This window comes from Mesorhizobium sp. B2-4-17 (assembly GCF_006441275.1).
Classification (GTDB): domain Bacteria; phylum Pseudomonadota; class Alphaproteobacteria; order Rhizobiales; family Rhizobiaceae; genus Mesorhizobium.
In genome coordinates this window covers 1-84,139 of sequence record NZ_VFUX01000031.1, presented here as the reverse complement: position 1 = coordinate 84,139, position 84,139 = coordinate 1, and the positions used below count along the sequence as shown (strand labels likewise).

73 protein-coding genes and 3 pseudogenes are annotated in these 84,139 nt (G+C 62.9%); 39 read left to right on the top strand and 37 right to left on the bottom strand.

Going from position 1 to position 84,139, the window contains the following annotated elements; translation table 11 throughout:
* Nucleotides 1-284: 284 nt before the first annotated feature.
* A pseudogene (locus tag FJ548_RS23280) lies at nt 285-552 on the bottom strand (GIY-YIG nuclease family protein).
* A 298-nt stretch (nt 553-850) separates the two neighbouring features.
* Between FJ548_RS23280 and FJ548_RS23275 the strand changes: the two are divergent.
* Entirely contained in the window at nt 851-1,603 is a 753-nt protein-coding gene (locus FJ548_RS23275; RefSeq protein ID WP_140759958.1) for a DUF502 domain-containing protein, read from the top strand.
* On the opposite strand, the gene recG is transcribed toward FJ548_RS23275, so the two are convergent.
* On the bottom strand, nt 1,555-3,663 hold the full coding sequence (gene recG, locus FJ548_RS23270; protein ID WP_140693043.1) for an ATP-dependent DNA helicase RecG: 2,109 nt from the start codon (nt 3,661-3,663) through the stop codon (nt 1,555-1,557). The two genes, FJ548_RS23275 and recG, sit on opposite strands and share 49 nt — an antisense overlap.
* A 92-nt stretch (nt 3,664-3,755) precedes the next feature.
* Here recG and FJ548_RS23265 point away from each other — a divergent pair, with 92 nt between their 5' ends.
* The 3 genes from FJ548_RS23265 to FJ548_RS23255 all read left to right on the top strand — a co-directional run bounded on the left by FJ548_RS23265 (nt 3,756) and on the right by FJ548_RS23255 (nt 9,201).
* A complete protein-coding gene (locus FJ548_RS23265; RefSeq protein ID WP_140612378.1) occupies nt 3,756-4,043 on the top strand; it encodes a succinate dehydrogenase assembly factor 2 in 288 nt (95 codons plus the stop codon).
* Nucleotides 4,044-4,115: 72 nt separating this feature from the next.
* A complete protein-coding gene (gene mfd, locus FJ548_RS23260) occupies nt 4,116-7,613 on the top strand; it encodes a transcription-repair coupling factor (protein WP_140779057.1) in 3,498 nt (1,165 codons plus the stop codon).
* Between the two features lie 214 nt (nt 7,614-7,827).
* Complete coding sequence (locus FJ548_RS23255) at nt 7,828-9,201, top strand: 3-deoxy-7-phosphoheptulonate synthase class II (protein WP_140779056.1); 1,374 nt, start codon at nt 7,828-7,830, stop codon at nt 9,199-9,201.
* 112 nt (nt 9,202-9,313) lie between these two features.
* On the opposite strand, the gene FJ548_RS23250 is transcribed toward FJ548_RS23255, so the two are convergent.
* The gene (locus tag FJ548_RS23250) at nt 9,314-10,384 is read right to left on the bottom strand and encodes a diguanylate cyclase (protein ID WP_140779055.1); all 1,071 of its coding nucleotides are present in this window, start codon (nt 10,382-10,384) and stop codon (nt 9,314-9,316) included.
* A gap of 413 nt (nt 10,385-10,797) precedes the next feature.
* On the opposite strand from FJ548_RS23250, the gene FJ548_RS23245 reads away from it, so the two are divergent.
* From FJ548_RS23245 to FJ548_RS23235, 3 genes and pseudogenes are all read left to right on the top strand, one after another.
* The gene (locus tag FJ548_RS23245) at nt 10,798-11,214 is read left to right on the top strand and encodes a GFA family protein (protein ID WP_140779054.1); all 417 of its coding nucleotides are present in this window, start codon (nt 10,798-10,800) and stop codon (nt 11,212-11,214) included.
* 77 nt (nt 11,215-11,291) lie between these two features.
* Complete coding sequence (locus FJ548_RS23240; RefSeq protein ID WP_140612388.1) at nt 11,292-11,651, top strand: diacylglycerol kinase; 360 nt, start codon at nt 11,292-11,294, stop codon at nt 11,649-11,651.
* A gap of 129 nt (nt 11,652-11,780) precedes the next feature.
* Nucleotides 11,781-12,344: pseudogene (locus tag FJ548_RS23235) on the top strand (hemerythrin domain-containing protein); the annotation flags it as partial.
* A gap of 33 nt (nt 12,345-12,377) precedes the next feature.
* Here FJ548_RS23235 and FJ548_RS23230 read toward each other — a convergent pair.
* Together FJ548_RS23230 and FJ548_RS23225 are read right to left on the bottom strand one after the other, a co-directional pair.
* The gene (locus FJ548_RS23230; protein ID WP_140612392.1) at nt 12,378-12,965 is read right to left on the bottom strand and encodes a DedA family protein; all 588 of its coding nucleotides are present in this window, start codon (nt 12,963-12,965) and stop codon (nt 12,378-12,380) included.
* Entirely contained in the window at nt 12,962-13,525 is a 564-nt protein-coding gene (locus tag FJ548_RS23225) for a DUF1003 domain-containing protein (protein WP_140612394.1), read from the bottom strand. The genes FJ548_RS23230 and FJ548_RS23225 overlap by 4 nt, the downstream gene beginning before the upstream one ends.
* Before the next feature lie 88 nt (nt 13,526-13,613).
* Between FJ548_RS23225 and FJ548_RS23220 the strand changes: the two genes are divergently transcribed.
* The 4 genes from FJ548_RS23220 to gltX all read left to right on the top strand — a co-directional run bounded on the left by FJ548_RS23220 (nt 13,614) and on the right by gltX (nt 18,220).
* Nucleotides 13,614-14,330, top strand: coding sequence for a DNA-3-methyladenine glycosylase I (locus FJ548_RS23220; protein ID WP_140779053.1), 717 nt, complete (start codon nt 13,614-13,616; stop codon nt 14,328-14,330).
* A gap of 125 nt (nt 14,331-14,455) precedes the next feature.
* Complete coding sequence (locus FJ548_RS23215) at nt 14,456-16,132, top strand: NAD+ synthase (RefSeq protein ID WP_140779052.1); 1,677 nt, start codon at nt 14,456-14,458, stop codon at nt 16,130-16,132.
* A gap of 54 nt (nt 16,133-16,186) precedes the next feature.
* Nucleotides 16,187-16,591 carry a GNAT family N-acetyltransferase gene (locus FJ548_RS23210; RefSeq protein ID WP_140693026.1) on the top strand — a complete coding sequence of 135 codons (405 nt, stop codon included), beginning with the start codon at nt 16,187-16,189 and terminating at the stop codon, nt 16,589-16,591.
* Between the two features lie 255 nt (nt 16,592-16,846).
* Complete coding sequence (gltX, locus tag FJ548_RS23200; RefSeq protein ID WP_140693022.1) at nt 16,847-18,220, top strand: glutamate--tRNA ligase; 1,374 nt, start codon at nt 16,847-16,849, stop codon at nt 18,218-18,220.
* Here gltX and FJ548_RS23195 read toward each other — a convergent pair.
* The 3 genes from FJ548_RS23195 to FJ548_RS23185 all read right to left on the bottom strand — a co-directional run bounded on the left by FJ548_RS23195 (nt 18,138) and on the right by FJ548_RS23185 (nt 22,690).
* Complete coding sequence (locus FJ548_RS23195) at nt 18,138-19,337, bottom strand: DUF2865 domain-containing protein (RefSeq protein ID WP_140693020.1); 1,200 nt, start codon at nt 19,335-19,337, stop codon at nt 18,138-18,140. The genes gltX and FJ548_RS23195 overlap by 83 nt on opposite strands.
* A 72-nt stretch (nt 19,338-19,409) precedes the next feature.
* A complete protein-coding gene (locus FJ548_RS23190; RefSeq protein ID WP_140779051.1) occupies nt 19,410-21,734 on the bottom strand; it encodes an NADP-dependent malic enzyme in 2,325 nt (774 codons plus the stop codon).
* Between the two features lie 176 nt (nt 21,735-21,910).
* Nucleotides 21,911-22,690: an SDR family oxidoreductase gene (locus tag FJ548_RS23185; RefSeq protein ID WP_140693015.1), complete on the bottom strand. Its 780-nt coding sequence runs from the start codon at nt 22,688-22,690 to the stop codon at nt 21,911-21,913.
* Between the two features lie 119 nt (nt 22,691-22,809).
* On the opposite strand from FJ548_RS23185, the gene FJ548_RS23180 reads away from it, so the two are divergent.
* Both FJ548_RS23180 and FJ548_RS23175 read left to right on the top strand, forming a co-directional pair.
* Nucleotides 22,810-23,625 (top strand): UDP-2,3-diacylglucosamine diphosphatase, encoded by an 816-nt coding sequence (locus FJ548_RS23180; RefSeq protein ID WP_140779050.1) that lies wholly within the window; start codon nt 22,810-22,812, stop codon nt 23,623-23,625.
* A gap of 126 nt (nt 23,626-23,751) precedes the next feature.
* The gene (locus FJ548_RS23175) at nt 23,752-24,966 is read left to right on the top strand and encodes an MFS transporter (RefSeq protein WP_140779049.1); all 1,215 of its coding nucleotides are present in this window, start codon (nt 23,752-23,754) and stop codon (nt 24,964-24,966) included.
* Here FJ548_RS23175 and dgcA read toward each other — a convergent pair.
* Nucleotides 24,937-25,920, bottom strand: coding sequence for an N-acetyl-D-Glu racemase DgcA (gene dgcA / locus FJ548_RS23170; protein ID WP_140759994.1), 984 nt, complete (start codon nt 25,918-25,920; stop codon nt 24,937-24,939). The two genes, FJ548_RS23175 and dgcA, sit on opposite strands and share 30 nt — an antisense overlap.
* A 77-nt stretch (nt 25,921-25,997) precedes the next feature.
* On the opposite strand from dgcA, the gene FJ548_RS23165 reads away from it, so the two are divergent.
* The 4 genes from FJ548_RS23165 to FJ548_RS23150 all read left to right on the top strand — a co-directional run bounded on the left by FJ548_RS23165 (nt 25,998) and on the right by FJ548_RS23150 (nt 30,069).
* Nucleotides 25,998-27,185 carry an ABC transporter permease gene (locus FJ548_RS23165; protein WP_140759997.1) on the top strand — a complete coding sequence of 396 codons (1,188 nt, stop codon included), beginning with the start codon at nt 25,998-26,000 and terminating at the stop codon, nt 27,183-27,185.
* 1 nt (nt 27,186) lies between these two features.
* On the top strand, nt 27,187-27,996 hold the full coding sequence (locus tag FJ548_RS23160; protein ID WP_140759999.1) for an ABC transporter ATP-binding protein: 810 nt from the start codon (nt 27,187-27,189) through the stop codon (nt 27,994-27,996).
* A gap of 14 nt (nt 27,997-28,010) precedes the next feature.
* Nucleotides 28,011-29,384: an MlaD family protein gene (locus tag FJ548_RS23155; protein ID WP_140612417.1), complete on the top strand. Its 1,374-nt coding sequence runs from the start codon at nt 28,011-28,013 to the stop codon at nt 29,382-29,384.
* A gap of 88 nt (nt 29,385-29,472) precedes the next feature.
* The gene (locus FJ548_RS23150; RefSeq protein ID WP_140612419.1) at nt 29,473-30,069 is read left to right on the top strand and encodes an ABC-type transport auxiliary lipoprotein family protein; all 597 of its coding nucleotides are present in this window, start codon (nt 29,473-29,475) and stop codon (nt 30,067-30,069) included.
* A gap of 45 nt (nt 30,070-30,114) precedes the next feature.
* On the opposite strand, the pseudogene FJ548_RS30555 reads toward FJ548_RS23150, so the two are convergent.
* Together FJ548_RS30555 and FJ548_RS23140 are read right to left on the bottom strand one after the other, a co-directional pair.
* Nucleotides 30,115-30,355 (bottom strand): annotated as a pseudogene (locus FJ548_RS30555) (exonuclease); the annotation flags it as partial.
* Between the two features lie 94 nt (nt 30,356-30,449).
* The gene (locus FJ548_RS23140) at nt 30,450-37,046 is read right to left on the bottom strand and encodes a kinesin (protein ID WP_140779048.1); all 6,597 of its coding nucleotides are present in this window, start codon (nt 37,044-37,046) and stop codon (nt 30,450-30,452) included.
* Between the two features lie 272 nt (nt 37,047-37,318).
* Here FJ548_RS23140 and FJ548_RS23135 point away from each other — a divergent pair, with 272 nt between their 5' ends.
* The 3 genes from FJ548_RS23135 to FJ548_RS23125 all read left to right on the top strand — a co-directional run bounded on the left by FJ548_RS23135 (nt 37,319) and on the right by FJ548_RS23125 (nt 39,221).
* Nucleotides 37,319-37,687, top strand: a complete 369-nt coding sequence (locus FJ548_RS23135; RefSeq protein WP_140612423.1) for an Hpt domain-containing protein — start codon at nt 37,319-37,321, stop codon at nt 37,685-37,687.
* A gap of 99 nt (nt 37,688-37,786) precedes the next feature.
* Nucleotides 37,787-38,107, top strand: coding sequence for a 2Fe-2S iron-sulfur cluster-binding protein (locus tag FJ548_RS23130; RefSeq protein WP_010909663.1), 321 nt, complete (start codon nt 37,787-37,789; stop codon nt 38,105-38,107).
* 82 nt (nt 38,108-38,189) lie between these two features.
* Nucleotides 38,190-39,221: an NAD(P)/FAD-dependent oxidoreductase gene (locus FJ548_RS23125; RefSeq protein WP_140612425.1), complete on the top strand. Its 1,032-nt coding sequence runs from the start codon at nt 38,190-38,192 to the stop codon at nt 39,219-39,221.
* Between the two features lie 90 nt (nt 39,222-39,311).
* Here FJ548_RS23125 and FJ548_RS23120 read toward each other — a convergent pair whose 3' ends face one another.
* Together FJ548_RS23120 and FJ548_RS23115 are read right to left on the bottom strand one after the other, a co-directional pair.
* On the bottom strand, nt 39,312-40,793 hold the full coding sequence (locus tag FJ548_RS23120; protein WP_140612427.1) for an MDR family MFS transporter: 1,482 nt from the start codon (nt 40,791-40,793) through the stop codon (nt 39,312-39,314).
* A gap of 220 nt (nt 40,794-41,013) precedes the next feature.
* Nucleotides 41,014-41,637 carry a DUF922 domain-containing Zn-dependent protease gene (locus FJ548_RS23115; protein ID WP_181165720.1) on the bottom strand — a complete coding sequence of 208 codons (624 nt, stop codon included), beginning with the start codon at nt 41,635-41,637 and terminating at the stop codon, nt 41,014-41,016.
* A gap of 99 nt (nt 41,638-41,736) precedes the next feature.
* Between FJ548_RS23115 and folP the strand changes: the two genes are divergently transcribed.
* From folP to folK, 3 genes are all read left to right on the top strand, one after another.
* Nucleotides 41,737-42,597, top strand: a complete 861-nt coding sequence (gene folP / locus FJ548_RS23110) for a dihydropteroate synthase (RefSeq protein ID WP_140612431.1) — start codon at nt 41,737-41,739, stop codon at nt 42,595-42,597.
* 97 nt (nt 42,598-42,694) lie between these two features.
* Nucleotides 42,695-43,054, top strand: coding sequence for a dihydroneopterin aldolase (gene folB / locus FJ548_RS23105; protein WP_140612433.1), 360 nt, complete (start codon nt 42,695-42,697; stop codon nt 43,052-43,054).
* Entirely contained in the window at nt 43,038-43,550 is a 513-nt protein-coding gene (folK, locus tag FJ548_RS23100) for a 2-amino-4-hydroxy-6-hydroxymethyldihydropteridine diphosphokinase (RefSeq protein ID WP_140612435.1), read from the top strand. The genes folB and folK overlap by 17 nt, the downstream gene beginning before the upstream one ends.
* A gap of 6 nt (nt 43,551-43,556) precedes the next feature.
* Here the strand turns inward: folK and FJ548_RS23095 are convergent, their stop codons facing one another.
* From FJ548_RS23095 to FJ548_RS23070, 6 genes are all read right to left on the bottom strand, one after another.
* Complete coding sequence (locus FJ548_RS23095; RefSeq protein ID WP_140612437.1) at nt 43,557-44,102, bottom strand: DUF924 family protein; 546 nt, start codon at nt 44,100-44,102, stop codon at nt 43,557-43,559.
* A 14-nt stretch (nt 44,103-44,116) separates the two neighbouring features.
* Complete coding sequence (locus FJ548_RS23090; protein ID WP_140612439.1) at nt 44,117-45,952, bottom strand: monovalent cation:proton antiporter-2 (CPA2) family protein; 1,836 nt, start codon at nt 45,950-45,952, stop codon at nt 44,117-44,119.
* Between the two features lie 321 nt (nt 45,953-46,273).
* The gene (locus tag FJ548_RS23085; RefSeq protein ID WP_140612441.1) at nt 46,274-46,825 is read right to left on the bottom strand and encodes a hypothetical protein; all 552 of its coding nucleotides are present in this window, start codon (nt 46,823-46,825) and stop codon (nt 46,274-46,276) included.
* Between the two features lie 125 nt (nt 46,826-46,950).
* Entirely contained in the window at nt 46,951-48,045 is a 1,095-nt protein-coding gene (locus FJ548_RS23080; RefSeq protein WP_140612443.1) for a YcjF family protein, read from the bottom strand.
* Entirely contained in the window at nt 48,042-49,520 is a 1,479-nt protein-coding gene (locus tag FJ548_RS23075; RefSeq protein WP_140779047.1) for a YcjX family protein, read from the bottom strand. Before FJ548_RS23075 ends, FJ548_RS23080 begins: the two co-directional genes overlap by 4 nt.
* Nucleotides 49,521-49,596: 76 nt before the next feature.
* Nucleotides 49,597-50,100: a histidine phosphatase family protein gene (locus tag FJ548_RS23070; RefSeq protein WP_140612447.1), complete on the bottom strand. Its 504-nt coding sequence runs from the start codon at nt 50,098-50,100 to the stop codon at nt 49,597-49,599.
* A 273-nt stretch (nt 50,101-50,373) separates the two neighbouring features.
* Between FJ548_RS23070 and dksA the strand changes: the two genes are divergently transcribed.
* The gene (dksA, locus tag FJ548_RS23065) at nt 50,374-50,790 is read left to right on the top strand and encodes an RNA polymerase-binding protein DksA (RefSeq protein ID WP_006202025.1); all 417 of its coding nucleotides are present in this window, start codon (nt 50,374-50,376) and stop codon (nt 50,788-50,790) included.
* Nucleotides 50,791-50,951: 161 nt separating this feature from the next.
* Here dksA and FJ548_RS23060 read toward each other — a convergent pair whose 3' ends face one another.
* Nucleotides 50,952-51,704, bottom strand: coding sequence for a flagellar biosynthetic protein FliO (locus tag FJ548_RS23060; protein ID WP_140779046.1), 753 nt, complete (start codon nt 51,702-51,704; stop codon nt 50,952-50,954).
* Nucleotides 51,705-51,928: 224 nt separating this feature from the next.
* Between FJ548_RS23060 and FJ548_RS23055 the strand changes: the two genes are divergently transcribed.
* Nucleotides 51,929-54,505 (top strand): PAS domain-containing sensor histidine kinase, encoded by a 2,577-nt coding sequence (locus tag FJ548_RS23055; protein WP_140693002.1) that lies wholly within the window; start codon nt 51,929-51,931, stop codon nt 54,503-54,505.
* An 85-nt stretch (nt 54,506-54,590) separates the two neighbouring features.
* The gene (locus FJ548_RS23050; RefSeq protein WP_140779045.1) at nt 54,591-55,304 is read left to right on the top strand and encodes a DeoD-type purine-nucleoside phosphorylase; all 714 of its coding nucleotides are present in this window, start codon (nt 54,591-54,593) and stop codon (nt 55,302-55,304) included.
* Here the strand turns inward: FJ548_RS23050 and FJ548_RS23045 are convergent.
* Nucleotides 55,301-55,603 carry a ribbon-helix-helix domain-containing protein gene (locus FJ548_RS23045; protein WP_140779044.1) on the bottom strand — a complete coding sequence of 101 codons (303 nt, stop codon included), beginning with the start codon at nt 55,601-55,603 and terminating at the stop codon, nt 55,301-55,303. The genes FJ548_RS23050 and FJ548_RS23045 overlap by 4 nt on opposite strands.
* A gap of 233 nt (nt 55,604-55,836) precedes the next feature.
* Here FJ548_RS23045 and FJ548_RS23040 point away from each other — a divergent pair, with 233 nt between their 5' ends.
* The 3 genes from FJ548_RS23040 (at nt 55,837) to FJ548_RS23030 (ending at nt 58,456) form a co-directional block, all read left to right on the top strand.
* Complete coding sequence (locus FJ548_RS23040; protein WP_140779043.1) at nt 55,837-56,232, top strand: VOC family protein; 396 nt, start codon at nt 55,837-55,839, stop codon at nt 56,230-56,232.
* Between the two features lie 76 nt (nt 56,233-56,308).
* The gene (locus FJ548_RS23035) at nt 56,309-56,839 is read left to right on the top strand and encodes a gluconate 2-dehydrogenase subunit 3 family protein (RefSeq protein ID WP_140779042.1); all 531 of its coding nucleotides are present in this window, start codon (nt 56,309-56,311) and stop codon (nt 56,837-56,839) included.
* Nucleotides 56,840-56,884: 45 nt separating this feature from the next.
* Nucleotides 56,885-58,456, top strand: coding sequence for a GMC family oxidoreductase (locus FJ548_RS23030; protein WP_140692994.1), 1,572 nt, complete (start codon nt 56,885-56,887; stop codon nt 58,454-58,456).
* Between the two features lie 70 nt (nt 58,457-58,526).
* Here the strand turns inward: FJ548_RS23030 and FJ548_RS23025 are convergent, their stop codons facing one another.
* Together FJ548_RS23025 and FJ548_RS23020 are read right to left on the bottom strand one after the other, a co-directional pair.
* Complete coding sequence (locus FJ548_RS23025) at nt 58,527-60,440, bottom strand: PhoX family phosphatase (protein WP_140779041.1); 1,914 nt, start codon at nt 60,438-60,440, stop codon at nt 58,527-58,529.
* Between the two features lie 114 nt (nt 60,441-60,554).
* Entirely contained in the window at nt 60,555-60,962 is a 408-nt protein-coding gene (locus tag FJ548_RS23020; RefSeq protein WP_140607068.1) for a hypothetical protein, read from the bottom strand.
* Between the two features lie 312 nt (nt 60,963-61,274).
* Between FJ548_RS23020 and urtA the strand changes: the two genes are divergently transcribed.
* The 6 genes from urtA (at nt 61,275) to FJ548_RS22990 (ending at nt 67,506) form a co-directional block, all read left to right on the top strand.
* Nucleotides 61,275-62,585: an urea ABC transporter substrate-binding protein gene (urtA, locus tag FJ548_RS23015; RefSeq protein WP_140607067.1), complete on the top strand. Its 1,311-nt coding sequence runs from the start codon at nt 61,275-61,277 to the stop codon at nt 62,583-62,585.
* A 116-nt stretch (nt 62,586-62,701) separates the two neighbouring features.
* Entirely contained in the window at nt 62,702-64,318 is a 1,617-nt protein-coding gene (urtB, locus tag FJ548_RS23010) for an urea ABC transporter permease subunit UrtB (RefSeq protein ID WP_140779040.1), read from the top strand.
* A complete protein-coding gene (urtC, locus tag FJ548_RS23005) occupies nt 64,315-65,550 on the top strand; it encodes an urea ABC transporter permease subunit UrtC (RefSeq protein WP_140607065.1) in 1,236 nt (411 codons plus the stop codon). Before urtB ends, urtC begins: the two co-directional genes overlap by 4 nt.
* A 2-nt stretch (nt 65,551-65,552) precedes the next feature.
* Complete coding sequence (gene urtD, locus FJ548_RS23000) at nt 65,553-66,299, top strand: urea ABC transporter ATP-binding protein UrtD (RefSeq protein WP_140607064.1); 747 nt, start codon at nt 65,553-65,555, stop codon at nt 66,297-66,299.
* A 69-nt stretch (nt 66,300-66,368) separates the two neighbouring features.
* Nucleotides 66,369-67,064: an urea ABC transporter ATP-binding subunit UrtE gene (urtE, locus tag FJ548_RS22995; RefSeq protein WP_140607063.1), complete on the top strand. Its 696-nt coding sequence runs from the start codon at nt 66,369-66,371 to the stop codon at nt 67,062-67,064.
* Between the two features lie 265 nt (nt 67,065-67,329).
* A complete protein-coding gene (locus FJ548_RS22990; RefSeq protein ID WP_140607062.1) occupies nt 67,330-67,506 on the top strand; it encodes a hypothetical protein in 177 nt (58 codons plus the stop codon).
* Nucleotides 67,507-67,557: 51 nt separating this feature from the next.
* Here FJ548_RS22990 and FJ548_RS22985 read toward each other — a convergent pair whose 3' ends face one another.
* The 9 genes from FJ548_RS22985 to FJ548_RS22945 all read right to left on the bottom strand — a co-directional run bounded on the left by FJ548_RS22985 (nt 67,558) and on the right by FJ548_RS22945 (nt 76,089).
* Nucleotides 67,558-68,706, bottom strand: coding sequence for a GGDEF domain-containing protein (locus FJ548_RS22985; protein ID WP_140607061.1), 1,149 nt, complete (start codon nt 68,704-68,706; stop codon nt 67,558-67,560).
* 183 nt (nt 68,707-68,889) lie between these two features.
* Nucleotides 68,890-69,696 carry a DUF72 domain-containing protein gene (locus tag FJ548_RS22980; protein WP_140607060.1) on the bottom strand — a complete coding sequence of 269 codons (807 nt, stop codon included), beginning with the start codon at nt 69,694-69,696 and terminating at the stop codon, nt 68,890-68,892.
* 37 nt (nt 69,697-69,733) lie between these two features.
* Nucleotides 69,734-70,192: a GNAT family N-acetyltransferase gene (locus FJ548_RS22975; RefSeq protein ID WP_140760048.1), complete on the bottom strand. Its 459-nt coding sequence runs from the start codon at nt 70,190-70,192 to the stop codon at nt 69,734-69,736.
* Nucleotides 70,189-70,599: a DUF302 domain-containing protein gene (locus tag FJ548_RS22970; protein WP_181168878.1), complete on the bottom strand. Its 411-nt coding sequence runs from the start codon at nt 70,597-70,599 to the stop codon at nt 70,189-70,191. The genes FJ548_RS22975 and FJ548_RS22970 overlap by 4 nt, the downstream gene beginning before the upstream one ends.
* Nucleotides 70,599-73,520: an excinuclease ABC subunit UvrA gene (gene uvrA / locus FJ548_RS22965; RefSeq protein ID WP_140779039.1), complete on the bottom strand. Its 2,922-nt coding sequence runs from the start codon at nt 73,518-73,520 to the stop codon at nt 70,599-70,601. Before uvrA ends, FJ548_RS22970 begins: the two co-directional genes overlap by 1 nt.
* A gap of 737 nt (nt 73,521-74,257) precedes the next feature.
* The gene (locus FJ548_RS22960) at nt 74,258-74,557 is read right to left on the bottom strand and encodes a hypothetical protein (protein WP_140779038.1); all 300 of its coding nucleotides are present in this window, start codon (nt 74,555-74,557) and stop codon (nt 74,258-74,260) included.
* 81 nt (nt 74,558-74,638) lie between these two features.
* Nucleotides 74,639-75,244, bottom strand: coding sequence for an ATP-dependent Clp protease proteolytic subunit (locus FJ548_RS22955; RefSeq protein ID WP_140607055.1), 606 nt, complete (start codon nt 75,242-75,244; stop codon nt 74,639-74,641).
* Between the two features lie 22 nt (nt 75,245-75,266).
* The gene (locus FJ548_RS22950; protein ID WP_140779037.1) at nt 75,267-75,743 is read right to left on the bottom strand and encodes an SRPBCC domain-containing protein; all 477 of its coding nucleotides are present in this window, start codon (nt 75,741-75,743) and stop codon (nt 75,267-75,269) included.
* A gap of 31 nt (nt 75,744-75,774) precedes the next feature.
* Nucleotides 75,775-76,089: a metalloregulator ArsR/SmtB family transcription factor gene (locus tag FJ548_RS22945; RefSeq protein WP_015317709.1), complete on the bottom strand. Its 315-nt coding sequence runs from the start codon at nt 76,087-76,089 to the stop codon at nt 75,775-75,777.
* A gap of 226 nt (nt 76,090-76,315) precedes the next feature.
* Between FJ548_RS22945 and ssb the strand changes: the two genes are divergently transcribed.
* Together ssb and FJ548_RS22935 are read left to right on the top strand one after the other, a co-directional pair.
* The gene (gene ssb, locus FJ548_RS22940; protein WP_140760056.1) at nt 76,316-76,834 is read left to right on the top strand and encodes a single-stranded DNA-binding protein; all 519 of its coding nucleotides are present in this window, start codon (nt 76,316-76,318) and stop codon (nt 76,832-76,834) included.
* Between the two features lie 126 nt (nt 76,835-76,960).
* On the top strand, nt 76,961-77,386 hold the full coding sequence (locus FJ548_RS22935; RefSeq protein WP_140779036.1) for an OsmC family protein: 426 nt from the start codon (nt 76,961-76,963) through the stop codon (nt 77,384-77,386).
* A gap of 24 nt (nt 77,387-77,410) precedes the next feature.
* Here FJ548_RS22935 and FJ548_RS22930 read toward each other — a convergent pair whose 3' ends face one another.
* From FJ548_RS22930 to FJ548_RS22920, 3 genes are all read right to left on the bottom strand, one after another.
* Nucleotides 77,411-78,040 carry a MarC family protein gene (locus tag FJ548_RS22930; RefSeq protein ID WP_137931086.1) on the bottom strand — a complete coding sequence of 210 codons (630 nt, stop codon included), beginning with the start codon at nt 78,038-78,040 and terminating at the stop codon, nt 77,411-77,413.
* A gap of 102 nt (nt 78,041-78,142) precedes the next feature.
* Entirely contained in the window at nt 78,143-78,520 is a 378-nt protein-coding gene (locus FJ548_RS22925; RefSeq protein WP_140779035.1) for a VOC family protein, read from the bottom strand.
* 30 nt (nt 78,521-78,550) lie between these two features.
* The gene (locus FJ548_RS22920; protein WP_140779034.1) at nt 78,551-79,087 is read right to left on the bottom strand and encodes a hypothetical protein; all 537 of its coding nucleotides are present in this window, start codon (nt 79,085-79,087) and stop codon (nt 78,551-78,553) included.
* A gap of 85 nt (nt 79,088-79,172) precedes the next feature.
* Between FJ548_RS22920 and FJ548_RS22915 the strand changes: the two genes are divergently transcribed.
* Nucleotides 79,173-80,000, top strand: coding sequence for an AraC family transcriptional regulator (locus FJ548_RS22915; RefSeq protein ID WP_140779033.1), 828 nt, complete (start codon nt 79,173-79,175; stop codon nt 79,998-80,000).
* A gap of 7 nt (nt 80,001-80,007) precedes the next feature.
* Here the strand turns inward: FJ548_RS22915 and FJ548_RS22910 are convergent, their stop codons facing one another.
* Nucleotides 80,008-80,628: a ParB-like protein gene (locus FJ548_RS22910; RefSeq protein WP_140779032.1), complete on the bottom strand. Its 621-nt coding sequence runs from the start codon at nt 80,626-80,628 to the stop codon at nt 80,008-80,010.
* Nucleotides 80,629-80,954: 326 nt separating this feature from the next.
* Here FJ548_RS22910 and gyrA point away from each other — a divergent pair, with 326 nt between their 5' ends.
* Nucleotides 80,955-83,756, top strand: coding sequence for a DNA gyrase subunit A (gene gyrA / locus FJ548_RS22905; RefSeq protein ID WP_140779031.1), 2,802 nt, complete (start codon nt 80,955-80,957; stop codon nt 83,754-83,756).
* 85 nt (nt 83,757-83,841) lie between these two features.
* On the opposite strand, the gene FJ548_RS22900 is transcribed toward gyrA, so the two are convergent.
* Nucleotides 83,842-83,994, bottom strand: coding sequence for a hypothetical protein (locus FJ548_RS22900; protein WP_140607045.1), 153 nt, complete (start codon nt 83,992-83,994; stop codon nt 83,842-83,844).
* Between the last annotated feature and the right edge of the window lie 145 nt (nt 83,995-84,139).

Below are 84,139 nucleotides of genomic sequence, written 5' to 3'. Positions count from 1 at the left end.
GGCGCAGGCGAGCGTGACCACGAGGGAGACGATCGTGCTGCCTGACGTGCCCGAAATCATCTCGCCGATCATCTACGCGCTGCCGATCCAGATGCTGGCCTACTTCACCGCCGTGTTCATGGGCACCGACGTCGACCAGCCGCGCAATCTGGCGAAGTCGGTGACCGTGGAGTAGGTTTCATCCTTTCGTCATCCTCGGGCGGAGCAGGCGCGAAGCGACTGCGCAGACCCGAGGATCCATTCCGTGACCTTTGTGGCGGATCTAAACGGTGCAAAACCGAGCGCTACCATCCGATTCCACGGAAAAGCTCGAACCACTCTGAATTGGCCTTTTCGATCAGTTCGATTTTTCATTGGCGGCCAGCGTTTCAGCGACTTCTCGCGCTGAATTGCATCGCGAATGTCGAAGTATTCCTCGTACCAGACCAGCCGCTGCACGCCGTAGCGCCCGGTAAAGCGCGAGCCTTCACCGGATTTGTGCTCTGGCATCCGGCGCCCGAGATCGTTTGTGACACCAATGTAGATGGTGCCGCGCTTCCTGCTTGCAGTCATGTAGACATAGCCCGTAACGAGCGAAGGGATAGCGGCCAGACGGCCCGGCGACAATCTTGAGGTTTTGCATTCTTCGGCGCACGTCACGGAATGGATCCTCGGGTCTGCGCAGTCGCTCCGCGACTGCTTCGCCCGTGGATGACGAAGGGAAGGATGTTTCGGCTAATCGAGGATGGAAGCGGCTTCCGCTCGAACCACTCGGGGCTGCGGCATAACAAGCGCTCTTTAAAAACTTCGCAGTTCCAAACCGGCTTCCGGTTCACTAATGTTGCGTTGCAACCCGCGCCTCCGGTGAACCATGTCCGATGCTCCGAAGACCTCCGGCATGACCCGGCTGAGGAACTATTTCCTCACGGGCTTCATCGTCTGCGCGCCCTTGGCGATCACCGCCTATATCGCCTGGTCGTTCATCGGCTGGGTCGATTCCTGGGTAAAACCCTATATTCCGGCACGCTACAGCCCCGATACCTACCTGCCATTCCCGGTGCCCGGGTTCGGGCTGATCGTCGCGCTTATCCTGATCACGCTGATCGGTTTCTTCGCCGCCAACATTGTCGGTCGTGCCATTGTGGGTTTCGGCGAGCGCCTGCTTGGTCGCATGCCGCTGGTGCGCGGCATCTACGGCTCGCTGAAGCAGATTTTCGAGACCGTCCTGTCGAACAAGGGCGACATGTTCCGCCAGGTTGGGCTGGTCGAATATCCGCGCAAGGGCGTCTGGTCGCTGGTGTTTGTTGCCAGCGAAAAGGAGACAGAGATCAATGAGAAGCTTGACCAGGAGGGCGACCCGCTGATCGCCGTGTTCATGCCTTGCACCCCCAATCCGACGACCGGCTTCCTTATGTATGTGCCGAAGTCCGACATCGTGCTGCTGGACATGACGATCGAGGACGGCGCAAAGCTGATCGTGTCGGCTGGACTGGTGGCGCCGGAAGTAAAAACCAAAGTGGTGACGCTGAATGGCGAGCCAATCAACGGAACCGTGGCCAACCCGCCGCTAGGAGCTCATCCGGCGCGAAGAAGCCGAACGGCCTCGTCGCGACCGAACAAATAGAGCAGCAGGCGCAGCGCTTCCCCACGGTCGGATTGCAGCTCCGGGTCGCGCGACAGGATCAGCCTTGCGTCGTCGCGAGCGGCCTCGAGCAGATCGGCATGCGCCTCGATGCGCGCCACCTGAAAACCCGGCGTGCCGGACTGGCGGGTGCCCAGCAATTCGCCTTCGCCGCGCAATTTCAGGTCTTCCTCGGCAATCAGGAAACCGTCTTCGGTCTCACGCATCACCGACAGCCGGCGTCTTGCGGTCTCGCCAAGCGGATCCTTGTAGAGCAGCAAGCAGGACGAGGGTTTGTCGCCGCGTCCGACCCGGCCACGCAGCTGGTGCAATTGGGCAAGGCCGAAGCGTTCGGCATGCTCGATGACCATCACGGTGGCGTCCGGCACGTCGACGCCGACCTCAATGACCGTGGTGGCGATCAGAATGCGCGTCTCGCCCTGCTTGAAGGCACGCATCGCCTCGTCCTTCTCGGCACCCTTCATGCGGCCATGGACGAGGCCGATCCGGTCGCCGAACAGCGGTTTCAGCGAGGCGAAACGGTCCTCGGCCGACATCAGCTTGATCTCCTCGGATTCCTCGACCAATGGGCAGATCCAATAAATCTTCTGGCCACCGGCGACGGCGTCGATCATGCGGCCAACGAGTTCGTCGAGCCGCTCCAACGGCAAGGTGACAGTGCGGATCGGCTGGCGGCCGGCGGGTTTCTCCGTCAATTTCGACACGTCCATGTCGCCGAAGGCGGTCAGCACCAACGTGCGTGGAATGGGGGTTGCGGTCATCACCAGCATGTCGGGCGCATCGCCCTTGGCGGTGATGGCAAGCCGCTGGTGGACGCCGAAGCGGTGCTGCTCATCGATGACGGCCAGCACCAGATCATGAAAGGTGACGGTCTCCTGGAACAGCGCGTGGGTGCCGACGACGATGTCGATGTCGCCGCTTGCCAGGCCGGTCAGCGTGTCGATGCGCTCGCGGCCTTTCTCTCGGCCGGTCAGGATGGCGATGCGCAGCCCGACCCTGGCGGCAAGCGGCGCGATCGTCGCCAGATGCTGGCGTGCCAGGATTTCGGTGGGCGCCATCAATGCCGCCTGACCGCCAGCCTCGACGGCGCGCGCCATGGCCAGTAGTGCGACAACCGTCTTGCCGGAGCCGACATCGCCCTGCAGCAGCCGCAGCATGCGTTCGGGGTCGGCAAGGTCGGCATTGATCTCGGCGAGCGCGAATTCCTGGCTTGATGTCAGCGAATAGGGAAGGGCGGCGCGCAGTTTCTCAACGATGCTGCCGTCACCCACCAAAGGACGGCCGGACAGCCGGCGGACCTTTGCCCGGACCAGCGCCAGCGAGACCTGGCCTGCCAGAAATTCGTCATAGGCGAGGCGTCGCCAGGCCGCGCCCTCAACCGAGACGTCGATCGGATCCGCCGGGTTGTGAATACGGGAAAGCGTGTCGGCGAAGGCGGGAAAGGTGTGCCGGCGCATGAAAGCGCCATCCTGCCACTCCGGCAAATCGGGCACGCGCGCCAGCGCCTGGCCGATCGCGCGGCGCAGCACCTTGCCCGAGAGGCCGGCGGTGAGCGGATAGACCGGTTCGACGAGCGGCAGGTTTTCCGCTTCGCTGGCCAGCGCGATATGGTCGGGGTGGACCATGGTCGGGCGGCCGTTGAACCATTCCATGCGGCCGGAGACCACGACATGCTCGCCCACGGGCATTGCTTTTTCGAGATAGGCAGCGTGGGCATGGAAAAAGGTCAGGCCGATTTCGCCGGTATCGTCATGCGCGAAGACCCGGTAGGGTACCGACCTGTTGCCGCGCGGTGGCGGCTGGTGGCGATCGATGCGCACCTCGAGCGTGACGATCGCGCCTTGGGCGGCAAGCGCAATGCCGGGCCGGTTGCGGCGGTCGATGACGGTGTGCGGCAGCACGAACAGAAGATCGCCGGCGCGCGCGGCGCGATCGCCGAGATCGGCGGCTACCACCTTTTCGATCAGCGCGCCGACCTTCGGCCCGACGCCGGCAAGCGAAGTGATCGGGACAAACAGCGGATCGAGGATGGATGGGCGCATGATGTCAGCTTATGTCGCGACGGTCGCAGCGCAAGGCTGACAGCACCCTCTATCCACGCTATATGCGCCGCAGCAAGCGAGGATGCGGCACAATGACCGGAACGAAACGATCAAGCGAGGGGCTGGATGCCCGCCGCCGCAAACTCCTGTTCCGCTCCTGGCATCGCGGCCTGCGCGAGATGGACCTGATCCTCGGCACGTTCGCCGACGCCGAGATCGGTTCCTTGACCGGCGAGGAAATCGACCAATATGAGAGGCTCCTCGACATTCCCGACGCCGAATTCCTGCCGCTGGTCACCGGCGAGCGCCCCGTTCCGGCGGATATCGATTGTGCTGTCCTGCAAAAAATCCTGGCGTCCCGCCGGACCATGACTTTCTGAACACAAGCAATTCCAGGAAAAGTGCGAAGCGGTTTTCCGTCCGGAATTGCGACAACCAAGACCGTGATTTTGATGAGCCTCATTCCAACCATTGGCCTGCCGAAGGGCCGCGCCGGCCAGTTCATCGTCGACGGCGTCGCCGACGGCTATGAAGCTTTTGCCCTGGTGCAGACGGCCCTCGAAATCGCACCTGACAAGCCGGTGCTGTTCGTGGCGCGGGACGGCCAGCGCCTGCCGGCGATCATCGAGGCGCTGTCTTTCGCCGCACCCGGCCTGCCTGTGCTGGAGCTGCCGGCATGGGATTGCCTGCCCTACGACCGGGTCTCGCCGGGTTCGGATGCCGCCGCCAAACGGCTCGACGCGCTGACGGCGATGATTGCGCTAGCCAAGAAGCCGCATCGTGCCGTTATCCTCACCACCGCCAATGCGCTTCTGCAGCGTGTGCCGCCGGCCGATCTCGTCGAGGCGCAGACCTTCCATGCCAGGCCGGGCAACCAGATCGACATGAACGTGCTGATCGCGCGACTGGAAACGTCAGGCTTCGAACGCGTGCCGACGGTGCGCGGCATCGGCGAATTCGCGGTGCGCGGCGGCATTCTCGACCTGTTCGCCCCCGGCTGGACCGAGGCGCTGAGGCTGGATTTCTTCGGCGATACGCTGGAATCGATCCGCGTCTTCGACGCGGTCACCCAGCGCACAACTGGCCAGCGCAAGTCGATGGCGCTGCAGGCGATGAGCGAAGTGGCGCTCACGCCCGAAACCATCAGCCGTTTCCGCCGCGCCTACATCGAAGCGTTCGGCGCGCCGTCGCGTGACGACGGCCTCTACGCCGCGGTCAGCGAAGGCCGGCGCTTCGCCGGCATGGAGCACTGGCTGCCGTTCTTCTATGAGCGGCTGGAGACGGTATTCGATTATCTGCCGGACACGCCCGTCGTTTTCGACCATCTGGCGCATGAGGCGCTCGCCGAACGCCACACATTGATCCTCGATCATTACGAGGCGCGCAGGAAGCAGGCCGACAGCGCGCTAAGGGATGCCGTGCCTTACAAGCCGGTGGCGCCGGACCTGCTTTACCTCTCGCCGGAAAACCTGATCGCCTCGCTCGGACCGCGCGAAGCGATCGATTTCACGCCCTTCGACGCACCCGATGCCGGCGCCAAGAAAGTCTATCACGCCGGCTCACGCCATGGCCGCAGCTTCGTCGAGGAGCGCGCTGACCCGAACGTCAATGTCTTCGATGTTGTCGTCAGGCACATCGCCGACGAGCGGGCGGCGCGCCGCCGCGTCGTCATCGCCGGCTGGACCGAAGGCTCGCTCGACCGGCTTGGGCAGATACTGGCCGAGCATCACCTCGGCAATCTCAAACAGGTCGACACGCTGACAGAGGCCGAACAGCTCGAGCAGGGGCAGGCGGCATTGGCCGTTCTGCCATTGGAATCCGGCTTCGAGACCGAAAAGCTGGTCGTCGTCGCCGAACAGGACATTCTCGGCGACCGGCTGATCCGCCGTTCGAAGCGCAAGAAGCGCGCGTCCGACTTCATTGCCGAAGCCTCTGCCTTGTCGGCCGGCGATATCGTCGTCCATGCCGACCATGGCATTGGCCGCTTCATCGGGCTGCGCACCATCGAGGCGGTCGGCGCGCCGCACGACTGTCTCGAGATCCATTATGCCGGCGACGACCGGCTGTTCCTGCCGGTGGAAAATATCGAGCTTCTGTCGCGCTACGGTTCGGATTCGGCCGAAGCGACGCTGGACAAGCTTGGCGGCGGCGCCTGGCAGTCGCGCAAGGCAAAGCTGAAGCGGCGCCTGCTCGACATGGCCGGACAGCTGATCCGCATCGCCGCCGAGCGGCAGATGCGCGCCGCACCGCCGCTGGTGCCGGCCGAAGGCCTCTATGATGAATTCGCCGCCCGGTTCCCCTACGAGGAGACCGACGACCAGCAGACAGCGATCGATTCGGTGCGGGACGACCTCGGCGCCGGCAAGCCGATGGACCGGCTGATCTGCGGCGATGTCGGCTTCGGCAAGACCGAAGTGGCGCTTCGTGCCGCCTTCATCGCGGCGATGGAAGGATTTCAGGTCGCCGTCGTGGTGCCGACGACGCTGTTGTCGCGCCAGCATTTCAAGACGTTCTCCCAGCGTTTCTCAGGGCTTCCCATCCGCGTCGCCCAGGCCTCCCGGCTGGTCGGCGCCAAGGAGCTCGCGGAAACGAAGAAGGCTTTGGCCGAAGGTCAGGTCGACATCGTCGTCGGCACCCATGCGCTGCTCGGATCCTCGATCTCGTTCAAGAATCTCGGCCTGCTGATCATCGACGAGGAGCAGCATTTTGGCGTCAAGCACAAGGAACGGCTGAAGGACCTGAAGACCGATGTGCATGTGCTGACGCTGTCGGCGACGCCAATCCCGCGCACGCTGCAACTGGCGCTGACGGGCGTGCGTGAACTGTCGCTGATCGCCACGCCGCCGGTCGACCGCATGGCGGTGCGCACCTTCATTTCGCCGTTCGATCCGCTGGTCATCCGCGAAACGCTGCTTCGCGAGCGCTATCGCGGCGGGCATTCCTTCTATGTGGTTCCGCGCATCAGCGATCTCTCGGAAATTCATGATTTCTTGAAGGAATCCGTCCCCGAACTGAAGGTGGCGGTGGCTCATGGCCAGATGCCGCCAGGCGAACTCGACGACATCATGAACGCCTTCTATGACGGCCAGTACGATGTGCTTCTGTCGACGACCATCGTCGAATCCGGCCTCGACATCCCGACTGCCAACACGCTGATCATCCACCGCGCGGACATGTTCGGCCTGTCGCAGCTCTATCAGCTGCGCGGCCGTGTCGGCCGCTCGAAGGTGCGCGCATACGCGCTCTTCACGCTGCCGGCCAACCGCAAGCTCACGGATACGGCCGAGCGCAGGCTGAAGGTGCTGCAATCGCTCGACACGCTGGGCGCCGGCTTCCAGCTTGCCAGCCATGATCTGGACATCCGTGGTGCCGGCAATCTTCTGGGCGAAGAGCAGTCCGGCCACATCAAGGAGGTCGGTTTCGAGCTCTACCAGCAGATGCTGGAGGAGGCCGTCGCCGAGGTGAAGGATTCCGGCGAGGTTCAGGATGGCGGCTGGTCGCCGCAGATCGCCGTCGGCACGGCGGTGATGATCCCGGAAAGCTATGTGCCCGACCTGCAACTCAGGCTGGCGCTCTACCGCCGTCTCGGCGATCTCGAAAGCACCGAGGAGATCGATGGCTTCGGCGCCGAGCTGATCGACCGTTTCGGCCCGCTGCCGGAGGAGGTGAAGCATCTCTTGAAGATCGTCTTCATCAAGGCGCTCTGCCGCAAGGCCAATGTCGAGAAGCTCGATGCCGGGCCGAAGGGCGTCGTCATCCATTTCCGCAAGCGCGAATTCCCCAATCCGGTCGGGCTGGTCAAATTCATCGGCGAGCAGGGCTCGCTGGCCAAGATCAGGCCAGACCACAGTGTCGTCTTCGTGCGCGACTGGCCGAATGCCGAAAAACGCCTGGCGGGCTCCGCCGTTGTGATGACGCAATTGGCGAAGTTGGCGGAGAAGGCGGCCTGATCTGAGGTTTCAGGCCGTCTTGCGTGCGGCAACCCATTCGCCAGCGCTGAAATTCCGGTCTAGAATAGGAAATCGGCTTCGTGTATGGAGCCGCCACCCCATATCGGGGCAGATAGTGTGGGCGAGGTCGCCCATTCGTTGGTTTGACGCAATTCCGGACGGAAACCGTTTCATACTTTCCTGGAATTGCTCGGAAAGAGCGTTGGGTGCAGCGATGACGAAATGGTCGCCGAATTCTTGGAGAGCAAAACCGATCAAGCAGGTTCCCGCCTATCCGGATATTGCAGCTCTGAAGAACACGGAAGCCCAGCTCGCCACCTTTCCGCCGCTGGTCTTTGCCGGTGAGGCACGCAAGCTGAAGAAGCAGTTGGCCGCGGTCGCCGCCGGTGAAGCCTTCCTGCTTCAGGGGGGCGACTGCGCCGAGAGCTTCGCCGAACATGGCGCGGACAATATCCGCGACTTTTTCCGCGTCTTCCTGCAGATGTCGGTCGTGCTGACCTTCGCTGGCGCGCAGCCGGTGGTGAAGGTCGGCCGCGTCGCCGGCCAGTTCGCCAAGCCGCGCTCGTCCGACAACGAGACCAAGAGCGGCGTCACGCTGCCGAGCTATCGCGGCGACATCATCAACGGGATCGAGTTCGACGCCAAGTCGCGTATTCCCGATCCCGCCCGCCAGGAAATGGCATACCGCCAGTCGGCGGCGACGCTCAACCTTTTGCGCGCCTTCGCGCAGGGCGGCTATGCCAGCCTGGAGAACGTGCATCGCTGGATGCTCGGCTTCGTGTCAGACAGCCCGCAGGGCGAAAAATACGAGTCGCTGGCCAACCGCATCACCGAGACGATGGACTTCATGAAGGCCGTCGGTATCACCTCGGAAACCAACTACGCGCTGCGCGAGACCGATTTCTACACCAGCCACGAGGCGCTGCTGCTCGGCTACGAGGAAGCGCTGACCCGCGTCGATTCTACCTCGGGCGACTGGTACGCCACCTCTGGCCACATGATCTGGATCGGCGATCGCACGCGCCAGCCCGATCATGCGCATGTCGAATATTGCCGCGGCATCAAGAATCCGCTCGGCCTGAAATGTGGTCCATCGCTGACGCCTGACGGCTTGCTGGAACTGATCGACCTGCTCAATCCCGAGAACGAGCCCGGCCGGCTGACGCTGATCGCCCGCTTCGGCTCCGACAAGGTCGCCGATCATCTGCCGAAGCTGGTGCGCGCGGTGCAGAAGGAAGGCCGCAGCGTGGTCTGGTCATCGGACCCGATGCACGGCAACACGATCGAGGCCGCGGGCTACAAGACGCGGCCGTTCGACCGTATCCTGAAGGAAGTGCAGACCTTCTTCGAGGTGCATCGCGCCGAAGGCACGCATCCCGGCGGCATCCACGTCGAGATGACCGGCAAGAACGTCACCGAATGCACGGGCGGCGCGCGCGCCATCACGGCCGAGGAATTGCAGGACCGCTACCACACGCATTGCGATCCGCGCCTCAATGCCGACCAGGCGATCGAACTGGCCTTCCTGGTATCGGATCTGCTGAAGAAGAGCCATCCGGTCCAGCAGAAGCACGCCGTCAACGGCTGATCCGGCCAAATGGGCCGATAAAGCAAAGGCGCCTGGGAAACCGGCGCCTTTGCTTTTTCAGCTCATGGCTGGTGCCTCCGCCGATGCCGGCGCGATCGACGAACAGGAGGCATCAGTCCTTCTTGTAGAGAAGCCAGCTTTTGCCGGAGCGGCCGGCCATCGTCGAATGCCTGGTGACGCGGTTGCGGCCGCTGACCTTGGAGCGGTACAGCGCTCGGTCGGCCTTGGTGTAAAGGTCCTCGGGACCGTCGGCCTCGGATGCCATGCAGATGCCCATCGAGACCGTCACGGTACCGTATTTCATGCCGGTCTGGCTGCTGGTGAATGGCGTCTGTTCGATCAGCGCGCGAATGCGCTCCGCGATTTCGTAGGTGGCGTCCTCGCTGGCACCCTCGATGATCAGCGCGAACTCCTCGCCGCCGGTGCGCGCGACGAACATATCGCCGCGAATGCTGGTCTGGAAAATCTCGGCGATGACCTGGATGATCTTGTCGCCGACCGGATGGCCATACCGGTCATTGATGTCCTTGAACCGATCGATGTCGGCAAGGATCAAGGCATTGAACAGGATACCCTTGTTGCTGTTGTAGATTCGGGTGATTTCCCTGTCGAAGGCGCGGCGGTTCCAGATCTGGGTCAACGGATCGGTGTTGGCCAGCCGCTTGTATTCCTCGAGCTTCGACTTGACGCTCTCGAGCTCCGCCGTTTTGTCATTGAGCGTCGAGGCGACCTGTCGGCCGTGGTCGATCGTCGAATTGGTAGCGATCGACATGGCGTTGGCGATCTTTTGCAGAAGATCCTGGGAGAGCAGGCTGCGGCTGTTCAGGCCGTTTGATGTCTCATCGAGAATCCTGCCGTATTTCTCGATGTGGCTGCGCTCGCTGCGCAACAGCGATGCGACTTCCTCGAGTTCCCTGGCGATAACGTCCCGCGCATGCTCCACGATGCCTGGGCCATGGTTCTGGGCAAAGAAAGAACGGCCGATCTTGTCCAACTCGTCCTGTGTGGGCCGGCTGTTCAGCGAAAGCACCGCAAGGCTGAGTTCGCGATTGGTGCCACTCAGTGCTTCATAGAAGATCTCGTAATTGCGCGGCAGGCCGAGCACGCCCAACTGGCGCATCGTGGCGACAACAGCGGATGCGATATCGGTGTTCTGTTCGGTTGGTGCTGCTGCCGGCTGCATGTCTGATACACTCTTCCCTTGGATTCCGACGCAGAATATGCGGGTCCACTGATCACCGAACTGGGGGAGTGGCCTGCCGACGTTCCAGAACATCTTGCGAAGAGACGCATCCCCACCCACGACCCTTGCTTGAGAGACCATAATTGCGTCAGCGCTAAAGTTTCCTTAATTCGCACGACTTCCACGGGTTTTTCTCTACCTGTGGCTGTAGAGACATGAATTTCCGCACCACCAATCGGGAGACAACACGCAGTTTGGCGGCTTTGAATTCGAAATCTCGCGGCGCGCTGCTGAAAATGAAATTGAATTTCGAAATCGTCACGCCAGTCGGAGTCGTATTTGCTTGCGCGTAACCAACGCAAAGCTGGAATCCTGATGACGATGATGGACGAGGTTCTTCAAGGAGTGCCGAAATGAGTGACAGTCACCAGGGATCGTGCCTGTGCAAAGCGGTCCGCTTCAGGACGCGCGGCGCGCTGCGGGGCGTCGTCTACTGTCATTGTTCGCAGTGCCGTAAACAAAGCGGGCACTTCTATGCCGCGACCAATGTCGCCGACGCCGACATCGTGATCGAAGGCGCGGAAAACATCACCTGGTACGAGGCGTCCGACTTCGCCAGGCGCGGCTTCTGCAAAGTATGCGGGTCAGTGCTTTTCTGGAAACCGAGGGATCGAGACTACATTTCGGTCCTGGCGGGATCGTTCGACAAGCCGACAGATCTCAAGGGCGAATACCATATCTTCGTCGGCGACAAGGGCGACTATTATTCGATCCACGACGGGCTGCCGCAGTTTGAAAAGTCGACGCCGTCGATACTGGTCGCTGAATGAATTTTGGACAAGACGCCTTATTCCATTGACCGGGCCGTTGCTTTATCCCGTGCCGGTGGTTCGCAAAGGGGTCTAGCATGCAGCGGCTGATCGATGCTTTTATCAATTCGGTGCGGGCATTTCGCAAGCTCGCCGTTAGCGAGAAGGCTTTCCAGCAGGAACTGATGCTGCTGGTGCTGGCTTTGCCCGCGGGCTGGTTCATTTCGGTGTCGTGGCGCAGCTACGCGCTGCTGATCGGCGCAGTGCTGCTCCTGATCATGGTCGAGGTGCTGAACACCGGCATCGAGGCGGCCTGTGACGCAATTTCTCGTGAATTCCACATCGACATCCAGCTCGCCAAGGATTGCGGCTCGCTGGCGGTGCTGATTTCGGTAGTGATTGCTGGTGGCGTCTGGGGCATCGCTCTCATCGAGCGCGTAACCGGGGTTCCGATCTGAGACTCTGATCCCTACATGATGGTCACCAGAGCCTGATCCCGATGAAATCGGGACGCTCTGGTTTATGTTGGCCATGATCTTTTCCGAAGACCGATTTTACGTTTCGGGATCATGGCTAAGGAAACCGTCATGTCCGAATTTACAAAATCCCTGCTTCTCGAACGCAAAGGCTTGCCGGATGACCTGCGCTGGCTGACCGAGAAATATCCACGCGAAACCTGGCGGGGCCATGCCAACGTTCACGGCATCGCCAATATGTGGCTGCAGCGGCACGACATGTTCCGCGAGCTCGGCGGCATGCTCACCAACGGCATTGGCGACTATCGCGAAGGCAGGCTGGCGGCACCCGATTTCGCGCGCTGGTTCGCACCGCGTCTCAATCATTTTCTTGGAAATCTCGATGGTCATCACAATGTCGAGGACCATCATTATTTTCCGGTCTTTGCCAAGGCGGAGGCGCGGCTCAAGCGCGGCTTTGAAATCCTCGACGCCGACCACCACACGATCCATGAAGGACTGGAACGTAACGCCGAGGCGGCGAATGCCTTTCTCCGCACGCTTCAGGAAGGCGAGGACAAGCAGCGCTTCGCCGCCGATGCCTATGCCGACGAGAACAGCCGGCTGATCGCGATGCTGACCCGGCATCTCGCCGACGAGGAGGATCTGATCATCCCGCTGATCCTCGACCGGGGGCGATCGGGCGCTGGATATAGACTGACGATCAGCTCAGCTTTCCCTGGCTCGCTCCTTGCTGGCGACATGGCGCGCCACAAGCCAGGCAATGATGGCCACCGCCAGACCGATCCCCAGACCGATCAACAGCCGCTCGTGGCGGGCCAATGCCTTGCCGATAAGCTGCTCGGCTCCCAGCCCGAAGACGTAGCCGATCGTGCCGAACAGGATTGCCCAAACCGTCGACGAGACGGCGTTGAGGACGACGAAACGCAGCATCGAGATGCGCGACAGTCCGGCCGCTATGCCGCCGACGAGGCGCATGCCGTAGACGTAACGGTTCGACAGTACGAAGATGTTGGGATGGGTGTTGAGCAGATGGTAGGCGCGGCGGAAACCGGGGCGCCGGCGCAATCTCACGACATAGCGATGATCGGCAAAGCTTCGCCCAAGGATGAAGAAGCCCGTATCGCCGGCGAAGGCGCCGAGTGCTGCCGCGACGAAGGCATGCCACAGCACGAAGATATGCTGGTGGGCGAAGAAGCCGCCGAGGATGGCCGCACTTTCTCCTTCGGCAACGCAGCCGAGAAAGACCGCAAGCAGCCCGTATTGTTCGATGAAATGATGGATCGGGTCGGTCATGAAGCCGACTGCTGCTGCGACAGCCTTTCATCGATCCGTTGTACCTGTTCGGCCAGCCGCACGATCTCGTCGCGCATGCCGAGGATCTGGCTGTGGCGCAGTTCGTCGAGCTTTTCATGCAGCGCCATGATTTCGATCTCTGCCTTCAGATTGACCTCGTAGTCATGGGCGGCATCGATGCGGTCGCGCTCGGTCTGGCGGTTCTGCGCCATCATGATCACCGGCGCCTGAATGGCGGCAAGCATCGACAGGATGAGGTTGAGGAAGATGAACGGGTAGGGGTCGAAGGCATCGCGTGACAGAAGCCAGACATTGCCAGCGGTCCAAAGGACCAGGAAAGCCAGAAAGGCGAGGATGAAGGACCAGGAACCGCCGATGCGGGCGATGGTGTCGGCAAGCCGGTCGCCAAAGGTCTGGTGGAAGGCGACAGCCTTGTTGGTGTCCCTGGTGATGGTGGTGCGCTCGAACGTTGACTGCAGCACACGGCTCTCCAACTGGGTGAGGCCGTCCGGCCGTCGCTTGAACCAACGGTTCGCCAGTTCATCGATCGTCTTGTACATGGCTGTCTCCAGGTCTGGGCTGGCGATAGAGGTAGAGGCTGCCGGCTCCCAGGGGAAGTGATACATTGCGGCGGACAGCGAGGGACCGATGGCTGATTTTCAAAAAATTCGCCTGCGCGCGGCAAAACGCAAGGGCGGCGAAGCGGAGCTTTCGACGCTGCTCGGGCCGGTGCCCGACAACGCCGCCGTCGCCGAGATCGCGGACGACCGCATTCTCTCGACCATGGCCGAGCGGATCTTCGCCGCCGGTTTCGTCTGGCGGGTCATCGAGCAGAAATGGCCAGGCTTCGAGGAGGCTTTTCTGCGTTTCGAGCCGAAGCGGCTGTTGTTCCAGCCTGACGATTTCTGGCACGATCTGGCTTCCGATCAGCGCATCGTGCGCAATCCGCAGAAGATCAGGTCCGTTCGCGACAATGCCGCCTTCGTCGAGCGTGTGTCCAGAGAGCATGGCGGCTTCGGTCATTTCCTTGCCGAATGGCCGACCGACGACCAGGTCGGACTGATGGCCTATCTCGGCAAGCATGGCAGCCGGCTCGGCGGCAACACCGGCCAGTATTTCCTGCGCTGGCTGGGGTGGGATGCCTTCGTCATTTCGACCGATATGGCGGCGGCACTTCGCGACGCCGGGCTCGACATCGCGGAAAGCCCGACCTCGAAGAAGGACCTGGACAAAGTCCAGGCGCAGATCAACCGGTGGGCTGCCGAGACAGGTTTGCCGCGGCGGCACATTTCGCGCATCCTGGCGATGTCGATCGGCGACAACCATTCTCCGCAAGCGCTGCGCGAGTATATGGGCCAGGACTGATCGTCGGTCTGGACACTGTTCACCCAGGTCATCCGGCCTGACACGACTGACGTATGTCACTTGGTCCGGGGTGGTCCAAGCGAACGCCATTGCGAGGCGGATTTTGCCGCGCTAAGTCAGCAGGCATGACCAAGAAGCCTGACATCCTGCGCATTGCAGTCGCCCAACTCAACCCGACTGTCGGCGATGTCGCCGGCAACCTCGCCAAAGCCCGCGAGGCGAGGGCGGATGCCGCCCGCCAGGGCGCCGATCTCGTGCTCTATACCGAGCTTTTCCTCGCCGGCTATCCGCCGGAGGATCTGGTGTTGAAGCCGGCCTTCCTGAAGGCCTGCGAGCGGGCGGCGCAGGATTTCGCCGCCGACACCGCCGATGGCGGCCCCGGCGTCATCATCGGCACGCCGCTGAAGCGCAAGAGCGGCACGCACAATTCGATCGTCTTCGCCGATGCCGGCAAGATCATCGCCGAACGCTACAAGCTCGATCTCCCCAACTACGGCGAATTCGACGAGAAGCGCGTCTTCCAGGCCGGGCCCGAGATCCAGGGGCCTGTCAATTTCCGCGGCGTGCGCATCGGGATTCCGATCTGCGAGGACATCTGGGGTGAGATCGGCATCTGCGAGACGCTTGCCGAAAGCGGGGCGGAAATCCTGCTGGTGCCGAACGGCTCGCCCTATTACCGCGCCAAGATCGATGTCCGCCAACAGGTCGTCATCAAGCAGGTTATCGAGTGCGGCCTGCCGATCATCTATGCCAACCAGCTTGGCGGCCAGGACGAGCTGATCTTCGACGGTGCGTCGTTTGCTATTGGCGCCGACAGACGGCTTGCCTTCCAGATGAGCCAGTTCGAGGAAACGGTCGACGTCACCACCTGGAAAAGACAGGACGATCATTGGGCCTGCTCTGAGGGGCCGATGTCGAAAATCCCCGAGCGGGAGGAAGCCGACTACCGGGCCTGCATGCTGGGCCTGCGCGACTATGTCAACAAGAACGGCTTCAAGAATGTCGTGCTCGGCCTGTCGGGCGGCATCGATTCGGCGATCTGCGCGGCCCTTGCCGTCGATGCACTTGGCGAGGAACGGCTGCGCGCGGTGATGATGCCTTACCGCTACACGTCGAAGGATTCGCTGAAGGATGCCGAGGACTGCGCCAGGGCGCTCGGTTGCCGCTATGACATCGTGCCGATCTTCGAGCCGGTCGAAGGCTTCATGCATGCGCTGACGCAGCTTTTCGAGGGCACCAAGGAAGGCATCACCGAAGAGAACCTGCAGAGCCGTGCGCGTGGCACCATCCTGATGGCGATCTCCAACAAGTTCGGCTCGATGGTCGTCACCACTGGCAACAAGAGCGAGATGTCCGTCGGCTACGCCACGCTCTATGGCGACATGAACGGCGGCTTCAACCCGATCAAGGACCTCTACAAGATGCAGGTCTACGCGCTGTCGCGCTGGCGCAACAGCCATGTGCCGCCGGGCGCGCTCGGGCCTTCCGGCGAGGTCATCCCGAAGAACATCATCGACAAGGCGCCATCGGCGGAATTGCGCGAGAACCAGACCGACCAGGATTCGCTGCCGCCCTATCCGGTGCTGGACGATATCCTGGAATGCCTGATCGAGAACGAGATGGGCGTCGACGACATCGTGGCGCGCGGCCATGACCGGGCGACGGTGACGCGTATAGAGCATCTGCTCTACATCGCGGAATACAAACGCCGGCAGGCGGCACCGGGCGTGAAGATCACCAGGAAGAATTTCGGCCGCGACCGCCGCTATCCCATCACCAACCGTTTCAGGGATCGCGGGTAGGCGCGTTTCGCCTGCTGACCGAAAATTTCGCCGCACTGTGGCGAGGACAGAGCCATGCCTGAGTGTGAAATCAGCTTCGACCTGTCGCGGATCGATTTCCGGGCGACGTCGGATCTGTTGATGGCGAGCTACTGGGGCGACGGGCGCAGCGATGAAACGCACCGCCGCGCCTTTGCCCATTCGTTCTGCGCCGCCGCCTATATCGACGGCAAACAGGTCGGCTTCGGTCGGGCCATCACCGACCGCACGGTGTTCGCCTATCTCGCCGACATCATCGTCTGGCCGCAGCATCGCGGGCGAGGCATCGGGTTGCGGCTGGTGCGGGCACTCATCGACCATCCGGAGCTAAGCACCGTTTCGCACTGGAGCCTGTCGACCAGCGATGCGCACGGCATGTACGAGAAGCTGGGTTTCAAGCCGTCCACCGATGGCCGATATATGCGCCTTGCGCCCGAATGACATCATGGCTTGTTCTAAGATCGATTTGCGCGCGAGCGCGTTTCGCAGTGTTCTTGGCTTCACTTTTCTCCATTGGCGGCGCCAGCCCTGGCGGCTTTCGCTGATCACTGACCAAGGGTCTGGTGGTCTGACCGAACCGGGGCCATGCGTGACGCATGGCCCCGGTCTTTTCAAGACGCGCGCCATGTTCTATGTCTGCGGCATGGTGCGGGGGCGCATCTTGTCAATCACAAAGGCATCCGGTACGCCCCGCTCATGACAGTTACCGTTCGTTTCGCTCCGTCACCGACCGGCCGCATCCATATCGGCAATGCGCGCACCGCTTTGTTCAACTGGCTGTTTGCCGTGAACAACAAGGGCCGCTTCATCCAGCGCTTCGACGACACCGACATCGCCCGCTCGAAGCAGGAATTCTCCGACGCCATCCTCTACGACCTGCATTGGCTGGGCATTTTCCCGGACGCCACGGAATATCAGTCGCGGCGTTTCGAGGTCTATGACGCGGCGGTCGAGCGGCTGAAGGCAGCGGGGGTTCTGTACGCCTGCTACGAAACGCCGGAGGAACTGGATCTCAGGCGCAAAGTGCGCCGCACGCGCGGCCTGCCGCCGGTCTACGGCCGCGAGGCCTTGGCGCTGACCCACGATCAGATTGCCGAATATCAGGCCGACGGGCGCAAGCCGCACTGGCGCTTCCTGCTGCCCAATTTCACCAGCGATCCGCAGCAGCCGGAGCGCACCGAGATCCACTGGAACGATCTGGTGCGTGGCGAGGAAACGGTCGATCTGGGCTCTCTGTCCGACCCGGTCCTGGTGCGGGAGGACGGCACGTACCTTTACACACTGCCATCCGTCGTCGACGACATCGATATGGGAGTCAGCCATGTCATCCGCGGCGACGACCATGTCACCAACACCGGCGTGCAGATCGCTCTGTTCAAGGCGCTGGGCGCCGAGCCGCCGGTCTTCGGCCACCACAATCTCTTGACCACCGTGTCGGGCGAGGGACTGTCGAAGCGCACCGGGGCACTGTCCATCGAAAGCCTGCGCGAGGATGGCATCGAGCCGATGGCCGTCGCTTCGCTGGCCGTGCTGGTCGGGACTTCGGAAAACGTCGCGGCCGCGCACGACCTGACGGAACTCGCCAGTCATTTCGACCCGGCCGCGACGTCAAAATCGTCGGCCAAGTTCGATCCGGACGAGCTTTTCGTGCTCAACCGAGCCCTGCTGCACCATATGCCGTTCGACGAGGCACGAGACAGGCTGATGGTGCTCGGTATCTCCGGCGAACAGGCCGAGCCCTTCTGGCTGGCCGTGCGCGGCAACCTTGACCGGCTCGCCGACGCCGTGGGCTGGTGGCGCATCCTGCGCGAGGGGCCGCAGGAGCGGTCCGAATTCTCCGCCGACGACCGCGATTTTCTGCATCAGGCCTTTGACATCCTGCCGGAGGAGCCCTGGAACGGGACGGTCTGGAAGGACTGGACGGGCAAGATCAGGGAAGCAACTGGGCGCAAAGGCAAGGGGCTGTTCATGCCGCTCAGACTTGCCCTTACTGGACTGCCTTCGGGGCCGGAGCTTGCAGATTTATTGCCGCTGATGGGTCGGGAAGGAACGTTGGCCCGACGACCCTGACCCTGCGCTGCTCCAGCGGCAGGGCCGAGACGGGCGACGTCACCGGCTTCGCGGAAAGCCGCTTGATGGCTTCGCGGTCGAGGCCGCCTTCTCTATTGGCCAGCGTTTCCGGGTCGGCACCCGGATCTGGCTTTGAGGCCGGAATGGGAACGAAAGGCGCGGCCGCTTCGGGCTGCGGTTGTGTCGGATTCGACGGATTGCCGCCAATGATCTGGAAATTCTGCGCGGCGTTGCAGCCGCAGGCCGGGGGCCGCGACATGTTGGACTGCTTGTAGAGATAAGCGGTCGGCAATTCACTGTAGGGCCTGCCGGTGACCGATGACGTCATCGAGGCCGAATCGTCATCCATGCCGCGCGAATAGAAGACCTGCATCTCGGTGCCGGGGCAGCTCGATTCGCAATTTTTCTGGTCGCGTTCGAAATCGCCGGCCGAGGCGGCGTTCGACATGGGAAAGAAATAGCCGTCGCAAGTACGCACGCAGGTGGTGTGGAACTCGCCGCCTGTGCCTGCAAAGTCCGGAGTGCCGGGCAGGTTCAGGACGCGGCGGACGTTGCGCTCCTCGCCGGAATCATCGGGCTGGTCCAATGTATCGACCTGTCGGCTGTCGCCGCCGAAAAGCTGGTCGAACAGGTTCGTGTTGTCGTCTTCCCCACGCTCGGCGTCCTGCAGCGGAGCGCGGTGTTGGGGGGCAGCATCGTCGCGGCAGCCATTGGCGTCGAGCGCCGCCAGGATGCGGCCACGATCGCGGCGTGAGCCGCCGCCGGCGAGCTGTGCACGCTTGGCCTGCAGGCTGTCGAGATTGGCGTTCATGCGGTCGATGGTGGCATTGAGACCGGCGCATTGATTGATGTTGCGGGAAAACAGCGAAAATCCGCACCCGACGCTGCTCGCCTGATCGCGTGCCCTCGATATCTGTTGGCGCTGCCTATCGATCGCGGCATCGTATTTCCGGATCATTGCCGGACCTCCGCCCCCGCCGCGCGAAGCCGCGGCAAGATCGGCCTCCAACTGGCGGCAGACCCGCGAGGCGGCCTGCGGCTTGGTGATCGCGGCACCGGACAGGAAGAGGCCGAGCAGCACGGCAGCATGCGCCTGCTTCCACCCTCCGCCTGTCATCCGCCCAACTCCGCCATCGTCCGCAAGGCTACCGTGTTCGCGGTTAATCGCAGTTTACCGCGAAATCGTGGCTCAGCCCAGGTTGGCAATCGCCTGTGCCTTGTGCGCGGCCTCGACCACGGCCAGCGCCGTCATGTTGACCACACCGCGTGACGTGACCGACGGCGTCAGAATGTGCGCCGGCTTGTCGGTGCCGAGCAGGATCGGCCCGACATGCAGGGCATCCATCATGGCGCGCAGCGCCGTCAGCGTGATGTTGGCCGAATCGAGGTTCGGGAACACCAGCAGATTGGCTTCGCCCTTCAGGCGCGAATGCGGATAGACGCGCTGGCGCAGATGCTCCGACAAAGCGGAATCGGCATGCATTTCGCCGTCGCACTGCAGTTCCGGCGCGATCCGCGCCAGGATCGCCGCCGCCTGCCGCATCTTGAGCGCGCTCGGCGAATCGCGCGAGCCGAAGTCCGAATGCGAGAGCAATGCTGCCTTCGGCTCGATGCCGAAGCGCTGGATTTCCTCCGCCGCCAGCACGGTCATCTCGGCGATCTCCTCGGCCGTCGGGTCGACGGAGACGTGGGTGTCGGTGAGAAAGATAATGCCGCGCTGCGAGATCAGCATCGACAGCGTCGACAGGTCATGGTCCCTGATGCCGGCGCGCGGCCCGATGATCAGCGTGACGTTGCGCAGATGCCGCTCGAAGCGCCCTTCGAGGCCACAGACCATGGCGTCCGCATCGCCGCGCTTCAGCGCCAGGGCCGCGATCACCGTATTGTCGGTGCGCACCATCGTGCGCGCGGCCTCCGTCGTCACGCCGCGCCGGCCCGCGAGTTCGATCAGGAGGTCGACATAGTGGCGATAGCGCGGATCGTCCTCGGGGTTGATCAGGCCGAAATCGACGCCCGGCTTGATGCGCAGGCCGTAGCGTTTCAGCCTGACCTCGACGACATGCGGACGGCCGATCAGGATCGGCTCGGCGATGCCTTCCTCAAGCACCACCTGGGCGGCGCGTAGCACGCGCTCATCCTCGCCGTCGGCATAGATGACGCGCTTGGCGCTCGAAGCCTTGGCGGACGAGAACACCGGCTTCATCACCAGGCCCGAGCGGAAGACGAAGCGATTGAGCTTGTCGACATAGGCGGCGAAGTCGGTGATCGGCCGTGTGGCGACACCGGTGTCGCATGCCGCCTTGGCAACCGCCGGCGCGATGCGCAGGATGAGACGCGGATCGAAGGGCGAGGGGATCAGGAATTCGGGTCCGAAGATCGGCGTCTCGCCGGAATAGGCGCGTGCGGCGACGTCCGATGGCTCCTCGCGGGCAAGGGCGGCGATGGCCCGCACCGCGGCCATCTTCATCTCCTCGTTGATGGCGCTGGCACCGCAATCCAACGCGCCTCGGAACATGTAAGGAAAACACAGGACATTATTGACCTGATTGGGAAAATCGGACCGGCCAGTGCAGATCATGGCGTCGGGACGCGCCGCGCGCGCCACTTCCGGCATGATCTCCGGATTGGGGTTGGCCAGAGCCAGGATCAAGGGCTTCGGCGCCATATGCTCGAGCAGTTCCGGCTTCAGCACGCCCGCCGCCGAAAGGCCGAGGAAAACGTCGGCGCCTGGGAGGACATCGGCAAGCGTGCGCGCCTCGGTGTCCTTCACATAGGGGTCTTTCCAGCGATCCATCTCGTCGGCCCGGCCTTTGTAGGCGACGCCGAAGCGGTCGGTGACCCAGATGTTTTCGACCTTGGCGCCAAGCGAGACCAGAAGGTTCAGGCAGGCGAGCGCGGCAGCACCCGCGCCGGAGGTGACGATCGTGATGTCCGATATGGTCTTGCCGGCGAATTCCAGCCCGTTGAGCACGGCGGCGGCGACGATGATGGCGGTGCCGTGCTGGTCGTCGTGGAACACCGGAATGCCCATGCGGGCCTTCAGACGCTCCTCGACCTCGAAACACTCCGGCGCCTTGATGTCCTCGAGGTTGATACCGCCGAAAGTGGGCTCGAGAGCGGCGACGGTCTCGACCATGCGCTCGATCTCCGGGGCGTCGATCTCGATGTCGAAGACATCGATACCGGCGAACTTCTTGAACAGGACCGCCTTGCCTTCCATGACCGGCTTCGAGGCCAGCGGGCCGATATTGCCGAGGCCGAGCACGGCCGAGCCGTTGGAGACGACGCCGACGAGGTTGGCGCGCGCCGTGTAGTCGGCGGCGGTCGCCGGATTGTCGCGGATTTCGAGGCAAGGGGCCGCCACGCCGGGCGAATAGGCGAGCGCCAGGTCGCGCTGGTTGCCGAGCGGCTTGGTCGCCTGGATCTCAAGCTTTCCCGGCGTCGGATGCTTGTGGAAGTAGAGGGCGGCTTCGTCGAGATCCGAACGTGCCGTCTTCTTGTTCTCGCCTTCCATGCGGCCGCTCCCTCGAAACCTGCTTCGAGAGTCCTTTTAGCATGAGGTCAGCGGTTTTCGCGACGCTAATTGACGCGCCGATGGCTTTATGGGTCGGCACGTCGAAAATCACTAGATGTCAGATATTTGCGGCTGTTTCATGCCAGATGAGTCGCGCCGTTTTGCCGCCCCTCCGATCAGAAGGCGCTGACGTAGAGACCGCCGTCGACCGGTATGTTCTGTCCGGTCAGATAGCCGGCATGGACCGAGCACAGGAAGGCGCAGATCTGGCCGAATTCCTCCGGCGTGCCGAGCCGCTTGGCCGGCACATCGGCGCTGATGCGGGTCTTGCGCGCCGCGGCGGCGGCGGGATCCTCGACGGTACCGGCCTCGTGCGGGCCGCGCAGGCGGTCAGTGTCGAGCTTGCCGGGCAGGAGAGAGTTGATGGTGACGTTGCGATCGATCACCGTTCGCGCCACGCCTGCAAGGAACGAGGTCAGGCCGGCGCGCGCGCCGGACGACAGGTCAAGGCCTGGGATGGGGACATAGACCGACAGCGAGGTGATGTTGACGATGCGACCGAAGCCGCGCGCCGCCATGCCGTCGAGGACGGCCTGCACCAGCTCGATCGGCGTCACCATGTTCTGGGTGACGCCTTCGAGGATCTTGGCGCGATCGAGCTCGCGGAAATCGCGAAGCGGCGGACCGCCATTGTTGTTGACGAGGATGTCGGGTTCCGGGCAGGCGGCAAGCAGCGCCTTCTGCACCTCCGATTTCGAAACGTCGCCGACGACTTCCGTCACCGTCACGCCATAGCGCTGGCGCAGCTCGGCGGCGGTTTTCGCCACCAGCTCCGCGTTGCGGCCGTTGACGACGATATCGCAACCGGCTTCGGCCAGCGCCATGGCACAGCCTTTCCCAAGCCCCTTGCTCGAAGCGCAGACGATTGCCTTCTTTCCCCTGATGCCGAGATCCATGACGATTTCTCCTGTGATTTGCCCGTCAGGCTAGCGCCAGCGCTGGACCAATCGCAACCGTCATACGGTTGTTGCATGAATCGGGGCATAGGCTGCTCGAAAGCAAGGGTGAAATCGCGATGTCAGGCCAAGAGCCCCGCACTTTCCGCAGCATGTTCATTTCCGACGTCCATCTGGGCTCGAAGGCGGTGAAGGCCGAGTTCCTGATCGATTTCCTGCGCTATCATGACGCCGACATCATCTATCTGGTCGGTGATATCGTCGACGGCTGGCGGCTGCGGCGCAGCTGGCACTGGCCGCAAAGCCACAACGACGTGGTGCAGAAACTGCTGCGCAAGGCGCGCAAGGGCGCCAGCATCACCTATATCGCCGGCAACCACGACGAGTTCGCCCGCCAGTTCCAGGGCGTGCATTTCGGCGGCATCGTCGTCGCCGACCGTGCGATCCACGAAACCGCCGATGGCAAGCGCCTGCTCGTCATCCATGGCGACCAGTTCGACACCGTCGTCCACAATCAGCGCTGGCTCGCCTATCTCGGCGATCATGCCTATGACGCCGCGATGATCGTCAACCGCGTGGTGACGCGGCTCCGCCAATTGCTCGGCCTGCCCTACTGGTCGTTCTCGTCCTGGGCAAAGGTCAAGGTCAAGAAGGCGGTCAACTTCATCGGCTCGTTCCAGACCGTGCTCACCGAGGAGGCGCGCCGCTCGCATGTCGACGGCGTCATCTGCGGCCACATCCACCATGCGGCGATCGAGAATTTCGAGGACGTGCGCTACATCAACACCGGCGACTGGGTGGAGAGCTGCACGGCCGTGGTCGAACATTTCGACGGCCGGATGGAAATCCTGACCTGGGCGCATGTCCTGCCAGAGGCGCCGGACGAGCCCTTCATTCCGTTGCTCATCGAAGATCGGGTAGGGCAGGCGGCCTGAGCCGAATTCCCACGAGGTTCGGCACTAATCGATTAGTCCAACCGGTTTCGCCCGGTTTTCCCCTATGTTATGGGTCGACCCACGTTGCTGACCGGCTGACGGAATGCGGCGCAATTGGATCGATTCATGTCCCTGCCGCCGCTTTCGCCAGAACGACTCGTCAAGCCACGCCATTTCGAACTGCGCATGAGCCTGATCTTCGGCACGTTGTTCCTGTCGCTTGGCACGCATCTGCCCTATTTCCCGCTCTGGCTGCAGGCCAAGGGGTTTCACGCCGAGCAGATCGCCGTCATCCTGGCGGCGCCTATGTTCATGCGCGTGGTGACGACGCCGTTGCTGACCACACTCGCCGATCGGGCGAGGGACCGCGCCGATGTCTATGTCGCGCTGGTGGCGGCCGCGCTGCTTTTGTCGGCGGGGTATTTTCTCACGCCGACCTACTCGACGGTGCTGGCTGTGTCGCTGGCGCTGACTATCGTCTGGACGCCGCATTCGCCGATCGCCGATTCGCTGGCGCTTTCGGGCGTGCGCCGCTTCGGCTCGAACTACGCCAGCATGCGCAAATGGGGTTCAATCTGTTATCTCTGCGCCAATGTCGCGGGCGGCTTCATCCTGGCGGCCAGCGGTCCTCAAGCCGTTCCGGTCATCATATTCCTGGCCCTTGGCGCGGCACTCACTGCAGGGCTGCTGGCGCCACGCATGGGGCGGCCGCGCAAGGCCTCGCCGTTGTCGGCGGTGGAAATCCAGCACGCGGCGCCGAGCCTGTTCAACGCCTATTTCCTCTACTTCACCCTTGGCGTCGGCATCATCACCGCCAGCCACGCATTCCTCTATGGCTTCGTTTCCATCTACTGGAAATCGATAGGCCTCAGCGATTCGGTCGTCGGCCTGCTGTGGGCTTGGGGCGTGGTGTCCGAAGTCTGCATGTTTCTGTTTTTCAACCGCATTTTTGCCTCCGTGCCCGTCGTCAGGGTGATGGTCATCGCCGGCATCGGGTCGATCGTACGCTGGATCATCTTTCCACTGGTTTGGCCGCTCGGCCTTGGCATCGCCGCCTTCTTCGCCGTGCAGTCGCTGCATTCGGTGTCCGTCGCGATGGTGCTGATCGGCCTGCAGAAAATGATCGGCGAGACCGTCTCGGAAGAGCGCACGGGCGCCGCGCAAGGCATCGCCTATTTCTTCAACGGCTTCTTCATGGCCGCCGTCACGCTCGCCTCCGGTCCGCTCTATGACCGTCTCGGGGTCGACGGTTTCCTGGCGATGATTCCGATCGCCATCATCGGCCTGGTGCTGATCGGGCTTGCCGCGCGCTCAGCCCCACAGCGCCCGGTCCGGGGGTAATACGAGCGAACCCTGGTAGACCAGACCCGGCTCGCGGTCGCGCGCAAGCAGCAGCGGGCCATCGAGGTCGACGTAATCGGCTCCCTGCGCAAGCAGCACCGCCGGCGCCATCGCCAGCGATGTGCCGACCATGCATCCGACCATGATACCGAACCCCAGATCCCGAGCCCGGTCGCGAAGCACGAGCGCCTCCGTCAGGCCGCCCGTCTTATCGAGCTTGATGTTGACCGCGTCGTAGAGGCCGACCAGCGAACCGAGGTCCTTTGTCTCATGCACGCTTTCGTCGGCACAGATCGGCACCGTATGCGCAATCCGGCGCAGGACCTCGTCGTGTCCGGCAGGCAGGGGCTGTTCGACAAGCGCGATGCCATGTTGTGCGGCAAAGGCGAGATTGGCCTCGATGTTCTCGTCGGTCCACCCCTCATTGGCATCGAGGATGATACGGCTTTGCGGCGCAGCTTCCGTAACAGCGCGAATCCTGGCCATGTCGTTGCCGCCCCCGATCTTGACCTTGAGCAGGGGCCGCATGGCATTGGCACGTGCCTGCGCTGCCATCGCCTCCGGTTCGGCGAGCGACAGGGTATAGGCTGTCTCGAGGCTCGACAGCGGAACGGCATGCATGGCGTCGGCAACCGGTATTCCGCTGATCTTTGCCTCGAGATCCCAAAGAGCGCAGTCTACAGCGTTGCGGGCGGCGCCGCCCGCCATGGCGGAGAGCAGGGCGGTCCGATCCATGCCGCCGGCAATCCGTTCGCGCATCGCCTCTATCGCGTCGCGCACGCTGTCGATGGTCTCGCCATAGCGCCTGTAGGGAACGCATTCGCCGCGCCCGACATGTCCGTCTTCGCGGATCGTGCAGGTGATGACCTCGGCCTCGGTCTTGGAGCCGCGCGAAATGGTGAAGATTCCGTCGATCGGGAAACGTTCCGCCTCGACCGAAATGACACGCGCCATATTTTTCTGCTCCGGCTGTGCGAGAAGGGTTGTCGGCAAATCGACAAGGTCGGACCCATCAGGCTAAACAGGACGCCATGTTGACGATCGGCAAGCGCGACGCAAGCGGTACGACCGCCTCGGAGGCTCACCACGACCCACGCGTGGCGGTCGGCGAGGAGGGCGACGTTCTCGGTTGCGCGTTCTCCGGAACCTGGACGACGCGGACCGTTGCGCTGATCGACGCCGACATGCGCAAGATCGAGAAGCGAAGCGGTTTCAAGATATTGGCCCTTGATCTTTCGAAAATCGAGAAGATCGATACCGCCGGCGCCTGGTTGATCGACCGGCTGGTCAGCGTCTTCGAGAAGAAGAACGTCGAGGTCCGGATGCAGGGCCAAAGCGAGATCGCTTCGATCCTGCTCGACGCGGTGGGCGAAGCCGTGCGCCGCGAGCCCGAATCGGGGCCGGCGCGGCCGCCGAACGTCATCATTCGTGCCCTGGAGGCGGTTGGCCGGCGCGTCTATGAGATGCGCGACGATTTCCTCGCCTCGATGAACATATTGGGCGCCACCATCCGCGGCGCGCAGATGAAGCTCGGCCGCGGCCATGCCGTCAACCCGGCGGCGATCTTCAACCAGATCGATCGCATGGGCGTCGGCGCCATTCCGGTGGTGGTGCTGATGTCGGCGATCGTCGGTGCCATCGTTGCCCAGCAAGGCGCCTATCAGCTCCGCTATTTCGGCGCCGATATCTTCGTCGTCGACCTCGTCGGCGTGCTGATCCTGCGCGAACTCGGCGTGCTGATGACGGCAATCATGATAGCCGGCCGCTCCGGCAGCGCGATCACCGCCGAGATCGGCTCGATGAAGATGCGCGAGGAGGTCGACGCGCTGAAGGTCATCGGTCTCAATCCGATCGGCGTCCTGGTCTTTCCGCGCCTGGTTGCGCTGGTGATCGCCTTGCCGTGCCTGACGATCATCGCCAATTTCGCCGCACTCGGCGGCGGCATCGTCGCGGCCTGGCTCTATTCCGACATTCCGCCGGCCGCTTTCCTCGACAGGCTGCGCGTCGCCATCGATCTCAGCACCATCTTTGCCGGGCTGATCAAGGCCCCGTTCATGGCGATGATCATCGGCACCATCGCTTCCGTCGAAGGTATGAAGGTCGGCGGCAGCGCCGAGTCGCTCGGCCAGCACGTGACCGCCTCGGTGGTGAAGTCGATCTTCGTAGTCATCATCCTCGACGGGCTTTTCGCCATGTTCTACGCAGCGATCGAGTTCTAAGATGGCGAAGGGCAATGGGGTGACGACGCAGGAGCAGGACGAGAGCGAAATCGTGCTCTCGGTGCGCGACGTCACCGTTGCCATCGAGGACAAGCTGATCCTCGACAAGCTGTCGCTCGACATCAGACGCGGCGAGATCCTGGGTTTTGTCGGTGCGTCGGGCGCCGGCAAATCCGTTCTGTTGCGAACCATTCTCGGGTTGATGCCCAAGCAGTCTGGAACGATCCGGCTGTTCGGGGTCGATGTCGACAAGGCAAGCGACATCGAGCGGCTGCGCATCGACATGCGCCTTGGCGTGCTGTTCCAGCATGGCGCCCTGTTTTCGGCGCTGACCGTGCTGGAGAACGTGCAGGTGCCGATGCGCGAATATCTCGATCTGCCGAAGAAGCTGATGGACGAGCTGGCGCTGCTCAAGATCGAGTTGGTTGGACTGCCGCCGGATGCGGCGCAGAAATTCCCCTCCGAACTCTCCGGCGGCATGATCAAACGCGCCGCGCTTGCGCGCGCCCTGGCGCTCGATCCGGACATCGTCTTTCTCGACGAGCCGACGTCCGGCCTCGACCCGATCAGCGCGGCCGAGTTCGACGAACTCGTCGTCAAGCTGCGCGACACCATGGATCTGACCGTCTATATGGTCACGCACGACTTGGACACCCTGTTCACCGCTTGCGATCACGTGGCGGTACTCGGCAAGAAAAAGGTGCTGGTCGAGGGCACAATCGACGACATGCTGAAGAGCGAGGAGCCGTGGGTAAAATCCTATTTCCGCGGAAAACGCGCCCGGCAACTTGATCTTGCCACGCGTGCATAGCCATAAGTGAAGCAATGGAAACCAGAGCCAACTACGTCATTGTCGGCATTTTCACGCTGGTTGCGATCCTGGCGGCGTTCGGCTTCGTCTATTGGACAGCCGCGATCGGCGACAGGGGCGAGACGGCCCTGCTGCGCGTGCGCATCCCGGGCTCGGCTTCCGGCCTCGGCCGCGGCAGCTTCGTGCTGTTCAACGGCGTCAAGGTCGGTGACGTCAAGCGTGTCTATATCGACGTCGACAATCCGACTGTCGCCATTGCCGACACCGAGATCGATCGGCTGACGCCGATCACCAAGTCGACGCAGGCCGATATCGGCCTTGCCGGTCTTACCGGGCAGGCCAATATCGAACTCAAGGGCGCCGATCCCAAGGAAGTGAAGCTGCTCGACCAGGCGGAAAAGGAAGGCAAGGTCGCCGAGATCATCGCCAACCCGTCGGCCGTGACCAATCTGCTGCAGACCGCGCAGAACATCTTCAACCGCGCCGACAAGGTGCTGAGCGAACTCGAGGGCTTCACCAAGGATGTCCGTGGACCGCTGACGCAGACCGTGCACAACGTGCAGACCTTCTCCGATGCGCTGGCCAGGAATTCCGACGGCATCGACAAGTTCCTGTCCAGCGTCAGCGCGCTCTCCGACGAGTTGAAGGGTGTGTCCGGCAAACTCGACGGCACGTTGAAGGCGGCGGAAGGACTGCTCAATGCCGTCGACAAGGACAAGATCAAGAGCATCGTGGCCAATGTCGATACCGTGACCGCGAACCTCAAGGAAACGTCACGGCAGCTCGACGGCGTCATCAGGAATGTCGATACCGCGGTCGGGTCGGTCAATGATTTCGCCAAGCAGACGCAAGGCACGCTGGCCAAGGTCGACGGGGTGCTCGACGGCATCGACCCGGCGCAGGTGCGTACGGCTCTGGCCAACATCCAGAAGGCCAGCGAAAGCGCCAACAAGGCCGCCGCCGATATCGCCGTCGTGACCAACAAGTTCGCCAACCGCGCCGACGATATCAACCAGACCATCAAGGACGCCAAGCAGCTTGCGCAACGGCTCAACGATGCTTCGGTGCGCGTCGACGGCATCCTCGCCAGGGTCGACACCTTGCTCGGATCGGGCCAGGCCGATGGCGTGATGGCCGATGCCAGGGCGACGCTGAAATCATTCAAGCAGGTTGCCGATACGCTGAATGCGCGGCTTGGGACCATCACCGACAATCTGGCGCGCTTCTCGGGCCAGGGACTTTCGAATGTCGAGGCGCTGGTGCAGGACAGCCGCCGTTCGATCGGCCGCATCGAGGAGGCGGTGACAGATCTCAGCCGCAATCCGCAGCGCATTCTCTCGGGTGGCGAAGGTGAGGTTCGGCAGTTCGACGGCAGGGCGCGGCGTTGACTTCGGCGTCTGCTCGCCTCAGAAACAATCATTGCGGATGTAGGTTATTTTTGAGGTCGATAAATAACGGGGATGGTAGGGGGCGTGCGTGAAGTCGATTGTGTCCAGATCGGGCGTGGCATTGCTTGCCTTGGCCCTCGCCAGCTGCGCGGCTCTGCCGGGCGGCGGACCCGCGCCACTCGACACGTTTGAGCTGTCGGCACCTTCGGTCGAGGCACATGGCCACAGCCGTCGCCAGATCCTGATCGCCCAGCCTTCGGCGCTCAAGGCGCTGGACAGCCAGAACATCGTCATCAAGCCCTCCGACCGCTCGATCCAGTATCTGAAGGGCGCGCAATGGGCTGACCGCCTGCCCCTGATCGTGCAGGCGCGGTTGGCCGAGACGTTTCAGCGCTCGGGCAGTTTTGCCGGCGTCGGCAAGCCGGGCGAGGGGCTGGCGATCGATTACCAGGTGATTGTCGAGATCCGATCCTTCGAAGTTCGCGTCGAGGGCGGCGAACATGCCGAGGTTGACCTGTTCGTGCGCATCCTCAACGACCGCAATGGCGAGGTGCGCGCTTCCAAGAGCTTCACCGCGACCGCGCCCGTTTCGGGGCGCGGCAATCCCGCCTATGTCAGTGCGCTCGACAGCGCGTTCGGCGATGCAGCCAGGCAGATCGTTCGCTGGACCGATTCGGTGATCTGAGCGCCAGGGGCGGCGACGCTTTCTGGCTACCGGCGCTCGAAGACATCAGGCCGCAGCTTTCCAGGACAGCGCATCGTCGAGCGCGTCGTGTCCCTGCAACGCGGGTGGTCGACGCCATAAGTCCGCAAGCCTTTTGCTCGGCGTCCTGGCCAAATTCCTCGATCGGCATCCCAACCGCGATCAGCAGCTTTACGGCGTTGCCAAACCGGGTGGCCGGGACGGAAGGGGAAATGCCCGCGACATGGCAACTGATGACGATCGTGTTCAGTTCGTCCTTGCCCCAGGACAGAACAGCGCCCCATGGGAACAGGGTCAGCATGCGCCGGAAAGTTTAGGATAGTCACAGGCGAGGCCAGGGCCCCGCCTGTTCAATTCCCGGTTTAATGCAAGCGACCGCTGGCGTGGGCCAGCATGGTGTAGACCTTGCCGGTGTCCGAGGTCAGATAGGTCTGCGCCATGATGTTGTCGCGGTCGTTGCGCGAGACATCCTTGAGCAGCTTCTCGAAGTCGTCGCAGTAGCGGTCGACGGCGGCGCGGAATTCGGCCTCGGCCTGATATTTGCGGCGAATCTCGTCGAATGTCTGCTGACCCTTCAGCGTGTAGAGCCGGCGGGTGAAGACGTCACGTTCGCCGCGCCGATAACGGTTCCACAACTCGATCGAGGCATCGTGGTCGATGGCTCGCGCGATGTCGACTGAGAGCGAGTTCAGCGATTCCACGACATGCAGCGGCGAGCGCTGGGCAGGGGTTGCGCGCGGTGCTTCCGCGGGCGCCACCGGTGCCGTGGGCCTGAGGTCTGCGTCGTTCGATGCCGCGGTCAGAAGATCGCGCACCCAGCCGCCCTGCGGCGTCCGGGCACTGGCGTCGGAGCGCGGGCGCGGTGGCGCTTCGGCCGGACGATCGAGGTCGAACGTGCCGCGCAGCGCCGTGCCATCCAGCGGCGCCTGCGGCGCACGAAGTTCCGGCTGCGGTGCAGGGGCACGACGCGGCGGTTCGGCGGCGCGTGGCGCCGGCGCTTGCGGCGCCGGGCGCAGGCCGCGCGGCTCCGAGGCGTCGCCACCGCGACCGGACTTCGCAACGATGTCCGAAAGCTCCTTCAAGGCGTTGATCTGCTCCGAGACGGCGCGGCGGATGGCAGAGGTCGATTCCTTTGCCTCTTCCGGCATCTCGATGACGCCCTTCTTGAGTTCGGCGCGGGTGAGGTCGAGTTCGCTCTTGATCGAGCCGGCGGTGCGACGCATCTCCTCGGTCGCATCGGCGAAGCGCTTGGTGGCCGAATCGACGACATCGGTGATGGCGTTGCGGATCTTGTCTGCGGACTCCAGCGTCTTGCCCTCGGCGTTCTGCAACGTCTGACCGACGAGGTTTTCGAAGGAGCGCATGACCCTTTCGAGGTCCTCCGACTTCTTGACCAGGCCGACGGCGAGCTCTTCGAGCGACGACTGCCTTTCCAGCGTGTGCTCGAGGTTGCTCTGGGCCGAGCTCAGGAGGTCCGAGGCGCTGACCAGCAGGCGGCTGTGCTCGTCGAACTTGGTGGCGATCGATGCCACTTCGCGCAAGGTCGACGACGACAGCTCTGTCAGTCTCGTGGTGTTGGAATCAACCAGGCGCGCCGAGCTGGCAAAGGTCTGAGCCGCCTTTTCGGTGGTGGCCGCGAAGCTTTGCGTGCTGCCGGTCAGGCGTTCGTCGACCTGGCTGAGGTTGACCGCGGCCTGCTCGATCAACTGACCGAGCTGCGAACTGGACCTTGTCATGCGGCCGATGAGGTCGGCAACGCTGTCGGACAGCGACGAGCGGGCGCCTTCGACCGCCGACAAGGTCTCGGCGGTGCGGCTGGCGAGCGCGTTGACAAGAGCTGCATTCTCGCTGCGCAGCTTCTCGGCGGCGCGTTCGGTGACCTCTTCCATGCTCTTTTGCAGTTCGGAGCCGCCCTGGGCGAAGCGCTCGACTAACGGCCGTGCGGTCTCATCGAGGATCTTCGACATTTCGGCCGACCGCGCCGCGAGCATGGAGTTGAGCTCGCGGGTATTGGCGCCGATCGTCTTGGCGGCGTCGTTGGTGCTTTGGCCGATATGCTGGCCTACCGCGGTAAAGGTCTCCGCGATCACATTGGCGCGCGAAACAAGCTGTGCCTCGGCGGTCGAAACCTGCTCATTGAGCTTTTGGCCGATCGTTTCCGTGGTGTTGGCGAGCCGGTTCTCGACCCCGGCGATCTGCTCCTCGACACGAGCGGCCGCGGCCGCCGCGCTCGATGCCAGACGCTCGTCTGCGCCGGCAAGCGCCTGCTCGATCTCGCGGGCATGCACGGCCAGTTCCTGGCCGGTCTGGCGCGCACGGTCGGCGACCCTCTGCTCGGTGCTGGCGAAAGCACCGACGATGGTCTGCGCATGCTCGCCGATCGTCGAAGAGCTGTCGGCGATGCGCGAAACCAGACGCTGGTCGGCCTCGTCGAAGATACGGCCGATTTCCGACGCACGGTTGGACAGCGCGTCCGATCCTTCCGCGATGCGCGCGACCAATTGCTGGTCGGCGGCGTCGAAAATACGGCCGAGATCGGATGCTCGGGCGGCGAGCGCCTCGGCCGATTCGCCGATACGCATGCCGAGCCTCTGGTCGGCGCTTTCGAAGTTGCGCAGAATGTCGCCGGCGCGGGCGGCCAGCGACTGTGCCGTCTCGACGGCACGGGCAACCAGCTTCTGGTCGGCGTCGTCGAACGTACCGGCGATCTCGCCGGCGCGGGCAGACAGATGATCGGCGGTTTCCTGGGCCCGGGCAGCAAGCTGATCCGCGGTTTCCCGGGCGCGCGCGGCGAGCTTCTGGTCCGCCGCGTCGAAGGTGCCGGCGATTTCGCTTACACGGGCGTTTAGCTGATCGGCGGTTTGCTGGGTGCGCGCGGCGAGCCTCTGGTCCGCCCTGTCGAAGGTGCCGGCGATTTCGCTGGCACGGGCAGCCAGCTGATCGGCGGTTTCGTAGGCACGGGCCAGCAGTGAGCTGGAGGTATCGTCGGCACGGGCAAGCAAGGCGTTCGACGTATCTTCCGCACGGGCGTGGAGGCGGCGATCGGCCTCCTCGAAGGTACGGGCAATGTCTTCGGCCCGCGCCAACAGGGCCGCGGACGTCTGTTCGGCGCGCTCGGCGATCTTGCGGTCCGCGTCGCTGAAGGCCGCGCCGGCCTGCTCATGCAGCGCGCTAGTGACTTCCAGGACCTTTTCACGCAATGCGCCGGCAACGAAGACCGCGCTCCTCTCGAGCACGCCGCGAACATTGTCGACACCGGTCGAGAGCGCGCGCTCCATGGTCCCGGCGCGTTCCTCGATGATACCGGTCTGGCGGCTGAACGCCTGCTCGATCTTGTCCACATCGGCTGCGATAGCGGCCGAAATGTCGGTGCTCCTGGCCGCGATCTGGTCGATATGGCCGGACAGGGAGCGATCGACATCCTTGCGGGTCTCGGCGAGCTTGCCGAGATCGTCTTCCAGAGCGCGGCTCAGCATGTTGCGGCCTTCAGCCAGCTTGCCGACATGGCCGGAGATGATGTCATCGATGTCGCTGCGGCTTTCGGTCAGCTTCTGCAGATCGGCTTCGAGCGCGCGTTTGAGAATGTCGCGACCTTCGGCCAGCTTCTCCACCTGACCTGCGACCAGGCCGTCGATGCTGGAGCGGCTTTCGGACAGTTTGGCCAGATCGGCTTCGAGAGCGCGCGTGAGAATGTCGCGGCCTTCGGCCAGCTTCTCCACCTGGCCGGCGACCAGACCGTCGATACTCGAACGGCTTTCAGCCAGCTTGGCAAGATCGTCCTCGAGCGCCCTCGACAGGGTCGAACGATCCTGGACGAGCCTGTCCGCGTGGCTGTTTACCAAGCCGCTGACGCTTTCAAGGTCGGCTTCGAGAGCCCGGGCGAACTGTGCGCGGTCATCCACCAGTTTCTGCGACTGATCGGCAACGGTGCCCCTGATCGTCTCGAGATCGGCCTCAAGCGCACGCTTGAGGATGTTGCGGCCTTCGGCCAGCTTCTCAACCTGGCCCGAAACCAGCCCATCAATACTCGAGCGGCTCTCGGCCAGTTTGGCGAGATCGTCTTCCAATGCCCTGGAAAGTGTCGATCGGTCCTGTGCAAGCCTTTCGGCATGGCCCTGGACAAGGCTGTTGACGCCTTCGAGATCAGCCTCGAGGGCCCGGGCGAACTGGGCGCGGTCATCGACCAGCCTCTGCGACTGGTCGGCAACGGTGTTCTTGATCGTGTTGAGGTCGGCTTCCAGCGCCCGCCGCAGGATGTCGCGGCCTTCGGCCAGCTTCTCGACCTGGCCGGCGACCAGCCCGTCGATGCTGGAACGGCTCTCGGCCAGTTTGGCGAGGTCGTCCTCGAGAGCCTTCGACAGGGTCGAACGATCCTGAACCAGCCTGTTCATGTGGTCGGCGATGACGCTGTTCACATTCTGCAGGTCGGCTTCCAGGATCCGCGAAAGCTGCCCGCGATCCTCCGCCAGTTTTTCCGACTGGCTGGATATGACGCCCTGAATGGTGTTGAGGTCCGATTCCAGCGCGCGCTTGAGAATGTCGCGGCCCTCGGCCAGCTTCTCGACCTGACCGGCGACGAGGCCGTCGATGCTGGAGCGGCTTTCGGCCAGTTTGGCAAGGTCGGCTTCGAGCGTCTGCGACAGCAGGCTGCGGTCGCTGGCGAGCCTTCCCGAATGATCATCGATCAGGGTCCTGATGCCCGAGAGGTCGTTCTCGAGCGAACGGCCAAGCTGGCTGCGGTCTTCCGCCAGCATTGCCGAGTGGGTCTCGATCAGGCTCTTGATGCCGACAATGTCGTTTTCGAGCGCCTTGGCGAGCACGGCGCGGCCCTCGGCGATCTTCTCGACCTGGCCGGCAACCAGTCCGTCGATGCTGGCGCGGCTTTCGGACAGTTTGCCGAGATCTGCTTCCAGGGCGCGCGACAGTATGTTGCGGCCCTCGGCCAGCTTGCCGACATGTCCGGCGACCATTTCGTCAATGATCGTACGAGCTTGCACAAGCTTCCCGGAGTCTTTGTTGAGAGCCTGCGAGAGCCGGTTGCGGCCTTCTTCCAGCCTTTCGAGATGACTGCCGAGCGAGGCATCGATGGCAGCACGCGATTCGTTGACCTTGCGCAGGTCCTCTTCGAGGGCACGCGCGATCAGGTTGCGGCCTTCGGCCAGCTTCTGCACCTGGTTGGTCACCGCCGCATCGATGCCTTCGCGGCCTTCGGCGAATTTCGCCAGATCCGCCTCCATCGCGGCCGCCATGCGCTCGCGGCTTTCGGACAGTTTGCGGCTGTGGTTTTCGACGGCTTCCTCGATGCCGGCGCGGGCGTCGGCGAGCCGCTGGATATCGGCGTCGAAGGAACGCGAGACGACGTGACGCGCGGCTTCCATGCGCCCGGCGAAATCGCTGGCGCGGGCCTCCAGCATGCTCGATGTCGAGGTGACGATGTCGGCCATGTCGGCGCCGATCTGGGTCTTGCCCTGATCGATCATCGCGGCCAGCGCGTCCTTGCTCTCGGCGAAGGTGTGGGCAATTTCACGGGCGCGTTCGACCAGCGTCTCGTTGATCTGGCGCGCGCGGGCCTCGAGTGCCGCGTTGAGTTTCTGCGTGCCGGTGTCCAGCGCCTCGGCGCGGGTCTGGAATTCGCTGATCAATGCCTGGCCGCGTTCGGCGAGCGTGCGCTCGATGCTGTTGAGGCTGGCCTCGAATTCCGAATTGAGGGTCCGCGCGGCGCCGCCGAGCAGCGACACCATGCCGGTGGTGCGATCGTCGAGCAGATCGGTCAACGACCGGGTCAGGCCGTCCGTCGTATCCGTCAGCTTGGCAATGCGCGTGTCGAGCAGACTGGCGAAAGCCTCGCCGGAGGTCGACAGCCGGTCGGTGATGGTATCAAGCCGGCCTTCCACCGAATCGAAGATCGACAGCGAGCTTTCATTGATGCGGTCGATCAGCGTGTCGCCGGAATTGGTGATCGTCATCGACAGCTTGGTCGATGCGTTGAGGATGCTGTCGCGAATGATGTCGCTGGCGGCACCGATTTCGTCTTTGAGCGTCTCATGCGCGCCGGCGATCGAGGCGCGGACGCGCTCGGCATGGGTGACGACCGCCTCGCGCTCGCTGCCGAGCCCGTCGACGAGCGAACGGATCCGGTTCTCGTTTTCCGTATAGGAGCGTTCGATCTGGTTGACTTCGCTGTGGACCAGGGTCTCCAGCTCCACCGCGCGGGCAAGCGTGCGTTCGATGCCTTCGCCCATGGCCGCCACCTCGCGGCGAACGGCCTGGCCGATCATCATGACGCGATCCTGCGCCATGTTTTCTGGCTCGGTCAGGCGGAAGGCCACTTCCGTCATCGACTGGGCGGCGATGCGCATATCCTGGGCACGGCGAATCATCGCCGCGAAGGCCCAGAACAGGATGACCGGCACGATCGCCGCGACCGCAAGGCCAATCAGCTCGGGACGTGCAAAGAACTGGTCAAGCGTGCGGATATGCCAGATGCCCGATCCGAAAAGCAGGTTGGCCAGCCCGACGGCACCCGCGATCCAGGCGAGCGAAACAAAGGCAATGACCCAATAGACGGTGTTGGAGGCACGCCTGTTCAGGCTGTGCAGGAGCGTCTTGTAGTCCTTCTGGCGATCGTCATTGGCAGGCGCGAAGCCCGCCGCGGGCTGGCCGCCGTTGCGTGTTTCCACAGGGCGCAGTTCGGTAGGCTTGGGCGTGGGCTGGGTTTTGGACGGGGGCTGAGCGGCCTCGGCCTGATTGGCGGCGGGAGCCGGCTTCTGGTTGCGCCCCTCGCGGGCCAGCTCGTCGGCGGCTTGGGATATCTGCGCTTCCAGATCTTCCATCGAAGCCGCGATATCGAGGTCGCCGCTGCCAAGATCACCGCTGAGGTCGAAATCGAGTGCCTTTTCGAGCTCCCTGGCCACATCGCTGTCGAGAGTTCTGGTCGTTGTCGTTGGTTTCTTCGCCATGCCTTCGCTACCCTGTACTAGCTGCCGCGGGCTTATAATTCTGTTTGTGGTACCCCCGCGCAGGAGGCTGAAAATGGACCCTCGTATCGTAATGACACAGGGGGGTAAAGAAAACATGCATTCGGCGGGATACGTAAAACTTTAAATATAAGGTTAACGGAACCGTGATTTGGGCGCCGCTTTCGCAACATTTTTCCCGGCCATTCGTTAACCCGTTATCCATTGGATTCGCCTAGTTTTTCAGGCGGCCGAAGAAAACGGAGTTCGAGTTCATGCGTAGCGAAAGCGGCATTGCCTTCTCAATGCCCGGGGGCGACGTATCGGGAACGGCGCGGTCCAGGCCGGTCGATTTGGCACACCTTGCCCGGCAGACGATGGGTGACCGCAGCCTGGAGCAGGAAGTGCTGGCGCTGTTTGTACAGCAGGCGCAGTCGGTGCGCGACAAAATAGTCGATGCCGACCTCAAGGACCGGCTGCTGCTGGCTCACGGATTGAAAGGGTCGGCTCGCGGTGTCGGCGCCTTCGCCATCGCCGATTGCGCCACCGAGATCGAGCGTCGGCCTGATGACGGCCAGACACTGAAGCGGCTTGGCACGCTGATCGACGAAGTGCGCGATTTCATCGCCGCCATCAGTCGCTGATCCAGTTTGCGGAAAAACGTCACCGAGCGGCGCTTTCGCGCGGCAGTTGACTTGTCTGCCAGAGTGATTATCTCGGCGGAAACTCCCTTCAGGTGACAAATGACCAAGCTGACCTTCATCGCCCATGACGGCACACAGTTCGACGTGGACGCCGAAAACGGCTCGACGGTCATGGAAAACGCCATCCGCAACGCCGTGCCGGGGATCGAGGCGGAGTGCGGCGGCGCCTGTGCCTGCGCAACCTGCCATGTCTATGTCGATGAGGCATGGACGGCGGAAGTCGGCGAGCCGGAAGCGATGGAAGAGGACATGCTGGACTTTGCCTATGACGTCCAGCCGAACTCGCGGCTGTCCTGCCAGATCAAGGTGCGCGACGCACTCGACGGCCTGGTGGTGCGGGTACCGGAGCGACAGGGCTGAACAGCCGATTTTTCCTGCTGCCGCTTGGCAGCAGGCCGGCGGTCATGCAGTCTCGCGCCAATCCAGCAGCGAGGCACACCGCATGACCGGCATCATCAAGACAGACGTCCTCATTGTCGGGGCAGGGCCGGTCGGCCTGTTTGCCGTGTTCGAACTCGGCCTGTTGGACCTGAAGTGCCGCCTGATCGACATTCTCGACAAGCCCGGCGGCCAGTGCGCGGAACTCTATCCGGAGAAGCCGATCTACGACATTCCCGGCTGGCCTTCGATCTCGGCACAGGGGCTGGTCGAGAAACTCCTCGAGCAGATCCACCCGTTCAAGCCTGACCTCACCTACAACCGCATGGTTTCCAGCCTCGAGACGCTGGAAGACGGCAGCTTTCGCGTCACCACCGACGAGAACGAGGTGTTCGAGGCCAAGGTGGTGGTGATCGCCGCCGGCGGCGGCTCATTCCAGCCCAAACGCCCGCCGATTCCCGGCGTCGAAGCCTATGAAGGCAAAAGCGTCTTCTATTCGGTGCGACGGATGGAGGATTTTCGCGGCCACGACCTTGTCATTGTTGGCGGTGGCGATTCGGCACTCGACTGGACGCTCAACCTTCAGCCGGTGGCCAAAAGCGTGACGTTGGTGCATCGCAGGCCCGAGTTCCGCGCGGCGCCCGACAGCGTCAACAAGATGTATGCGATGCAGGAGATGAAGCAGCTGGAATTCAGGGTCGGCCAGGTGACCGGGCTCGCCGGCGCCGACGGCCAGCTGTCATCGGCGACAATCAAAGGTGGTCCAGACGGCGACATCGAGGTGCCTTGCACGCGCATGCTGCCTTTCTTCGGCCTGACGATGAAGCTCGGGCCGATCGCTGAATGGGGGCTCAACCTCCACGAGAATCTGATCCCGGTCGATACCGAGAAGTTCCAGACCTCGGTGCCCGGGATCTTCGCCGTCGGTGACATCAACTGGTATCCGGGCAAGCTGAAGCTGATCTTGTCGGGATTCCACGAGGTGGCGCTGATGGCGCAGGCGGCCAAACGCATCGTCAACCCGGGGGAGCGAATCGTGTTCCAGTACACGACCTCGTCCACCAGCCTGCAGAAGAAGCTTGGCGTTTCCGGCTAGGGCATTGATGCAATTCCGGACGGAAAACCGCGTCACACGTTCCTGGGAATTGCTTTACGGCGAAAAACCACCAAGCCCTTTTCTGCCACTCTACTCCGCCAGGATCGGCGCCGGAGTGTCGACATGACCGCGAAGCTCTTTCTCGGGCATCAGCGCCAGTGTGATGAGCCCCAGCACCAACGTGGCGGCCGCGACAAGAAAGATCATCACGAAGGGCTGGACCGATGCGGCATGTCCGGCCATCTGCACGCCTTCGCCGGCCAGCGGCAGCCCAAAGCCCAGAGCGACGGCGCCGAGCATTGCGACACCCAATGCACTGCCCAGCGAACGCAGGAAGGTCAGCACGCCCGTCGCGACGCCAAGATGCATGTGGTCGACGCCGTTCTGCACGGAGACCGTGGTCACCGGAAAAGTCGTCCCGGTTCCCAATCCCACGCAGATGGTCAGGATTTCGACAACAAGCAGCGATGCATGGCCGGCGACAAGGGCGAGCAAGCCAAGGCACAGAATGGCGAAGAAGACGCCGACCATCGCGATGCGCTTGTAATGGACGAAGCGTGGTATCAGGCGGCCGCTGGAGGCTGCGCCGCCCACGGTTCCAAGCAGAAGGCCAAGCATCGCAATGCCCGATTCGCTGGCCGTCAGGCCAAGCATCGATTGCAGATAGACGGGCAGATAGACGGCAAGGCCGACGCTGGAGGCCTGCAGCAGGAACATCGACAGAGTGCCGGCAAGGACGATCGGGTTGCCCAGCACCTCGAGCGAGACGAGTGGTTCGGCCGCCCGCATCAGCCGCAGGGCAAAGGCAACCCAGAAAACAGCGGAGCAGATCAGGACGCCAATGACTTCCCGCGATACCCAGGGATAGGCGCTGCCGCCCCAGTTCAGCGCCAGCAGCAGCAGTGCCGTGGCCACGATGAGAAGCAATGCGCCAAGACCATCGATGCTGTGATTCTTGGCGGCGATCGGCAGCTTCTTGAGCGGCTTGTTGATGATCGCCATCGCCAAAATACCAAGCGGGATATTGATCCAGAAGATGAGCGACCAGTGCAGATGTTCCGCGAAGGTGCCGCCCAGCAGCGGCCCGGCGACGCTGGCGACGGCCCAGGTGCCGGAGAACCACGCTGCATAGCGCGCCCGCTCGCGCGGCGGGACAAGGTCTCCGACCACGGTCTGCGTCAGCGCGAAAAGGCCGCCGCCGCCGGCACCCTGGACCGCGCGTCCCAGGACCAGCACGAACATGTTGGGGGCCAGTGCACTGACCAGCGACCCGGCAAGAAAGATGAGGATCGCCGCATAGACGGTCGGCCGGCGCCCATAGACGTCGGAAATCTTGCCGTAGAGCGGCGCCACGGCGGTTGCGGTCAAGAGGTAGCCGGTGACGACCCATGGCAGGTATTCGGCATGTCCGAGAGAGCGCCCGATGGTCGGCATTGCCGGCGCGACGATGGTCTGGTCGAGCGCAGCCAGCAGCATCGACAGGAGAACGCCGCCGATGATGGCGTTCTTCTCGATTTCGGTCAGCGGTGTGGCTGCAGCCGCCATGGTCTGCTTGTCGACAGCCTGGTCCATAGTCCTTTGTCCATGCGCTTGCGCACTGTTGGGATCACCGCTTGGGCTTGCCTGATGCATCCGCCGCGCGATCGGTCCTGGTGCTCGTGCTTCGAGGGTTGTGCCCTGTCAACCCGTGATATGTCGTTCCCTATAGGCCGATTTCGACGGCCACTCGAAAATTTTTCGAAGCTGGCACTACGCTTCGGCTCGGTTGGCTTGCACCGGCGTGCAGAGGAATTCACGCCGGTGGCGGCAGCTGGCCGTTCTTGATGCGCTCGACGCGATAATGCAGGAGCCGCAGGATGCGGCTTTCGAAATTGACGCTTTCGACGCGATCGAACTGAACCTGGGCGCGGTCGTGCTTGGCGAGAATGGCGGCGGTGATTTCGGCGGCCTTGGCCTTAGCCGTATCGCAATCCTTCTGCGGATAGGTCGCCTTCAGCGCGTCTTCCAGTTCGCGGGCATGGTTCTTGGCGATCTCGACATGGCGCTCCTCATGGCGCTTGATGTCCGCGGCCAGCGTATCCCAGAACAGCCGCACATCGGCATCGGCCTTGCGTGGGCGGCGCCATTCGGGGAGGATCACCTTGACCTTGATGGTCACGACGGCGTCCGCGATCCGGCAGGAGCCGGCACGCGTGGCGTAGCTGATGCGAGTGGTGAAGGCCATCCGGGTCGCACCAGGATGGCGCAAGCCCGTGCTTTTGACCTGCGGCCCATGTTTGGAAAGCTGCGCCTCGATATCGTCGAGGGTGCTGCCGCCAACGGAAAAATAGCTGTATGTCTTCACCAGATTGGCCGCGCCCGCCGGAATGGCGGTCACGGCAAGCAGCAATGCGCAGAGCAGGGATCGTTTCATCATGTTGCCTCTTCGGTCACCTTGCTTTACGGCCGTTGCCGGCGCAACGGAATTGACCCGATGCGGATCGCACATCCTTGATAGGCCCATGGTTGACGAGCAATGACGGCGAGGCGATGGCAACTGGCCCACGGACGCCATCTCGATCTTGGCCGCAAGGCCGTGGTCGTCGGTATCCTCAACGTCACCCCCGACAGTTTTTCCGACGGTGGCCTGTTTGATGCACCCGAAACGGCGCTGGGCCAGGCGCATCGCATGGTCGGGGAAGGGGCCGGGATTATCGATGTCGGCGGAGAATCGACGCGCCCCGGTTTCGCCGCGATATCGGCCAGCGAGGAACAGGCGCGTATCCTACCCGTGATCGAGGCTTTGGCGCGCTCCGGCGAGGTGCTGATTTCGGTCGACACCTATCGTGCAGAAACCGCGCGGCTTGCGGTGGCCGCCGGCGCGCATATCGTCAACGATGTCTGGGGTCTGCAGCGCGAGCCCGACATTGCGCGTGTCGCGGCCGAAACCGGCGCCGGGCTGATTATCATGCATACCGGGCGGGATCGCGAGAAGCTGCCCGACGTGATCGCCGACCAGTTTGTATTCCTGGAAAAATCACTGGAGATCGCCCGCGAGCACGGTGTGGCCGACGACCATATCGTGCTCGATCCCGGCTTTGGCTTCGCCAAGGAGACGGCCGAGGAAAACCTCGACCTGATGGCGCGGTTCTCCGAACTCCACGCGCTCGGCTTGCCGTTGATGGTCGGCACCTCGCGAAAACGCTTCATCGGCACCGTCACCGGCCGCGATGCAGCCGACCGCGCTGTCGGGACGGCGGCGACCAGCGTCATTCTCAGGCTCAAGGGCGCGCATCTGTTTCGCGTCCATGATGTCGCAATCAACGTGGACGCGCTGGCGGTGGCGGATGCTATGCTGGCGCGTGACACCGCCGCATCGGCCCGAAAATCGGAATAGATTTGCGGCAAGCACGATGCGTAGATTCAAAAGTGTTAGAGCGTACTTGTGCCTCCAGGTGGACGCACCTCGCCCTAACAGACCAGGACGCTGAGCCATGTATGTCATCCGCCTGAAGAACTGCGCTTTCTTTGCCCGGCATGGCGTGCTGGACGAGGAAGAGACGCTCGGCCAGCGTTTCTATGTCGACGCGGTGCTCTCGGTCGAACCCGGGCGCGCGCTTGTCGACGACGCCATCGGCGAAACGGTCAATTACGGCATCGCCTTCGCGGTGATCGAGAAGATCATCACCGGTGAGCGGCGTTTTCTGATCGAGGCCCTGGCAATGGAGGTGGCAAAGGCGCTGACCGAGCGGTTTCCCCAGATCAGGAAGGCCGAAATCACCGTGCGCAAGCCAAACGCGCCGGTGCCCGGCGTGCTCGATTACGTCGAGGTGACCGTTGTCTGGCCCGAGTAACACCGTCTATCTCAGCCTTGGCGGCAATCTGGGGGACCCGGCGGCCTCGATGGCCGCGGCACTGCGTATTCTCGACGCCGATGCGGAGACGCGCGTCACCGCCGTCTCCTCGCTCTACCGCACGCCGCCCTGGGGCAAGCTCGACCAGCCGGATTTTCTCAACGCGGCCGCCGAACTCTCGACGCGGCTCTCGCCGCGGGCGCTGCTTGATCTCTGTCTCGATGCCGAGCGCAGACTGAAGCGCGTGCGCGAAGAGCGCTGGGGGCCCCGGCTGATCGATATCGACATTCTGGTGTTCGATGACCGCATTATCCACGAGACCGGGCTGGAAGTGCCGCATCCGCGCATGCTGGAGCGCGCCTTCGTGCTGGCGCCGCTGGCCGAGATCGCGCCGGATCTTGCCGTGGGTGGGCGAGGTGTGTCGGAGCGCCTGGACGCCGTCGACGCGGCCGGCATCGAGCGGTTGCCATCCGGCCGTGACTGGTGGCTGCGGTAGCAGGCGTCAGCCTGAGAAACCGCCTTTGTCCAGGAATGCCTTTTCCTCTGCCGTGGTTTCGCGGCCAAGTATCCTGTTGCGGTGCGGAAAGCGGCCGAAGCGCTGGATGATGTCGCGGTGCTCTTCGGCGTATTTGAGATTGTCCGGCGCATTGGCCCGGGTGAGTTCCACCGACCTCTTCTGATCGGCGAGCAGTTCCGAATGTTCGAACGGCAGGTAGAGGAACACGCGGAACTCCGGTTCGAGCAGCCGATCCTGGCCGGCCATGACAGCTTTTTCAGCGAAATGCTTTGCCAGCGGGTCGGTGGCATACATGTGGCCGGTGCCGCGAAAGCAATTGCGCGGAAACTGGTCGAGCAGGATCATCAGGGCCAGCGAGCCTTCGGCGTGATTTGACCAGTTATCGCACTCCCGCCGGGCGGCTGCATAGTGCAGGTCGAGAAACTGGTCGCGAAACGCGGTGTCGAAGGCGTCGCTCTTCTCGAACCAGGCATCCTCGCCGGCGTCACGCCAGAATTTGGTGACCGACAGGGCTCTGCCATCCAATTCCATGCTTGTTTCCCTGTTCAATCGGCGGTTTCGGATTTGTGCAGAACGCCCGCCGTCTCTTCATTGAGGGCCTGGCCGGTGCGGCGCGGCTGGGTGAGGGGGGTGGGAATGGGCGTGCCGATATTGCCTCTCAGGAAACGTTGTCCGGCGCGAATGCCTTCGGCGAGCTGGGTTTCGAAACGGGCGGCGTCGCGGCGCCTGACGTCTTCGATCGTATCCGCGACCTCTTCGGGATCGACACCAAGCGACTCCAGGGCCGAGCCGCCGAAAACCAGTGCCGATTCGAAAGTCTCGCGCAGCTGGTAGTCGACGCCGACGCGGATGAGCTGCAGCGCGGTGCCCCGATCGAAGGCTCGGGCTAGGACGGTCAGCAAAGGAAACTCGGCCTTGACGAGTTCCGCGATGCGGACAGCGGCATCGGGTTTGTCTACGCAGATGAGCACGGCACGTGCCCGGCCGGCACCGGCGGCATGCAGGATGTCTAGCCGGGTGCCGTCGCCATAATAGACCTTGAAGCCGAAATCGGCTGCCGCCTGGATCATCTCCACGTCATTGTCGATGATCGATACGTCGATACCGCGCAGCAGCAGCGGCTGGCTGGCGATCTGGCCGAAACGGCCAAAGCCGATGACCAGCACGCTGCCGGTCAGGCCGTCGGCGACATCGACTCCGTCGAGTGACTGCTCGTCGCGCGGGGTGACGTACCGCAATGCGATGATCGCCAGGGGTGTAAGTACCATGGAGATGATGACGATCGCCGTCAGGGTAGCGTTGGCCTGGCTGTCGATGATGCCGACGGCAGCGGCGGCGGAATAGAGGACGAAGGCGAATTCGCCGCCCTGCGCCATAAAGACCGCGCGTTCGAGCGCTTCACGATGGCCTGTTCTGAGGATGCGGGCGACGATGTAGATGCCGAGAGCCTTCATCACCATGTAGGCGACGACATAGACAGCGATGAGCTTCCAGTTCGCCGCCACCACATGCAGGTCCAGCGACATGCCGACCGCAAGGAAGAAAAGGCCGAGCAGGATGCCGCGGAACGGCTCGATGTCGGCTTCGAGCTGATGGCGGAAGGTCGATTCGGACAGAAGAACGCCAGCCAGGAACGCGCCCATCGCCATCGATAGGCCGCTGAGCTGCATGGCAAGTGCCGATCCGAGCACGACCAGAAGTGCCGCGGCCGTCATCACCTCACGGGCACGGGCATCCGCCAGGATGCGGAAGAAAGGGTTGAGCAGATAGCGTCCGGCCAGCACAAGCCCGACAATCGCCGCAAGGCCGATGCCGACCTCGGTCAGCCGCTCCGACAGGCTGGTGTCGGCACCGCCGGGCGCCAGGAAGGCGATCAGGGCCAGCAGTGGCACGATGGTCAGATCTTCCAGAAGCAGGATGGAGACAATACGCTGGCCTTTCGGCGAGGCGATTTCGCCGCGCTCCTCGAGAAGCTGCATGACGATTGCCGTCGAGGTCAGCACGAAACCGGCGCCGGCGACGAAGGATTGCGAGACTGGAAAACCACCAGCCATTCCCACGCTGGTCAACAAGACGGCGCAGACCCCGACCTGAAGCGCACCGAGGCCGAAAATCTCGCGGCGCAGGCCCCACAGGCGCGACGGCTGCATTTCCAGTCCGATGATGAACAGGAACATGACGACGCCGAGTTCCGCGACATGGAGAATGGCACCGGACTCGGAAAAGATACGCAGGCCGAACGGGCCGATCACCACACCGGCTGCGAGATAGCCGAGAATGGAACCGAGGCCCATGCGCTTGAAGATGGGAACGGCGACGACACCCGCGGCGAGCAGCGCCACCACCTGAACCAGATCGCTGCCCGATGCCTCTGCCGCCATGCCTGTCGTTCCGTTCGTTGGGACCGCAACACGTGCGGTCGGGACCAAGGCGCCAAGGCTGGTCGCCAGGGCAAAGAATAGGGGCTTCGGCGGGGATCGAACAGCCCGAATCCGGAGCGCTGGCGAGGTTGCAGCCGCGTTCCACAAGTTGAGGCGGACGCTGCGTTGCATCTTGCCGCAATCGGAGGTCGACGCCTGCAAGGCCTATGACGAGGTGACTGCAGCGATCAAGGGCTGACGCCCGGTTCGACTGTTGTGAAAGGCGGTAGTGATGGGCTGCCGCCTCCTTGTTTTGGCTATTGAGTAAGGCGCGATAAGCGCTCAGTTCGGCGCGATTGAGCCGACTTCGACGGCGTCGACGCGCTTCAGGCTCATGCCGATGACCGGCACCAACTGGTCCTGGACGCGGACCGCAACCGTCACGGTCATCGAATTATCGTCGGGAATGCGGGCCTGCATCACTCCGCGAAGCTGGTTGCGGTTGATGGTGAAGACCACCTTGCGGGAATCGACGACATTACCGCCGATGATGTCGAGGCCAGCACCGGCAGAACCGCCCATGAAGGAGCCCTTGTAATCGCGGCCCTTGCGCTCGATCTTGGCTGACATCGGCTGTGTGAACATGCCGACCCGGCAACCGCCATCGAGTGTCATGCCCATCTTGCCGTCGGGCGTGGAACCGGTGAAGCTGCAGTTGAATTTGGTGCCCTTGTACTTGCCGGCGACGATCTCGCCCGGGCCGACCCACTTGCCTTCTGCCGACTGGAAGAACTGCTTGTCCGGTTCCGCCGCGGAAGCGCCCGAAGCAACACCGACGACTGCTGTGATCGCGGCCGCCAGGGGCAGGACGCTGGACAGAATTACGCTTTTCATCGACGACACCCGGCAACAACGAGGCTGTTTGAAACCAGTCCGACCATGAAGAATATTGGTTAATGCTTCGTCACTGCAAGCCGTTCGAAACGGCAATCCGCTTACCATCCCCGATGAGCGGCACACTATTTGCCGGCGTCTGCCGTTTCGGCGTCTTTCCTGGCGGCGAATGATGTCAGTGCGGACAGGAAATCGCCCAGCCCCGGACGCTTCGCGGCACTGAAGGGCAGGGGGCGTGCCGTCTCCATCGCCGCGATGCCGATGCGCGCCGTCATCATGCCGTTGACGACACCCTCGCCAAGCTTGGCCGAGAGACGCGCCGCCAAGCCGTGACCGACGATCTGCTGGACAAAACTGTCGCCGACGGCGATCGAGCCGGTGACCGCCAGATGCGCCAGCACGCTGCGCGCCAGGCGAAAGAAACCCAGCGTTCCCGGCCGCCCGCCATAGAGTTCCGACAGGCGGCGAATGAGGCGTCCGGCCTCGAACACGACGTAGGCGACGTCGACGAGCGCACGGGGGCTCACCGCCGTCACCAGAGAGACGCGTTTGGCGGCCTCGAGAATCATCACCTTCGCCCTGGCATCGAGGGGGCCCAGAATTTCCGCTTCGGCCAGACGCACCAGATTGCCGCCGTCGATAATTTCGCCGCGCAACTCGGCCAGTGCGCGCCTGCCGGCAGCGGTCTCAGGCTTGGCCGCGACGAAAGCCGAAAGCTCGTCGACCACCGATCGTGCCGCCTTGGGATCGTCGCGCGCGATGGCATCGAGCGCCCGCTTTTGCAGTTTTTCGACTTCGGCGAGGCGAGCGATCGCCAGGAATTCTCGGATCAGGATCACCGCGAGCGCCAGCACGGCGGTAGCAGCCATGCCGGCGGCCAGCCAGCCCAGCCATTCGGCGCGGGCGAAGAGATCGCGGATCAGCTGGTCGGTCCACAGGCCGACCGCCAGCGAAACCAGCACGCCCATGGCGCCGAAGAAGATGCTGCCAAGCAGCGAGCGTTTTCTGGAGCCGATCGCCGGCGGCGGTTCTGCGGTAATCATGTCGGGTTCGCCGAAAACATCGATCTCCGCCGGTATGACCAGCGCAACATCGGCTTTCATGGCTCGAGGTTTGCGCGGCGGTTCCGTCTGGCGCGCGCCTGGCGTCTGTTGTCTCTGTTGTCTCGTCTCGGCTTCCGGCTCGATGCGGAATGCCGCCGGCTTGCGGGGCGCGGTCATGCCAGATGGTCTCCGATCAGGAACTGCAAGGCACGGTCGAGCCTGATATGCGGCAAGGACAGCGTGACGCCCTCGGCCGTGCATTCAAGCTTTGGCGGGCGGAACCGGACGAAGCGGATTGCCGGGTCGGCGGAATCCTGCCTTTGGTCGGGCCTCGAAAGATCAAACACCTCATCAATTTTCTCCGGTAAGTCACCGGGAAATATGGCTGTTTCCGTCTTTCCATCGAATGTTTCGCCGTTGATCTTCTCGCCGGCTATCGGCGTGCCGATGATAACAGGCAACGTCTCACGGCCCTGCTTGACCGAGCCTTCGCGCGTCGCGCGCACCGCCGCCATGGCGACCACGTCGACGTCGGCGCCGGTAAAATTCGCCCGCGCCACGGCGCGATCGGCCAGCCGCCGCACGATCGCCTGCAGCCGGTCATGGCTTTCATGGTGCAGATGATCGGCCTTGGTCGCGGCGACCAGAATGCGATCGATGCGCCGTGAAAAGAGGTCGGTGAGGAAGCTGCCCCGGCCGGGGCGGAAACAGGCCAGGATCTCCGTCACCGCCCGCTCCAGGTCGGCCATCGCGCCGGGGCCGGCGTTCAGCGCCTGCATGGCGTCTATCAGCACGATCTGGCGGTCGAGACGCGTGATGTGCTCGCGGAAGAAAGGTTTGACGACATGCGTCTTGTAGGCTTCGTAGCGTCTCTCCATCATGGCGTGCAGCGACCCTGGACGCGGGCGCCTGTCGTCGAGGCCGGCCAGCGGCGCGAAGGTCAGCGCCGGTGAGCCTTCGAGATCGCCAGGCATCAGGAAGCGGCCGGGCGGCAACGTCGAAAGCGCCCGCTCGTCAAGCTTGCAAGCCTTGAGATAGGCGGCGAAGCTTTCGGCCTGGTGGCGTGCCGTCATCTCGTCAGCGTCGGCGTTCGGGTCGATCTCGGCGGCGATCGCCCGCCAGGCCCGCGACAAATCCTCGCGCACGGGCAGCGTGGCCATTTCAAAAGCTTCGCACGAAAAATCAGCGAAGGATTTGCCGAGTAATGGCAGGTCGAGCAGCCATTCGCCGGGATAGTCGACGATATCGATCGACAGTTTGCCTGATGAGAACATGCGGCTCCAGCCGGAGGCCGATTCATATTCGATCGTCAGCCGCAGCTCCGAAATGGCGCGCGTCGAATCAGGCCAGACGCGGTCGCTGTCCAATGCGGCGATGTGGTCCTCGTACTGGAAGCGCGGCACGGCGTCATCGGGCTGTTCTTCGAGGAAGGCGCGCGCGATGCGCCCAGATTTCTGGGCCTCGAACAGCGGCAGGCGCCCGCCGTGGATGAGATTGTGGACGAGGGCTGAGATGAACACCGTCTTGCCGGCGCGCGAAAGGCCAGTGACACCCAATCGCAGCGACGGAGAAAAGAGCCCGGTGGCGCGTCCCGACAGCGTATCGAGGGCAATTCTCGCCTCGTCGGTGAAGGTGGTCAGCGATGATGCCAAAATGCGGTCTCTCGGGCTTCAGTCCGTCCGATATAGGCTCTGGAACCCGGCTTTGGAATGCCACCGGAGATCGACGTCAAAGATCGGCCGGTGTCAGAAACGCTTCGAGATAACCCGCTTCCTGGGCTGCCTTTGTCAGATCATCCAGGAAACGCACGACCGCCAGCCCCGACGTGGGGAAGCCATAATTGAGCATGGCCCGTGCCGTCTCGTCGCCGTCGCCCGACACCGCCATGGCAAGATCCTCAGTCATCGGGTTGTGGCCGATGACCAGCAATGAACCGGGGCCGCCGTGCTCCCGGATAAGGCTGAGGTAACCGGCCGCGTCTTCGCTGTAGAGCGTGTCGAAAAACAGGACCTTGCCGGTGTCTGTCTGGCCGGCCAGGCCTTCGAGCGTTTCCCTGGCGCGCTTGGCATTGGAGCACAATGTCAGGTCCGGAACATAGCCGCGAGACCGCATGGCGGCGCCTATCAAGTCGGCATCGGCGCGGCCGGATGCGTCGAGCGGGCGATCGAAATCGCGCATGCCGGGCTGTGCCCAGCCGGCCTTGGCGTGCCGTAACAGATAGAGCCTGCTCACCCAACCCCCGTGATGCTGAATGCCGAAGTCGCACCGCGATTAGCCACAAGAACGGCCCGGCGCACAATGGTTCGTGTTCTCCGGCACGACGAATACTACGGGGTAAGGTGGCAAAGGGTGGGCGCGCCCTGTCGCCGGAACAGCTTGATCTTGCTCCGATCAAGGCCGTCGGGGCACTTTAACAATTGCGTGACCCGGTGGCCGATTGCGCTTGTGCAGGCGTCAGGTGGCGAATATATAAGCGCCAAATTTGGGGCTGTTTGGGTGAGTCGAATGAACGACATCGTTACCGCCGATTACGTACCCTCCGAAGACGAGCCGTTCATGAACGAGCGGCAGAAATCCTACTTCCGCCTGAAGCTCGTCACCTGGAAAAACGACATATTGCGCGAAGCGCGTGAAACTCTCGAAATCCTGCAACAAGAAAACGCCAACCATCCCGATCTTGCCGATCGCGCCTCTTCGGAAACCGACCGCGCCATTGAGCTCAGAGCCCGCGACCGTCAGCGAAAACTCATCTCAAAGATCGATTCGGCGCTACAGCGCATCGACGAAGGCACTTATGGCTATTGCGAGGAAACAGGCGAGCCGATCGCGTTGAAGCGGCTCGACGCACGTCCGATCGCCACCTTGTCGATTGAAGCGCAGGAAAGGCACGAGCGCCGCGAAAAGGTCTATCGCGACGACTGATGCGTCGCTTCCGGGCCGCGTTAAGCGCAGCTCACGACGAGGCAACTATCAAAATGGCCGGACTTTCCGGCCATTTTTGTTGACCGGCGCGTCGACCCAAACAAACCAAAGCTAACGCCACCCGGTCCAAATTCCGAGCTGACGGCCGGCTTGGCCGACAATCATCTCTTCTGGCTTGAAAGTTCGCCCAGAAGCTTGGTCATTTCATCGTCGAGCGACTGCGGCGCCTTGGCAGCCGGTTTGGTCACCGGGCCGCCGGCGCGAGGCTGGTCCAGCGAGACTTCAAGCTCCTTCATCAGCGTGTCGTCGATGCTTTCCGGCCGCGGCGGCGGCGCGTGTTTGACAACGCTGGCGTTGGCTGAGCCATAGGCAGGCAGCGGCGTGATATTGGTCGACTGGTGGGGGTGCGCCGCCGCCTTCGGTGCGGGCGCAGGGGCCGACGGTGGAGCGGCGGGGCGCGGGCGGGCCGGCGGCGGTGCAGCCACCGGCTGCGGAGCCGGCGCCGGCCGTGCCGGTACCTGTGCGGGAGCCGGCTGAGACGGCCGCGGTTTTGCCGCCGGGGCCGCAGCTGGGACGGGCTGCAGGCCGCTATCCCCGGTCAGCGCCGGCCGGCGGGGTGCAGCCAGACGGATGTCACGTTCGACGACGACGTCGGTCGGGCCGCCGATCAGAAGCAGATGTTCGATGTCGTCGCGGCGCACCAGAACCAGCCGGCGATGGCTGTCGACGGCGGTGGCGTCCATGACGGCGAGCCGCGTCTTGCGGTTCCGCCCCCCGGCGACAAACGTGCCGAAGGTCAGGTTGCGGACGAGCCTGATGATGATGAGAACGATGACCAGCAGGATCAGCGCCGCGAACGTCCACAGGAGTGCCGCGGCATAACCGGGACCCGCCACGCTATCCAGCCACTGCATTGGTTTCCCCTGATCGGTTTTTGGAAAGTGACGAGACACTAGACCGTTGCGGCTGGCCACCGCAAGTTGCCTTTCGCGCATCGTGAACAGCTCGAAACGCTTCACGCCCGGCCGGCATCATTTTTATCTGACATTTGCCGCCCGGGCCTTTTCCGGACTAGGAGAATGTGATTCAACCCGCTAGGGGCGGGTGTCGGAACATCGGCTTCACGAGCAGGGGGCATATGGCCAAGGAAGCGCGCGGCGATTTCTATCCGGTACCGATCGTCGACCAGAACACGCGACCGGGCGCTGTGACCCGGCTGATCATCTTCATCGTCGTTCTGACAGGGGCCGCGATCGTCTTCGGTCTGTTCCGCGAGCGTCTCGGCGATCCCTTCCTGCTCGGCATGCTCGGCGTGCTGGCGATGATCGGCGTCGGCTTCCTGTTCGCGACCGCGATCGGCTTCGTGCAGATCACACCACGCTCGACCGGCGATGAACTGTCCAAGGCTTTCGTCGATTCGATGTCGCAGGGCCTTCTGGTGACGGACACCAAGGGCCGTGTCGTCTACGCCAACCGTGCCTATGCCGAAATGACCGGAGCCTCATCGGCCGCCGATCTGAAGACGGTCGAGGGCCTTCTTTCGGATGTTCCCGAAGCCTCGATGACCATTTACCGGCTGGCATCCGGCCTGCGCGACGGGCAACCGGGCGACGGCGAGTTCCGGCTGGCGCAATCGATCAGGCCGGGCGCCGAACCCGGCGCCCGCTGGTACAGGACCCGCGCCCGCACCTTCAGCGTTCCGGGCCAGCGGCTGCCCATGCTGGCCTGGCAACTCGCAGATATTTCGCGGGAGCGAGCAGAACAGGAGCGTTTCTTCCTCGACCTGCAGAAGGCCATTGATCACCTTGACCACGCCCCGGCCGGCTTCTTTTCCGCCGACCAGGACGGCCGTGTCACCTACATCAACGCCACGCTCGCGGAGTGGCTTGGCATCGATCTCGCCAGCTTTACGCCCGGCGCCGTGACCTTGCCTGACATCGTTGCCGGCGACGGCATGGCGCTGGTGCGCTCGGTCAAGGCCGACCCCGGCACGACGCGCAATGCGGTCATCGATCTCGACCTGACGACGATGACGGGCGAGGCGCTGCCCGTGCGCTTCATGCATCGCGTTTCAGCCAGCCGGGAAGGCGTCGGCGGCCCGACGCGCACGATCGTGCTCAACCGCACGCAGGGCGAGGATGCCTCGGCCGATCTGCGCGCTTCGGAAGTGCGCTTCACCCGCTTCTTCAATTCCACGCCGATGGCGATCGCAGGCGTCGATGCCAACGGGCGCATCCTGCGCACCAATGCGCCGTTCCTGTTGCTGTTTTCCTCGGTCGTCGACCGGGACGCCGTCGATCGCCGCGTGCGCCTCGATACGGTGATCCATGAGCGCGACCGGCCGGCCTTTGCCGCTGCATTCGAAAAGGCCCGGCAGCGGCAGGCCGACATCGACCCGATCGACACTGTGCTGCCCGGGAATGAAGAGCGCCACATCCGTTTCTACGTCAATGCCGTCGCCGACGGCACCGGCGGCGAGGGGGCCGAGGAATCGGCCATCGTCTACGCCGTCGAGACGACCGAACAGAAGGCGCTCGAAGGGCAGATGGCGCAGAGCCAGAAGATGCAGGCGGTCGGCCAGCTCGCCGGCGGCATCGCCCACGATTTCAACAATGTGCTGACCGCCATCATCATGGCGTCGGACCTGCTCCTGACCAATCACCGGCCGTCGGATCCATCATTCCCCGACATCATGAACATCAAGCAGAACGCCAACCGGGCGGCCTCGCTGGTGCGGCAGTTGCTGGCCTTCTCGCGCAAACAGACGCTGCGGCCGGAAGTGTTGAACCTCACCGACGTGCTCGCCGATCTCAGAATGCTGCTTGCCCGTCTGGTCGGCAACGACATCAAGCTGAAGATCGACCACGGCCGCGACCTGTGGCCGGTCAAGGTGGATATCGGCCAGTTCGAGCAGGTGGTGGTCAACCTGGCTGTCAATGCGCGCGACGCGATGCCGGCCGGCGGCGATCTCACGGTGCGGACCCGCAACGTGACCGCCGAGGAGTGCAGGACCTTCCCCTACCGTGAACTCACCGCGGCCGACTATGTGGTGGTCGAAGTCGAGGATACCGGCAGCGGCATCGCGCCTGATGTGCTGAAGAAGATCTTCGAGCCGTTCTTCACCACCAAGGAGGTCGGCAAGGGCACCGGCCTTGGCCTGTCCATGGTCTACGGCATCATCAAGCAGACCGGCGGCTTCATTTTCTGCGATTCCGAGGTCGGCAAGGGATCGACCTTCCGCATCTTCCTGCCGCGTCACGTCGCGGAAGCGAAAAACGTGGCCGAACCCGGCGAAGCGCCGGCCACGGCGCCGGTCAAATCGGCCGACAGCGTCAAGGACCTGTCCGGTTCGGCGACGGTGCTGCTGGTCGAGGACGAGGACGCCGTGCGCATGGGCGGCGTGCGGGCGCTGACCTCGCGCGGCTATACCGTGCATGAGGCATCCTCGGGCGTCGAGGCGCTGGAAGTGTTCGAGGCCCTTGGCGGCAAAGTCGACATCGTCGTTTCGGACGTGGTGATGCCGGAGATGGACGGGCCGACCCTGCTGGGCGAACTGCGCAAGCGCCAGCCGGACATCAAGTTCGTCTTCGTGTCCGGCTACGCCGAGGACGCGTTCGCCAGGAACCTGCCGGCGGAGGCGCATTTCGGCTTCCTGCCGAAGCCGTTCTCGCTCAAGCAACTGGCAACGATCGTCAAGGACATGCTGGAGTCGTAGCGTTCTCCCGTAATCCGCCTTGCGCAACGCCCCGACAACGCCATGATTGCGGGTGAAGGGGCCAGGCGAGCTCGGGGAGCAGTTGTTGACGCCACACATCGAAGCAGACAGGGGCGACTACGCCGATACGGTCTTGCTGCCGGGCGACCCGCAGCGCGCCGAATGGATGGCGAACACCTTTCTGGAAGGGCCACGTTGCGTCAACCGCAGGCGGGGCGCTCTCGGTTTTACCGGGCTTTATCGAGGCAAGCGTGTCAGCATCCAGGCGACGGGCATCGGTGTTTCGTCGTTCCTGATCTATGCGCATGAATTGTTGGATTATCATGGCGTCCGGACTTTGATCCGCACCGGTACCTGCGGCGGCCTGACTGCCGAGGTTAAGCTGCGAAGCCTTGTCATTTCGCAATCAGCGCGGCCCGAAAATACCCAAAGCGGTCAGATCTTTGGTCTCTACGGCGCAGCCGCCGGCCCGGATCCGGCGCTGCTTGTCCATGCTTTGGCCAAAGCTGCTGAACTCGGCATCGCGCTCCATGTCGGTCCGACGGTCTGCAGCGACATCTTCCATCATCCGGATGGCCGCGCCCGGTTTGCCGAGGCGCGGTCCGCCGGAATCCTGGCGGTGGATATGGAAACCAGCGCGCTTTATCGCATTGCCGGGCATTTCGGGATCCGTGCGCTGTCGATCTGCACGGTGGTCGACAATATCGAGACTGGCGAACTGACCGACTATTCCGAACGCCAGGGGCTTTTCACCGACATGAGCCGCCTGGCGCTCGAAATCGCTGTGGAAGGGCGCTAAGCCGCTTCCCGCTTCAGCGTCACCCGCTCGTCCATGGGCTTGTGGCCGCGCAGATAGAGCGCGCAGGTGGTGCGCAGCATGGAGGCAAAGTTGGGGATTTCGCCGTTGATCTCGATGGCTTCGTCGTAGAGTTTCGAGATGAATTTCGGCGTCGTCAGGTTCTGGCTTTCCGCGATTTCATCGAGCAAGGCCCAGAACGTCACCTCGAGCTGAATGCTGGTCGAATGTCCGTCGATACGGATCGACCGGTTGATCTGGCGGTAGCCTTCCGGATCCTGCGCGGCAAAGACTCTGCACATCGTTATCTCCCGTTTTTGTTGGTCTTGGGCGCTGACTGAGCCGTCGGCGCCTTTTGAGCACTGCCTGCGGTTTCATCTTCGGCCGGACGGCCGATGACCGCAATCAGACTTTCGTCCTTAGAACGGGCTGGACACTACCCGTTTTCCACTCCCATGCGTGGTAATCGGCTGCCACCACCTTTCTTCGCCGGAGCGCATAATAACCTCCAGGCACGAAAGCTACGGAGTCTGATTTGGCGAAGGCGATCCACACGATGATCCGGGTTCTCGAAGAGGACCGCTCCATCGATTTCTACAACAAGGCGTTCGGGTTGGAAGTTGCTCAGCGGCTGGATTTCGAGACCTTCACGCTGATCTATCTCAGCAATGCCGATGCGCCTTTCGAAGTTGAGTTGACCGTCAACAAGGGGCGGCAGGAACCCTACACGCTCGGCGACGGCTATGGTCACCTCGCGGTTTCGGTCGCCGACCTCGACGGCGAACATGATCGCCTCGGTGCACTTGGCCTCAACCCGAAAAAGATCGTCGAGTTCGACCGAGACGGATCGCTCATCGCCCGCTTTTTCTTCATCGAGGATCCCGACGGCTACAAGGTCGAGGTGCTGCAGCGTGGGGGGCGCTTCCAATAGGGACAACAGGCCGCGCGGACCGGCGCGGCGCCAGCAACGGCACCTATGGGTGCGAACAGCAAGCAGGGAGGAACATATGGTTACGATCTATGAGAGGACGCCCGGCCTGTCTCGGCGCGAGCTTCTCAAACGCGGCGGCGCGGGCGCCTTGCTCATCATTTCCGGCAGTGCCGTCATCAGCCCGGAACACGCCTGGGGGCTGGAAACCTCGGCGCTGAAGCCGGAGACGATGGCGACGCTGATCCAGGTGGCGCGCGACATCTATCCGCACGACCAGGTCCCGGACAGGTATTACGCCGTCGCGGTGAAGGGCCATGACGAGATGGCCGGCAAGGATCCGGCCCACAAGGAACTCATCGAAAACGGCATCGCCGATCTCGACAGGAAGGCCGGCAGCGGCGGCTATCGTGCGCTTGGCTGGGAAGAGCAGCGCGTGGCGCTGCTCAGAGACCTCGAGAACTCGCCCTTCTTCCAGGCGGTTCGCGGCGGCCTCGTGGTCAGCCTCTACAATCAGAAGGAGCTCTGGCCGATCTTCGGCTACGAGGGCGAATCCTACTCAAAGGGCGGCTATATCGCGCGTGGTTTCAACGACATCGAGTGGCTCTGAGCCGCTTCGCCCAACCGCATCCAATTGATTTCATGGGAGGAAACCATGGCAGCATCATTTGATCTGAAGAACGATGGCGTGGTCGTCATCATCGGCTCCGGCGCCGGCGGCGGCACGCTCGGCAACGAGCTGGCACAGAAGGGCATAGACGTGGTCATCCTCGAGGCGGGCGCCCGTCACGAATATGAGGATTTCGTCAACGACGAATGGGATTCGTTCGCCCAACTCGCCTGGAAGGACAAGCGCACGACGTCGGGTGACTGGCGGGTGGCGAAGGATTTCCCGAACCTTCCGGCCTGGATCGTCAAGTCGGTCGGCGGTTCGACCACGCACTGGGCGGGCGCGTCGCTGCGTTTCCAGGAGCACGAGTTCAAGACGCTGTCGACCTACGGCAAGCTGGAAGGCGCAAACCTCTTGGACTGGCCGGTCACGCTGGCCGAGATGGAGCCTTATTACGCCAAGGCCGAAGCCAAAATGGGTGTGACGGGCACCAATGGCTGGCCGAGATTGCCGGGCAACAACAACTTCAAGGTGCTCAAGGCCGGCGCCGACAAGCTCGGCTACAAGGAATGCCACACCGGCAACATGGCGATCAACTCGGTCGAGCGCGACGACCGCAATTCCTGCCAGCAGACAGGCTTCTGCTTCCAAGGCTGCAAATGGGGCGCCAAATGGTCGACGCTCTACACCGAGATTCCCAAGGGCGAGGCGACAGGCCATCTGGAGGTGCGGCCGAACTCGATGGTGATCAAGATCAACCATGATCCTTCGGGCAAGGTGACCGGCGTCGTCTACGCCGACAAGGACGGCAAGCTGCAGGAGCAGAAAGCCCGTATCGTCGCCGTTGCCGGCAATTCGATCGAGAGCCCGCGCCTGCTGCTCAACTCCGAGTCGGCCAAATTCCCGCATGGGCTTGGCAACTCGTCGGGGGAGGTGGGCAAGAATTACATGCGCCACACCACCGGCTCGGTGTATGCCATCTTCGACAAGCCGGTGCACATGTATCGCGGCACCACCATGGCCGGCATCATCCGCGACGAGGCCCGCCATGATCCGTCACGCGGTTTTGTCGGCGGCTACGAATTCGAGACGCTGTCGCTCGGCCTGCCGTTCATGGCGGCTTTCCTGAACCCCGGCGGGTGGGGACGCTCTTTCACCACCGCACTCGACCATTACGATCATATGGCGGGCCTGTGGATCGTCGGCGAAGACATGCCACGCGAGGAGAACCGCATCACGTTGCACGCCGATGAGAAGGACGAACACGGCATGCCGATTGCCGACGTGCATTTCGACGATCATCCAAACGACACGGCGATGCGCGATCATGCCTACAAGCAGGCCTCGGCGCTTTATGATGCGGTCGGCGCCACGCGCACCTTCCCGACGCCGCCCTATCCGTCGACCCACAATCTCGGTACCAGCCGGATGAGCGAGAAAGCTGCCGATGGCGTCGTCAACAAGCATGGTCAGACGCACGACATCAAGAACCTGTTCGTGTCGGACGGCAGCCAGTTCACCACGGGTGCCGCCGAAAACCCGACCCTGACCATCGTGTCGCTGGCAATCCGCCAGGCCGACTACATCGCCGCCCAGATGTCGGCAAGAAGCATCTAGTCCCACCTCCCGACTGCCTGCTGGCGCGGGACCCGCGAGGGTTCCGCGCCTTTTTTCGTGCTTGCGAAGGCTATGCCCCGACCGGCTGGCCGTCCTTGCGGCGGATGGCGATGACCGAGGGGCGCGGCGGCTGGCCGTCCTTGAAATCGGGCCATAGGGACTGCGCCTTGTCGAGCGTTTCGGCGTCCTCCGATGGATGCTGAACCGAAAGGAACAGCGTTGTGCCATCCGGGGTGAAGCAGGGGCCGGTCGCTTCCGCGCCATGCGGGCAGGTGAACAAAAGCTTCGGCAGGCCCCGCGCCGGGCCTTCCGTGTCGATGCCATAGACGCCGTCGGGCAGGTCGAAATCGTTGGCGCCGTCGGTCGCTACCCAGAGACGGCCGGCGGGGTCGAAGGTGATGTTGTCCGGGCACACGAACCAGCCATTGTCCGATGTGTCGGAATGGAAGGTGGCGCCGACCTTGGCATCCCCGGGATTGCCGCACAGAACGAACAGGTCCCAGGTGTATTTGTCGGAGGTGTGGTCGGCGTCGCTGCCGCGGCCGCCCGGCGGGATCAGTTCGACGATGTGGCCCCAGAGGTTTTCGGGCCGCGTGTTGGCTGGATTGACCTTGGATTCCTCGCGCTTCTTGTTCTTAGTCATGACGGCGTAGACGCGGCCGGTGACCGGATTGGTCTCGATGTCCTCCGGCCGGTCCATCGGGGTCGCGCCAAGCGCATCGGCGGCCAGCCGTGTTTTCAGCAGCACCTCCGCCTGGTCGGCAAAACCGTTATCGACGGTGAGCTTGCCCTGGCCATGGATCAGCGGCAGCCATGTCATGGTGCCATCGGCATCGTAACGAGCGACCGAAAGCACGCCATCGTCCAGAAGGCCGTTGCTCGAAGCGGGGTTCGCCTTGTCATAAGCCTTGTTCGAGACGTAGCGGTACATATATTCGAAATAATCGTCGTCACCCATGTAGACGACGATGCGGCCATCCTTGTTGACGACGACCGTAGAGGCCTCGTGCGACATGCGGCCAAGGGCCGTGCGCTTCACCGGTTTGGACTTGGGGTCGTAGGGGTCGATCTCGACCACCCAGTCGAAGCGGTTGGTTTCGTTCGGTTCCTTGTCGATGTTGAAGCGGTCGTGAAAGCGACCGCGGCCGTAAATGTCGGAGCCGTCAAAGCCGTAACGGCCGAGAATGCCTGCTGTAGGGGCCTTCTTTGGATCGCCGCCGAACAGATCGGAAACGCCCTCCTCGCAGGTCAGCACCGTCCCCCATGGGGTAACGCCGCCGCTGCAATTATAGCTGGTGCCGAGCACCTTGGTGCCGGTCGCATCGGCTGAGGTCTTCATCAGCGCATGGCCAGCCACGGGGCCGGAGACGGTCATTTCGGTGTTGGCGGTGATGCGGCGGTTAAGCGGGCTATCGTCGATGGTTTGCCACTTGCCGTCCTTGAGCATGACCTCGACGATCGAATGCCCCATCGCCGCCAGCCCGAGATCGACCTGTTCCTTGCTCATCGCCTTGCCGGCGCCGTCCTCGGTCATGCCGGGGAACATCACGTTCGGCGAGATGTATTCGTTGTTGACGCAAAGCAAGCCGTGGTCGGAGTTCACAGATCCCTTGGGCAGCGGCATGAAGGCGATGTAGTCGCAATTGTAGCCGAAGCGCCTTTCCTGTTCGTCGGCCGCGATCGTATTGCCGTCGAAATCCGGCAGGCCCGCGACAAGCGGATCGCCCCAGCGTGCGACGATCGTCGTTTCATAGCCGTCGGCTGCGGCGTGGGTCTTGCCATAGACTCGGTTCAGTTCGGGAAAACCGAGGGTGGAAAGGGCGGCGGCGGCATGTGTTTCGCCGGCAAACAACGAGCCGACAAAGCCGCCGCCGGCGACCAGGGCGCCAGATGCGAGGCTGCCCTTCAGGAGAGTACGGCGCGAAACGCGCTCGGCGATGACATCGCGAATGACGGGGGAGGATGAGGACGGGGAATCGGCCATGTGTCTGCCTCTCGAGGTGGATGTGACGGCGCAAAGCTGCCTATCCAGCTTCGGCAACATCCAGATGACATGAGAGAAAGCTCGCCTCGCGGCGAGGGCCGTCACCAGGACGGGCTATTGGCTGCCGCCCCTGGTGCAGGTCGAGGCGGTGAAGGCCCCGTCCGGCTGCTTCATGATGATATCGAAGGAGGGCGGGTTCTGGCCATCCAGGGTTGCCTGGGTCAGGGACAGGGAATTGCCACCGGTGGTGTAGCCGCCGAGCGGTCCCAACCAGGAGATCACACCGTTTGCGTCCATCTGGTAGTTATAGCCCTGTTGGACGGCGCCGAAGGTGACAGGGCCGGTGTAGACATTTCCCTTGATGGTGATGACGCCCAGGTTGAGGAACATGCCGAGCAGATAAACTTCGCAGTGATAGGTGCCGTCGGGCATCCTGCCGCCGCTGAAGTCGGCCCGCGCGGCTCCGGTTCCCACCGCCAGAAGTAATATTCCGATGAATATGCGTGAAATGCTGGATGCCATGACGTTGCCTGTCTGAAGTCGAGCTTGCCCCATTTTCGCGTCGGGCCGCAACATTTGTCAGCGGTGATCCGTTCACAAAGGTCAAAATATAGGCATCAGATAAATTTGAGCTAAAATTAGGCAATTTGCCTTGTGCGCTGCGCAAATTTCCCTCACTCAAATTTTTTCGGCTCTCTTTGTTTTGTTTGGTCTGATGTAATAAGCGGCTGACAATGTTTGGCTATTTCGCTTTTTCGGACATCCCATTCGCGGTTGGCATGTAGGTTGCATCGCGTTGTTTCAGTGCAATCAACCAGCTTGGGAGTGTTCAGCATGAGGGGTAGTTTCTCGACAATAACAAAAATGTTTTCGGCGAGCGTGGTGGCCGCTGGCCTGTTGATGTCGGTTCCCGCCAGGGCCGCCGACGACACGATCAAGGTCGGCATCCTCCATTCGCTGTCAGGGACAATGGCGATTTCGGAGACGACGCTGAAGGACGCCATGCTGATGCTCATCGACGAGCAGAACGCCAAGGGTGGCCTGCTCGGCAAAAAACTTGAGGCCGTCGTCGTCGATCCGGCTTCCAACTGGCCACTGTTCGCCGAGAAGGCGCGTGAGCTGATTTCCAAGGACAAGGTGGCGGCGGTGTTCGGCTGCTGGACCTCGGTGTCGCGCAAATCGGTGCTGCCAGTGTTCTCCGAGCTCGACAACATCCTGTTCTACCCCGTCCAGTATGAAGGCGAGGAGAGCGAGCGCAACGTGTTCTACACCGGCGCCGCACCGAACCAGCAGGCCATTCCAGCCGTCGACTATCTGATGAGCGAGGATGGCGGCTTGGTGAAGCGCTGGGTGCTCGAAGGCACCGACTATGTCTACCCACGCACCACCAACAAGATTCTCGAAGCCTATCTGAAGGCCAAGGGCGTCGCGGCGGAAGACATCATGGTCAACTACACGCCGTTCGGCTTCTCCGATTGGCAGACCGAGGTCTCGGCGATCAAGAAGTTCGGTTCGGCCGGCAAGAAGACGGCCGTCGTTTCGACCGTCAACGGCGACGCCAACGTGCCGTTCTACAAGGAGCTCGGCAACCAGGGCATCAAGGCGGAGGACATCCCCGTCATGGCGTTCTCGGTCGGCGAGGAAGAACTGGCCGGTCTCGACACTGCGCCGCTGGTCGGCCATCTCGCGGCCTGGAACTACTTCGAGAGCGTCGACACGCCCGAGAACAAGAAGTTCATCGCCGACTGGCACAAGTTCATCAAGAGCGACAGGCGCACCACCAACGACCCGATGGAAGCCCATTATATCGGCTTCAACATGTGGGTGAAGGCAGTCGAAAAGGCCGGTACCACCGATCCTGACAAGGTTATCGACGCCATGGTCGGCGTATCGGTGCCGAACCTGACCGGCGGCTATTCGACCATGATGCCGAACCACCACATCACCAAGCCGGTGCTGATCGGCGAAATCCAGGCCGACGGGCAGTTCGAGACGGTGTCGCGCACACCTGGCCTGGTGATGGGCGATGAATGGTCCGATTACCTCCCTGACTCCAAGGACCTGATTTCCGATTGGCGCGCGCCCTTGTCCTGCGGCAACTTCAATGTCGCCACAGGCAAGTGCGGCGGCAAGGGCACGAACTGATCCTCCCGGTCTGTCGGGTCGCGGAGTGGTCCGCGACCCGAGACCGCAGCCCGGGCGGACTTATTCCTCCAGTCCGTCCGGGCGCAACATCAACCCTTGGGATTGACCCTATTCCGATGACCGCGATGCGCATGATTGGCCTGACGCTGTTGTTGCTGCTGACGATATTTTCGCCGTCGCATGCCGACGAAGCCGATCTGCGCGCCACCATCGCCAAATTCGCCACGGCCAAAGGTTTTTCGGAGACGGGCGCCGTCGTCCATGAACTGGCGGCCACCGCCGACCCGGTAGTCGCACGGCCGCTTGCCGCGCTTGCCGACGGTAGTCTTTACATCCGCAAGGCCGACTCCCTGGTGTTCACCGGCAAGGAAACCGCCGGAAGTATCGAGCTTTTCGATCCGCTGAGCGGCGACGCGTCAGGTGAGGCCGGCAAGGACGACATCACCAAGATCAAGGTCAACAACACGCTTCGCCGTGTGATCCGTGACGCCTTGGGCACGCTGACGCTCGGCGCCAAGAATCCGGCCGTGCGCCTGGCCGCCGCCGGCACCATGTTCAAGACACCTGACGCAGCCAATATCGAGCCACTCGACACGGCGATCGCCAATGAGACCGTTGCCAGCGTCAAGGCGCTGTTCGAACAGGCCCGCGCCGCATCGGTTCTTGTCTCCGACCGCCCGGATGCCGACAAGCTGGCGGCTATCGCGCTGATCGGCGCGCGCGGTGACCTCGACCCGGTGTCGTTGCTGACCTCGGTGGATGCAAATGCCTCGGAAGCGGTCAGGCAAGCGGCGACGGCGGCGATCGCCAACATCAATTCGACGCTTGCATTGTGGGATGCCGCCCAGAACATCTGGTACGGCATTTCGATGGGCTCGGTGTTGCTGCTCGCCGCGATCGGGCTCGCCATCACCTTCGGCGTCATGGGCGTCATCAACATGGCGCATGGCGAGATGGTGATGCTCGGCGCCTACACCACCTTCGTCGTCCAGCAAGTGATCCGCACATCCTTTCCCGGACTGTTCGACTGGTCGCTGGTGATCGCGCTGCCGCTTGCCTTTTTGGTCGCCGCTCTCGTCGGCCTCGCCATCGAGCGCGGCGTCATCCGCTTCCTCTATGGCCGACCGCTGGAGACGCTGCTGGCGACGTGGGGCGTGTCGCTTATCCTGCAGCAGGCCGTGCGTTCGATCTTCGGGCCGACAAACCAGGAGGTCGGCAACCCCTCCTGGATGTCGGGCTCGTTCGATTTTGGACAACTGGCCATCACCTGGAACCGCCTGTGGATTCTGGTTTTCGCGCTCAGCGTCTTCGCCGTGCTGTTCTACGTGATGAAGCGCACGCCCTGGGGCCTGCAGATGCGCGCCGTCACCGCCAACCGGCGCATGGCCGCTTCCATGGGCATCAGGACGCCATGGGTCGACGCGCTGACCTTTGCGCTCGGCTCAGGCATCGCCGGCATCGCAGGCGTGGCCCTCAGCCAGATCGACAACGTCTCGCCCAATCTCGGCCGCGGCTACATCATCGACAGTTTCATGGTCGTTGTCTTCGGCGGCGTCGGCAATCTGTGGGGCACCCTGGTCGGCGCTTTTTCGCTGGGCATCGTCAACAAGGTGCTCGAACCCTATGCCGGCGCCGTGCTCGGCAAGATCGTCGTGCTGGTGCTGATCATCCTGTTCATCCAGAAGCGCCCGCGCGGGCTGTTCGCCCTCAAGGGCAGGGCGGTGGAAGCATGATGTCAGGACGCTTCTTCGCCGCGGGCGCCGAGCGACGCATCGCCATCACCATTTTCGTCCTGCTGGCGGTGGCCGCCATCGTGCCACTGCTCAACCTTGCCGTTTTTCCGGCGAGCGCCTTCTATATTCCGTCCTACATCGTCGCGCTGACAGGCAAGTATCTTTGCTACGCGCTGCTGGCGCTCTCGCTCGACCTGGTCTGGGGGTATTGCGGCATCCTTTCGCTCGGCCACGGCGCCTTCTTCGCGCTCGGCGGCTATGCGATGGGCATGTATCTGATGCGCCAGATCGGCTCGCGCGGCGTCTATGGCAACCCTGTCCTGCCTGATTTCATGGTGTTCCTGAATTACAAGGAATTGCCGTGGTTCTGGACCGGTTTCGATCATTTCTGGTTCGCCGCCCTCATGGTATTGGCGGTGCCCGGCCTGCTCGCCTTCATCTTCGGCTGGTTCGCTTTCCGCAGCCGCGTCACCGGCGTCTATCTCTCCATCATCACCCAGGCGATGACATACGCGTTGCTGCTCGCCTTCTTCCGAAACGACATGGGGTTTGGCGGTAACAACGGCCTGACCGACTTCAAGGACATCCTGGGCTTCAACGTGCAAGCCGACGCCACGCGCTCGGCGTTGTTCGCGGCCAGCGCCGTGATCCTGGCGCTCGCCATCTACATCACCTGGGCGATCGTCGGCTCCAAATACGGCAAGCTCCTGATGGCCGTGCGCGACGCCGAGAGCCGCACGCGTTTCCTCGGCTGGCGGGCGGAGAATGTAAAACTGTTCGCCTTCACCGTATCGGCTGTCATGGCCGGCATTGCTGGCGCGCTCTACGTGCCGCAGGTCGGCATCATCAATCCCGGCGAGTTCGAACCGTCCAATTCGATCGAGGTGGTGATTTGGGCCGCCGTCGGCGGGCGCGGCACCATCGTCGGACCGATCATCGGCGCGCTGCTGGTCAATGCCGGCAAATCCTGGTTCACCGGCGTCCTGCCCGAACTGTGGCTGTTCGCGCTCGGCGGTCTGTTCGTCGCGGTTACGCTGCTGTTGCCCAAGGGCATTATCGGCATGTGGGACTCCTGGCGCAGCGATGCGAAGGCGTTGCGCGCGGCATCCATCGCCAAGGAAGCCGGAGTCGAGGCTGGAGTCGCGCTGGCGACCTCGAAGCTCGCCCGCTCGCCGGCCAGGAATCCAGGCGAATGGTCCTGGTCCGACCCCGAGCCGCAGGCGGCGGAGTAACCATGAGCAAATCGAACACAATTCTCTACCTGGACGGCGTCTCGGTCTCCTTCGACGGTTTTCGCGCCATCAACAGCCTGTCGCTGGTGCTCGACAAGGGCGAGATGCGCGCCATCATCGGCCCCAACGGAGCCGGCAAGACGACAATGATGGACATCGTCACCGGCAAGACACGGCCCGATGAAGGTGAAGTCTTCTTCGACGGCCGGGTGGACCTGACCAGACATGACGAGGCTGAAATCGCCATGATGGGCATCGGCCGCAAATTCCAGAAGCCGACCGTCTTCGAAAGCCACACGATCGAGGAAAACCTGATGCTGGCCCTGAAAGGGCCGCGCTCGATCTTCCCGGCGCTGTTTCATCGCCGCTCAGCGGCCGAGACGCGGCGGATCGACGACATCCTCGGCGTCATCCGGCTCGGTGATAAACGCGACGTGCTCGCCGCCAATCTCAGCCACGGGCAAAAGCAGTGGCTGGAGATCGGGATGCTGCTGGCGCAGGACCCAAAGCTGCTTCTGGTCGACGAGCCGGTGGCCGGAATGACCGACGCCGAGACCGAGGAGACCGCGCGGCTGCTCAAGGATATCGCGCGCGACCATTCGGTCATCGTCGTCGAGCACGACATGCATTTCGTGCGCGAACTCGGCGTCAAGGTTACCTGCCTGCATGAGGGTTCGGTGCTCTCCGAAGGCACACTCGATTTCGTGTCGGCCGACGAGCGCGTCGTGGAAGTGTATCTGGGGAGATGAACATGCATTGGCGGGTTCCATTCCATCGCTTCGATCTGTCGTTTCTCCGATTCTGGAAACGGCGCTGACATGCTCGAAGTCTCCGATGCCACGCTTCACTACGGCGCCGCCCAGGCGCTGCGCGGCGTGTCGCTGAAGGTAGGCGCCGGCAAGATCACTTGCGTGCTCGGCCGCAACGGCGTCGGCAAGACCAGTTTGATGAGATCGATCGTCGGCCATCACCGGCTGACGAGCGGAAGCGTTGCCTTCGAGGGGAAGGCGCTCGACCGGAGCGCGGCGTATGACCGCGCCCGGTCGGGCATCGCATTCGTACCGCAGGGCAGGGAGATTTTTCCGCTGCTCAGCGTACGGGAGAATCTCGAATCCGGGTTTGCGCCGCTCAAGCGCGCCGACCGCGACGTGCCGGCCCATGTCTTCGAACTCTTTCCGGTGCTGAAGCAGATGCTCGGCCGCCGCGGCGGCGATCTTTCCGGTGGCCAGCAGCAGCAATTGGCGATCGGCCGCGCGCTGGTGATGCGGCCGAAGCTTTTGGTGCTGGATGAGCCGACGGAGGGCATCCAGCCGTCAATCATCAAGGACATCGGCCGGGCCATCCGCTACCTGCGCGACCAGGCCGGCATCGCGGTGCTGCTGGTTGAACAGTATCTCGACTTCTGCCGCGAACTCGCCGACGAGGTCAACATCATGGATCGTGGCCGGATCGTCCACACCGGCCCGGCGGAGGATCTGGACCGGGCTGATGTTCGCAAATTCCTGACGGTCTAGAATCAGCATTGTTCTTCAGGTGACGGTCCAAAGTCCCTGGCAAGTTCGATATTTCTACCTTCGAGCCGTCCGCATCTCTGGCGCGGCATGGGCTGCATGCTAGTCTTTTCTTGGCTTTTGTGAGTCGGCCGCTTCCGTATCAGTCTGGTTGTCGCAGATCGAGGGGCGGCGAAGGCCGCGCAAGTTCCACGCAAGCAAGGCTTCCTAGCCTCCTGTGATCTGATTGTCGTTCAACGCGTTTGGGCACACAGGCTAAGGGACGGCCATGCAACGTTTCGTCGAAGATTACCAGAAGAGGCGGCTTACAGAGCGTGTCGACATCATCGCCGCCATTAACATCCTGAGGTCACAGGGCTGCGACTACGACGATCTGATCGAGGAGATCACCAAGGTCTTCTATGTCGACCTCGACGCCTTCAATGAAATCGTGATGGCGGCATAAGGGCCGCTTTCGCCCGCCCAACAATCACAGGCTCAATATCGATCCGCGCGGTCAACTCGCGCGTCGGAATGGAGAGGCGGTCACGCGGTTGCGGCCGCCACGCTTGGCATCATAGAGCGCCTTGTCGGCGGCGCTGAGCACCTTGTCGAGGCTGAGGCCTTCCTTGCTGCCAAACGCAAAACCAGCGCTAACGGTGCATGTAAGCAAGCCGGTTTCGGTTTCTATCAGGCGCGTCGCGAAAGCGGTCCGGATGCGCTCCGCCACTTCCTGCACCGTTTCCGGCAGCGTGCGCTTCAACACCAGTGCGAATTCCTCGCCGCCCATGCGCGCGGCGACGTCGGTCTGGCGAAGATTGCCGGCGAGTTCGCTGGCGAACACTTTCAGCACCTCGTCGCCCGCCGCGTGGCCGAACTCGTCGTTGATGGCCTTGAAGTTGTCGAGGTCGAAGACGACCACCGCGGTAAAGGCGCCGACCGGGGCATTGCCATGTATGTCGAACAGAGCGCGCCGGTTGAGCAGGCCTGTCAGCGGATCGGTCAGGGCATTGCGGCGGTGGTGCCTGGCCAGACGACCCTGGTTGAGAGCAAGCGAGAGCGCGCCAATACCCGTCATGCTGGCGATAACCACGACGAGGCTCAATTCCTCGGCCCAGTTGCTCGGCGCATGGCCCAGGACCAGTTTTCCATCCCAGCCAAGCACCATGGCGCACAGCGCGAAGGAGGCGGCGGTGGCCGAATAGAGCGCGGTGATGCCGATCGTCAGGGCAGGGGCCTCGTCGCGGCCCCTCCAGTATTCGAAGGCCGTCGCGAACAGGAGCAGGGCGGCGAACATGTTCTCGAACATGAAGCCGAGGCCATCATAGCCCAGAGCCATGGGAGGCAGCGCCACCGCCAGCGAAAGGCAGCCAAACATCATTCGCCGCAGCGGCGAGCCGCCTGTCCTGAACTGGTAGGCAGCACCCAGCATGACTGAGAAACCAATCAACAGGAACGCCAGCGCGGCGATCCCGAGCAGGCGCCCAGGCATGTCGATATAAGCGTCATAGGCAAAAATATCGCCGACCACGAACACCAGGCTGATCGCCCATGTCAGCAGGAACCGCTCCGTGCGCGCGGTCAACCACATGCCGAACAATGTCAGGCTCAGGCAGGCGGCGGAGAACCCGACAGCCAGCAGAAGTGAAGTGTAGTCGAGCGACATGCCCCTCTTTTCCTGCCGGCGGCGGTTCCAGTTCTGCGGCTTGGCGTCCGCGCATTCATGCAGCAAGGAAGTGTCGAGAAGGTTACGATCGTGGCGAAGATGCCACGAAGTGGGCGCCCGCCTGCGCGCAAAACGCATAGGCGGCGCGCTTATGGCGTGCAGCCGGATACCGGCTGACGCTCGTCAGCCGGTCACACGCTTCATCAGCGCCATGGCCCCGAACGGTGCGCGCACCTTGCCCTCGGTGATGAAGTAGACAAACACGTCGCGTGGCTGCACCGGCGCGTCGGTTGCGGGATCGGCGCGCCGCAGATCGGCCGGCTGCTTGCCTTCCGCCCAAGTCTTTGCCCGCGCCGCCCATTCGTCGAGACCCTTTGGCGTGTAGCAATCGGGATTGTCGTCGCTGCCGGTCTGCAGCCTCGCATAGACGAAATCGCCGGTGATGTCGGCGATATCGGGGTATTTGGCATGATCGGCGTAGACGATCGCCGCCTTGTATTTGCGCGCCAGCGCGGGAAATTCCGGGACAATGAAACTGTCGTTGCGCACTTCAAGCGCATGGCGCAGCGCGACACCGTCCTGCTTCTCCGGCAGCAGTTTCAGAAAGGCTTCGAAATCGTCCGGGTCGAACTTTTTCGTCGGCGCGAACTGCCACAGGATCGGTCCCAGTTTTTCGCCGAGCGCGGCGACGCCCGAGCCAAGGAAGCGCATCATCGATTCGCCGGCTTCGCCGAGTACGCGCCGGTTGGTGACGAAGCGATTGCCTTTCAGCGAATAGACGAAACCGTCCGGCGCTTCGCTGGCCCATTTGATGAAGGTCGGCTCCTTGAAACTGGAATAATAGGTGCCGTTGACCTCGATGCTGGGCACCTGACGGCTGGCATATTGCAACTGTTTCGCCTTCGACAACTTGTCCGGATAGAAGGACGTGTCCCAGGGCTCGAAGGTCCAGCCGCCCATGCCGGCGCGGATTGTTCCCGATTTGCTCATTGTCGTCCTCCCAGGTGCAGAAGTCGGTTCCGAAAGATCAGGCTGTCTCACCGACCGGCTTGGCCATGTCGACGAGCACCCATCCTGGTCGGTAAGGATTGGGCCGGCGACCCGTTTCGCGATAACCGTAAGCGAGATAGAGCGCGATGTTTCGCTCCATTTTCGCATTGGTATAGAGCCGCACCTCCGGCAAGCCCCAAAGGCGGGCCTGTTCATCCGCGTGCTTGAGCAGCGTGATGCCGAAGCCCTTGCCTTGGAAGGCAGGTGACACCGCGACGGAGAAGATCATCGCGTGGTCGGCGTGGCGTTCCAGCGTGATTACCCCGGCGAGCTCGCCGGCGCGCTCCAGCAGCCAGACCTCGCCCCGGGCGATGCGCGGCGCGTAGTCTTCGGTAACCGGGATCGGCGGCGCATCGAGTATGGCGTCATAGGGGGCATAGGCTGCTTTCGTCAACGCGACGATCGCGGCAAGATCATCACGGCGGGCGAGCCTCATGATTGATCCATTCCAGCAGCAGAGGCGATCACCTTTTCCATGCCGGCGGCAATCGCCGCGACTGCGGCGCGGCTGGCCTCGCCCAGGCTATGGCGCCCGGCGATCCAATTCGCATCATTGTAGGAGAGCCACACCTTGCCTTGCTCATCCTCCCAGGCCAGCGCCTTGACCGGCAGATCGATGCCGGCGAGCTGCCTGTCCTGCATCAGTGGTGTGCCACCCTTGGGATTGCCGAAAATCAACAGTTCGGTGGGGCGAAGCGCGGCGTCGACATCGCGCGCGCCGGCTGCGTGATCGATGCGCGCGAACTCAAGCAGTCCCGCACGCTTTATCGCTTCCGCCAGGCGGTTGATGGTTTCGGTCACGCCAAACTGGCTCTGGACCGTGATGAGACCATCCCCAGTCATCACTCCGCCGCTTCGCGTTTGCCTCCGGGGCGCCGCTCCAGAAGTTCCTTCAAGAACTGGCCGGTGTAGCTGCGCTTTTCGCGCACGATCGCTTCCGGCGTGCCGGAGGCGACCAGTTCGCCACCGCCGTCGCCGCCTTCGGGACCGAGGTCGAGCACCCAGTCGGCGGTCTTGATCACTTCGAGATTGTGCTCGATGACCACCACGGTGTTGCCCTGGTCGACCAGTTCATGCAGGACTTCCAGGAGTTTGGCGACGTCGTGGAAGTGCAGGCCGGTGGTCGGCTCGTCGAGAATGTAGAGCGTCTTGCCGGTCGCCTTGCGCGACAGTTCCTTGGCGAGCTTGATGCGTTGCGCCTCGCCGCCGGAGAGCGTCGTCGCCTGCTGGCCGATATGGATGTAGCCGAGGCCGACCTGTTTCAGCGTGTCGAGCTTGTCGCGCACGCCGGGCACCGCGGCGAAGAAATCGACGCCTTCCTCGACGGTCATGTCGAGCACGTCGGCGATCGACTTGCCCTTGAACAGCACGTCGAGCGTCTCTCTGTTGTAGCGCTTGCCGTGGCAGACATCGCAGGTGACATAGACGTCGGGCAGGAAGTGCATCTCGATCTTGATGACACCGTCGCCCTGGCAGGCCTCGCAGCGGCCGCCCTTGACGTTGAACGAAAAACGGCCCGGCTGGTAGCCGCGCGCCTTGGCTTCAGGCAGGCCTGCGAACCAGTCACGGATCGGCGTGAAGGCGCCGGTATAGGTAGCGGGGTTCGACCGCGGCGTGCGGCCGATCGGCGACTGGTCGATGTCGATGACCTTGTCGAGGAATTCGAGGCCTTCGATGCGGTCATGTTCGGCCGGATGCTCGCGCGATCCCATGATGCGGCGCGAGGCCGCCTTGAACAGCGTCTCGATCAGGAAGGTCGACTTGCCACCGCCCGACACGCCGGTGACGGCGGTGAAGGTGCCGAGCGGGATTTCGGCGGTGACGTTCTTCAGATTGTTGCCACGCGCGCCGACAATTTTCAGCCGACGGTTCTTCTTGGCCTCGCGGCGCACGGCCGGCGTTGCCACTTCGAGTTCACCCGACAGATATTTGCCGGTGATCGAATTGGGGTTCGCCATCACCTGCTGCGGCGTGCCCTGGGCGATGATCTCGCCGCCATGGATGCCGGCGGCCGGGCCCATGTCGACGACATAGTCGGCGTGCAGGATGGCATCCTCGTCGTGCTCGACGACGATCACCGTGTTGCCGATGTCGCGCAAATGCTTCAGCGTATCGAGCAGGCGCGTGTTGTCGCGCTGGTGCAGGCCGATCGATGGCTCGTCCAGCACGTAAAGCACGCCGGTGAGGCCGGAACCGATCTGCGAGGCCAGCCGTATGCGCTGGCTTTCGCCACCCGATAGCGTGCCGGAATTACGCGACAGCGTCAGGTAGTCGAGACCGACATCGTTGAGGAAGCGCAGCCGCTCGCGGATCTCCTTCAGCACGCGCACCGCGATCTCGTTCTGCTTGTCATTGAGCTTTGCGGGCAGGTCGGTGAACCAGTGATCGGCGTTGCGGATCGATTGCTCGGTGACTTCGCCAATATGCTTACCGGCGATCTTCACCGCCAGGGCTTCCGGCTTCAGACGGTAGCCCTTGCAGACCGGGCAGGGCGTTGCCGACATGAAACGTTCGATCTCCTCGCGCATCCAGGCGGACTCGGTCTCTTTCCAGCGCCGCTCAAGATTGGGGATCACGCCTTCGAAGGTTTTGGTGGTCTTATAGGAGCGCAGGCCGTCATCGTACTGGAAGGTGACTTCGCGCTCGCCGGTGCCACGCAGGATCGCCTCCTGGGCCTCGGCGCTCAAATCCTTGAACTTGTCGCCGAGCTTGAAGTTGTAGGCCTTGCCCAATGCCTCGAGGGTCTGCACGTAATAGGGCGAAGTCGACTTCGCCCATGGGCTGACCGCGCCGTCGCGCAACGACACATTCTCATCCGGCACCACGAGATTGGGATCGATGGCGCGCTGGCTGCCGAGACCGTCGCAGGTCGGGCAGGCGCCGAACGGGTTGTTGAACGAGAACAATCTCGGCTCGATCTCGGGAATGGTGAAGCCGGATACCGGGCAGGCGAATTTTTCGGAGAACAGGATGCGTTCATGCGTCTCATTCTTCGATTTGTTGACCGAATCCTCGCCGGTCTGGCTGGCGTCGAGCGGCCTGTCGGCGAACTCGGCCACCGCCAGCCCCTCGGCGAGTTTCAGCGCCGTTTCGATGGAGTCGGCAAGCCTCGTGGCGAGATCGCCGCGCACGACGATGCGGTCGACGACGACATCGATGTCGTGCTTGTACTTTTTGTCCAGGGCCGGAACGTCGGCGATTTCGTAGAAGACACCGTCGACCTTGACGCGCTGAAAGCCCTTCTTCTGCAGTTCCAGCAATTCCTTGCGGTACTCGCCCTTGCGGCCACGCACAATCGGCGCCAGCAGGAACAGGCGTGTGCCCTCCTCGACCGCCAGCACGCGGTCGACCATCTGGCTTACGGTCTGGCTCTCGATGGGCAGGCCGGTGGCCGGCGAATAGGGCACGCCGACACGGGCGAACAAAAGCCGCATGTAGTCGTAGATTTCAGTGACGGTGCCGACCGTTGAACGCGGATTCTTCGACGTGGTCTTCTGCTCGATGGAGATGGCGGGCGACAGGCCGTCGATCTGGTCGACGTCGGGCTTCTGCATCATTTCGAGGAATTGCCGCGCATAGGCCGAAAGGCTCTCGACATAGCGGCGCTGGCCTTCGGCATAGATGGTGTCGAAGGCGAGCGACGATTTGCCGGAGCCCGACAGGCCGGTCATGACGATCAGGCTGTCACGCGGCAGGTCGAGATCGACATTCTTCAGATTGTGTTCGCGCGCCCCGCGAATGGAAAGGAATTTATGGTCGGCCATCGCCGGTCGCCGCCTCAGATCTGGAATTCGTGGGATTGGCGGGTTTTCCCGACCATCCCCTATGTAGGTTTTTTTGCCGCCACGTCGAGAGACGCCACAACTCCCGACAGAAGTCGTTTAACCGCCTTTCGTGCGAACGGGCAAGCGGAAAGAACAAAGGCCGAACACGCTCCTGACAAAGCTGTGCGGAAACTGACCTGCACGTAACCTCCGCGCGATCACATTTTTCCGTAACCGGCTATTGATGGTTGACGCGGCCGGCTCACGGGGGCAGTCTCGGGACGTCAACGAAGCCGGCTGTCTTTCGATGGCCTCGCCACCCAGAGGTGGCCTGCGAGACGCCGCAGGCATTTGCGATTTGCGCTTCGGGACGAGATGTCGCAACGGACAGAGGAGCGGAGCATGACGCCACCGGACAGTCCCTTGAGGCTCCACGTGTCGCTGGAGCCGCGGCAGGCATAAGTGTCAAGGGTTTAGCGTTTGCGCCACCCGACAAACCGTGACCTGCCGTAACCCACCAAAAATCAGAGACTGCTAGTCGGATCGTCGGCTGAAAGCCGCGAAGCATCCGAAATCTAACGCCGGCAGTACACTCCCGGCAAAAGATTGGACTATAGATCCAGGAAAGCCCCGGCCGTTTGCCAAGAGCACGGCGGGGCTGTTCTCTTTTTGAGCGGGGAGTTGGCAACGCTCCGGGCCTTTTGGAGGCCTCATCCCACTACCTATCTGGCCACTACTTATCTGGGAGGCTTGATCGCGCCGGCGCCGATATCGACGGTGATGCTGCCGGAAATCCTGACATCCGTATCGCCGATCTTGAATTGACCATTGCCGTTGCCGGGGAACGCGTCGTCGGGCTCCGGCTGTGGGGCTGACTTGGCAATGCGATAGTCGCCGCTGACGCCGGGCAGGGCGCTTTTCTGCGCCGATGGCGAGGCATTCTCGGCAAACGCCGTACTGGATACAAAACCTGTGATGGCGAGCACCGTAGCGATGATGGCGCGATGCGATACTCTGGGCGGATGCGTGTCAGTCATCCCGGGACTATAGGGGCGTACCGCCATCGGAACCAGACCGGTATCGTCAAATCTTCGACAGGCGGCTGGCTTTTGGTCTGATCAAGCCGCTTTTTTGCGGGTGCCGAAGACATGGTCGACGATGCCCCAGGCCTGGGCTTCGCGGGCGGTCATGAAATGGTCGCGGTCCAGCGTGCGTTCGACCTCTTCATAGGTGCGGCCGCAATGCTGGGCGTAGAGTTCGGTCATGTGGCGCTTGGTCTGGCCGATGCGCTCGGCATGGCGCTGGATGTCGGAAGCCTGGCCCTGGAAGCCGCCCAGCGGCTGATGTAGCAGGATGGTGGCGTTCGGCAGTGCGATGCGGCGCCCCACCGTGCCTGCCATCAGCAGGAATGAGCCCATCGAAGCGGCAAAGCCCATGCACACGGTCGATACCGGACAGCTGATATATTGCATCGTGTCGTAGATGGCGAAGCCGCTGGTCACCACGCCGCCCGGCGAGTTGATATAGAGCGAGATCTCCTTGTCGGGATTGTCGGATTCCAGCGACAGGAGCTGTGCGCAGACCAGCGCCGAGACGTCGTCATTGATCTCGCCGTTGATGAAAATGATGCGCTCGCGGAGCAGCCGCGAGAAAATGTCGAAGGCACGTTCGCCGCGGCTCGATTGCTCGATCACCATCGGCACCAGACTGGCAAGGCCGCTCATTTCTCTTCTCCGATTTCCGTGTTCAGGCCGCGCGCAGCAGCAGGCATGGCGTGTTCGCGGCGATGGGCTTTCCGGCCCCACGCAACCCGAGCGAAAGCTGGCAGCGGGCGCCCGCCACGGCAATAGCGGGCATTGCCGTGCGGGCAAAACCGTCATGGACAATGCGCAGATGCGTGCCGCCGGAAATCGTGCGGGCGAGCGTGAAGGTGACGACGCTGTCGAGCGGATCCTGGCGCGCGGCATCCCCCGGCTGCTCCCGCCAGGAATAGCGCAAGAGGCGTTCGGGTTCGGCTTCAAGGATTTCGCATTCGATCGCCGCCTCAGTTCCGGCGAAGGCAAAACGGCTACCGGTCTGCGGCCTGATGTCGTTCGGCATCATCCAGGCTGCGAGCAGTTCCGGCACGGTCAGCGCCCGCCACACTTTTTCCGGGGGTTCGGCAAGATCGTATTCGAACTCGATCGCATCCGGGACGACTTCGCTTTGATTTTTGGCGTTCATCGATCCTATGTCCTTCACTGATCCGGATCTTTCACTGATCCATGTCCTTCAAAACCGTCTTCAGCCTTTCGATGCGCTCCGGCCAGAAGGTCCGGTAGCGTTCGATCCAGGAGAGCAGGGGGGCAAGCCCCTGCGGATCGGCACGATAATAGGCGTTGCGGCCGGCCCGCCGCTCTACCACCAGGCCGGCGCCGCGAAGGACCGCCAGATGCTGCGAGACGGCAGGCTGCGACACTGTCAGGCCGCTGCGCAGTTCCGAGACGCTCATCTCGCTTGTCGCCAGACGCTCGAAGACGGCGCGTCGCGTCGGGTCGGCCAGTGCGCGGAAAATTTCTGCTTCGATCATGGCAAAAGCATAAGTCGATACTTATCGATTTGGCAAGCGCTGTTTTGAGCCCCATATGATGGCCTCAACCATTGCTGCCATTCCTTGACAATCAGCAGCAGTGCATATAGGAACGAAAAGGGAACAAAAACCTTGTGGGAAAAGCCAGCCTTGGCAGGCGGCTGACCTCGGTAGCCTGTAAGGTGCTGCGACAAAAATTTGTTTCGGATGAGCGCGGAGAAGTATCATGGCGGGTAGCGTCAACAAGGTCATTCTGGTCGGCAATCTCGGCGCGGACCCTGAAGTCCGGCGCCTCAACTCGGGCGAGCCGGTCGTCAACATCCGCATCGCCACGTCGGAGAGCTGGCGCGACAAGAATTCCGGCGAGCGCAAGGAAAAGACCGAGTGGCACAATGTCGTCATCTTCAACGACCAGCTCGCCAAGGTGGCGGAGCAGTATCTGAAGAAGGGCATGAAGGTCTATGTCGAGGGCCAGCTGCAGACCCGCAAATGGCAGGACCAGACCGGCAATGACAAGTACACGACGGAAGTCGTGCTGCAGAAGTTCCGCGGCGAGCTGCAGATGCTCGATGCACGCGGCCAGGGTGAGGGCGGCCAGGTCGGCGGCTATTCCGGCGGCGGCAGCAGCCGTGGCTCCGATTTCGGCCAGTCCGGCCCGAACGAGAGTTTCAACCGTGGCGGCGGTGCGCCGAGGGGCGGTGGTGGCGGCTCGTCACGCGAGCTGGACGACGAAATCCCGTTCTGATCGACAGCAATACCGAACGGCTGACGTCACGTGATCGATACCCCGAAGGCCCTGCATGGACTTTCGGGGTTTTGCATTGTTGATTTGGCCTGAGCAGGCGCGATCAAGGACTGAAAGGACAGAGCGGTGAAAGCACGGGTAAAATGGGTCGAGGAGCGCACCTTCGTCGGTGAGTCCGGCAGCGGCCACAAGGTCGTGTTGGGCACAGCCTCCGGCCCTGATGGCAAGACGCCGGGGCCAAGCCCGATGGAGCTGGTGCTGATCGGCACTGGCGGCTGCTCTGCCTATGATGTCGTCCATATCCTGGAAAAAGGCCGCGAGGCGGTCGAGGACTGTGTGGTCGAACTCGATGCCGACCGGGCCGAGACTGACCCAAAAGTGTTCACGCGCATCCATATGCACTTCATCGTCAAGGGCAGGGCGCTCTCGACCGACAAGGTCAAGCGGGCGATCGACCTGTCGATCGAGAAGTACTGCTCGGCTTCCGCGATGATGGCCAAGACGGCCACGATCACCCACGATTTCGAGGTCATCGATACCGCGGCGAAATAGACCGACAGGCGCGCCTGTCGCGGATTATCCCACCATCAGCGCCTTGATGCCGTCGGCGACGAACTGCACAGCGAGTGCGGCGAGAATGACGCCGAGCAGGCGGGTCAGGATCGAGCGGCCGGTCTGGCCAAGAATGCGGTCGATGCGTTCCGACAAGACGAACACCAGATAGGTGATGACGAGGCACGCGAAGATGATGCCGACCAGTGCCGCCTGCGCGGCAAAGCCCTGAAACGAGCCTGAAAGCAGCACCGTCGCCGAAATCGCGCCGGGGCCGGCGATCAGCGGGATCGCCAGCGGGAAGGCGGCGATGTTGTGGATCATGTCCTTGGTGATGGCGACGTCGCCGATCTTCTCCTTGCGGTCCTGCCGACGCTCGAACACCATTTCGAAGGCGATGAAGAACAGGAGAAAACCGCCGGCGACGCGGAATGCTGGAAGCGTGATGCCGAACACCGAAAGGATCGAGGCGCCGGCGATGGCGAACAGCGCCATCACTAGGAAGCCGATGACCGAAGCGCGCACGGAGACCTGCTGGCGCTCATCGCGGTTCATGCCGCGTGTCACGGCGAGGAATAGCGGCGCCAGCCCGGGCGGATCGATGGTCACGAGAATGGTGACGAAGGCATTGAACAGGCTGTCGAAACTCGGCATCGCTGACCCCTCCCGCCGGGCCGGGCCCACGCTCCGATATTGGTAGAGCAAAGCCCGGTCGGTGGGAACTGCCAGGGCCGCGAAACTATGGTTCTCGACGGATTAGCCGGGAATGCCGCAATGGGCCTCGAGGCGATAGCCGTCCGGGTCCACGACAAAGGCGGCGTAGTAGTTTTCGCCATAATCGGGGCGCAGGCCCGGCGCGCCGTTGTCGCTGCCGCCCTCACGCAAGGCGCCGGAATGGAAGAGATCGACGCTGTCCCGCGTCGGTGCGGCGAAGCAGAAGTGCAGCCCGGATTTTTCGTCCGCCGGCACCGGATGTGCCGCCTCGTTCACCCACAGCGCGACGCTCTGGGCGCCGTAGCCGAGCGAACCGGGTGACTGGTTGAGGCAGGTATAGCCGAGCGGCTTTAACGCAGCGTCGTAGAAGCGCTTCGAGGCGTTGGCGTCGCGGACACCGATCGAGATATGGTCGAACATAGTTTTCTCCATCGTTACAAGGGTGCTGCGTCAGGGTGTTGTTGCTCGGCGCGCCAGGAACTCGACCTCCATCCGCCATGTCGCGCCATTGTCGTGCGAGCGCTCGCCGAGCCAGCGGAAGCTCTCTTTCATGATGCGTGAAAAGCTCCAGCGCACCGAGGCGCCGGTGCCGTCGGCGCCGACCTGCACGATCGTGTCGCCCTCGGCGCGGCCAAGCTGGCGGCTGAAATACTGGTTGCGCGGATCGCTCCAGAAGATATGCCAGGTGTCGGCGCCGTGATCATAGACGCGCAGCGTCGTGCCATAGAAGGTCCACTTGCCGAGCGACGGCGACGGGCCGGCGTCGCGCGCCGGCAGGATCCAGACATCCTGGATGGCGCGGCCTTCCAGCACCCAGCCGAAATGCACCTCGCCGCGGCCAGTCAGCACGGTGCCATCCTCGAGGCGACGCGAGGCGTCGAAAGTCCAGGCGCCGACGAAGCGACCGTAGAGGTTCAGTTTCTCGGCAAGTCCGTCGATCGGTCCGGCACTGTGCAGGGCTTCGGCAAAGGAGGATGGGACGAACATGGCTGCGGCCTCTTCTTGTCAGGAGATCGGAAGGAGTAGGCGCTGACGGGGTTCTGGGCTTGGGAAAAATTGCTATATTTCGGCCGTGACAGCGACCACCCGCACCATCGCATCCGGATCCGGCTGGCACGTGGCGGACGTGATCTGCACGGCCGGCGCCGGCGATCGGCCGTTCGAGGAGGCACATCAGGATTTCTGCATCGCGGCGGTCACCGGCGGCGCGTTCCGTTACCGCGCGCAACAGGGCACCGCGATGCTGGCGCCGGGGAGCCTCCTGCTCGGCAATTCCGGCACATGCTATGAATGCGGGCACGAGCATGGCAGTGGCGACCGCTGCCTCTCGTTCCATTTCAGGCCGGCTTACATGGAACGGATTGTGGCTGGCGTGCCTGGTGGCAGGGGGCTGACCTTCGAGGCTCCGCGCCTGCCGCCTTTGCCGGCCCTGGCGCCGTTGTTGGCCGAGGCGGAAGCCGCGCGTGAAATAGCCGACACGGACGCTTTCGAGGAACTCTCCCTGCGCATTGCCGCCGCCGCCGTGGCCACGGTTTCCGGCGCCACGCCTGTCCGGCGCGCGCCGAGCCGCCGCGATCAGAAACGGGTGGCCGAAGCCGTGCGGCGGATCGAACTGGATGCCGACGGGCCGGTCTCGCTGTCGGCACTGGCGGATGAAACGGCGACCAGCCCGTACCATTTCCTGCGCATCTTCCGGCAGGTCGCCGGCATGACGCCCTACCAGTTCCTGCTCAGGACCCGGCTGCAAAGGGCGGCGGTGCGGTTGCGCCTGTCAAATGACGCGATCTCGGCGATCGCCTTCGACGCCGGCTTCAACGACCTGTCGACCTTCAACCGCCGTTTTCGACGCGTCATGGGCGAGACGCCAGGTAATTATCGGGCCCGCCGGCCAAGCGGGTGAGACGGGTTCAGTCCGTCGTAGGCCCGCACCAGCCTGGCAGGTAGCTCGCGTCCTTGCTCTTGGCGAGCGCTAGGGCTTCCCTCATCACCTTGTCGAAATTCTTCGTGACCACGTCCCGGTCGATGCGCCGGCGCAGGAAATCCGCCCACAGGAATTCGCTGAACGGGGTCGTGTCCTTGGCAAAGCCACCTTGCCGGCGCAGTTCGCCCGCCATGCTCCGGTATGGGTCGTCGACGAGTTCGGCCATGGTCTTGGGAATGGCGTCGTAGGGTTGACGCTTGCCGTTCTCGTCGAACGGATGCATCCAGCCCCTGTTATCGAGCACGACGAAGAAGGCGTCCTTGTCGAGCGCCGACAGGTCGCTGATCACCGTGACCAGCACATCCCTGACACCTTCCTCGAGCAAGGCGCGGGCGAGGTGATGATGGTCCGTGACATAATTGCGCTTCTTCGGCCCCAGCACGACGGGAATCATGTGGCTGCCGAGAAAGGTCCCGGTCTTTCTGGCGCTCTGCGAGCGGATCATCTGGCGCTTCAAGGCGACCTCGCGCATGCCGACCGTGATCTGCGTCGGCCGCAATTCCTCGACGGGGACCGGGGTGACGATGGGTTCTCGTTGGACAATCATCGCGTTTATCCTGTTACGCTGCTGCGGTTTCCCCGGACCAAGTGATTTGATGGCGTCGTCGACGGCGCGTCCAGCCGCTCATCGCTCGCAGAGGCAGCCACCGGGTCCAATTCATTGCGCTCGCGGCTTTCGTTCGGGGAAATTGGTCCATTGCCGGCTTTTGCCTTGCTGGCGGCGAAAAGCACCGTGGCCATATCGTCGCAATCAGCGGTATCCTTTTGAAATTACCACCAAAAATGACACTGGAAAAGTGCCGCGAACGTTGGAGTTTCGGCCTGGCTTCCTATATAAGCAGCAAGTGATTCCTGAATAGATTGTGATCCGATTTGACCGACCAAAAGACACCGCGCGGCGCCGACGGCGGCCCCACCGGCATCGAGCCGATCTCCATCATCGAGGAGATGCAGAGCTCCTATCTCTCTTACGCGATGAGCGTGATCGTCAGCCGCGCGCTTCCCGATGTGCGCGACGGCCTGAAGCCGGTGCACCGCCGTATCCTCTATGCCGCCCATGAGAGCGGCTACCACTGGAACCGCAAATATGTGAAGTCCGCGCGTCCCGTCGCCGACGTGATGGGTAAATACCATCCGCATGGCGATGCCTCGATCTATGACGCCTTGGTGCGCATGGCGCAGGACTGGTCGCTGCGCGTGCCTCTGATCGACGGGCAAGGCAATTTCGGTTCGATCGACGGCGATCCGCCGGCGGCCATGCGTTATACCGAATCGCGGCTGACCAAGGTCGCGCATGAGTTGCTGGAGGATATCGACAAGGACACCGTCGACTTCCAGGACACTTATGATGCCTCGGACACCGAGCCGAAGGTTCTGCCGGCGCGCTTTCCCAATCTGCTGGTCAACGGCTCCGGCGGCATCGCCGTCGGCATGGCCACCAACATCCCCCCGCACAATCTCGGTGAGGTCTGCAACGCCGCCATTGCCGTCATCGACAATCCGGCGATCGACCTGCCGGCGCTGATGGAGATCATTCCAGGTCCCGATTTCCCGACCGGTGGCATCGTGCTTGGCCGTTCCGGTATCTACAGCGCCTATTCGACCGGCCGCGGCTCCATTGTCATGCGCGGCAAAGTCAACATCGAACAGCGCGGCAATGACCGTGAATCGATCATCATCACCGAGGTTCCCTATCAGGTGAACAAGGCCTCGATGATCGAGAAGATGGCCGAGCTCGTGCGCGACAAGCGCATCGAGGGCATTTCCGACATCCGCGACGAGAGCGACCGCCAGGGCTACCGGGTCGTCGTCGAGCTGAAGCGCGATGCCGTTGCCGATGTCATCCTCAACCAGCTTTACCGTTTCACGCCGCTGCAGACCTCGTTCGGCGCCAACATGGTGGCGCTGAACGGCGGCAAGCCGGAACTGCTGACGCTGACCGATATGCTGAAGGCGTTCGTCACCTTCCGCGAGGAGGTGATTACACGGCGGACGAAATTCCTGCTGCGCAAGGCGCGCGACCGCGCCCATGTGCTGGTTGGCCTGGCGATTGCCGTCGCCAACATCGACGAGGTCATCAAGCTGATCCGTACCGCGCCGGATCCGCAGACGGCGCGCGAACAGTTGATGGAGCGGCGCTGGCCGGCCGGCGACGTCGAATCGCTGATCCTTCTGATCGACGATCCCCGCCACCGCATCAACGAGGACGGCACCTACAATCTTTCCGAGGAACAGGCACGCGCCATCCTCGAACTGCGCCTGCAGCGCCTGACCGCGCTTGGCCGCGACGAAATCGCCGACGAATTGAACACGATCGGCGCCGAAATCATCGACTATCTCGACATCCTGTCGTCGCGGGCGCGCGTCCAGCAGATCGTCAAGGACGAGCTCGCCGCCGTGCGCGACGAGTTCGGCACGCCACGCCGCACCGAGCTCACCGACGGCGGCGCCGACATGGAAGACGAGGACCTGATCCAGCGCGAGGACATGGTCGTGACGGTGAGCCATTCCGGCTACATCAAGCGCGTGCCGCTGTCGCTCTACCGGGCGCAACGCCGGGGCGGCAAAGGCCGCTCCGGCATGTCGACCAAGGAAGAGGATTTCGTCACCAGGCTGTTCGTGGCCAATACGCACACGCCGGTGCTGTTCTTCTCCTCGCGCGGCATCGTCTACAAGGAAAAAGTCTGGCGGCTGCCGATCGGCAATCCGCAGTCACGCGGCAAGGCGTTGATCAACATGCTGCCGCTCGAGCAGGGCGAGCGCATCACCACCATCATGCCGTTGCCCGAGGACGAGACGAGCTGGGGCAAACTCGACGTGATGTTCGCCACCACGCGCGGCACGGTGCGCCGCAACAAGCTTTCCGACTTCATCCAGGTCAACCGCAATGGCAAGATCGCCATGAAGCTGGAGGAGGAGGGCGACGAAATCCTCGGCGTCGAGACATGTACCGATAATGACGACGTACTCCTGACCGCGAGCTCCGGCCAGTGCATCCGCTTCTCGGTTGGCGATGTGCGCGTATTCCAGAGCCGCAACTCTGTCGGCGTGCGCGGCATAGCCATGGCCGATACCGACCGCGTCATTTCGATGGCTGTCATCGAGCATGTCGATGCGCCGCCGGCCGAACGCGCCGCCTACCTCAAGCGGGTGGCGGCCGAACGGCGGTTGGCTGCCGGTATACCGGGCGAAGAAGAAGAAATCGCGCTGACCAATGAAGAGGTCGACGAGGAAGCGGAGCTGTCCGACGAACGCTACGAATTCCTCAAGGCGCATGAGCAGTTCGTGCTGACGGTCACGGAATACGGTTACGGCAAGCGCTCCTCGTCCTACGATTTCCGGCTGACCGGCCGCGGCGGCAAGGGCATCCGCGTCACGGACGTCTCGAAAACGGCCGAAATCGGCAGGCTGGTGGCGACCTTCCCGGTCGGCAATGACGACCAGATCATGCTGGTGTCGGATGGCGGCACCGTCATCCGGGTGCCGGTGAACGGCATCCGTTTCGCCAGCCGGGCCACCAAGGGGGTGACCATCTTCAATACCGCCGAAGGTGAAAAGGTGGTTTCGGTCGAGCGCATTTCCGAGCCGCAATCGGATGAGGAGAGCGAAGAGACCGTTGAGGGCGGCGCCGAAACGACTCCTGCGGCGGACACCGGCCCGGAGATTGCCGAGTAAGTCCGGCCGCGGGTCTTTAAACACGGCAACGCCGGCCAATCAGCCGGCGCGGTAGCAAGCTCAGACTGACTTGGTTCAGGCTGACTTAGTGGTGGCGATACGGCTTGCGGAGGCCGAAGCCTTCAAAACGTTTCGTGGTGGCCTTGACGCGGGCGCGTTGCGCCTCCTGATGCAGCCCGAATACTGTGGCGATCAGCATGGCAACGGTCATTGCGGTGGCGAGCATGTAGATCAGCATGTGCGTGTTCTCCTGCGCCTTACCAACGGATAGATGGGGTTTTGGTTTCATCCTATTAAGGTGCAACCTAGAGCGTCGGGCGAATAGGGTGAATCGTTGGGATTCCCTTTTCGACTGAAGTCTGATTCCTATGGATGCGGAGGTG

Bases quoted from the DNA above. Each gene is read 5' to 3' on its own strand.
- FJ548_RS23160 (WP_140759999.1), top strand. From the start codon at position 27,187: ATGGCGAAGGGCAATGGGGTGACGACGCAGGAGCAGGACGAGAGCGAA.
- FJ548_RS23045 (WP_140779044.1), bottom strand. From the start codon at position 55,603: ATGTGCAGAGTCTTTGCCGCGCAGGATCCGGAAGGCTACCGCCAGATC.
- FJ548_RS22920 (WP_140779034.1), bottom strand. From the start codon at position 79,087: ATGTTCGTCCCATCCTCCTTTGCCGAAGCCCTGCACAGTGCCGGACCG.
- FJ548_RS22900 (WP_140607045.1), bottom strand. From the start codon at position 83,994: ATGCTGATCTACATGCTCGCCACCGCAATGACCGTTGCCATGCTGATC.
- FJ548_RS23165 (WP_140759997.1), top strand. From the start codon at position 25,998: ATGTTGACGATCGGCAAGCGCGACGCAAGCGGTACGACCGCCTCGGAG.
- FJ548_RS22950 (WP_140779037.1), bottom strand. From the start codon at position 75,743: ATGAACGCCAAAAATCAAAGCGAAGTCGTCCCGGATGCGATCGAGTTC.
- dksA (WP_006202025.1), top strand. From the start codon at position 50,374: ATGAACGACATCGTTACCGCCGATTACGTACCCTCCGAAGACGAGCCG.
- FJ548_RS23210 (WP_140693026.1), top strand. From the start codon at position 16,187: ATGCCTGAGTGTGAAATCAGCTTCGACCTGTCGCGGATCGATTTCCGG.
- FJ548_RS23155 (WP_140612417.1), top strand. From the start codon at position 28,011: ATGGAAACCAGAGCCAACTACGTCATTGTCGGCATTTTCACGCTGGTT.
- gltX (WP_140693022.1), top strand. From the start codon at position 16,847: ATGACAGTTACCGTTCGTTTCGCTCCGTCACCGACCGGCCGCATCCAT.
- FJ548_RS23020 (WP_140607068.1), bottom strand. From the start codon at position 60,962: ATGGCATCCAGCATTTCACGCATATTCATCGGAATATTACTTCTGGCG.
- FJ548_RS22930 (WP_137931086.1), bottom strand. From the start codon at position 78,040: ATGCCGAGTTTCGACAGCCTGTTCAATGCCTTCGTCACCATTCTCGTG.
- FJ548_RS23220 (WP_140779053.1), top strand. From the start codon at position 13,614: ATGGCTGATTTTCAAAAAATTCGCCTGCGCGCGGCAAAACGCAAGGGC.
- FJ548_RS23035 (WP_140779042.1), top strand. From the start codon at position 56,309: ATGGTTACGATCTATGAGAGGACGCCCGGCCTGTCTCGGCGCGAGCTT.
- FJ548_RS23115 (WP_181165720.1), bottom strand. From the start codon at position 41,637: ATGATGAAACGATCCCTGCTCTGCGCATTGCTGCTTGCCGTGACCGCC.
- recG (WP_140693043.1), bottom strand. From the start codon at position 3,663: ATGCGCCCATCCATCCTCGATCCGCTGTTTGTCCCGATCACTTCGCTT.
- dgcA (WP_140759994.1), bottom strand. From the start codon at position 25,920: ATGGCGCGTGTCATTTCGGTCGAGGCGGAACGTTTCCCGATCGACGGA.
- FJ548_RS23230 (WP_140612392.1), bottom strand. From the start codon at position 12,965: ATGACCGACCCGATCCATCATTTCATCGAACAATACGGGCTGCTTGCG.
- FJ548_RS22975 (WP_140760048.1), bottom strand. From the start codon at position 70,192: ATGAGGCTCGCCCGCCGTGATGATCTTGCCGCGATCGTCGCGTTGACG.
- FJ548_RS23090 (WP_140612439.1), bottom strand. From the start codon at position 45,952: ATGGCGGCAGAGGCATCGGGCAGCGATCTGGTTCAGGTGGTGGCGCTG.
- FJ548_RS23080 (WP_140612443.1), bottom strand. From the start codon at position 48,045: ATGACCGCGCCCCGCAAGCCGGCGGCATTCCGCATCGAGCCGGAAGCC.
- FJ548_RS23190 (WP_140779051.1), bottom strand. From the start codon at position 21,734: ATGGAAGGCGAGAACAAGAAGACGGCACGTTCGGATCTCGACGAAGCC.
- FJ548_RS23195 (WP_140693020.1), bottom strand. From the start codon at position 19,337: ATGACAGGCGGAGGGTGGAAGCAGGCGCATGCTGCCGTGCTGCTCGGC.
- FJ548_RS23130 (WP_010909663.1), top strand. From the start codon at position 37,787: ATGACCAAGCTGACCTTCATCGCCCATGACGGCACACAGTTCGACGTG.
- urtE (WP_140607063.1), top strand. From the start codon at position 66,369: ATGCTCGAAGTCTCCGATGCCACGCTTCACTACGGCGCCGCCCAGGCG.
- urtD (WP_140607064.1), top strand. From the start codon at position 65,553: ATGAGCAAATCGAACACAATTCTCTACCTGGACGGCGTCTCGGTCTCC.
- urtB (WP_140779040.1), top strand. From the start codon at position 62,702: ATGACCGCGATGCGCATGATTGGCCTGACGCTGTTGTTGCTGCTGACG.
- uvrA (WP_140779039.1), bottom strand. From the start codon at position 73,520: ATGGCCGACCATAAATTCCTTTCCATTCGCGGGGCGCGCGAACACAAT.
- urtA (WP_140607067.1), top strand. From the start codon at position 61,275: ATGAGGGGTAGTTTCTCGACAATAACAAAAATGTTTTCGGCGAGCGTG.
- FJ548_RS23240 (WP_140612388.1), top strand. From the start codon at position 11,292: ATGCAGCGGCTGATCGATGCTTTTATCAATTCGGTGCGGGCATTTCGC.
- FJ548_RS23275 (WP_140759958.1), top strand. From the start codon at position 851: ATGTCCGATGCTCCGAAGACCTCCGGCATGACCCGGCTGAGGAACTAT.
- FJ548_RS23255 (WP_140779056.1), top strand. From the start codon at position 7,828: ATGACGAAATGGTCGCCGAATTCTTGGAGAGCAAAACCGATCAAGCAG.
- FJ548_RS23250 (WP_140779055.1), bottom strand. From the start codon at position 10,384: ATGCAGCCGGCAGCAGCACCAACCGAACAGAACACCGATATCGCATCC.
- FJ548_RS22955 (WP_140607055.1), bottom strand. From the start codon at position 75,244: ATGAGCGGCCTTGCCAGTCTGGTGCCGATGGTGATCGAGCAATCGAGC.
- FJ548_RS22990 (WP_140607062.1), top strand. From the start codon at position 67,330: ATGCAACGTTTCGTCGAAGATTACCAGAAGAGGCGGCTTACAGAGCGT.
- FJ548_RS23245 (WP_140779054.1), top strand. From the start codon at position 10,798: ATGAGTGACAGTCACCAGGGATCGTGCCTGTGCAAAGCGGTCCGCTTC.
- FJ548_RS23265 (WP_140612378.1), top strand. From the start codon at position 3,756: ATGACCGGAACGAAACGATCAAGCGAGGGGCTGGATGCCCGCCGCCGC.
- FJ548_RS23125 (WP_140612425.1), top strand. From the start codon at position 38,190: ATGACCGGCATCATCAAGACAGACGTCCTCATTGTCGGGGCAGGGCCG.
- FJ548_RS23215 (WP_140779052.1), top strand. From the start codon at position 14,456: ATGACCAAGAAGCCTGACATCCTGCGCATTGCAGTCGCCCAACTCAAC.
- FJ548_RS23180 (WP_140779050.1), top strand. From the start codon at position 22,810: ATGTCAGGCCAAGAGCCCCGCACTTTCCGCAGCATGTTCATTTCCGAC.
- FJ548_RS23085 (WP_140612441.1), bottom strand. From the start codon at position 46,825: ATGAAAAGCGTAATTCTGTCCAGCGTCCTGCCCCTGGCGGCCGCGATC.
- FJ548_RS23140 (WP_140779048.1), bottom strand. From the start codon at position 37,046: ATGGCGAAGAAACCAACGACAACGACCAGAACTCTCGACAGCGATGTG.
- FJ548_RS22980 (WP_140607060.1), bottom strand. From the start codon at position 69,696: ATGAGCAAATCGGGAACAATCCGCGCCGGCATGGGCGGCTGGACCTTC.
- FJ548_RS22960 (WP_140779038.1), bottom strand. From the start codon at position 74,557: ATGACTGACACGCATCCGCCCAGAGTATCGCATCGCGCCATCATCGCT.
- FJ548_RS23060 (WP_140779046.1), bottom strand. From the start codon at position 51,704: ATGCAGTGGCTGGATAGCGTGGCGGGTCCCGGTTATGCCGCGGCACTC.
- ssb (WP_140760056.1), top strand. From the start codon at position 76,316: ATGGCGGGTAGCGTCAACAAGGTCATTCTGGTCGGCAATCTCGGCGCG.
- FJ548_RS23030 (WP_140692994.1), top strand. From the start codon at position 56,885: ATGGCAGCATCATTTGATCTGAAGAACGATGGCGTGGTCGTCATCATC.
- FJ548_RS23095 (WP_140612437.1), bottom strand. From the start codon at position 44,102: ATGGAATTGGATGGCAGAGCCCTGTCGGTCACCAAATTCTGGCGTGAC.
- FJ548_RS22985 (WP_140607061.1), bottom strand. From the start codon at position 68,706: ATGTCGCTCGACTACACTTCACTTCTGCTGGCTGTCGGGTTCTCCGCC.
- FJ548_RS23055 (WP_140693002.1), top strand. From the start codon at position 51,929: ATGGCCAAGGAAGCGCGCGGCGATTTCTATCCGGTACCGATCGTCGAC.
- urtC (WP_140607065.1), top strand. From the start codon at position 64,315: ATGATGTCAGGACGCTTCTTCGCCGCGGGCGCCGAGCGACGCATCGCC.
- FJ548_RS23025 (WP_140779041.1), bottom strand. From the start codon at position 60,440: ATGGCCGATTCCCCGTCCTCATCCTCCCCCGTCATTCGCGATGTCATC.
- FJ548_RS22945 (WP_015317709.1), bottom strand. From the start codon at position 76,089: ATGATCGAAGCAGAAATTTTCCGCGCACTGGCCGACCCGACGCGACGC.
- FJ548_RS23135 (WP_140612423.1), top strand. From the start codon at position 37,319: ATGCGTAGCGAAAGCGGCATTGCCTTCTCAATGCCCGGGGGCGACGTA.
- FJ548_RS22925 (WP_140779035.1), bottom strand. From the start codon at position 78,520: ATGTTCGACCATATCTCGATCGGTGTCCGCGACGCCAACGCCTCGAAG.
- FJ548_RS23225 (WP_140612394.1), bottom strand. From the start codon at position 13,525: ATGTACAAGACGATCGATGAACTGGCGAACCGTTGGTTCAAGCGACGG.
- FJ548_RS23175 (WP_140779049.1), top strand. From the start codon at position 23,752: ATGTCCCTGCCGCCGCTTTCGCCAGAACGACTCGTCAAGCCACGCCAT.
- folB (WP_140612433.1), top strand. From the start codon at position 42,695: ATGTATGTCATCCGCCTGAAGAACTGCGCTTTCTTTGCCCGGCATGGC.
- FJ548_RS23120 (WP_140612427.1), bottom strand. From the start codon at position 40,793: ATGGACCAGGCTGTCGACAAGCAGACCATGGCGGCTGCAGCCACACCG.
- mfd (WP_140779057.1), top strand. From the start codon at position 4,116: ATGAGCCTCATTCCAACCATTGGCCTGCCGAAGGGCCGCGCCGGCCAG.
- FJ548_RS23185 (WP_140693015.1), bottom strand. From the start codon at position 22,690: ATGGATCTCGGCATCAGGGGAAAGAAGGCAATCGTCTGCGCTTCGAGC.
- FJ548_RS22970 (WP_181168878.1), bottom strand. From the start codon at position 70,599: ATGACTGGGGATGGTCTCATCACGGTCCAGAGCCAGTTTGGCGTGACC.
- folP (WP_140612431.1), top strand. From the start codon at position 41,737: ATGACGGCGAGGCGATGGCAACTGGCCCACGGACGCCATCTCGATCTT.
- FJ548_RS22910 (WP_140779032.1), bottom strand. From the start codon at position 80,628: ATGATTGTCCAACGAGAACCCATCGTCACCCCGGTCCCCGTCGAGGAA.